The sequence below is a fragment of the Pseudomonas sp. GNP013 genome, assembly GCF_054343995.1.
In genome coordinates this window covers 4,745,609-4,860,951 of sequence record NZ_JBTGUT010000001.1, presented here as the reverse complement: position 1 = coordinate 4,860,951, position 115,343 = coordinate 4,745,609, and the positions used below count along the sequence as shown (strand labels likewise).

Below are 115,343 nucleotides of genomic sequence, written 5' to 3'. Positions count from 1 at the left end.
TCGATGTTCCAGTGCTTCAACGCGGCCAGCAGGCTGTAGTGGCCGGTGGACACGAACGGCACGGCGACTTTCTTGCCGATCAGGTCCTGCGGGCGGTTGATCCCCGCACCGTTGCGCGCTACCAGGGCTTCGGCACCGCCGATCTGGGTGGCGACGAGGAAGGTTTCCACCGGAACCTTGCGCGTGATCGCAGCGGTCAGTGGGCTGGAACCGAGGTAGCCGATCTGCACGTCGCCGGAAGCGAGGGCGGCGATGATATCGGCGCCATTGTCGAATTTGCGCCAGTCGATTTTGGCGTTGGTGGCTTTTTCATAAGCGCCGTCGGCCTGGGCGACTTTGGCCGGGTCGACGGTGGTCTGGTAAGCGATGGTCACATCCGCCGCCTGGGCAAACAGGCTGGCACCGGCCAGGGACAATGCGGCCAGGAGGCGCAGAGGGGTCAGCAGTTTCAAGGGGGAAGCTCCTCAATCAGGCGGCCGGAGGTCGGCGTGTGAGGAGACTAAATGATCTAATAATCCGAAAATAAATAACGTTTTCGAATTAGCTTATTAGAAGAGAAGCGAACGCCAATCTTCAGTCTGGTGCAGGCAAATGTGGGAGGGGCTTGCCCCCGATGGCGGTGGATCAGTCAGCTTATCTGTAGCTGACCCACAGCTATCGGGGGCAAGCCCCCTCCCACAGTGGACAGAGTAGGTCCTTAATTACTGATGGCGAGGATGCTCGCCTGGTACGACCCGACAAACACATCGAAGTCGCCCACTTCGGTTTGCTCCAGCTCCGCCTGTTGCGCCAGCGACTTGCGCGCCAGTTCTTCAAAGCGCGCCTGTTCGTCAGCTGCCAGCGGCTCCTTGCGGAAATACTCGGCATGCAACTGGCTCTGGTGCAGGGAGAACTGCGCAAAGCTCTCTTTGCGCTCGGCCATCGCTGCCAGTACCTGGGCCGACGGGGTCAGCGACGGGTCCTGGATTTTCGCCAACTGGGCATCCAGTGCCTGGCTGTGTTCGCTGATGCCGTGGCTCTCGTCGAGCAGGGCGGCCAGCGGCGCGATCTGTTCCAGCAGCTCGGTGGCCCATTGCTTCATGTCCACCGCCGCGCCATCGCGCTGCAGCTCCAGGCCCGGACGACGACCCTCCTTGACCACGCTGAGGAAGTTGGAGGTGGCGTTGCCGCATTCGTTGTTGGCGAACAGCGGGCTGTCGTTGAGTGCGCAATACAGCAGGAACGCGTCGAGAAAGCGCGATTCCGGCAGGTCGATGCCCATTGGCAGGAACGGGTTGATGTCCAGGCAGCGTACTTCGATGTACTGGATGCCACGGGCCACCAGCGCCTGGATCGGCCGCTCGCCGGTGTAGGTCACGCGCTTGGGGCGGATGTTGGAGTAGTACTCGTTTTCGATCTGCAGGATGTTGGTGTTGAGCTGCACCCACTCACCGTCCTTGTGCGTGCCGACTTCGACGTACGGCGCGTAGGGCGTTGCCACCGCTTCGCGCAGGCTGTCGGTGTAGCTGCTCAAGTCGTTGTAGCACGGCGTGAGGCCGGCCTGGGCGTTGCTCTGGTAACCCAGGTCGCTCATGCGCAGGCTGGTGGCATAGGGCAGGTACAGCGTGTCGGCGTCCAGCACTTCGAGCTGGTGCGAGCGCCCGCGTAGAAACCCGGCGTCCAGGGCCGGCGAGGCACCGAACAGGTACATCAGCAGCCAGCTGTAACGGCGGAAGTTGCGGATCAGCGCGATGTAGGCCGTGGACTGATAGTCACGCTCGGTGCCGACAAAGCCCTCGGTGTCCTTGAGCAGCGGCCACAGCTGTTCCGGCAGGGAAAAGTTGTAGTGGATACCGGCGATGCACTGCATGGTCTTGCCGTAACGCAGGGCCAGGCCCTTGCGGTACACGTACTTGAGCTGTCCGATGTTGGAGGTGCCGTAATAGGCAATCGGAATGTCTTCCTCGGCCGGCAACGGGCACGGCATCGATGGGCTCCACAGGTATTCACTGCCGAGCTTGGTGTAGGCAAAGCGGTGGATCCTGTCCAGGCTGCTCAAGGTATCGGCCGGGTTGGGCAGCGCCGGGGTGATGAACTCCAGCAGCGATTCCGAGTAGTCGGTGGTGATCAATTCGTTGGTCAGTGCAGCGCCCAGAGCTTCGGGGTGCGGCGTTTGCGCCAGGCGACCCTCACCGGTGACGCGCAGGCATTCCCGCTCGATGCCGTGCAAGCATTGCTCCAGCAGGGAGAGGTGTTCGCGCTTGCCGAGCAGGGCCAGGCGGCGGTTGAGAAGTTCGCTCAAGTTGGATTCCTTCACGCGTCAGTCGCCCCAATATGGGGGTGGGCAGGACGGTCTACAAGGGTGAAGTGGAAACTGGCGTTATCGCCTGGTTTTGAGTCGAGAAGACTCGCATTGAAAAAGCCTCCTTCACTCCATGAATTGGGCTACAGCGCATCAAGAAAATTCCGACGCTGTGATTGCAGCGCCGAAATTAACTCAAATCGAGGGTGGGGAGCTATAGGGCAGCGAAGGTGCCCTGCGCTTTTACGACATGTTTTGCATGCAGTTACCTACAAGACGTTGATTTGACCCTCACCGCTTTTTCAACTGCTTGGCGTTGGCGAACAGCGACGCCATGGCGTTGTTGGCTGGCGCTGCCGTCGCGGTTTCCTTGCGCGGTTGGCTGTTTTCCGAGCGGTTCTGCGACTGACGCGGTGCCGAACCCGGGCGTGCGCCACGGGCACCGTCGACTTTCTCGCCGGGGGTATCGCTCATGCGCATCGACAGGCCCACGCGTTTGCGCGGGATATCGACTTCCATGACCTTGACCTTGACCACGTCACCGGCCTTGACCGCTTCGCGCGGGTCCTTGATGAATTTCTCCGACAGCGCGGAGATATGCACCAGGCCGTCCTGATGTACACCAATGTCCACGAACGCGCCGAAGTTGGTCACGTTGGTCACCACGCCTTCGAGGATCATGCCCGGTTGCAGGTCCTTGAGGTCCTCGACGCCGTCCTGGAACTCGGCGGTCTTGAACTCGGGACGCGGGTCTCGGCCGGGTTTTTCCAGCTCTTGCAGGATGTCGGTGATGGTCGGCACGCCGAAGGTTTCGTCGGTGTATTTCTTCGGGTCCAGGCGCTTGAGGAACGCGGCGTCGCCAATCAGCGAGCGAATATCGCGATCGGTTTCGGCGGCGATGCGTTGCACCAGTGGGTAGGCTTCCGGGTGGACGGCGGACGAATCCAGCGGGTTGTCGCCATTCATCACGCGCAGAAAACCGGCGGCCTGTTCGAAGGTTTTTTCACCCAGGCGTGCGACTTTTTTCAGCGCGGCGCGGGTCTTGAACGCGCCGTTTTCGTCGCGGTGAGTCACGATATTTTGTGCCAGGGTGGTGTTCAGGCCGGAGATACGCGCCAACAGCGCGACCGAGGCAGTGTTCACATCCACGCCGACCTTGTTCACGCAGTCTTCCACCACCGCATCCAGGCCACGCGCCAGTTTCAGCTGCGACACGTCGTGCTGGTACTGGCCGACACCGATGGATTTGGGGTCGATCTTCACCAGTTCGGCCAGCGGATCCTGCAGGCGACGGGCGATGGACACTGCGCCTCGGATCGACACGTCGAGGTCCGGGAATTCCCTGGACGCCAGTTCCGACGCCGAGTACACCGAAGCGCCGGCCTCGGAGACCATGACCTTGGTCATCTTCATCGCTGGGTATTTTTTGATCAGTTCGGCGGCCAGCTTGTCGGTCTCACGGCTGGCGGTACCGTTGCCGATGGCGATCAGGTCCACCGAGTGCTTGGCGCACAGGGCGGCCAGGATTGCGAGGGTCTGGTCCCACTTGTTATGCGGAACGTGGGGGTACACGGTGGCGTGGTCCAGCAGCTTGCCGGTGGCGTCGACGACCGCGACCTTGCAACCGGTGCGCAGGCCGGGGTCCAGGCCCAGGGTGGCGCGCGGGCCGGCGGGGGCGGCCAGCAGCAGGTCGTGCAGGTTGTGGGCGAACACGTTGATCGCTTCGGTTTCGGCGCCGTCACGCAGTTCGCCCAGCAGGTCGGTTTCCAGGTGGGTGTAGAGCTTGACCTTCCAGGTCCAGCGCACGACTTCACCTAGCCACTTGTCCGCAGGACGGTTCTGATTCTGGATGCCGAATTGTTGCCCGATCATGCCTTCGCACGGGTGCATGGTGCCCGGCAGTTCGTCGCCGACTTTGAGCGCCGAGCTCAGAATGCCTTCGTTGCGCCCGCGGAAAATCGCCAGCGCACGGTGGGACGGCATGCTCTTGAGCGGTTCGTCGTGCTCGAAGTAATCGCGGAACTTGGCGCCTTCTTCCTCTTTGCCGGCGATGACGCGCGCGCTGAGCACGGCTTCCTGCTTGAGGTAATTGCGCAGTTTTTCCAGCAGGTTGGCGTTTTCGGCGAAGCGCTCCATGAGGATGTATTTGGCGCCTTCGAGGGCGGCCTTGACGTCGGCGACGCCCTTGTCGGCATCGATGAAGCGTGCGGCTTCGGTTTCCGGGCTTAGCGACGGGTCGTTGAACAGACCATCGGCCAGCTCGCCAAGGCCGGCTTCCAGGGCGATCTGGCCCTTGGTGCGGCGCTTTTGCTTGTAGGGCAGGTAGAGGTCTTCGAGGCGGGTCTTGGTGTCGGCGAGCTTGATGTCGCGTTCGAGTTGCGGGGTGAGCTTGCCCTGTTCCTCGATGCTGGCGAGGATGCTGATGCGCCGTTCGTCGAGTTCTCGCAGGTAGCGCAGGCGTTCTTCCAGGTGCCGAAGCTGGATATCGTCGAGGCTGCCGGTCACTTCCTTACGGTAGCGGGCGATGAAAGGCACCGTGGAGCCTTCATCCAGTAGAGCGACGGCCGCTTCGACCTGTTGGGGGCGTACGCCGAGTTCTTCGGCGATGCGGCTGTTGATGCTGTCCATAAAACCACCTGAAATTCTGAAAAGCAGCTCGCGGGCCCGCAGAACAAGGCCCGGAAAGACTGGTTGAGCGGCCCGACCGGCACCGCTGCCTGGGTCAAGAGGCAGCCAATTGACCCTCGAAATCGAAAAAGTCGCGTCAAGCGGGTAAAAAAAGCCGGCAGTAAACGGAAACGATCTGACGTTGCCCTGCAAGACGGCGCCGCATTATAACCAGCGTTCTGTCCTTGAGGGGTACTGCGCCAGTGGTTGTAGGACGCAGGTCTGCTGGTGGTCGAGGAAAAATCTGCTAACAATGCACACGGTGCGTATAACGGCAGCTAGGCCATAATGCGCGCCGAGATAAGAGGAGCATCCAATGAGCAGCACTGCACAAACTGCTGAAGGCGAAAAAATTCTCATCGTTGACGACGATCCGGGGCTGAGCAGCCTGCTGGAGCGCTTCTTCAACTCCAAGGGCTACCGTGCCCGCGCGGTGCCGAACACCGAGCAGATGGACCGTCTGCTGGGGCGCGAAGTATTCAACCTGGTCGTACTTGACCTGATGCTGCCCGGCGAAGACGGCCTCACCGCCTGCAAACGCCTGCGTGGCGCGAACAACCAGATTCCGATCATCATGCTCACCGCCAAGGGCGATGAGCTGAGTCGCATCAAGGGCCTTGAACTGGGCGCTGATGATTACCTGGCCAAGCCGTTCAACCCTGACGAACTGATGGCCCGGGTCAAGGCCGTATTGCGTCGCCAGGCAGCCCCGGTACCGGGCGCGCCAGGCAGCGAAGACGAAAGCGTTACCTTTGGCGACTACGAGCTGTCGCTGGCGACCCGTGAACTCAAGCGTGGCGACGAAGTACACATGCTCACCACCGGCGAGTTCGCGGTACTCAAGGCCCTGGTGATGAACGCACGCCAGCCGCTGACCCGCGACAAGCTGATGAACCTGGCCCGTGGTCGGGAATGGGACGCGCTGGAGCGCTCCATCGACGTGCAGATATCCCGTCTGCGCCGGATGATCGAGCCGGACCCGTCCAAGCCTCGCTATATCCAGACAGTCTGGGGTGTGGGTTACGTGTTTGTGCCGGATGGCACAGCGACCAAGTGACCGATGACTTGCAGGTACGGGTATCCCGGCGTTTGACCCCTTGAGGGTCGACGGGATGCTCGGCGTCTGCAATTCTGCGAGCGCTGCTTTTTCCTGCCAGGTGTCCAGCTGTCTTTTATGAAAACCCCATTGTGGTTCCCACAAAGTTTCTTCTCGCGCACCCTTTGGCTGGTGTTGATCGTCGTTCTGTTTTCCAAGGCACTCACACTGGTTTATCTGCTGATGAACGAGGACGTGCTGGTGGACCGGCAATACAGCCACGGCGTCGCGCTGACGCTGCGTGCCTATTGGGCGGCCGACCCCGAAAACCGCGAGAAGATCGCCAAGGCCGCCACGCTGGTGCGTGTTGCCGGTGCAGGCGTGCCGGAGGGTGAGCAGCATTGGCCCTACAGCGAAATCTATCAGCGCCAGATGCAGGCCGAGCTCGGTGAAGACACCGAGGTGCGCTTGCGCATGCATGTGTCGCCTGCCTTGTGGGTGCGTGCGCCGAGTCTGGGTGAAGACTGGCTGAAAGTGCCGCTGTATCCGCACCCGTTGCGCGGCCAGAAGATCTGGAACGTGCTTGGCTGGTTTCTGGCGATCGGTTTGCTCTCCACCGCCTCCGCGTGGATTTTTGTGCGTCAGCTCAACCAGCCGCTTAAGCGCCTGGTATTCGCCGCCCGCCAACTCGGCCAGGGACGCAGTGTGCGGCTACCGGTGAGTGACACACCCAGCGAAATGACCGAGGTGTACGGTGCGTTCAACCAGATGGCGGAAGACGTCGAACAGGCCGGGCGCGAGCGGGAACTGATGCTGGCGGGGGTGTCCCATGACCTGCGAACGCCGCTGACGCGCTTGCGGCTGTCGCTGGAATTGATGGGCAATCACAGCGACCTGACGGACGACATGGTTCGCGACATCGAGGACATGGATGCGATTCTGGATCAGTTTCTGGCGTTTATCCGCGACGGCCGTGATGAACTGGTTGAAGAAGTCGACCTGACGGACCTGGTACGTGAAGTCGTGGCGCCCTACAACCAGAACGGCGAACAGGTGCGCACGCGCCTGGAGCCGATCCAGCCGTTTGCTTTGCGCAGGGTTTCGATGAAGCGCCTGCTGAACAATCTGATCGGCAACGCCTTGCACCATGCCGGTTCCGATGTGGAGGTGGCGGCCTATGTGTCCGGGGACAGTACGGCACCCTATGTGGTGCTGAGCGTGATGGACCGTGGCGCCGGTATCGATCCCGCCGAACTGGAAGGCATTTTCAACCCCTTCACCCGTGGTGACCGTGCCCGTGGCGGCAAAGGCACGGGGCTGGGACTGGCGATTGTGCGGCGGATTGCGTCGATGCATGGCGGCAATGTTGAACTGCGCAACCGTGAGGACGGTGGGTTGGAGGCGCGGGTGCGCTTGCCGCTTGGTTTGATGCTGCCCCGAGATGCGGTCTAACCAACAACACTCATTGAAACGTGGGAGGGGGCTTGCTCCCGATAGCGATGTCTCAGTCAAAAATGTTTGACTGACACTCTGCTGTCGGGAGCAAGCCCCCTCCCACATTTGGTTTTATGGTGTGTCAGAGGAGGAAGGGTTTCAGCCCTTGCCCTTGGTCCTGGTCATGTTCGGGCCACCATTCTTTTCCAGGTGCTGAATGATGATCCCCGCCACGTCCTTGCCTGTGGTGGTCTCGATCCCCTCCAGCCCTGGCGATGAGTTCACCTCCATCACCAGCGGGCCATGGTTGGAGCGCAGGATATCCACACCCGCCACGGCCAGCCCCATCACCTTGGCTGCGCGTAATGCGGTCATGCGTTCTTCCGGGGTGATCTTGATCAGGCTGGCGCTGCCGCCACGGTGCAGATTGGAGCGGAATTCGCCCGGTTTGGCCTGGCGCTTCATTGCGGCAATCACCTTGTCACCCACCACGAAGCAGCGAATATCCGCGCCGCCGGCCTCCTTGATGTATTCCTGCACCATGATGTTCTGCTTGAGGCCCATGAACGCCTCGATCACCGACTCGGCGGCAGTCGCCGTTTCACACAGCACCACGCCGATGCCCTGGGTCCCCTCCAGCACCTTGATCACCAGCGGTGCACCGTTGACCATTTCGATCAGGTCCGGGATGTCGTCGGGTGAGTGGGCAAAACCGGTGACCGGCAGGCCGATGCCACGGCGCGACAGCAGTTGCAGCGAGCGTAACTTGTCCCGCGAGCGGGCAATGGCCACGGACTCATTGAGGGGGAACACCCCCATCATTTCAAACTGGCGCAGCACCGCGCAGCCGTAAAAGGTCACCGATGCGCCGATGCGCGGGATCACTGCATCAAACCCTTCCAGCGGCTTGCCCCGGTAGTGGATCTGCGGCTTGTGGCTGGCAATGTTCATATAGGCACGCAACGTGTCGATCACCACCATTTCGTGGCCACGTTCGGTGCCGGCCTCAACCAGGCGGCGGGTGGAATACAGACGCGGGTTTCGCGACAGCACAGCAATCTTCATGCAGCACCTGGGGCAGAAATAGTAGAGACCGGGAACACCGGCTTGTCTTGAACGTACTTGACGCCGGGACTGACCACCAATTGGCCGTCAATCAGCGCCTTGGAGCCTAGCAACAGGCGGTAACGCATGGCTTTGCGGCAAGCCAGGGTGAACTCCACGCGCCACACCCGATCACCCAACGCCAGCGTGGTGCTGATCACATAGCGCACCTGCGCGTGACCGTTGGAGCTCTTGATGGTCTTCATGGTCACCAGCGGCGCCTCGCAGCGGCGATGACGCAGTTGCACGACGGTGCCCAGGTGTGCGGTAAAGCGTACCCACTGCGCACCATCGCGCTCAAACGGCTCGATATCGGTGGCGTGCAGGCTCGAGGTACTGGCCCCGGTGTCGATCTTCGCGCGCAGGCCCGCCACCCCCAGATCGGGAAGGGCCACCCATTCACGCAGACCCACAACGGTCAAATGGTCAAATGTCTTCAATATAGATAACCGGTCAATTCGCCCAGGCTTGAGGAGCAACCTTGGCCAGGGCGTTGAATGCGGGCCTGGCAAACCAGTAGCCCTGCATCAGAAATATTCCACAGTCGGACAGGAAATCGCGCTCGCCGGCACTTTCGATGCCCTCGGCGATGACAGTAACCCCCAACTGCTCACAGATTGTGACAATCCCCCGGACGATCACCTGACGGACACGGTCCTTGTCGATATCGCGGATCAGCGCCATGTCGAGTTTGATCAGGTCAGGTTGGAAATCGGCCAGCAGATTCAGCCCCGAATAGCCCGCGCCGAAATCGTCGATGGCGGTCTTGAAGCCGAATTCGCGGTATTCACGCAGAATATTGGTCAAATGGCGATAGTTATCGACGTACTCGCTTTCCAGCGTCTCGAAAATCAGCCGGTTCAGCGGAAAATTGTGTGCCCGCGCCGCTTCCAGGGTACTGCGGATACACAGCTCCGGCCGATACACCGCGTTGGGCATGAAGTTGATTGAGAGATGGCTCTGCATGTCCAGCGCCGCCGCGCGGGCGATGGCCTGGGTGCGGCAGCGCTGGTCGAAGCGGTAGCGGTTGCCGTCATTGACCTGGTTCAGCACCGAGAGCGCGCCTTCACCGTCAGGGCCTCGCACCAGCGCCTCGTGGGCAAAAATGGAATGATCGCGCAGGTCTACGATAGGCTGGTAGGCGAAGGCAAAGTCGAATTTCAGCGGCTCGCTTTGCTGGCAACCCACGCAACGCTGATTGGGCGAGGTGAGTGAAGTGGGGAAGTCGGTCACAGCGTATCCTCGCGAAAACAGGGTGCTACCCGGCGTATCTTAGGTGAGCCTTGGGGTTTATGCGTCGAAGGGTTTCGACGGTAAGGTTGCGACATTTTTCAGAGCGAGGAATTCAAGTGGCTCAGAAGCAGGAAGAGGAAGAAAAGGTCCGTTTGGACAAGTGGCTGTGGGCGGCGCGGTTCTATAAAACCCGTGCCCTGGCCAAGGCTGCCATCGAGAGCGGCAAGGTGCACCATCGCGGCGAACGCTGCAAGCCGGGCAAGGAACCGCGTGTCGGTGACGAGTTTCAGATTCGTACAGGGTTTGATGAAAAAACCATCGTGGTGCAGGCGCTTTCCATCGTGCGCCGTGGCGCTCCCGAGGCGCAGGCACTGTACGCCGAGACCGAGGCGAGCATCGCCAAACGTGAAAACGCTGCGGCCATGCGCAAGGCCGGGGCGTCAGGCCTGACCACGGATGGCAAGCCGAGCAAGAAGCAGCGTCGCGATCTGTTCAAGTTTCGCGGCAGCGGCAATGACGACTGATCGCGCTGATCTCGCGGTTCAAATGTGGGAGGGGGCTTGCTCCCGACTGCGGTGTATCAGTCACCTTTGCATGCCCTGACACTCCCTCATCGGGAGCAAGCCCATCCCACATTACAGGCTCGGCGTTACGCAGTTTGTCGTATGACACTCAATCGCCCAATCACCGGCAGCTTACCCAGCAACCCGAAGACCGGCGCCGTCACGCGCAGCAACGCCCCCGACACCTTCGCCGCAAAAGGCGTGTAATACCCCCATCCCAATGCGAGCAATGCCAGCAAAACGCCACCGATATAATCGTCCTGCCCCCAATGTGCGCCCGCCACCAGGCGCGGCATCATGAACAGCAGCGCCAGGCCCCAGATCACCAGCACCTGGCCGATGTTACGGGCAAACACCGTCATGAACATGCCCCAGATCAGCAGCACCGAAGCATGATCCCCTGGGAAACTCTGGCTCGAACGGTCCTTCAGCTCCCAGGTTTTCTCAAGCCCGGGGAAGTAGTCGCTCATCTGCACGGCACCGCCGATCACCATCGACGGGCTGCTGTGTTGCCAGCCCATGTGCGCGGCGAGTTTGGAAAACAGCATGCGGATAAACAGCAGCAACAGCAGAATACCGAGAAAACCAAAGAAAGCCTGGCGTACCTGTACCGTCTTGAACACCCAGTCACCGCGAACCAGCAGCGCCAGCAAAATCACGCCAACCACCGCATCAAAAGGGCGCAGACTGGCCACGGCCCACATGTGCAGCCAGATTGCGCTGGTCGCCAGTGGGTCATTGAGCAGGTGAAACAGCCATTCGTCGAAAATCACACACAGCATCTGGCCCGTGGGCCACAGCCAAAAACACAGCAGTCCGATAGCGAGTAGATTGCAAAGAGCCCATCGCCGGAGGTTCCACTTGGCTTGGAACAAACCCGGATTGTTCATAAACTGTCCCTCTTCGCTCTAGTAAGTTCTCTGTTTCCAGGAGAAAACCGCACCAAGATGGTGCTAAAGCGTTTAATTTTATAAACGTTGTAATCATTTTGTCATCAATTCAGATACCCAGACCTATGACTGATCTACCGGATACCGACTTCACCCAACGCTTCATCTTCGACGAGAACGACGCCCGCGGCGAACTGGTCTCGCTGGAGCGCAGCTATGCCGAAGTCCTCGCCAAACACGCCTATCCGGAGCCGGTCGCGCAATTGCTCGGTGAGTTGATGGCGGCTGCGGCGCTGCTGGTGGGCACCATGAAGTTCGATGGTTTGCTGATTTTGCAGGCCCGCTCCGAAGGCCCGATTCCCTTGCTGATGATCGAGTGTTCCAGCGAACGCGACATCCGTGGCCTGGCCCGTTACGACGCCGACCTGATCGCCCCTGACGCCACGTTGAGCGACCTGATGCCCAACGGCGTGCTGGCGCTGACGGTCGATCCCACGGTCGGCCAGCGCTATCAAGGCATTGTCGACCTCGACGGCGACACCCTGTCGGACTGCTTCACCAACTATTTCGTGATGTCCCAGCAGGTCGGCACCAGGTTCTGGCTCAACGCCGACGGCAAGCGCGCCCGTGGCCTGCTGCTGCAACAACTGCCGGCGGACCGCATCAAGGACGACGATGACCGCGCCGAAAGCTGGCGCAACCTCACCGCCCTGGCCGGCACTCTCACGGCGGAAGAGCTGCTGGGCCTGGATAACCCGACCATCCTGCACCGCCTTTACCACGAAGAAGCCGTGCGCCTGTTCGACCCGCAAACCCTGCGCTTCCACTGCAGCTGCTCGCGCGAGCGTTCCGGCAACGCGCTGGTCAGCCTGGGACTGGAAGATGCACAGAATCTGGTAGTCGAACACGGCGGCCATATCGAGATCGATTGCCAGTTCTGCAACCAGCGCTACCTGTTCGATGCGGCCGATGTTGCTCAATTATTCGCCGGCGCAGGCATCGATACCCCTTCCGACACCCGCCACTAAAACGTTTAAGCACAGGTAAATCACCTGAGAAATGCCGAGATAGCGCTGTTCTGACGGGAGGGCCCTACTCTTTTTGGGCTTTTCTGGCATAATCCGGCCCACTTTTTTCGCGGTAGTAGTGCGCAACTTTCTACTACAAAACGTTTGGAGCACTCGGCCATAGGCCGACGGGGAACCTCATGACGCAAGCCAACAACGCCGTATACACCGATCTGAGTGTTGACGATCTGGTTAAAGAAGCCCTGCAGCGCGGTGAAGGCGTGCTTGCCGATACTGGCGCACTGGTCGTTGAAACCGGTCACCGTACCGGCCGTTCGCCGGTCGACCGTTTCATCGTTGAAGAGCCTTCCACTCAGGCTTCCATCGCCTGGGGCCCGATCAACCGCAAGTTCCCGGCCGACAAGTTCGATGCCCTGTGGGCTCGCGTCGAGGCATTCAACAACGCGCAAGAGCACTTCGTTTCCCACGTTCACGTAGGGGCCGCAGAAGACCACTACCTGGCCGTGAAAATGACCACCCAGACGGCCTGGCAGAACCTGTTCGGTCGCTGCCTGTTCATCAACCCGGCCCAGTACAACCCGGCCGGCCGTGAAGAGTGGCAAGTGCTCAACGTGGCCAACTTCGAGTGCGTGCCTGAGCGTGACGGCACCAACTCCGACGGTTGCGTGATCCTCAATTTCGCACAGAAAAAAGTGCTGATCGCCGGCATGCGCTACGCCGGTGAAATGAAGAAAGCCATGTTCTCGGTGCAGAACTTCCTGCTGCCGGCCTCCGACGTGCTGCCGATGCACTGCGCCGCCAACATTGGCGAAGCAGGCGACGTGACGCTGTTCTTCGGCCTGTCGGGCACCGGCAAGACCACCCTGTCCGCCGACGAAAGCCGTTACCTGATCGGTGACGACGAACACGGCTGGGGCGAGGGCGTGGTGTTCAACATCGAAGGCGGTTGCTATGCCAAGTGCATCGACCTCTCCGAGAAGAACGAGCCGGTGATCTGGAAAGCCATCAAGCACGGCGCCGTGCTGGAAAACGTCGTCATCGACGAGGCCGGGCACGCCGACTACACCAACGTCAGCCTGACCCAGAACAGCCGCGCGGCCTACCCACTGGAGCACGTAGCCAAGCGTTCCGAAAAGAACCTGGGCGGCGAGCCAAACGCGGTGATCTTCCTGACCTGCGACCTGACCGGCGTACTGCCGCCCGTGTCGATCCTCAGCGAAGAACAAGCGGCCTATCACTTCCTGTCCGGCTACACCGCTCTGGTGGGCTCGACCGAAATGGGCTCCGGCGGCGGCATCAAGTCGACCTTCTCCACCTGCTTCGGCGCGCCGTTCTTCCCGCGCCCGGCCGGCGAGTACGCGGAGCTGCTGATCAAGCGCATCCGCGGCTTCGGCTCCAAGGTCTACCTGGTCAACACCGGCTGGACCGGCGGCGGCTACGGCGTCGGCAAACGTTTCAACATCCCGACCACTCGCGGCGTGATCGCCGCCATCCAGAGCGGCGCGTTGATCGGTGCCGAGACCGAGCACCTGGACACCATCAACCTGGACGTGCCATTGGCGGTGCCGGGTGTCGAGACCGGTTTGTTGAACCCGCGTAATACCTGGGCCGACAAGGCTGCTTATGACGAAGCGGCGAAGGCGCTGGCCGGATTGTTTGTCGAGAACTTCAAGAAGTTTGAAGTGAGTGATGCGATCAAGGCGGCGGGTCCCAAGTTGTAAGACTCGATCGTTATGAAAAAGCCGCCCTCATTGGGCGGCTTTTTTGTGCGTGCTGTCCCGTCCTGAATAAGGTTTACACCTTCTGACCTTTCTTCAGGAGGACTCAATGGATACGGGAAAAAGGCGCAGCCAACGCGATTACACGCTAGCTTTTAAATTGTCGGTCGTAGACCAAGTCGAAAAAGGCGAGTTGAGTTATAAAGAGGCTCAACGGCGCTTTGGCATTCAGGGCCGGTCCACGGTACTGGTTTGGCTACGCAAGCATGGCCGACAGGACTGGAGCCAAGGCGCCTCAATCCGAGCGCCGCGGAGCAGGCCGATGACCGACCCCAACCTCCCGCTGACACCCGAGCAGCGGATTAAAGAGCTTGAAGAACAGTTGGCGCTGAGCAATCAAAAGGCCCAGTTCTTTGAAGCTGTCGTGAACGTCTTGAAAAATGATTACGGTGTGTCCATCGTAAAAAAGCGACCCGGCAAGTCCTCTCGCAAGGGCAAATCCAAGACCTGAGCATTACCAGGGCTTGCCTGTTCATGGGAATTTCGCGCCAAGCGTATTACAAACGTAACCGAGCCGTTGATGCGAGAGCTCACCAAGACCAGCAAGTAGTGGACTTTGTTCTGGAAAAGCGGCGTCGCCAGCCGAGGTTAGGCACGCGCAAGCTGCATTATCTGATGAGCACTGAGGCTCAAGTGCAGGTAATTGTTGGTCGAGACCGTCTTTTTTCCATCTTGCGCGAAGCGCGAGAGCTGGTTCCTCGAAAGCGTGCTTATCATAAAACTACGCATAGCCATCATCGGTTCCGCCGCCATCCCAACCTGCTCAAAGCAGGCCCGGAACAAGTTGTCGCTGGCAGGCCCGAGCAGGTTTGGGTTGCAGATATTACCTATCTGCCCACGCGGGAAAGTGTTGTTTACGTCAGCCTGATAACAGACGCGTACTCACGCAAGATCGTGGGTCATCATGTGCATGACAGCTTGCATACGGAGTCGGTGGTCAAAGCATTGCAGAAAGCTGTTAGCCAGCGAAAATCCAAGCAATCGCTGATCCATCACTCGGATCGCGGGGCCCAATACTGCTCCGACCTGTACCAGCAAATGCACGCCAAGCATGGGATCAAGTGCTCAATGACGGACGGCTACGATTGCTATCAGAACGCGATGGCAGAGCGGGTAAACGGGATTTTGAAAACTGAGTTTTTGCTGCACCGGCCCAAAGATTTGGCGGATGCCGTAAAAATGGTGGATGAGTCGGTGCTGATCTACAACGGGGAGCGGCCGCACTTATCCCTGAAATACAAAACGCCCGATGCGGTGCATCAGGCGTTTTGAGACTGAAACAGGTGTAAACCTATTTCAGGACTAGACATGCTCGCCAGGTCAATATGGATTCAGTGGCAGGAGGGAGCACGCCCCCTCCCACAGTTTGCATCTGTGATGCACTTAACTCAGGTTTTCCAGTGTCTGCGTGTCCCAGCTGTGGGTCTTGATGGCCAGGTAGAGCATGCCGATGGTCAGCGGGATCTTTTCACCACGGCCTTTGGCGCGGTGTTTGAGGAAGACGTCAAAAACCGGCGGCTGGAAGTAACGGTAGGCATCGTAGTCGCCCAGGTCGACGGCGAAATCCTGCTCCAGCGCCTCCATCAGTTGCCTGGCGTCGCCGCCGTCGCAGCCCAGGTCGAGATTGATCGCGGTTTGCAGGCGAAGGGTTTTATGTTGCGGCAATCCAATTTCTTCGTGCAGCAGTTGCAGGAGTTGCTGCATGTCGGAGTCTTCGGGGAAGTTGGGAGCCAGGTTCATGGTGTGGGTTCGCAGCAGTGGATGAGCATTACGTCGTTGGCGGTATCTATTTCGGGTGATCAGGGCAGAAATAACTAGGAAGAGAGTCAGACTGATCCAGAAGATATATTCAGTCATTGAAGTGACCGCCCTGGCGTTGTCGGATTGTTCTTGAAGGGCGAATCACGGCAAATTTGAAACCGCAACGGTCGCTGTGTTGAGTCCTTTCGATGTTCACGGGCTTTACCGAGAAAGTGGAGAGGACGTTAGTTTCGGTCAGTAAGAGGGATATTCAATAGAGGGGTAAGCAGGTGTTTTTTGCAATTTGGGAAGCGGATTGCGCGGTATTTCGTCTTTTCCTACAGTGATTATCGGCATCTTCAGCTTGGCGTCGATCTTTCGGCCGCAACTGCCCAACTATGGGAGCGATCAGGATCTTGCAGGTGTGCTTATGCAGCGCTTGAAAATCGTTTCCAGCCCCCTGTAATCACACGCCACCGCGTCGATGTTCGCAGGTATCCACGCTACGTCTTTTACCAGCCACCAGTTCACCGAGAACCCCGCATTTACGATGATTTGTTCAAACAGGATCCGTTGTGCCCGGCCATTGCCTTCGCGAAAAGGGTGGATGACGTTGAGGTCGCCATAAACTTCAGCGATTTGAGTCACCAGTTCAGCCTGGGGGGCGCCGACAAACCAGTTCGCCTCTTCCATATGCCGAATAATCTTCTCCGCTTCCGGAAGGATACGCTCGGGCGTGCAGAACAGCGTGTCGCCTTTCTGGATATTGACGCTGCGCAGTTCGCCGGCCCAGTCGTAAATATCGCCAAATAAAGTGCGGTGGATGTTTTGCAGGCGATCAAGGTCGTAGGGCGGCGGGAAGAGGGGAAGATTGCCTATGGCGATTTCGGACAGTTCCCGCTCGGCTTCATGCAAGCGTGCTTCATCGAGCAAATCGAGGCGGTTGCGCAGGACGCTGCTACCGGGATAGCAGTAAGGATCCTGGCCCACCCCGTATTTGTCGAGCATCAGCGCGGGGTATTGCGGTACTTGGCAAGGACGGTTTCGCGAGTGGGCAGCGGTTTGTCGACGTCCGCCGGCTGGGTGTCGAACCCCTCCAGGCGCAAGCTGGCCAAGTAATTGGAACGGCGGATCTTGTGGTAATGATCCTGTTTTTGCTCAAACGTCAGTTCGCTCATCGCAGCGTACTCCTAGGTAGCAAGGCTTGATTGTAGCGCAATGCGTCTGCGCGAAGGCAGTCTTTGGATAGGCAAGATATGGTAGTTGTTCCTACAAGCTTGCGCGAATAGTCCTGCTTTCCACCACGCTGTGTATCATCCTGTCTCTTTTTTACACGCGACCTTTCTCGATTCGCTGACCCGGGTGAGCTACGTTTCTAAGCCACCCTCAGCGGTCAATGGAGTGACAGCCTATGCACGACACCCTCCAGCAGGTCTTTGGTTATCCACAGTTTCGTTCGGGCCAGGAAGAAGTGGTCAGCGCCGTGCTGGCCGGGCGCTCGGCGGCTGCTATTTTCCCCACCGGCTCCGGTAAATCCCTGTGCTATCAGCTGTCGGCGGTTTTGCTCCCGCACCTGACGCTGGTGGTTTCACCGCTGCTGGCGTTGATGCAGGATCAGTTGGGCTTTCTGCAGCGCCACGGGATTTCAGCCGGCAGCATCGATTCGGCGCAAAGTCGCGAGGACGCCAATGAGGTGATGGCGCGTGCGCGCTCCGGTGAGCTGAAGATCCTGATGATTTCCGTGGAGCGCCTGAAGAACGAGCGCTTTCGTAACTTCCTGCAAAGCGTGCCGATTTCATTGTTGGTGGTGGACGAAGCCCACTGTATTTCCGAGTGGGGCCACAACTTTCGTCCGGACTACCTGAAGCTGCCGGACTACCAACGCCAGTTCAATATCCCGCAAGCCCTTCTGCTGACGGCTACGGCAACGCCCAAGGTGATTGCCGACATGCAGGCCAAGTTCGCCATTGCGCCCGGCGATGTGATCACCACCGGCTTCTATCGGCCCAACCTCAACCTGCTGGTGGAGCCGGTGAGCGGCGCGAACAAACGCCGGCGCCTGGTGCAGTGGATGAGCGAGCGGCCCAACCAGCCGAGCATCGTCTATGTCACCCTGCAAAAAACCGCCGAGCAGATCGCCGAGCACCTGAACCGCAACGGCATCCAGGCCGAGGCGTATCACGCCGGCTTGCCGCACGATAAACGCGAGGGCATCCAGCAGCGATTCATGGGCGGGCGCTCCAATTGCATCGTCGCGACCATCGCGTTCGGCATGGGTATCGACAAGAGTGATATCCGCAACGTGGTGCACTTCGACCTGCCCAAGTCCATCGAGAATTACAGCCAGGAAATCGGCCGCGCAGGACGTGACGGGCAGCCATCGGACTGCCTGGTGTTGGCCAACCGTGACAGCCTCAACGTACTGGAAAATTTCGTGTACGGTGACACGCCGGAGCAGGAGGGCATCCGCCGTGTGCTGGACGAGTTGCACGCGTCACGCAGCGAGGGGCAGTGGGAGTTTTTGCTGCGCTCGCTGTCGGACCACAGCAATATCCGCGAGTTGCCGCTCAAGACCTTGCTGGTACAACTCGAACTCAAGGGCGTGATCGCGCCGCGCTATGCGTTTTATGCCGAGTACCGTTTCAAATACCTGATTGAGCCCGAGGCCTTGCTGGCGCGTTTTTCCGGCGAGCGACAGCAGTTTGTCGCGGCAATCATCCAGGTGTGCAAGCGCGCCAAAACCTGGGCGACGGTGGATTTCGATGCGCTTTATCAACAGCATGGCGCTGAGCGCAATCGGGTGGTGAAGGCCCTGGATTACTTCCAGGAGCAGGGGCTGATCGAGCTGGAGAGCAAGCAGATGACCGAGGTCTACAGTTTGCTGAATACGGATTTCGACCCGCAGGTATTGAGCGCCGAGTTATACACAGGCTTCAAGCAACACGAGGTGACGGAAGTGGCGCGTATTCACGCCATGCTTGATCTGTTCGCCACCGAACACTGCCTGGGGCAACGTCTGGCACAGTATTTCGGCGATGACCAGGCGCCGCAGCGTTGTGGACATTGCTCGGTGTGCCACGGCCATATCGCGCACCTTCCACCGCCGCCTGGCCTGGCGCCGCTTGTGGATAAAAACTTCATGGGCCTGAGCGGTGATTTTATCCACAGGCATCATGAACACACCGGCGATTTGCCGGGCGCCGAACGGCTTACGCGTTTTCTCGGCGGCATCAGCGTGCCGTTGTTTACCCGGTTGAAGGCGCGCAGCATTCCCGGGTTTGCCGCGCTGGAGGAGTATCCCTACGCAGAGGTTCGCGAGTGGGCCGATGCCCATTTGCAGGACCTGTAAACACACACCTTGAAGAGATTTGCCAATGCCTGACTCAGTGCCGCAACGCGCCGACTACGCTCATTTCCAGCCGATCATCACACGCTGGCACGACAATGATGTGTATGGCCATGTGAACAACGTCACCTACTACAGCTTTTTCGATACGGCGGTGAATACCTACCTGATCGAGCAAGGCGGGTTGGACATTCATGACGGCGAGGTGGTGGGCTTTGTGGTGAGTTCGGCGTGTGATTATTTTGCGTCGATTGCCTTTCCCGAGCGCATCGACGTCGGCCTGCGCGTGGGCAAGTTGGGCAACAGTTCGGTGCAGTATGAGGTGGCGGTGTTCAAGGCCGGCGAGGAAGAGGCCTGTGCGGCGGGGCGGTTTGTGCATGTATTCGTGGATCGGGCTTCGAACCGACCTGTGACGATCGCGCAGAAGTTGCGCGATGCGCTGCAGCGATTGGTTATTTAGCCGCAACACCACCGATCCAGATGTGGGAGGGAGCAAGCCCCTCCCACCCTGGATGTGCTGTGGTCTTCAGACCTCAGCGGTGACGATGGTGATGCTTGCGATGCCCATAGGCATGGCCACGGCCGCGATGGTCATCACGGTCATAACGGCGATTGTCGCGCCCACGGTAGCGGCGATCATCGTCATCACTCTTGTTGCCCATGTAGTTGCCCAGCGCGCCGCCAGCACCGCCGCCGGCGGCTGCGCCAACCAGGCTGCCGGTGTTGCCGCCAACGCTGCGACCTACCACGTTGCCACCGGCCGCGCCCAACGCACCGCCGATGGCGGCTTCGCCACGGCTGCGTTTGTCGGCGCCCACCGCGCTGCCGCCCGCGCCACCCAGGGCTGCGCCGATGGCCGAACCTGTGTTGCCGCCGATCTGCTGGCCTACAACCGAACCCAGAACCCCACCCAATGCGCCGCCCACACCGGCTTCGGTGGTGCCACCTGCCATGGCTGCGCCGCTGGCGAGGCTAAAGGACAGCAAAAGAATCGAGGAGAACTTCATAGGGAGACCTCAAGAGGATGACGCCGCGATCCTGAGGTCGTGGGAGAGTGCTGACAATCGAAATCCGACCAGTGGCTATAGTTGTATACAATTCGCTAACTTGCTGTTTTGTATAGGGAACTTAAGTCGTTTTAGCCAGTCTCTATTGACTTCGGAACGGCCGCTTTTATACAAAAGCGGCCTTTTTTGTGCCTATGATTTATGCGGTGCGGGCCATGATCAAGCCGTTGTCACTCGCCGCTTCCAGGCGGATCGCCACGAACTTCGAGGTTGGCGTATGGCTGCCATCCCCGGTGCTTTCCAGCGGCACCAGCGGGTTCACTTCCGGGTAGTACGCGGCGGCCTGGCCGGCCGGAATATCAAAGGCCAGCAGGGTGAAGCCCTTTACGCGGCGCTCACGGCCGTCTTCCCACAGCGACACGATGTCGGCCTTCTGCCCCGGCTTGAAGCCCAGGCGGATGATGTCCGCTTCGTTGACGAACAGCACGTCACGTTGGCCTTTCACTCCACGATAACGGTCGTCCAGGCCATAAATGGTGGTGTTGTACTGATCGTGGGAGCGCATCGATTGCATGATCAGGTCTGGCACCCGGCCCGTGGCGTGGGTGCGTTCGTGGATCAGGTCCTTGGGCAGGATGTTCGCACGGAAGTTGGCGCGGCCCAGCGGGGTGTTCCAGCGACGCGCGCCGGCCGAGTTGCCGAGGTAGAAACCGCCGGGGTGCTTGATGCGTTCGTTGAAGTCCTTGAAGCCTGGGATGGTGTCGGCGATCAGGTCGCGAATGCGCCCGTAGTCGGCCACCAGCCAGTTCCAGTCCACCGGCTTGCTGCCCAGAGTGGCGGCGGCGATGCCGGCGATAATCGCTGGCTCCGATTTCATCAGCTTCGACAGCGGTTGCAGCTGGCCATTGGAGCCGTGAACCATGCTGAACGAATCCTCTACCGTTACCGCCTGCGGGCCGTCGGCCTGGATGTCGATGTCGGTACGGCCCAGGCACGGCAAAATCAGGGCGTCCTTACCATGCATCAGGTGGCTGCGGTTGAGCTTGGTGCTGATCTGCACGGTCAGGTCGCAATTGCGCAGCGCTTCGAAGGTGCGCGAACTGTCCGGCGTGGCCTGGGCGAAGTTACCGCCCAGGGCGATGAAGACTTTGGAGCGGCCTTCGAGCATGGCGTGAATCGCTTCCACCACGTTGTGGCCGTTGGTGCGTGGCACCTGGAACTGGAAGCGCCGCTCCAGGGAATCCAGAAACGCCACCGGTGGGCGCTCGTTGATGCCCATGGTGCGGTCGCCCTGCACGTTGCTGTGGCCACGCACCGGGCACAAGCCAGCGCCGGGGCGGCCAATGTTGCCGCGTAGCAGCATCAGGTTGGCGATTTCCTGGATGGTCGGCACCGAATGGCGATGCTGGGTGATGCCCATCGCCCAGCACATGATCACGTTCTTGCCCTTGGCGTACATGCGCGCGGCCTGCTCGATCTCGACCAGGGGGAGGCCGGACTGTTCGACGATTTCATCCCACGAGGTGTCGTCGATTCTGGCCAGGTAATCGAGCACGTTGGCGGTGTGTTCGTTGAGGAAGTCGTGGTCGAACACCGCTTCCTTGCCTTCGGCCTGGGCCTGGCGTTCCCACAGCAGCAGGAACTTGGCCATGCCGCGCAGGATGGCCATGTCGCCGCCCAGCGCCGGACGGAAGTAGGCGGTGTTGGTAGGTTTGTCACCGTTGGTAAGCATTTCCAGCGGATGCTGCGGGTGCTGGAAGCGTTCCAGACCGCGCTCTTTGAGCGGGTTGATGCACACCACCTGGGCGCCGCGTTTAACCGCTTCACGCAGCGGTTCGAGCATGCGCGGGTGGTTGGTGCCGGGGTTCTGGCCCCACACGAAGATCGCATCGGCATGTTCGAAGTCATCAAAGGTCACGGTGCCTTTGCCGACGCCCACGCTTTGCGCCAGGGCTACGCCACTGGCCTCGTGGCACATGTTCGAGCAATCCGGAAAGTTGTTGGTACCGTAGGCGCGCACGAACAGCTGATACAGGTACGCCGCTTCGTTGCTGGCGCGGCCCGAGGTGTAGAACTCGGCCATGTCCGGGCTGGGCAAAGCATTGAGATGCTTGCCAATCAGGTCGAATGCCGCTTCCCAGCTCACCGGCTGATAGCGGTCGGTTTCGGCGTTATAACGCATCGGCTCAGTCAGGCGGCCCTGGTACTCGAGCCAGTAGTCGCTCTGTTCCAGCAGCGCGGTGACGCTGTGCTTGGCAAAGAATGCCGCATCGACCCGGCGCTTGGTGGCTTCCCAGTTGACCGCCTTGGCGCCGTTTTCGCAGAACTTGACCATGCCGCTTTCCGGCGAGTCACCCCAGGCGCAGCCCGGGCAGTCGAATCCGCCGTTCTGGTTGGTCTTGAGCATCATGCGCAGGTTTTTCAGCGCATTGTCGCTGGTCAACCACGCCTGGGCCACGCTGATCAGTGCGCCCCAGCCGCCGGCCGGGCCTTTGTAGGGCTTGTAGCGCGGGGTCGGGGTTTGGTCGGCTTGATGATGATTGCTCACGGCTGGTTCTCCATCGCGGGGCTGTAGACCCGCGGCGCACTTTTCTGCGGCAGGTGGATGAGATTGAGGTTGTGCCGGCGCGCCCATTGCAGGGCCAGGCCGGTGGGCGACGACAGGCTGACCAGAGTCTGGATGCCCGCGCGCAGGACTTTCTGAATCAATTCGAGGCTGCAACGGCTGGTGACAATCGCCAGGCCGCCGTCGGTGGGGATCTTTTGGCGAATCAATGCACCGATCAACTTGTCGAGGGCGTTATGCCGGCCGATGTCTTCGCGGCCCAGCAGCAACTCGCCCTGGCCGTTCATGAACACCGCTGCGTGCACGGCGCCGCTGTGCTGGCCCAACGGCTGAAATGCGCTGATGCGTTGACGCAGACCGTTCAGCCAGTCAGCAGGCGGCAACGGCGCGCCGGGCAGTACGTTGAGGTCCGGCAAGGCTTGTTCCACCGCTTCGACGCCGCACAACCCACAGCCGCTGGTGCCTGCCAGTTGGCGGCGCTGCTGCTTGAGGTTCCAGAACGCACGGCTGGAAATCTGCACCTGAGCGTACTGCGCCGAACCGGAACCACTGAGTTTGAGGTCATAAATGTCGCTGACGTCGGCAATGATGCCGCTGCCCAGGCTGAAGCCGACGATAAAGTCTTCCAGGTCCGTTGGCGTCACCAGCATGACGGCCTGGCTGATGTCGTTGTAGGCAATCGCCAACGCCACTTCTTCGGCTAGCGCGGTGCTGGCGACTTCAGTGTGTTCAAGATTGCAGAACTGGTAGCTCTGGCTGGCCGCGGGCGCAGGTGTGTCGAGAGCGGGCGCCGCGCAGACCGGGTGCTTGGCGTTCATGGGGCAGTACCATCGGCGGATTGGTCAGTGCTTAGACTAGGCGCGACAAAGCGTCGCGTCTAATCGCCAGTACTGATCTGCCGATAGATGACGTCGATCAAGAGGCCGTCGGCGATTTCTGAAGCAGTGCGAAGCAGGCCTCCGCCAGGGCCGAGCGCGGTGCGCTGCGGCGCATGATCAACCCCAGGCGCGCGAGGGTGTGGGCATCTTCGATGGGTTGCAGGCGCAGATGCTCGGTGAGCGCATCCAGGCCGCCCTCCAGTGGCATCACTGCACAACACAGCCCGCCGTGCACCGCTTGAAGCAACTGATGAACGGCGTCGGTCTGTAACAACGGCTGTGGGTTGAGGCCACGGCTGTGGAAGTTGTGGTCGATGGACTGGCGAAAGTGCATGCCGCTGGTGAGCATGCCCAGGGGCAGCTCAATCAGCGACTCCCAGCTCAACGGCGTATCGCCGAAGCTGAAGAAGCGTTGATCGTAGAGCAGACCCATGCGCGTTTCGCCAAGGACCAGGGAGTCGAAGCGTTCGTTGTCCAGGCGCTCCAGGTACGAAACGCCAAGGTCCAGCCGGTTGCTCGACAGTTGTTCCAGAATCTGTTCGGAGCTGAGGGCCGACAATTCAAAGCGAAGGCTGGGGTGCTCCTTGTGCAGTTGCTGCATCAGCGCCAATGGGTCAAAGCTCGACAGCGGTACCACGCCCAGGCGCAGCGTACCCACCAGATTGCCGCGACAGGCGGCCGCCTCGGCCTGTAAGCCGTCATACGCCGCCAGCACGGTACGGGCCCAGGCCAGCACGCGTTCGCCGGGGGCGGTGAAGCCTTCGAAACGTTGGCCGCGATTGACCAGCGGCAGGTCCAGCTCTTCTTCCAGGCTGCGTAGGCGCATCGACAGCGTCGGCTGGGTGATGTGGCAACGCGCCGCCGCCTGGCCGAAGTGACGGGTTTCGTCGAGGGCGATGAGGAATTTCAACTGTTTGATGTCCATCTTCGCTCCGGGGCTTATTCCAATGGCAGGGGATTCTAGCGCGTTTGGGTCTGTGCTCGGGCCGGAACCCATCCAGGTGTGGACGGGTCTAGTCTTGAGCAATCTGGAACACAACTACCAAGGAGAGCGCACCATGAGTCTTTTGAGTTTTGTCAAGGAAGCAGGCGAGAAGCTGATCGACCTGCTCACACCGGGTAATGCCAATGCCAGCGATGATTTGAAAAAACACATCGAGCAGGTCGGGTTGGGCAATCCGGACGTGCACGCCACTGTCGAGGGTGACAAGGTCACGCTGACGGGAACCGTTGCCAGTCAGGAAGAGAAGGAGAAAGTCCTTCTGGCTGCCGGCAATATTGCAGGCGTTGCGAGCGTCGATGATCAGATCACCGTATCCGGCCCGGCTGTGGCTGCCGCCCGTTTCGTGGTGGTGAAAAAAGGCGACACCCTCAGCGCGATTTCCCTGGCGGTGTACGGTAACGCCAACCAGTACAACAAAATCTTCGAGGCCAACAAGCCGCTGTTGTCGCATCCGGACAAAATCTATCCGGGCCAGACACTGCGTATTCCCGAGTAATACGCAAATCAAAAATGTGGGAGGGGGCTTGTTCCCGATAGCACAGTGTCAGTCACCGAGGTGATTCTGATGCACCGCTATCGGGAGCAAGCCCCCTCCCGCTGTGGTCAGAGCCCGGCAATGAGATCGCGGTAGTCGTCGACCGCGGTAAATTCAGCGGTGTCCTTGGGTCCCTTCCTGCTGTCCGGCTCTTTCACCGCCAGCAAATGCCCCACGCCGAAATCCCGCGCACTGCGCAGAATCGGCAAGGTGTCATCGATAAACAGACTGCGTGCGGGGTCGAAGCCGATATCGGCCTGCAGGGCATCCCAGAACTGTGGGTTTTCCTTGGCGAAACCATAGTCGTGGGAACTGATCAATCGCTCGAAATACGGCGCCAGTTCAATGCGTTCCAGCTTCAGCGACAACGAGTCACGATGGGCGTTGGTGATCATGATCACCCGCTTGCCGGCCTGTTTGATCGCCGCCATAAACGTGTCGGCATCCGGTCGCAGGGCGATCAGGTCGGCGGTTTCCAGCTTGAGTTCGCGCACCGGTAGTTTCAGTTCGGTGCTCCAGAAGTCCAGGCAATACCATTGCAATTGTCCGGCGTTACGCTCGAACAGCGGCTGCAGCTCCATCTCGGCCATGGCCCGACTCACCCCGTGCAGGTCAGCGTAGCGTTGGGGCAGGTGCTCCATCCAGAAGTGATTGTCGTAATGCAGGTCGAGCAGGGTGCCGTCCATGTCCAGCAGGACGGTGTCGATGGCGTGCCAGGGCAAAGCGGGCATGGGGCGGTCTCATGTAAGTAAAGATATCCGACACAGACAATCGGAAAAGCCACGGTATAGTAACCCGATCACGCCAAGGAGCCTCTCATGCGCCAGAAACCCACCGTCCTCGCCCGCGAAATCGTCGCCAGTAGCCGTTTGTTCCGCGTGGAGGAAGTGCAACTGCGCTTTTCCAATGGCGTTGAACGGACCTACGAGCGTCTGGTTGGACGCGGCGCCGGTTATGGCGCGGTGATGATCGTGGCGATGATCGATGCGGACCACGCGCTGCTGATCGAGGAATACTGTGGCGGGATCGACGAGTATGAGCTTTCCTTGCCAAAGGGGTTGATCGAGCCTGGCGAGGACGTACTGGCGGCGGCAAACCGCGAGCTCAAGGAGGAAGCGGGCTTCGGCGCGCGGCAGTTGGAGCACATTACCGAGCTGTCGTTGTCGCCTGGCTACATGAGCCAGAAAATTCAGGTGGTACTGGCCACCGAGCTGTACGAAGAACGCCTGGAAGGCGATGAACCCGAGCCGATGCGTGTAGACAGGGTCAACCTGCGCGAGCTGTCGCAACTGGCGCAAAACGAGCAGTTCAGCGAAGGCCGTGCATTGGCTGCGCTGTACCTGGTACGAGACCTGTTGACCCAGCGAGGAGCGTTCAGCGCATGAGCGAACTGTTTTTAGGCCACCCGTTGATCGCCCCCGTGATTGAGTTGGCACGCCAGGCCGGTGAAGTGATCCTGCCGTATTGGCGCGCCGATGTGGCGGTCACCGCCAAGGCAGATGATTCGCCGGTGACGGCGGCGGACCTGGCCGCTCACCACCTTATCCTCGCCGGCCTGACTGCACTGGACCCGAGTATTCCCGTGTTGTCCGAAGAGGACGCCGATATCGACCAGAGCGTGCGCGCCGGTTGGCAACGCTGGTGGCTGGTGGACCCGCTGGATGGCACCAAGGAGTTCATCAGCGGCAGTGAAGAATTTACCGTCAACGTGGCGTTGATCGAACAGGGCCGCGTGGTGTTTGGCGTGGTGTCGATGCCCACCAGCGGTCGTTGCTACTTCGGTGGTGCAGGCCTGGGCGCGTGGCGTTCGGATGTAAACGAAGCGCCCCGGCAGATCCAGGTACGCAAGACCCCGGCTGCAGGCGAAGCGTTTACCGTCGTCGCCAGCCGCCGCCACAGCAGTCCCGAGCAGGAGCGCTTGCTGGACGGCTTGAGCCAGGGCCTGGGTGAGTTGAAGCTGGCGAATATCGGCAGCTCACTGAAGTTCTGCCTGTTGGCTGAAGGCAGCGCCGATTGTTACCCACGCCTGGCGCCCACGTCGCAGTGGGATACGGCGGCGGCCCAGGGTGTACTGGAAGGCGCGGGCGGTGAGGTGTTGGAGTTGAACGGCGAGCGGTTCAGTTATCCGGCGCGGGAATCGTTGCTCAACCCTTTCTTTCTGGCGTTACCGGCGAAGGCGGCGTGGCGCGATCGCCTGTTGAGCCTGGCCAGGTCTTAAGACCTGCGCAAATTAAAAATGTGGGAGGGGGCAAGCCTCCTCCCACATTTGCTTTGTGTAATAGCGACTAGCGGTGCAGGACGTATTGGCCGGTAAAAGTCACTGCGCGGTCTTCGCTGCCCTCATTCACAATCCATGTGTCCAGCGTCAACCGCGCCCGGCCATGGCGTTTGTAGGTCGCCACGAAACGCTTCCACACCTTCTCCTCCGGCGCCGCGCAAATCACCGTGGCATCCTGCGTTACCGGCAATGGATAACTGATCTGTCCTTCCTGAATCACGATGTGCCCGTCTTCAATGCCGTGTTCGCGCAGTCTCAGGTGCAACCAACCCCAGCCTGCCAGGACGGCGCCGCAGTAGAGGCTGCCGCCAAACATGGTGCTCTTGTGGTTGATATTGGCTGGCAAGGGAAGATGCAGTTGCAGCTGGTGGTGTTGCCAGTCGAGCACCTTGAGCCCCATTTCCCGAGTGAGGGGGATGTCGTGATGAAGGATGGATTCCAGGTAACGGCTGTCGCGGCTCATGGCAGTCTCTTGGCAGGTGGACGGGGTCATTCGTCGTCAGTGCTGTGGCTGGCGCTGTCGGCGAAGTTCAGGCCGTGCTTGCGCAGTTTGTCGTGCAAGGTCTTGCGCGGTACGCCCAGCGCTTCGGCAAGGCTGCGCAGGGAACTGTGAGGGCGGGTGAGTTCGGCGGCGATCAGGCTTTTTTCGAACTGCTCGACCTGTTCGCTCAAGCCGCCCGATGTGGACGTCAGCACGCTGGCGCCAGGATTGCCCGGCGTGCTGTCCAGCGCCAGTTCCAGGCCCAGGGCGAAGCGCTCGGCGGCGTTCTGCAGTTCGCGCACGTTGCCTGGCCAGCTATGGCGCAACAGCAACGCGCGTTGGCCCGGTTGCAGTTCGTGCAGCGGCAGGCCATGGCGGCTGCTGGCCTCGTCGGCAAAGTGCTGGAACAGCATCAACGCATCCTCACCGCGCTCGCGCAGCGGCGGAATGCGCAGCGGCGCGACGTTGAGGCGGTAATACAAGTCGGCCCGAAAGCGCCCCTGGTCGGCGGCCTGGCGCAGGTCTTCCTTGGTGGCCGCGATGATGCGGATGTCCAGCGGGATCAACTGGTTGCCGCCCAGGCGCTCGACCACGCGCTCCTGCAACAGGCGCAGCAGCTTGACCTGCACATCCAGGCTCATGCTTTCGATTTCATCCAGAAACAGCGTGCCGCCGTTGGCGAACTCGAACTTGCCGATCCGACGTTTCTGCGCGCCAGTGAACGCGCCCGGTTCGTGGCCGAACAGTTCGCTTTCGACCACCGATTCGGCCAGTGCCCCGGCGTTGATCGCCACGAACGGCCCGCTGCGCCGGCTCGACAGATCATGCAGCGCACGCGCCACAACCTCCTTGCCGGCGCCGGTTTCGCCGAGGATCAACACGTCGGCACGGGTCGCGGCCAGGGCACCGATCTGTTCGCGCAGGCGCAGCATCTGCGGCGAATGGCCGACCAGGCGCGTGCTCAACTGCTGACGGTCACTGAGGGCCAGGCGCAGGCTGCGGTTGTCCAGCACCAGCCGGCGCAGGGCCAGGGCGCGGCGCACACTGTCGAGCAGGGCGTCGCTGGCGAAGGGTTTTTCGAGGAAGTCATAGGCGCCCGCGCGCATGGCCTGCACGGCCAGCGGCACGTCGCCGTGGCCGGTGATCAGCAGCACCGGCAGGTCCGGGTCCTGGCCGTGCAATTCGGCGAGCAGCTCCAGGCCATCCATGCCGGGCATGCGGATATCGCTGACCACCACGCCTGGCCAATCGCGGGACAGGCGCGCGGTGAGGCCATTGGCTTCGCCCAGGGGCAGGACGTTCAACCCGGCCAGGTCCAGGGTCTGGCACAGGGCCTGACGCAAGTGTGGATCGTCGTCGATCAACACCACCTGGATCTGGTTATCGATACTCATACACTGCGGTCCTCGGACGGTTGCAGACTCACGCCCGGCGAGCCGGCGCGCAATTTCAGGGTTAACAGCGCGCCGCCTTCCCTGTGGTTGGCGAACAGCAGTTCGCCGCCAAAGGCACGCATCAAGGTTTCGCAGATCGCCAGGCCCAGGCCGAGCCCTTGAGTACGCGTCTTGGTGGTATAGAACGGCTCACTGGCGCGGCCCAGGGCTTCCATGCAAAAGCCCGGACCGTTGTCGCGGATGTACAGGTTGACGCCTTGCGCAGTGGTTTCGGCACTCAGCCACAGTTTGCGCGGCGGGCCTTTTTCGGTGAGGGCGTCGAGGGCATTGGCCAGCAGGTTGCCCAGCACCTGGCGCAAGCGGGTTTCGCCGGCCTGCACCCACAAGGTGGCTTCCGGCAAGTCGCGGATCAGCTCCACCTCCATCGACCGACGCCGCTTGGCCAGCAACGCCAACGCGTCGTCGAGCGCCGGCTGCAGCGCCACGCTCTCCGGCGCGTGACGGTCGCGACGAGCGAACGCGCGCAAGTGGGCAATGATCGAGGCCATGCGCCCGGTCAGTTCGCTGATCAGCTTGAGGTTGCCACGGGCATCGCTGGTGCGTTCATGATCAAGCAGGATTTCGGCGTTTTCCGCGTAGCTGCGAATCGCCGCCAACGGCTGGTTGAGTTCATGGCTGATACTCGCCGACATGGTGCCCAGTGCCGAGAGCTTGCCGGCCTGCACCAGGTCATCCTGGGCGCGCACCAGTTCCTGCTGGGCGTGTTCGCGTTCCAGCACCTCCTGTTTGAGGCGCCGGTTGAGGCCTTCAAGGTCGCTGGTACGCTCGACCACGCGCATTTCCAGCTCGCGGCGCGCCTTCGCTTCGAAGGCGATGCGCTCCAGATAATGGCGACGGCGCTGCATCAGCAGCCCAAGCAGCAGCATCAGCACCAGCAGCGTGGCACCGCCGACTGCCACCACGGTGCGTACCGGGCGGTTGATCAAGGATTGTGGCGCGAGGATTTCCACGTTCCAGCCGGTCTCGGCGATGGCCGTGGACTGACGCAGCCAGGCCGTATTGCTGAGGCTCAGCGGCTGCGGGTCGCGAGTGGGGTAGGGCTGAATGGCACTGATGGCCTGGCGCTCTTCGGCGCTCAGGGGCCGCGTGGCGCGAAAGCGCCATTGCGGGCGCGACGTGAGGATCACCACGCCATTGTGGTCGGTCACCAGCAGTTGTTCCGGGGTATTGCCCCACAGGCTTTCGGTGTGGTCCAGGTCGACCTTGACCACCAGCACGCCAATGATTTTGTCGTGGTCGCGCACGGCGGCAGCGAAGAAGTAGCCGCGCTTGGCCGAGGTGGTGCCCAGGCCGAAGAAGCGTCCCAGGTGCCCGGCCATGGCCTCACTGAAATACGGGCGGAACGAGAAGTTGCGTCCGACGAAACTGTCCTGTTTGTCCCAGTTGGACGCGGCGAGCGTCTTGCCGGACGTGTCCATCAGGTACATCACTTCTGCCCCGGCCTGGGCGGCGACGTCCTTGAGCAGCAGGTTGGCGCCGACCAGGTTGGTGCTGACCTGCGGCGCCTCCAACGCGGTACGCAAGGCTGGCAAGTCGCCGAGGATCTGCGGCAGCACCTCGTAGCGATGCAGCGTACCGAGCAGGTTGGCGACGTAGAGGTCGAGGGTCTGACGGTTCTGCCCGGCCAGTTCGTTGCGGTAATAACGCTCGGCGAGGTGCTCCAGCGGCCACAACAGCGGTGCCAGGCACAACGCAAGCAGCGCCAGGCTGCGCCAGCGGGGTCTTCGCGGAAGGGGTGGAGTCATGGGGACCGTGCGCCTGTGGGTACAGGCGCATTATGCCTAGTGCTGACCGGCAAGACACTCGCGCAATGCATCCTGCCACTGCGGTTGGCTGACCTGCCACTGTTGCTGCAGACGGCTGCAATCCAGGCGCGAGTTCAACGGGCGCCTGGCGGGCGTCGGGTAGGCGCTGGAGGGAATCCCTTCCAGTTCGGCGCAGGGTTTGCCGGCGGCCCGCAACTGCTCGCCAATGGCCTGGGCAAAGCCGAACCACGATGTTTCGCCCTGTGCCGTCAGGTGATACACGCCCCAATCGCCCGCCTGGCCGGCCTGCCAGCGCTCGACTAGCATGCGGGTGCTGCTGGCGATGGTCCCGGCCCAGGTCGGCGCGCCGATCTGGTCGGCGACGATGCGCATGTGCGGTTTCTCTTGCAGCAGCCGCTGCATGGTCAGCAGGAAGTTTTTACCGGTGGTGGAATAAACCCAGCTGGTACGCAGCACCAGGTACTCACCGCCCACGGCCGCGATTGCCTGCTCTCCAGCCAATTTGCTCTGGCCGTAGACACCCAGCGGGTTGGTCGCGTCCGCCTCGGTGTAGGGCGCAGGCTTGCTGCCGTCGAACACGTAGTCAGTGGAGTAGTGAATCAGCGGGATGCCCAGCGCCTTGGCTTCCTCGGCAAGCACACCGGGCGCGATGGCATTGATGGCAAAGGCCGCATCCGGCTCGCTTTCAGCCTGATCGACGGCCGTGTGTGCGGCTGCGTTGATAATCAGGTTGGGGCGGTGGGCGCGTACTTGCTGGCGGATCTGGTCAGCGTTGGCCAGGTCCAACTGATCGCGGCCTAACACGATGAGTTCGCCCAGGCCCCCCAACTGCTGTTGCAGCGCCTGGGTAACCTGGCCATGCTGGCCGGTGATCAGAATTTTGAGAGCGCCGCTCATGGGAACACGTCAGCGTCTTTCAGACTTTTGCCGTTCTGGTCTTTGGCGGACAAGGTCGGTGCACCGCTCATTTGCCAGTCGATGCCCAGCTCGGCGTCGTCCCAGCGAATGCAGCGTTCTGCCGACGGAGTGTAGTAGTCCGTAGTTTTGTACAGAAACTCCGCGTAGTCGCTGAGAACCACAAAGCCATGGGCGAACCCTGGTGGAATCCACAGTTGTCGGCTGTTGTCGGCTGATAACCGCACACTGGCCCACTTGCCGAAATTGGGCGAGCTGCGACGGATATCCACTGCCACATCCAGCACTTCGCCCGCCGTCACGCGCACCAGTTTCCCCTGGGCATGTTCGATCTGATAGTGCAGACCGCGCAACACGCCTTTTTGCGAGCGCGAGTGGTTGTCCTGCACAAATTGCTGTTCCAGTCCTGCGACTTGAGCGAAGTCGCGCGCATTGAAACTTTCGTAAAAGAAACCGCGCTCATCGCCAAAAACCTTGGGCTCGATGATCAATACACCCGGCAGCTCAGTAGCGGTCACATTCATTCATTGTCCCCGGCGAGTTTGTACAAGTATTGACCATAGCCGGTTTTGCCAAAATATTTTGCGCGCTCAAGCAAATAGTCACGATTGATCCAGCCATTTTCGTAGGCGATTTCTTCGAGGCACGCCACTTTTAGGCCCTGACGGTGCTCGATGGTCTGCACGTACGTCGAGGCTTCAAGCAGGCTGTCGTGGGTGCCGGTGTCCAGCCAGGCAAAGCCACGGCCAAAGCGCTCAACATGCAGATCGCCACGCTTGAGGTAAGCGTTGTTGACGTCGGTGATTTCCAGCTCTCCACGTGGAGAAAGCTCGACAGCCTTGGCGATCTCGATCACGTCGTTGTCATAGAAATACAGGCCAGTCACCGCGTAAGACGACTTGGGTTTGGCCGGTTTCTCTTCGATGGACAGGGCGCGGCCTTCCTTGTCGAAGTCGATCACGCCGAAACGCTCCGGGTCCTTGACCCAATAGCCGAACACGGTAGCGCCGGACGGACGCTCGGCAGCCGCACGCAGTTGCTCACCGAAATGCTGGCCGTGGAAGATGTTGTCGCCCAGGATCAGGCAAACCGGGTCTTTGCCGATGAATTCTTCACCGATGATGAACGCCTGAGCCAAACCGTCCGGTTTGGGCTGTTCGGCGTAGGTGAAGCGCACGCCAAACTGGCTGCCATCGCCCAGCAGGTTGCGGTATTGCGGCAAATCGACCGGCGTTGAGATGATCAGAATGTCCTTGATCCCCGCCAGCATCAGCACCGAGATCGGGTAGTAGATCATCGGCTTGTCATACACCGGCAGCAGTTGCTTGGACACGCCAAGCGTGATCGGGTGCAAACGGGTGCCGGAGCCGCCGGCCAATACGATTCCCTTCATCATGCGATCAAATCCTTCACGTCGGTGTTGCCCAATCGTTCACCCTGATAACTGCCGTCCTGGACCCTGCGGCACCATTGCAGATTATCGAGGTACCACTGCACGGTTTTGCGCAGCCCTGTTTCAAAGGTTTCTTCCGGGGTCCAGCCCAGTTCACGTTCGATCTTGCCGGCGTCGATGGCGTAGCGCTGGTCGTGGCCGGGGCGATCCTTGACGAAGGTGATCAGGTCGGTGAATTGCTCTACGCCGGCCGGGCGCTGTGGCGCCAGTTCTTCGAGCAGGCCGCAGATGCCGCGAACCACGTCGATGTTCTTTTGCTCGTTGTGTCCGCCGATGTTGTAGGTCTCGCCTACCACGCCTTCGGTCACCACTTTGAGCAGCGCGCGTGCGTGATCTTCGACGAACAGCCAGTCGCGAACCTGCAACCCGTCGCCATACACCGGCAATGGCTTGCCTGCGAGGGCGTTGAGAATCACCAGCGGGATCAGTTTTTCGGGGAAGTGGAACGGCCCGTAGTTGTTCGAGCAGTTGGTCAGCAGCACCGGCAGGCCGTAGGTGCGCTGCCAGGCGCGAACCAGGTGGTCGGACGCGGCCTTGCTGGCCGAATAGGGCGAGCTTGGGGCGTAGGGCGTGGTTTCGGTGAACAGGTCGTCCACGCCGTGCAGGTCGCCATACACTTCATCGGTGGAAATGTGATGGAAACGGAACGCGCTCCTGGCAGGCTCCGCCAGCTTCTGCCAGTAGGCGCGGGTGGCTTCCAGCAGACTATAGGTGCCGACGATGTTGGTCTGGATGAAATCCGACGGGCCGTCAATCGAGCGGTCGACATGGGACTCGGCCGCCAGGTGCATGATGGCCTGCGGCTCGAAACGCGCCAGCACCGCGCTGACGGCGTCCTGATCGACGATATCGGCCTGCACGAACTCATAGCGGCTGTTGGAGGCGATGCTGGTCAGCGACTCCAGGTTGCCGGCGTAGGTGAGTTTGTCCAGGTTGAGCACTTCGTGCTCGGTGTGTTGAATCAGGTGACGAATCAGGGCGGAGCCAATAAAACCGGCGCCGCCGGTAACGAGAATGCGCATGTCGGGGGCCTTTTCCTTAGACGGACATTAAGCGGATGAAGCATAGCTTGAGTGGTGGCGTCAGGTGGCGCAAGCGCGACGTGCGCACAGGGGTTGCCTTACCCCCCTCAACAATGGCGATATACATGCCTGAAAATGCCGGGGTCGTCACAGTACTGCTTGCCACGTTGATCCCGATTGTTATCGGTTATTTTCCGTCATATTTTTCGTCTACCCTCTTTGATTTCTGTTAAAGCCGATTTTTATCCGTTATAAAGTCGGCCTTCACCCCATTCGGAGCCATGATTGCCATGACCACCCTGCACAGCACACCTCGCGCCGATGGCTTCCATATGCCCGCCGAATGGGCGCCACAGACCCAGACCTGGATGATCTGGCCCGAACGCCCGGACAACTGGCGCCTGGGTGGCAAGCCGGTGCAGGCGGCTCACGTGGCCGTGGCCAAGGCTATCGCACGGTTTGAGCCGGTGACGGTGGCCGTGTCTGCCGGCCAGTACGAGAACGCCCGCGCCCGCCTGGATGTGCCGAATATTCGTGTGGTGGAAATGTCCAGCGACGACGCCTGGGTTCGCGACACCGGCCCTACATTTGTCATTAATGACAGTGGCGAAGTGCGCGGCGTGAACTGGGATTTCAATGCCTGGGGCGGGTTTGACGGCGGTCTGTATGCGCCGTGGAACCGCGACGCGCAGGTGGGCGGCAAGATTCTCGAGATCGAGCGCATGTCCCGTTACCGCACCGAAGGCTTCGTGCTGGAAGGCGGCTCCATTCACGTCGACGGCGAAGGCACGCTGATTACCACCGAAGAATGCCTGCTGAACCGCAATCGCAATCCGCACCTCGACCGCGCGGCGATCGAGGCGGTGCTCAGCGATCACCTGGCTGTGGACAAGATCATCTGGCTGCCGGACGGCCTGTTCAACGACGAAACCGACGGCCATGTGGATAACTTTTGCTGCTACGTAGGCCCAGGTGAAGTGTTGCTGGCCTGGACCGACGACCCGCAAGACCCCAACTACGCACGCTGCCATGCCGCCATGGATGTGCTGCAAAGCAGCACTGACGCCAAGGGCCGCGCGTTTATCGTGCACAAAATGCCGATTCCGGGGCCGCTGTATGCCACCGAGGACGAGTGCGCCGGTGTGGATCCGGTGGATGGCAGCCAGGAACGCAACCCGAGCGTGCGGTTGGCCGGCTCCTACGTGAACTTCCTGATCGTCAACGGCGGCATCATCGCCCCCAGCTTCGACGACCCGCTGGACAGCCAGGCCAGGGACATTCTTCAGGGCCTGTTCCCGCAGCACGAAGTGGTGATGGTACCGGGGCGTGAACTGTTACTGGGCGGCGGTAATATCCACTGTCTGACCCAACAGCAACCGGCTCCGCACAAAAACTGAGTGCAGTTGTAACAGCGTTGCGAGTAGTGGCTTGAAGCCATGTTTTCGCAGCGTTTCAGCAAGCCCGCGACCTGGCAGGGTCGCGGGCTTTTTTGTGTCTGGATGCCTGTGCGCCGGGGACATTGGCATAGCTCTTGTATCGCGGTTGTAACGGTGGCTCAAGGTGGATGACGGTGCTGTTCTGTCATAAACCTTGAGTAAGTTAGCCGCTCACGCAGTAGGGAGAGCGTAGAAATGAATGCCGAGAGCAATTCGATTAAGACGTTTACGCATCACCCGGCGCGGGTGAATAGCGATGCAATTCATGCGCTGGCACAGTGGTTGAAGGCAAACGACTCGCGCCAGCCCGACCTGCGCAGCCTGATGAATGACCGCTACCCGGCGGGGCTATTCAGCGAGGACGAGATGAAGGCGCTGTGCGAGCTGGCACGTAACTGAAGAAAACACCAGGATCAAAAAAATGTGGGAGGGGGCTTGCTCCCGATTGCGGTGGCTCAGTTGGCTTGTTTGTAACTGACGCCCCGCTATCGGGAGCAAGCCCCCTCTCAGATTTGAAGGGTGGTGGCTCAAAGTCCGCGGCTTAGAATCTTTTCGTCTGAACTCAGAACATTCACGAAATTGACACAAAGTTCAACGCGCGACTAGGATTGCGCCCAACGCCTGTGGCTAACCGCCATGACTCATCCAATAAAAAAAGGCCCGCGGCAGTTCAGTCGTCCGCGGGCCTTCTTTTTTTTGGAACAAAGTCGACACCAGAAAAAGCGATACGGGGCCTGGTGTCACAGCGCGTACTCAAACGGTAATAAGGAATATAAAAAATGTTGAAGCAACGGATGAGTCTGATCGCTCTGGGGATTTTGAGCGCATCGGCAGCCATGGCAAACGACCAGGAGCAATCCAAGGGTTTTGTCGAAGACAGCCACCTGAACATCGCCGCACGTAACGCCTACATCAGCCGTGACTATAAAAACGGCAAGCAGGACAAAGCCGAATGGGGCCAGGGCTTTATCGGCAAGCTGGAATCGGGTTTCACCCAAGGCACCGTGGGTGTGGGTGTGGACGTGATCGGCCAGTACGCCATTCGTCTGGATGGCGGTAAAGGTCGCGCCGGCGCCGGCGGTATCGACTTCTTCAAACAGGGTAACGGCACCACCGATAACCCGGGCTCCGCACCCCACGACCTGGCCAAGGGCGGCGCGGCGGTGAAGTTCCGTGTGTCCAACACCGTGCTCAAGTACGGGGACCAGTTCCCGGCCGTGCCGGTATTGCAGTACGACAATTCGCGCCTGTTGTCGGAAACCTACACCGGTACTTCCATCGTTTCCAAAGAGATCGCGGGCCTGCAACTGGACGCCGGTCACTTCACCAAGGAAGCGCGCAAGAGTGCCGAAGGCACCGACAGCGGCCGCCTCAAGAACATCGACTATATCGGTGGCAGCTACAAATTCACCGAAAGCCTGTCGGCCGCGCTGTATGCGTCCCACATGCAGGACGTGCTGAAGAAGCAATACGTCAACGTCAACTACGTGCTGGCCCTGCCAGAGAAGCAGTCGCTGACCTTTGACTTCAACGGCTACAAAACCAAGCTGGACCGCAGCTTCGCCCTGGAAAACCAGAAAGACGCTGACGCCCGCGACAACAAGATCTGGAGCCTGGGCGCGACCTGGGCCGTTGGCGCGCACAGCTTCACCGTCGCTCACCAGCGCAGCACCGGCGACACAGGCTACCTGTACGGCGGTTATCGCAACGCAGGCGGCATCGGCGATGGCGGCAACACCATCCTGCTCGCCAACTCCTACTGGTCCGACTTCAACGGCAAGGACGAGCGCTCGTGGCAAGTCGGCTACGGTATCGACTTCACCACCTTTGGTGTACCTGGCCTGACCTACAACGTTGCCTACGTGCGCGGTACCAACATCGACGACGGCACTGGCCGTGGCGATGGCACCGAGCGCGAGATCTGGAACCAGTTCAAGTACGTGGTCCAGAGCGGCCCGGCCAAAGACCTCAGCCTGCGTGCGCGTGCGTCCTGGTTGCGGGTGTCGAACAACGCCGATCAGTACAACGTGGGCGGTAATGAAATCCGGTTGTTTGCTGATTACCCGATCAATGTTTTCTGATTGATTGGGCGTAGTGCTTGATTCAAGGCGATAAAAACCCCCGACTGGTTCGGGGTTTTTTATGGCTGTTGTCTGCACGCTGGGGCGGTTTGCTGATTACCCGGTGTGAAAGCGTAATTTCTGGCTCGTGCCCCGACGTGGGGTTATGCGGACATCTTCGAAACATGCTTAAGCGCGAAGAAGATGACTATCGCTGGGCTCACTATGGTCATGACCGTCCATATTCCCATCGCAATCATCACTGTCTGATTGAGTAGAAAAAAACCTGTGTAGGTATAGACGGCCCACTTTTTCATTTTCCATAGGCCAATAAAACACGCAAGTCCAACGACAGAGCAGAAGCCCAGGTAGGGTGCAAACCATGGGCCGATCTGTTGGGTAACGTTCGAAAAAATAAGAGCGATTGAGATAAGTACGCTCAGCATTCCCAGTACGCAGATAATCGTAATGGATATTGGACGCTTTGCGTTTTCGGGGGGTTGGTTCATGGTTTGGTTTGCCTGAGTTAATGGTGTGCCGATTGTGTTAAGGGGGCGCGGTGTTTAATGAGTATTCTGTTGAGTCTAAGAGGCGTGAGTTTAGTTCAACGTGGCGTCTTTGTGCTGATGTTGGAGTCTCGGTGATCATTTAATTTATTAGGCGTAATCGTTCTGAAATGACCGGGTTTAAAAAATGGATGCTAAAAAGTGATGCCATTATCCTTGCCCAACTCGCGAGCCACACCCATGGGTCGACCCCGGTACCAGGAAACGCGGCGGCATTCTCTACCAATGCCGGTAAGGTCGCCTCAGTGGTTGTAAGGCTCAAACCTATTACAATGTGAGGTCTCGTCTTGCCGATTGGGAGTCTTTGGCAACACCCTGCTATTGCTGGGTTTGCCTTCACTCCCCTGAGTCGCCCCCATAAAATTTTTTGGCTAAAAGTATTAATAATGAAAAAGCAAGTACGAAACCACCTATCCAGAATGGAGACAGAAACAAAAGCCTTAAACGCGGTGGGAAATTTTTAACTTCAATAATATTAACCAGCCCTCTACGTTCACACAGGGAAGGAATCCATAGCATTATGGTTATACAATTGAATCTGAAAAACTTACCAACCCATCCTAAATTCGAATACATAGATTTATTTGTAATTACCCATGCGCAGTTTTCTAAAAGACCTTCTGCTGCGTCAAGTTTTTTATAACATGCATATACAATTAAAATTACACCAATAAGGGCCATTAGTAAAATTATGCCGGAGCAGATTCCTATCACTAGCTCGAAGGTACTCACTCGAACCCCTTATATAGTATATTTCCAACACCCTCGCCGATACCTTCACCAGCAGCACCGCCAGCTACCCCTCCTAATGCGCCACCAACTAAACCACATGCAAAAGCGCCAGGGCCAGTTGCAAGCCCTAAAACAACGAGGCAGGCACTACCAGCCAGCGCCGCACCAAATGCTCCTCCGATAGTACCAACTAAGATACTTCCTCCAGCCTTACTGGTTTCTACATACTTGGCTTTTGTACATTCTAATTCCCGTCCACTGGAACACGCCTTATGAATAGATAGCCCTGCAGCACCAATATCTAAACCTACGCCTAGGTATGTTCCTTTTTTTATGAGTTCAGAGGCTTTTGCAACACCGCTGATCGTGTTTGCGTATCCACGAATCACCCCCTTATCCAGAAAGCTTTTGGTTGAAATGCCTAGCGTTTTCTTGATGGGGCCTTGATTGCGCAAGCCAGATCCATAAGCTGCAAAAGTTTTAAGTTGCCCATCGAGCTTTTCAAATAAAACCTTTCTTTTTCCATAAAATACATCTCGGCTTGACGGTGTGCCACTTGCTAAATGGGTTTTATGAATTGAATCGATTTCCTCAAGCGTTCCCTTAATGCCGGCAAGATGCTTACTCCAAGCATCCCCGACAGTACCAATGCCGAGCGATGCATATCCCAGTGTATGTGTTAACAACTGATGGTTTTCAACTAAAAAACCATCGCTTTGGGCCCCATTTTCCATTAGGGCTATATGGGTATTAGAAGCAATTTTCATATAAAAGGCTTCGTCAGCTGTACATGATGGCGTCGAGTTATCCCCAACAATAATTATTTCACCTGGCAGCACGACTCTGTTAATGATATGGGCATTCAATACATCAAATTTTGCCCTGGAGTTCTTGCCCAGTTGTAGTTTGGACTTGAGGTACGAGTAGGTTTGCATCTGTGGGTTTATAAAAGTGGGTACCTGTGACATGGGTTATGCCCTCAGGAGTATTGCTTGTTGTTAATTCGATCCCACCCACCCGTCACATTACCGCCGCCGCTGCCGTCACCCCGCTTTTGCTGGGTGTACGTGGTTTTTATCCGCCCGTAATTGAGGCTGATGGTTTCAGTGGGGACGCCATCTGCCGCTGAGTGTGAATAGTCGGAAATGATGACTTCTTCCAGGGTGATCTCAAAATATTTGAGCTTTTCACCCCCTGCGCGATGCAGTGTCAAAACTACTTCTTTTAGGTGTTGACCTGCACAGCTGGCCTCTATGAGCTTGCAGCTGGCTTTGTCCAGTGCTTTGGTGAACGAAAAATCGCTGACTGTTGTTCGCCCGGATGAGGCTCCGCCTGAGGAGCTGGCTGTAGCGGATGTACTTTGGTGAGTGCCGAAGTGGTAACCCGTGATTTCTATCCAATCCTTGTGTTGGTCATCTAGGGCTTCGCCTGGGATACCTTCGATTTTGATGTACGCGTCAAATGCCATGATCATTCGTCCTTGCTCAATGGTTATTTTGCAAAATAAATCATTTTATCTTCTGGTGCTACCCATGGCCCTCAGCAGAGGACACATGCACCTTTTTGCAAATCTAATCTCAAAAGAAAAAACAGCTGAAGAAGCACTTATCCCCCTCCCGCCGACGGGGTTTTCGTCCTTTTTTTGTGCAAACCTGGATGTAGTGCAAACGAACCGGCAGCCCAGGCGGGCCGGGGCGCTCTGCGGGCGATCGGTAGTTTCACAGATTGCAAAGTTTTGAAGAGAAATGCAGTGCGGTTGCACAGCGGTGCAGCAGACGACTACGAAAGGATCAGGGCTGGAGGCCCCGGTTTCATTGGGTCGAAAATTTTAAAACATTCGAACCAGGCGGTTTTCAGAATCGCAATCGGTCGAAAGTGCACGTCATTGCAGGTACAGGCGTGTCTCAGGATATGCAGGGAGTTGCCCGCCGGCTGGGCCTGGCAGGCTTATTACATGTGGGAGAGGGGTTTCAAACTTTTACAGCGGCGTCGCGTACATGAGGAAGGGCGCCGAGGCGTTCCAGGCGGGCGAATTCCGCTTCTACCAACGGGACCAGCAACTGGTTCAATGAGCCATAAAGTGTGCCGGCCTGATTTTGAGTCAATCGTTTTACAGTGCCGGTCACACCGCTGGCGCAGCACACGCAATCGGGATCAATCCCGAGGATGTCCAGCGCACCATCTATATAGCCTCGCAGGTAGTCAGCACGGTTGAACAGAATCAGGCTGGCCGGTCCTTCCTGGTAGTCCCAATGGACTTCCCACAGGGCGCCTTTCTTGACGACTTCAATTTTTGGAATGGGAGCGACGGAGCTGTGCTTTGTCATGGTGTTCTCCGGATTAAAGTCACGAGGCGAGAGCAATCTGGCGGGGCGTGTCTGAACGGCTGCTGAAAACTTTTTCCAGGTACACCCCCTCCTGACACGTAAGTGGCGTCAGCGGGTGGATAAACGCCTGAAAAGCCCCGGATTCATTGGGGGGCGTCACTTACAGTCACATCTTCAAAAAGTGTAAGTCAGGAAAGAGTCTTAAAAAACCTTTTAAAACAGTAGGTTGCTGAACCTCTCACTTACAGTGACGAACTGTTCGGCGCCGACACTGATCTGACAGTCTACTTACGCTTTAGAAATGGTTCTAAGCTGTTGAAATATAAGGGGTAGAGATAGATAAAAAATCTCACTTACGCTTCTTACGCACTTTTGATGGGTGCACCGGAAAAAATATTCCCGTGTATAGGATACGTGAGACCCATGCGTTGCTTATCCCCGTGACGCCCAGAATTAGAGGGTGTCACTGCCTTCCACCCTCCGACCAGGATGGTCACCGGGTGTAACGGGGGCCTATCTCGGGTCATCAGGTTTTCAGATTTCCAAGGCTCCGCGCTCCGCCTCAGAAAGTAACTCGCGCTTCCGCAGCTCCAACGAAACCATTAGCAGCGCATTCATCCCTCCGCATAGGAAGGAAAGGCTCTCGTTGAGCGTGGCTGTCCCAGATAAGGACATCAGTGCTTTGCGACACTTATCTTGCTTAACTTGGTCTGGCTCCAATTCATGAGCCATCAGATTTCTTAGCTTATTGAGCTGGTCTGTCATGTCCCAGAGACTATTGCTCGCTGCCCCTTTAATAACCATGAGCGATCGAGCTATGCCGACTACTTGCTGAAAGGTGAGCCGTATTCCTCGCAGATGCTCTGGGTTCTGAACTGAGCGGTAGTTGAAGTCACGGATGACGCCCTCTATCAGGAGGTGAGCTTTCAGTACGGCGGACTGTTCATCCAGCTTATGCGAGAAATGCTTATCGAAAAGGTCCCCATGCGTTTGCATCAGGCGCGCTATTTCAGGGGGTTCGGTGGGAGTCGTTGACATAGAAGCAGCCCTCAAGTTGGAGCTAAGCGCCCACGGAGGTCGCCTAGATAAGCGGCTTGTTACGTGTCTTGTTACGTTTCGCACAAAAAAAAGGCCTGCATCGCTGCAAGCCTTTGATTTTAAATGGTGCGGCACCAGGAGTCGAACAGATGCGTAACCACCTGTATTATTTGGATATTTGCTTTTGGTTACTAGATCGTATCTCTAAATATACCCTTTTGGGTATCGGTCGCTTAAATATGTTTGTGTCCTATGGGTTACACAAAAGATACAGCTCAATCATTTGTGCTTAAATATTTTTATTGCTTTTGATTCAGATTGCAAAATGAGCGATCCAAATTTATAGCGATGGTCTGGAGCAGGTCTGAAAGCCCCTAGCCAGGGCTTTCAGATGATTTTTCTAGTAAAGAAAAATTCTGATGTACATGCTCCTGAACTTTTAACTGTTCAGTGTTGTTTAGTTGATGGAATCTTTGCCTTTAGCCATTAATAGTAATCCCAGCAGCGATGATTGCTTTTCCTTATGAAGGCCGATGGATTCGTTTAGCAATATAGTCGTATCATCCCGAGTTAGTTTCAGTGTACCTGTTGCCAGCGCTGCGGCGAATTCCAAGGATGCGTCGCCATACTGTTTGTCCCATCGCGAGAATACTTTGAGTAGCATCTCCTTCATCAGTTTGCTCAACTCGGGGCTGGCTGAGTAGTCTAGTTCTGATGGTAGACAGGATCGGAGGAAGCATGCCTGAAGAATATTGTCGTTAAATCGCTGAAAGCACTCTGGAGAAAGTACGGCTGATTCATAACCAGTCGGTCTCAACATTAGTCCGTGCTCGTTATGTTCTCGTGCGCATTGCAGGACAGCAGCAATAGTTAAATACACTGCGCTTTGTGAAACTTCAGCATACCTTTCAGAGATCTCACTGTCGGCTTCGAAGAAGAGGAAGCCATGAGACAATGATAGATCCTTACCATCTTTCGTGGGCAAGAGGCTGTGCCTATATTTTTCAATAAGCTCCGCTGCAAGTTCTAGAGCACCGTTACGTACCTCTTGCGGTACGTCAGCCTCGAATCCTTCGATGACCATTTCGGCTTTCGTTCCAACATTTGTTAGCCGAGTCCAAGCATTTTCCTTGCTATCACTGCCTATGGGTAGGCACAGCCAGTTAGAAAAACCATATTCTCTTGGTGAAGGGTTTTTCGTTAAAAAACTTTTAAGTTGCCCCCAAGCTTTGCGGCTTTCAGGGATACCTATCGGAGCGAGGAAACGTCTTGGAGTTTTCGCATCTATATAAGCTCTAAGGTCGCGACTAATTTCGCGTAGTATTCCCCCGTCCCGGGCGACCACTGTAACAACCAAAACACCGGTGATGCTTTCAAACTTTTGGATGTCTAGCCCTGAGCAGGGTTCAATTCTTATCGGTTTATCCACTAACCGTTTTTGAAGCCTCTCATGAACCATCTTTGCCAGCTTAACAGAGCCAGGGTCATCAGAGTGTATGATCAGGTTAGTGGCCATTGATACCGACCAATCGATTTCAGCGTCTAGCCAATCGCAGAATTCTTTATCAGCTAGCATTTGCTCGGGGTCTAAAAATAGCAGCTTATTAGAGCCCTTGTCATCATAGAAGCCGAGGATGCGCCCTAGGCCAAAGTGACTATGAACTTGAGGCAAGTTTTCTGGGCAGTGTTTCAATGCAATCACAACCGACTTAGGCGGTTTGGATTTTGCGGAAAAGTTTTCTCCGATGATTTCGATTAGGGTATTTCCGTCATCTTCCTTTACTTCAATTTTTATTCCTATTTTGTCTAGTGGTAATAAAATGCTGCCGAGGCGACCTGCCTCAGTTCTGTCAATCAAAGTAGAGATGCATTCCTCGCGAAACCTTCGCGTGGTCATTTTTTTTGCCATTCCGCCAGAAGTTGAGGCTGACACTACACAGAAGTAATCCTCCATCGGTGGGTTCATTTTTTCGAGTTGAGCGTAAGAGTGAAAGTTAACTATTTCTGCCTTGCTACCTACGCGCATTAGGGCATTTTTTACAAACGTGTGGATGCCCATAGTGTCAATATAGACTTTTGATGCCTTCTTTAGTTTCTCCGAATACTCTAGGGCAAGTGCATAACCGACTAAGCATAGCTCCGCTTCATCACTAGCCAATTCGCGTGCTTGGATGAAGATACTGTTCAAGGTTCCAGATGGGTGCTTGAATGAGTGGCCTGAGGGTGCTGTGCTGATGACGTTATTTTTTAGAACTAATGCTTTTAAGCCATCTCGGAGCAGTTTCTTTGCCGAGAATTTATATTCTAATTTGCCTCCGTCAAGAGTGTGGCTAATAAAGTCATTGTCGCGCCATTCAAGAAATACATACTGATCTATACGTACGCATTCATTCTTTACACCTCTTTTCAGTAAATCCAGCAATCTATGCTGATGGGGCTCCCAAGCTTCCTTGAATACTGATAGCTGTGAACTACTCCCAACTATGTACACGCAATCTGGTAGATGTCGCGAGTATTTTAATGCTTTTTCTATGTCAGAATAAACTTGAGTTGGCGAAAGCTCGCAGTCGTTATAGCAAACGACCAAAGCTTCTTCGCTACCACCGCCAGAGCCGCTGGATATTGAATTCCATTGAAAATAACGCTCCATTCACACGGCCCTCAACGGTATTAAAATTGCTACAACAGAACCTACAACTGGCGCTAGCGGTTCGCTGCTCCAATCTTTGAAGTCTAATAAATTGCGCGAGGTGTCATTTTTCTTGAATTGGTTATAAATTGACATTCGGCCTGTTCTGATTCTTATTAGGCCTCCGATCTTTTGGAGTTCCCTGAGTACCATTTGAAGTCCCTGGCCGGCGGCGTCTTCAAATTTTGTAGTGGTACGGGCACTCAAACACTGGGTAAGATATTCTCTTTCTTCTTCCAGGTTCATCTGCTTGATACTCTTCCCACTTATTCGAGAAGCAAAGCCCGGCCCAGAATCGAAGAAACTTATTTGGAATGCGCGGAGGCTTGTCTTATTATTTTCCGTGGTAGATAGTTCCCGATCCCAATATTCTCTTAGCTCTTGATTTCCTTCAAAGTCAGAAGAAAAAATATCTTCGTCAAGACGGGTCCAACCTAGCATCAGACCCTCTACATGAGCATGATACTTATTTCCTAGATGGTCTGATGTGGCGTGATCCTGAGTGTTTCCTACAAGCTCGCTACAAAATAATCCTAAACTTTCTATTAAGGTTTCCGGCATTCCCTGCGAACTCTGCTTATTGACAAAGTCGATAAGCTCTCTAATTGACTTTGTCATATCAGGCGGAGTTTTTACCACTCCGTCAGCACTGAACAGTGGCCGCAAATATTGAATTTTAGAACCAGCGACGCAAATTAAATCTATAATTCTGCCGCGAATGACTTTTTCGTATTCTGCAGCGTCAGCTGCTTGCATCCTCTCAACTGCGGCCTTAAGTACGTCTCTTCTACTGAAAGTTTTATCGCCAATGCGAATTCCTTTTGAAAGGCGCACGGCGGCTACACCTGGAGAATAATTGGCAATGTTGTCTATTAAAGACTCAGGATTAACGCTTTTGCTAAAGTCTAAGAAATCTCCATTTAATTCTTGGCGAGCCAGCGTGATTATAAGTTGAAGACGAGAGGCGTCATGCAAAGCGCCACGTCGAGCGCTGAGAAAGTCCGCAGGAATGACAAACTTCTCATCTTTATTCGAAAGAATCTCCCAATATGCCGCTTCAATATCTTGAAGTGTCTGGCACTTGTCCATGCTAACAATGCTCAATTAAGGCTCCTTTATGGCCAAGGATCTTAGTCTTCTTTATGCTTCAAAAGAAGGGCTTCAATTTTTGGCTCGGGCTTCCAGTAGTTTGGACCTTTTAAGAATTTACCGTTTTCATCGTAAATTGGCTTGCCATCGGCGCCTAATTTGCTTTCATTGCTGTCCATTATGATTTTAAGTACATCTTCAAGTGGTAGTCCATACTTCAAGGCTTCAGATCTGCAGTATACGATTATGTCACCAAGTAGGTCAGCTATGGCGACTTTAGTATCAATATCTGGTTGCCCGTTTTTTATTCCTTCAATGATTTCGTCAATTTCGCTTACCTCGTCAATTAAGGTTGTTTTAAATTTTTTAAGTTTGTCGGCGGGGTCCGGCAGGAGAGTCGGAGTGGTATTGATTGGGAGTTTATACATCTCATTCATTTCCTGAATGCGCTTATCGAATGGCTTGCTCACAGAGACTCCTTAGTTATGGGGCGTAATTGAATTTTGTCTGAGTTTAATTGGTGGTTTCGGGGGCTCAGGTTTGCCAGTTCCGCATAACAACATGCTTTTGGAGTATGGCCAAGATCTTATTGAGAGGTTTCTTCTACTTCCAATGCTAGACCTGTTGCACTGCATCGAAGATGAGTGCGGTTCTGATATACTTTCAGTATTGTAGGCGTTAGAACACACTACTTGGTTAAGCGTAGGGGGTTCTGAGTTTAGATTTGTACTTGCGCAAGGCTGAGTGAGGCCATTGGAAGCGCTCAGCATTGGCTTTCCGGGTTGTACACCCTCAGAACACGTGATCAGTAATACCTTCTCCACGATTAGATCCCTGTATTTAGAGGGGTACACGCTTTCACCAGCATACCTCATGCCACAGTAGAATGTACTCGCTCCTCAGTGAATCACACCTCGTCAGTATGAGAGACGTATCCTCTCGATATCACCCTTTAGCCCTTCCCTCAGTAGTACCTTATGAGTTTCCCCACGTCATCCCGCCAAGGATGTTGAGTGTTATCAGGGATCAAGGCCCCTGCGACCTATGGGGAATGTCCTCTTCGCGGGACTGGCGGCTCCTTACGTCCGGGAGCAAGGGCATCTCATGATCTGGCCTCCTGAACACCGTTACCGGTGGGCGGGTGGAGGCAGCACTGGCTGACGAGACCAGCGCTTGAAGATCCTGAGCCTGGTGCAAGCAGCAATGCGATGACCGGGGCATGCCTGACTGTCAGTCAGGTGCAGTCCATTCCCTGGTCTGCGGCACCATCATCTACAGCGCTGTTGCTGGTGACATCGGCGTTTGTCACGCCGATTGTCACGAGGGGGCATGCCGCAAAGCCATGTGCGACCAGGGCTGCAGCAGTGTCAGAAGTGCCCGTCTCTTTCCAGAAGAAAGAGACGGGCGCAGGTTGGCGCAAGGAAAATGGCCAAGCGGATAGGTTGCTGCAGGCAGCTACGAAGGGGTGTGAGTTGCCGCAGTGGGCACACTGGTAGAAGTAGGCATCCATCACATCGCTGTGACCGTGCGAGCCGCCGGACGCTAATCGCACTTTGGGAGAACCACCACGGTGTGGCGTAGCCTTAAAGGCTACCTGGGTTGCTGTCAACGACAGCGCTTTGCCCGATCTTTTCTACGCCTGTGGATAATTTGGGTCAAGGCTCGAATTTTCGGGGATTCTGCGGCTGTGGATGAAATTATCCACCGGTGGAAATCAGTGGTTTTCCACAGACAATTTGCGTGGGCTTTAGATTTTTTAAATGAGGTCCATCCAAGCAGGGCGGCTTTGCAGCCCCGCTTGGATGGACCCGCGTGGAAGGGCGGACTGCGGCGATCTCATTGGCTTACCCGCGTTTGGATGCGCCACGGCTATTTTGTAGGGCGGTGATGTTGTTGCCGACTGGGTGAGCGAATTCGTGAGGCGTTACATGGCCGCTGCGATTGGCATCAATGTAGTTGCTCCACCACGCCATGATCAGCCGGCGCTGCTCCAGAAATTCAGCTTTGTGGATATACGCGGCGCGCACGCGGTTGCGTTCCTTGTGGCTCATTTGTCTTTCGATGGCTGCGTCGGATCCATAATCCGGACTCCAGCAGAGCACTACAGGCCATGGTCCTGAAGCCGTGGCCGCACACGTCCTTGCTGGTGTCATAGCCGACGTTGCGGAGCATGGTGTTCACCGTGTTCTCGGACATGGGCTTCCAGTACTTGTGGTCGCCCGGTAGCACCAACTCTGAAAAGCGACTGAGGCTGCGCAGGCGCTCCAGTATTTCGATGACCTGCGGCGATAGCGGAACCATTTGAATATCGCCGTTCATCTTGGTCCCGCGTGTGGAGTTGCGTACCCCTTCAATCGGTGCGCGGGTATCGGGGATTTCCCACATGGCGCGTTGGAGGTCGAACTCACTCCATCGAGCGAAGCGCAACTCGCTGGAGCGGACGAACACATGGAGAGTCAGCAGCACGGCAAGGCGCGTCAGCTCGCGGCCGTTGTAGTTGTCGATACGGTGTAGCAGTTCGGGTAGGCGGTTGAGGGAGAGGGCCGGGCGATGGACTGTGCGCAGCGCGTGAATCGAGCCTGCCAGATCCAGTGCAGGATTCATGGTGATCTGCCGAGCCCTTTTGGCCCCGCGCATGATGGTGGATAAGTAGTTCTGTACCCGTAACGCCACATCCATGGTGCCGCGTTCCTTGATGCGTTGGGTGATCTCTAACAGATCATGGGTATCGAGTTCAGCGATGGGGCGTTGGCCGATCAGCGGGAAGACGTGAGTACGCAGTCGGCTCGTCACGGTTTTTGCGTGTCCTTCGGTCCAGCGACGGGACATATCGGCGTGCCACTCCAGGGCAACGGTTTCGAAAAGCAGTGCCGCCCGCTGGGCTACGATCTTGGCCTTCTTCTTTTCTTCCATTGGGTCGAGGTTGTCGAGCAGCAACGCCTTGGCTTCGTCTCGCTTACGTCGTGCGACGGAAAGGGTAACGATGGGGTAATTGCCGATGATGAGCGTACCTTCCTTGCCGCTGGGCTTGGTGTACTTCAAGCGCCAGGTCTTCACGCCATTGGGTTTGACGAAAAGGTACATGCCGCCGCCGTCGAACAGTTTGTAGGCGCGTTCGCGGGTTTTGGCCGTGCGCATTGCAGGTCGCTGAGGGGGATCGCTAGACGTGGCATAGGGGTACGCGCTCCTGACCGGGAAATCGCAGTACCCCTAACATACCCTCGGGGAAGGGGGATTTTGTTGGATCCCGACAGAGGGTCCTGGAACGAAAAAACCCGCCAAAGGGCGGGTTTTCGGGGCTTCCAGAGCATTCAGTGGAATGCAATGGATCCTAATGTGGTGCCGGCACCAGGAGTCGAACCCGGGACCTACTGATTACAAGTCAGTTGCTCTACCAACTGAGCTATACCGGCGTGTTAGGGCGACGATTATAGCGATTGGCGAGATCCTGTAAACCCCTGAAAACTGACTATTTTTGCGAAATCCTCAGTTTTCTCCAATTCCCTACGCACACCGCGTAAATCCAAAGCCATCAACGCTCGTGCAATGCCTCGGCCCGTGACTTGATGATCGGCTTGAGCAGGTAGCTCAGCACGCTTTTCTTGCCGGTAATGATGTCCACCGACGCCACCATGCCCGGGATGATCAGCAGCGGTTTCTCATCGGTGCCCAGGTGGCTGCGTTCGGTGCGCAGTTTGATGACGTAGAAGGTGTTTTTCTTCTCTTCATCCTGCACGGTGTCGGCGCCGATCTGTTCGAGTTTGCCTTTGAGGCCGCCGTAGATGGTGTAGTCGTAGGCGGTGAACTTGATCATGGCTTCCTGGCCCGGGTGCAGGAAGGCAATATCCTGCGGACGGATGCGTGCTTCCACCAGCAGGGTGTCGTCCAGAGGCACCACTTCGGCGATGTCGCTGCCGGGCTGGATCACGCCGCCCACGGTGTTCACCAGCATCTGCTTGACGATGCCGCGCACCGGCGAGGTGACCATGGTGCGGCTCACGCGGTCTTCCAGGCCTTTGGAGGTGGCCTGGGCCTTGCTCAGGTTGGTGCGTGCTTCGTTGAGCTGGGCCAGGGCTTCGCTGCGGAATTTGCCGCGGGTTTCGTTGATCTTTTGCTGCACTTCGTTGATGGCCGCCTGGGCACGCGGGATGGCCAGGGTGGTGCCGTCGAGCATGCCACGCGTTTCAACTTCCGAACGTTTTAAGCGCAGCACTTCCACTGGCGAAATAGCACCCTGCTGCACCAGCGGTTCGGACATGCCGATCTCCTGGCGCAGCAGGCTCAGGCTGTTGCGGTACTGCTCCTGCTTGGAGCTGAATTCACGCAGCTCCTGCTGACGCTGCAGCAATTGCTGTTGCAGCCCGCCAATCTCGTCGGCCAGTTGCTGGCGCCGGCTCAGGTACAGCGACTCTTCGTTCGAGGCCTGGTTGGGCACGGCCTTGCGGGCATCTTCGGTGATGTTCAGTGGGCGGTTTTCCACTTCCGCGCTCAGGCGCTCCACGCGCAGTTCCATGGCCACGCGGTCGGCTTCGGTTTCGCCGACGTTGGAGGCAAAGCGCGTGTCGTCCAGGCGCACCAGCGGCGCGCCGGGTTCGACGATCTGGCCTTCGTGCACGTAGATCTGCGCGACGATGCCGCCTTCAAGGTTCTGGATTTTCTGGATGCGCGATGACGGGATGGCCTTGCCTTCGCCCTTGGTCACTTCATCGATGATCGCGAAGTGCGCCCACAGCACGAGGAATACGAAGAAGCCGATCACGCCCCAGATGGTCAGGCGCACGATGCGCGGTGCGTCGTCGACCAGGGCTTTTTCCACTTCGGGCAAGGGCTGGTCGTCGAGGGAGTCGGTGCCTCTGAAATAACCGACGATGACGTCTTTGAGGCGACGTGGTCCGGATTTAAGCGACACTGATCTGCCCCTTTTTCAGCGCTTCCATAACGGCCGCTTTCGGGCCGTCCGCGAGGATCTGCCCGCGGTCGATCACCAGCAGGCGGTCGACCAGGCTCAGCAGCGAAGCACGGTGGGTGACGAGAATCACCGTCTTGTTTTCGATCACCGACTGCAGGCGCTGCTTGAGGCGCTCTTCGCCGGTGTTGTCCATGGCGCTGGTCGGCTCGTCCAGCAACAAAATCGGCGGGTTGAGCAGCAGCGCACGGGCCAGGGCAACGTTCTGGCGCTGGCCGCCGGACAGGTTTTGCCCGCGCTCGCCCACTTGCAGCTCGTAGCCTTGCGGATGCAGCCGGGCAAACTCATGCACGCCGGCCAGCTCGGCTGCCTGCAAGACCATTTCATCGTCGACATAGCGCGCACCCGACACCAGGTTGTCGCGCAGCGTGCCGGCCAGCAATTGAATGTCCTGGGCCACGTAGCCGATGTTGTGGCGCAGTTCGCTGACGTCGATCTGGCGGATGTCCACGCCGTCCACCAGCAAGGAGCCGGCGTCCGGCTGATACAGGCCGACCAGCAGTTTGGCCAGCGAGCTTTTGCCCGAGCCGCTGCGGCCGATGATGCCGATCTTCTCGCCGGGGCGGATATTCAGGTTGATACCGCGCAGCGCCAGGGTCTGCTGGTTCGGGTAGGTAAAGTCGACTTCACGGAACGCCATCGCGCCTTGCAGCGCTTTACGGCTGAGCGGGCGCTCGTCGTAATTGCGCTCCTGCGGCAGCTCCATCATCTCGTCCACCGACACCATCGTCACCTTGGCCTGCTGGTAACGGGTCAACAGCCCGGACAGTTGGGCCAGCGGCCCCAGCGCGCGGCCGCTGAGCATGTAGCACGCCACCAGGCCGCCCATGCTGAGGTTGCCGTCGATGATCTGGTACACACCGAAAATGATCATCGCCACGCCCGCCACTTGCTGGATCAGCAAGGTGATGTTCATGGCCAGGCCCGACAGCACTTTCACTCGCAGTTCGAGCCGGCTGAGGGTGCCGATGGTCTGTTCCCACTGGTACTGGCGCTCGCTCTCGGCGTTGTTGACCTTCACCGCATCGAGCCCGGCGAGGGTTTCGATCAGGCTCGACTGGCGCTCGGCGCCCAGCGCCATGGTGCGTTGCAGGGTCGCCGTCAGCGGCTTCTGCAACATATGGCCGATACCCAGCGCCAACGGGAAGGCGATGATCGGGATCCACACCAGGTGGCCGCCGAGCAGGGCGATCACCAGCAGGATGATCAGGGTAAACGGCAGGTCGATCAGGCTGGTGAGGGTCAGGGACGTGAGGAAGTCGCGCATCCCCTGAAACTCATGGATATTTTGCGCGTAACTGCCCACCCGTGCCGGACGCACTTTCATCGCCATGCCCACGATGCGCTCGAACAGCGTCGCGGAAATGATCAGGTCGGTTTTCTTGCCCGCCAGGTCCAGGCACAAACTGCGCAGGCTCTTGAGCAGCAGGTCGAACAGGTAGGCGCCACAGATACCGATGGCCAGTACCCACAGGGTGGCGGTGGCCTGGTTCGGCACCACGCGGTCGTACACGTTCATCACGAACAGCGGCGCGGCCAGGGCGATCAGGTTGATCACCAGGCTCGCGGCGATGGCGTCGGCGTACAGCCAGCGTGAGCGTTTTAGAGTGTCACGAAACCACGAGCGCGCACGCGGGATCAGCGTGCCGTTGGTGACATCGAACTTGTGCTGCGGCTGAGCGAAGAACACCCGGCCGCTGTAGTCCTGGCTCAACAGCTCACGGCTGACATGAACCTCACCGCCGTCGCTTTCGCTCAGCAGCAGGCGCGCCGTGTCCCCGTCCCAGCCCAGCAGCACCGCACTGCGCCCCTCCTTGAGCAGCAGCATGGCCGGCAGGGCAATCGTCGGAATCTGTTCCAGCTTGCGTTGCAGCAACCGCCCCTGCAAACCTGCGCGGGCGGCTGCGCGTGGCAGCAGCTCGGCGCTCAGGCGTTGCGCGGCCAGGGGCAGGCCGGTGGTCAGCATGGCCCGGCTGGCGGGTTTGTAATGGAGGGAACAGAGGGTCAGCAGACCATCCAGTAGAGGATCGTCGTGCTGACTGCGCGGGTCATGGTTGAGCTGCGCCACATCGATATCAGAATTCAAGCTGACTCTCTCTTAATGCGTTGAGTGCTCCAACTCCGTAAAAAATCAGTTCATCCCTGGCAGGTTCACTTTCGTTTTGACTTCGTTTTGCACGACCGAGGCCAGCGGGGCGACGATGCCCTGGCTTCTCAGCAGTTGGCCCATGTCGGCCTTGATGCGGTATTGCGTGTACAACTGCAGGTTCTTGATCTGCGCCAGACGCTGCGACGCGGTGAACAGTTCGTTCTCGCTGTCGAGCAGGTCGAGCAGTGTACGCTCACCGAGGCTGAACTGCTGCTGGTAAGAGGTGCGCACGCGGGTGCTGCGGTCCACGTACTCCTGGGCGATCGGCACCTGCGCCGTGGCATTGTTGTAGGCGTTCCACGCCAGGCTCAATTCCTGGTTCAATTCGCGCAGGGCGTTGTTGCGGATATCCAGCGCCTGGGACGCCTGGGAGGCCTTGGACTGCAGGTCGGCCTTGTTGCTGCCGCCGGAGTACAGGTTGAACTGCATGCGCAGCATGGCGGAGTAGCCATTGTCATGGCCTTCTTCGCCGCCGACATTGTTGTTGGCCGAGCGCTGCAGTTCGGCATCAAAGCGCGGGTAGAAGGTCGACTTGGCGGCTTCGTACTGCTTTTCGGCGGCGGCGATGTCCGATTCGGCCGAGCGCAATACCGGGCTGCTCTCCACCATCTGGCGGCGCGCTTCTTCAAGGTTGGCCGGCATCAGGGCGACAAAGCCCTGCGGTCGTTCCAGTTGATCGGGCTCCTGGCCGACGGCGCTGATGTAGTTGGCCTTGGCGTCTTCCAGGTTGGTCTGCTCGGTGAGCAGGTTGTTACGCGCTTGAGCCAGTCGGGCTTCGGCCTGGTCCATGTCCGCCATTCTTCCGACGCCACGGCTGGTGCGCAGTTTGATCTGGTCAAAAATGCGTTCGTGGCTTTTCAGGTTGTCTTCTGCCAGTTGCACCATCTCGCGACGGGTCAGCACATCCAGATAAACCTGGGCGACCGTCAGGGCAGTGCGCTCGGTGGTGTTGAGCAACGCATAGCCACGGGAATTGGCAGTGGCTTGCTGGCGGCTGACTTCATTTTGCGTGCCGAAGCCCTGGAACAGGTTCTGTTGCAGGCGAATGCTCGACTCACCCCGGTTCAGGGTTTTCCAGTCATGGCTGTTGCTGGCGGCGCGGGTGTTGATGTTGTCGGAGCTTTCACGGCCATAACCGCCCAGCAAGTCCACTTTAGGCAGGTAGCCGCCCTGGGCCGCTCGCACTTGATAGTCGGCAGCGATGCGCGCGTTCACGCCAGCCTGGATCTCCGGGTGCACGTCCACTGCCTTTTGCATGGCCTCAGGGAGGGTTTGTGCCTGCACGAAACTGGCGGCGAGAGCGAACGGCACGGCGATGAAAAAGTGCAAACGCATTCTGATGTTTCCCCGGAGATCTGGTTGCCTGCAAAGCTGCAACAAAATTGGAATATTGCATGGGAGTGGCAACTCGAAATGCCCGTTTTTATTGGGCGCCGGAGGGCGCAAACAGAAAGTCGCGAGGCCGCTTAAATATCAATGTGACATTACGGGGCGGATTGTTTAGGATGGCGCCCAATAGGTCAATACCTTGACGGAAAAGTAATTCTTCCGGAAAAACATCAAAATATTGACGCCAAAATTTTTACGCAGAAATTCAAGTACTCCAGCTATTGAATCGGCACCAGCGGTAGGGCCGGTCTCCTTGATGGATGCCCCCTGAACGGTATTTCGGAGATTTTTTATGAGCAGCGTTGCGGTCGTCAAAAGCATTGTCGGTCAAGTGTTTGCGGTATCCCCGGAAGGGATTCGTCGCCTGCTTGTAGAAGGTGATCGCCTGTTCGCCGGGGAGCAGGTCGATACCGGCCCCGCTGGCGCCGTGTCGCTGGAGCTTACCGATGGCCGCGTGATCGACCTGGGCCGCGACAGCCAGTGGAGCGCCGACGCGCCTGACTCGTCCACTGACCTGAGCGCCGCCACTGCCCAGGCCGCACCGTCCGTTGCCGAGCTGCAGCAAGCCATCGCCGCCGGCGCCGACCCGACCCAGGACCTCGAAGCCACCGCCGCCGGCCCGAGCGCGGCCGGTGCAGACGGCGCTGTCGGGGGCGGGCACAGCTTCGTGGTGCTGGACGCGACCGCAGGTGTGGTCGACCCTACCATCGGCTATCCGACCAACGGCCTGAACGCTGCGGATGCCGGCGCTGCGCCGCTTACCGCCGGCAACACTAACAACGGCGCCACTGCGCAAAACGTCACCGTCACCCTGACCGCCACGCCGACCATCACCGAAGCCGGCGGCGTGGTGGTTTACACCGCATTCGCCACCCAGGCGCCGACCAGCGACCTCACCGTTACCTTGTCCAACGGCTTGGCCGTAGTGATCGCGGCCGGCCAGACCTCCGGCGCGCTGAACGTCACCTTCGCCGGCAATGACACGCCGTACCTGGATGCCTCGTCGATCTCCGCCACCATCGCCGGCACTTCCGGCGGCGGCAACGTGGTCGTCACCACGGATCCGACGCCTGCGGTGACGCAAGTCAACGACACCATCGACACCACCACCGTGACCCTCACCTCCGCCGCCTCGGTGGATGAGGGCGGCAAGATCGTCTACACCGCCACGGTGACCAACGCCGCGCAGACCGACGTCACCGTCACCCTGTCCAACAACACCACCATCACCATTGAAGCCGGCAAAACCACCGGCACCGTCAGCGTCGACACCCCGGCGAACCTGGCCGATGGCAAGGACCTGACCGTCAGCGCGAGCATCACGGCCGCCAGCGGTGGCAACTACGAGAACCTCGCGATCAACCCGCAAGCGGCGACCACCACAGTGATCGCTGTGGATAACCCGAGCGTGCTGGTGGCCGACACCGCCACCCTCGCCGAAGACGGCGTTGCGACCGGTAATGTGCTGAGCAACGACAGCGATATCGACAATGTGCTGTCGGTTGCCACCTTCAACGTGGGCGGCACCACCTTCAATGCCGGCCAGACCGCGACCATTGCCGGCGTGGGCAGCATCACCATCGGCGCCGATGGCGCGTACACCTTCACCCCGGTCAAGGACTTCAACGGTGATGTGCCGCAGATCGGCTACACCACCAACACCGGTTCGACCAGCACGCTGAATGTGAACGTGGTGGCGGTCGACGACGCGAGCGTGTTGAAAGCGGACACCAGCACGGTGCAGGAAGATAACGTTGCCACTGGCAATGTGCTTTCGAATGATGTCGACGTCGACAACGTATTGAGCGTCGCGACTTTCAGCGTCAACGGCACCACTTACAACGCCGGCCAGACCGCGACTATTGTTGGCGTCGGCTCGATTACTATCGGCGCTGACGGCGCGTACGCCTTCACGCCGGTCAAAGACTTCAACGGTGATGTGCCGCAAATCGGTTACACCACCAACACGGGTTCGAGCAGCACGCTGGACGTGAAAATCGACGCTGTAGATGACGCGAGCGTCCTCAAGGCAGACACCGGTAGTGCGCTGGAAGATAACGTTGCCACCGGCAACGTGCTCTCAAATGACGTCGATGTGGATAACGTCTTAAGCGTTGCGACCTTCAACGTCGGCGGCACCACATATACCGCAGGTCAAACCGCGACCATCGCGGGCGTTGGTTCAATCACCATCGGCGCCGACGGCGCCTACGCCTTCACCCCGGTCAAAGACTTCAACGGCGATGTGCCGCAAATCGGCTACACCACCAACACCGGATCCAGCAGCACGCTGGATGTGAAGATCGACGCGGTTGATGACGCGAGCGTTCTCAAATCAGATATCGGTAGCGCCCTGGAAGACAATGTCGCCACTGGCAATGTCCTTTCGAATGACGTTGACGTAGATAGCGTACTGACCGTTGCGACCTTCAACGTCGGTGGTACCACTTATACCGCAGGCCAAACCGCTGTTATCGCAGGCGTGGGTAGCATCACTATCGGTACTGATGGCGCGTATGCCTTCACGCCAGTCAAAGACTTCAACGGCGACGTACCGCAAATCGGCTACACGACCAACACAGGTTCGAGCAGCACGCTGGACGTGAAAATCGACGCGGTTGATGACGCGAGCGTGTTGAAAGCCGATACCGGCAGCGCGCTGGAAGACAACGTTGCCACCGGCAACGTCCTTTCGAATGACGTCGATGTAGACAACACACTGACTGTTGCCACGTTCAACGTCGGTGGCACCAGTTACGCCGCCGGCCAGACCGCAATCATCGCAGGCGTTGGCTCGATCACCATCGCTGCAGACGGTGCCTACGCCTTCACCCCGGTCAAAGACTTCAACGGCGACGTACCGCAAATCGGCTACACCACCAACACCGGCTCCAGCAGCACGCTGGACGTGAAGATCGACGCGGTTGATGACGCAAGCGTCCTCAAAGCGGACACCGGCAGCGCCTTGGAAGACAGCGTTGCCACCGGCAACGTGTTGAGCAACGACGTCGATGTCGACAACGTACTGACTGTTGCCACGTTCAACGTCGGTGGCACCAGTTACGCCGCCGGCCAGACCGCAATCATCGCAGGCGTGGGCGCTATCACCATCGCTGCAGACGGTGCCTACGCCTTCACCCCGGTCAAAGACTTCAACGGCGACGTACCGCAAATCGGCTACACCACCAACACGGGCTCCAGCAGCACCCTGGACGTGAAGATCGACGCGGTTGATGACGCGAGCGTCCTCAAAGCGGACACCGGCAGCGCCCTGGAAGACAACGTTGCCACCGGCAACGTCCTTTCGAATGACATCGATGTCGACAACGTACTGACTGTTGCCACGTTCAACGTCGGTGGCACCAGTTACGCCGCCGGCCAGACCGCAATCATCGCAGGCGTTGGCTCGATCACCATCGCTGCAGACGGTGCCTACGCCTTCACCCCCGTCAAAGACTTCAACGGCGACGTACCGCAAATCGGCTACACCACCAACACCGGCTCCAGCAGCACGCTGGACGTGAAGATCGACGCGGTTGATGACGCAAGCGTCCTCAAAGCGGACACCGGTAGCGCATTGGAAGACAACGTCGCCACCGGCAACGTGCTGAGCAACGATGTCGACGTCGACAACGTGTTGAGCGTTGCGACCTTCAGCGTCAACGGCACAAGCTATAACGCAGGCCAGATCGCGACCATTGCTGGCGTTGGCTCAATCACCATCGGTGCAGGCGGCGCCTACGTCTTCACGCCGGTCAAAGACTTCAACGGTGACGTGCCGCAAATTGGCTACACCACTAACACGGGGTCGAGCAGTACGCTGGACGTGAAGATCGACGCCGTAGATGACGCAAGCGTCCTCAAAGCGGACGCAGGTAGCGCGTTGGAGGACAACGTTGCCACTGGTAACGTGTTGAGCAACGACGTTGATGTGGACAACGTGTTGAGCGTTGCGACTTTCAACGTAGGTGGCACCAGTTACAACGCCGGCCAAACGGCCGTGATTGCGGGTGTGGGCAGCATCACTATTGGTGCTGATGGCGCCTATGCCTTTACGCCGGTTAAAGACTTCAACGGCGACGTGCCGCAAATCGGTTACACCACCAACACCGGTTCCAGCAGCACGCTTGATGTGAAGATCGATGCTGTTGATGACGCGAGCGTTCTCAAGGCAGACACCGGTAGTGCCCTGGAAGACAACGTTGCCACCGGTAACGTGCTTAGCAACGATGTCGATGTGGATAACGTCTTAAGCGTTGCGACCTTCAACGTCGGCGGCACCACATATACCGCAGGTCAAACCGCGACCATCGCGGGCGTTGGTTCAATCACCATCGGCGCCGACGGCGCCTACGCCTTCACCCCGGTCAAAGACTTCAACGGCGACGTACCGCAAATCGGCTACACCACCAACACCGGCTCCAGCAGCACGCTGGACGTGAAGATCGACGCGGTTGATGACGCAAGCGTCCTCAAAGCGGACACCGGCAGCGCTCTGGAAGATAATGTTGCCACTGGTAACGTCCTCTCGAATGACATCGATGTCGACAACGTACTGACTGTTGCCACGTTCAACGTCGGTGGCACTAGTTACGCCGCCGGCCAGACGGCAATCATCGCAGGCGTTGGCTCGATCACCATCGCTGCAGACGGTGCCTACGCCTTCACACCGGTCAAAGACTTCAACGGCGACGTGCCGCAAATCGGTTACACCACCAACACCGGTTCCAGCAGCACGCTGGATGTGAAGATCGACGCTGTAGATGACGCGAGCGTCCTCAAAGCGGACACCGGCAGCGCCCTGGAAGATAACGTTGCCACCGGCAACGTCCTTTCGAATGACGTCGACGTAGACAACACACTGACTGTTGCGACCTTCAATGTGGGCGGCACCACCTATACCGCTGGCCAGACCGCAACCATCGCAGGTGTTGGAGCTATCACCATCGGTGCTGACGGCGCGTACAGCTTCACCCCGGTCAAAGACTTCAACGGTGACGTGCCTCAAATCGGCTACACAACCAACACCGGTTCGAGCAGCACGCTGGACGTGAAGATCGACGCAGTTGATGACGCGAGTGTGTTGAAAGCCGACACCGGCAGCGCGCTTGAAGACAACGTTGCCACTGGCAATGTGCTGAGCAACGACGTTGACGTCGACAACGTGTTGAGCGTCGCGACCTTCAACGTAGGTGGCACCAGTTACGCCGCCGGCCAGACGGCGGTGATTGCAGGCGTCGGCAGCATTACTATCGCTGCCGACGGCGCCTATGCCTTTACGCCAGTCAAAGATTTCAACGGCGATGTGCCGCAAATCGGCTATACCACCAACACCGGATCCAGCAGCACGCTGGATGTGAAGATCGACGCGGTTGATGACGCGAGCGTGTTGAAAGCCGATACCGGCAGCGCCCTGGAAGACAACGTTGCCACCGGCAACGTGCTTAGCAACGACGTTGACGTCGACAACGTGTTGAGCGTTGCGACCTTCAACGTAGGCGGCACCACGTATACCGCAGGTCAAACCGCGACCATCGCAGGCGTTGGCTCGATCACCATCGCTGCAGACGGTGCCTACGCCTTCACCCCGGTCAAAGACTTCAACGGCGACGTACCGCAAATCGGCTACACCACCAACACGGGCTCCAGCAGCACCCTGGACGTGAAGATCGACGCGGTTGATGACGCGAGCGTCCTCAAAGCGGACACCGGCAGCGCCCTGGAAGACAACGTTGCCACCGGCAACGTCCTTTCGAATGACATCGATGTCGACAACGTACTGACTGTTGCCACGTTCAACGTCGGTGGCACTAGTTACGCCGCCGGCCAGACGGCCGTGATCGCGGGCGTGGGCAGCATCACCATCGGCGCTGACGGCGCGTACGCCTTCACCCCCGTTAAAGACTTCAACGGCGACGTGCCACAAATTGGTTACACCACTAACACGGGTTCGAGCAGCACGCTGGACGTGAAGATCGACGCTGTTGATGACGCGAGTGTGTTGAAAGCCGACACCGGCAGCGCGCTTGAAGACAACGTTGCCACTGGCAATGTGTTGAGCAACGACGTGGATGTAGACAACACCCTGACTGTTGCCACGTTCAACGTGGGTGGAACCAGTTACACCGCCGGCCAGACGGCCGTTATTGCAGGCGTTGGCTCAATCACCATTGGCACCGACGGCGCCTACGCCTTCACCCCAGTCAAAGACTTCAACGGCGACGTTCCACAAATTGGCTACACCACCAACACCGGTTCGAGCAGCACGCTGGATGTGAAGATCGACGCTGTAGATGACGCGAGCGTTCTCAAAGCGGACACCGGCAGCGCCTTGGAAGACAACGTTGCCACCGGTAACGTGCTGAGCAACGACGTTGACGTCGATAACGTGTTGAGCGTTGCGACCTTCAACGTTAATGGCACCACTTACAACGCCGGCCAGACCGCGACTATCGCAGGTGTTGGCTCAATCACGATTGGTACTGATGGCGCCTACGCGTTCACGCCTGTTAAAGACTTCAATGGTGACGTGCCACAAATCGGTTACACCACCAACACCGGTTCGAGCAGCACGCTGGACGTGAAGATCGATGCGGTTGATGACGCGAGCGTCCTCAAAGCGGACACCAGCAGCGCCCTGGAAGATAACGTTGCTACTGGTAATGTGTTGAGCAACGACGTCGATGTGGACAACACACTGACTGTTGCTACGTTCAATGTCGGTGGAACCACTTACAACGCCGGCCAGACCGCTGTTATCGCGGGTGTTGGCTCAATCACCATCGGTGCCGACGGCGCCTACGCCTTCACCCCGGTCAAAGACTTCAACGGTGACGTGCCTCAAATCGGCTACACAACCAACACCGGTTCCAGCAGCACCCTGGATGTGAAGATCGACGCGGTTGATGACGCCAGCGTCCTCAAAGCGGACACAGGTAGTGCTCTGGAGGATAACGTTGCCACTGGTAACGTCCTTTCGAATGACGTCGACGTCGACAACGTGCTGACTGTCGCCACGTTCAACGTCGGTGGCACTAGTTACGCCGCCGGCCAGACGGCCGTGATCGCGGGCGTGGGCAGCATCACCATCGGCGCTGACGGCGCGTACGCCTTCACCCCCGTTAAAGACTTCAACGGCGACGTGCCACAAATTGGTTACACCACTAACACGGGTTCGAGCAGCACGCTGGACGTGAAGATCGACGCAGTTGATGACGCAAGCGTCCTCAAAGCTGATATCGGTAGTGCGTTGGAAGATAACGTTGCCACTGGCAACGTGCTGAGCAACGACGTCGATGTGGACAATGTGTTGAGCGTTGCGACCTTCAACGTCGGCGGCACCACATATACCGCAGGTCAAACCGCGACCATCGCGGGCGTTGGTTCAATCACCATCGGTACCGACGGCAACTACGCCTTTACGCCGGTCAAAGATTTCAACGGTGACGTGCCGCAAATCGGTTACACCACCAACACCGGTTCCAGCAGCACGCTGGATGTGAAGATCGACGCTGTAGATGACGCGAGCGTCCTCAAAGCAGACACCGGCAGCGCCCTGGAAGATAGCGTTGCCACCGGCAACGTGCTTTCGAATGACGTCGACGTAGACAACACACTGACTGTTGCCACCTTCAATGTGGGCGGCACCACCTATACCGCTGGCCAGACCGCGACTATCGCAGGTGTTGGCTCTATCACCATCGCTGCGGACGGTGCCTACGCCTTTACGCCGGTCAAAGATTTCAACGGTGACGTGCCGCAAATCGGTTACACCACCAACACCGGTTCCAGCAGCACGCTGGATGTGAAGATCGACGCTGTAGATGACGCGAGCGTCCTCAAAGCAGACACCGGTAGTGCGCTGGAAGACAACGTTGCCACCGGCAACGTGCTAAGCAACGATGTCGACGTAGACAACACACTGACCGTCGCCACCTTCAATGTGGGTGGTACTACATATACCGCAGGTCAAACCGCTGTTATCGCGGGCGTCGGCTCAATCATCATCGGTACTGACGGCGCCTACGCCTTCACCCCCGTCAAAGACTTCAACGGCGACGTACCGCAAATCGGCTACACGACCAACACAGGTTCGAGCAGCACGCTGGACGTGAAAATCGACGCGGTTGATGACGCGAGCGTGTTGAAAGCCGATACCGGCAGCGCCCTGGAAGACAACGTTGCTACCGGCAACGTGTTGAGCAACGACGTCGATGTCGACAACGTGTTGAGCGTTGCGACCTTCAACGTTAATGGCACCACTTACAACGCAGGCCAGACCGCGACTATCGCAGGTGTTGGCTCTATCACCATCGCTGCGGACGGTGCCTACGCCTTTACGCCGGTCAAAGATTTCAACGGTGACGTGCCGCAAATCGGTTACACCACCAACACCGGTTCCAGCAGCACGCTGGATGTGAAGATCGACGCTGTAGATGACGCGAGCGTCCTCAAGGCCGACACCGGTAGCGCGTTGGAGGACAACGTTGCCACTGGTAACGTGTTGAGCAACGACGTTGATGTGGACAACGTGTTGAGCGTTGCGACTTTCAACGTAGGTGGCACCAGTTACAACGCCGGCCAAACGGCCGTGATTGCGGGTGTGGGCAGCATCACTATTGGTGCTGATGGCGCCTATGCCTTTACGCCAGTCAAAGACTTCAACGGCGACGTGCCGCAAATTGGCTACACGACCAACACCGGTTCGAGCAGCACGCTGGACGTAAAAATCGACGCAGTTGATGACGCGAGCGTCCTCAAGGCTGACACCGGCAGCGCCTTGGAAGATCACGTTGCCACTGGCAACGTGCTGAGCAACGACGTCGATGTGGACAACGTGTTGAGCGTCGCGACTTTCAGCGTCAACGGCACCAGTTACAACGCCGGCCAGACCGCTGTGATCGCAGGTGTGGGTAGCATCACCATCGGTACTGACGGCGCCTACGCCTTCACACCGGTCAAAGACTTCAACGGCGACGTACCGCAAATCGGCTACACCACCAACACCGGCTCCAGCAGCACGCTGGACGTAAAAATCGACGCAGTTGATGACGCGAGCGTCCTCAAAGCGGACACCGGCAGCGCCTTGGAAGATCACGTTGCCACTGGCAACGTGCTGAGCAACGACGTCGATGTGGACAACGTGTTGAGCGTCGCGACTTTCAGCGTCAACGGCACCAGTTACACCGCCGGCCAGACCGCGACTATCGCAGGTGTTGGCTCAATCACGATTGGTACTGATGGCGCCTACGCGTTCACGCCTGTTAAAGACTTCAACGGTGACGTGCCACAAATCGGTTACACCACCAACACCGGTTCGAGCAGCACGCTGGACGTGAAGATCGATGCGGTTGATGACGCGAGCGTCCTCAAGGCCGATACCGGCAGTGCGCTGGAAGACAACGTTGCCACCGGCAATGTCCTTTCGAATGACGTTGACGTAGACAACGTACTGACTGTTGCCACGTTCAACGTGGGTGGAACCAGTTACACCGCCGGCCAGACGGCCGTTATTGCGGGCGTTGGCTCAATCACCATTGGCACCGACGGCGCCTACGCCTTCACACCGGTCAAAGACTTCAACGGCGACGTGCCGCAAATTGGCTACACGACCAACACCGGTTCGAGCAGCACGCTGGACGTAAAAATCGACGCAGTTGATGACGCAAGCGTCCTCAAAGCGGACACCGGCAGCGCCTTGGAAGATCACGTTGCCACTGGCAACGTGCTGAGCAACGACGTCGATGTGGACAACGTGTTGAACGTTGCGACTTTCAGCGTCAACGGCACCAGTTACAACGCCGGCCAGACCGCTGTTATCGCGGGTGTTGGCTCAATCACCATCGGTGCCGACGGCGCCTATGCTTTCACGCCAGTCAAAGACTTCAACGGTGACGTGCCGCAAATCGGCTACACCACCAACACCGGTTCGAGCAGCACGCTGGACGTGAAGATCGACGCGGTTGATGACGCCAGCGTCCTCAAAGCCGACACCGGCAGTGCCCTGGAAGATCACGTTGCCACTGGCAACGTGCTGAGCAACGACGTGGATGTGGACAACGTGTTGAACGTTGCGACTTTCAGCGTCAACGGCACCAGTTACAACGCCGGCCAGACCGCTGTTATCGCGGGTGTTGGCTCAATCACCATCGGTGCCGACGGCGCCTATGCCTTCACCCCGGTCAAAGACTTCAACGGCGACGTGCCGCAAATCGGTTACACCACCAACACCGGCTCCAGCAGCACGCTGGACGTGAAGATCGACGCGGTTGATGACGCGAGCGTCCTCAAGGCCGATACCGGCAGCGCCCTGGAAGATAACGTTGCCACCGGCAATGTCCTTTCGAATGACGTTGACGTCGACAACGTACTGACTGTCGCCACGTTCAACGTCGGTGGCACCAGTTACGCCGCCGGCCAGACGGCCGTTATTGCGGGCGTTGGCTCAATCACCATCGGCGCAGACGGTGCCTACGCCTTCACACCGGTCAAAGACTTCAACGGTGATGTACCGCAAATCGGCTACACCACCAACACCGGCTCCAGCAGCACGCTGAACGTGAATATCGTGGCGGTCAACGACGCACCCATTGCCACCAATGGCAACATTGCCAGCAACGAAGACACCTCGGTCGAACTGACCTGGTCGACCTTCGGCGTCAAGGATGTGGATTCGGCCAGCCCAGGGGTGGTGTTCACCAGCCTGCCTGCCGGTGCCATCGAGTACAAAGTCAACGGCGTGTGGACGCAACTGACCACCGCTGACCTGAAAACCGATACCTCGGCCGGCAAGGCGTTCAGCCAGGCCGACTTCGACAACCACAATGTGCGCTATACCCCGGCGGCCAACGAGTCGGGCGACAACAGCTTTGGCGGCAGCGGTGTGGGCAACAAGCAAAGCGATTACACCGAGCTGAAGTTCCAGGCCACCGACGGCAGCGCTTACAGCGACACTAAAACCATCACCGTGGATATCCACCCGGTGACGGACGTGCCGGTTGTGAGCCTTGGCCAATACAGCGCGGTGCCGACCGGTTTGACCCTGCAGACCTGGACCGGCGGCACGCTGGCCAAGGACCTGGGCACCAGCGGTAACGGCGTTGCGCAGTCCAGCGACCTGATCCGGGTGATCAACGCCAAGACCGCTGACAGCGCAGCCTTCACCGGTGTGGTCAGCAACGTCAGCAACACTAACGTGGTGGATGGCACGGCGACCAAAGTGTCCGGCCTGATTTACCTGGAAGCCGGCAAGAGCTACAGCTTCACCGGCACTGCCGATGACAGCCTGGCGGTAACGGTGGGCGGTCAGGTCGTGTCGACCGAGACCTGGAGCAAGGGCAGCGCGATTACTGCGACGCCTTTCACGCCGACCGAGTCGGGTTACTACACGCTCGACGTCTATCACTACAACCAGAACGGCCCGGGCAATTACGACATCAATGTGTCGATCAACAACGGCCCGTCCATGGCGCTGGGCAGCAGCGGCGTGCAGACCTACACCAGCGTGGACGCCTTGAAAGCCTCCGGCGCAGTGCTGGGCGACAGCCATGTGGTCAATGGTGAAGGCTATTACACCGGCTATGTCTACAACCATGGCCTGGAAGACGGCAGCATCAAGGTCAGCCCGATCACTACCACGTTTGTCGATAACGATGGCTCGGAATCCCACAAGGTAGAAGTCAGCGGCCTGCCGGCAGGCACCGTGATCACCGACGGCACCAACGGCCACAGTTTCACCTCGACCGGCGCGAACACGCTTTACGACGTCAGCACCTGGAACCTGAAAACCCTGACGGTCACCCCGTTCAAGGACTCGACGGCCAGTTTCGACCTGACCGTGAAAGCCACGGCCACCGAGCTGAGTACAGGCGTTGCAGAAGTCACCACCGGCAAAGTGAGCATTGTGGTCACTGCGGTCAACGACGCGCCGGTTGCCATTGCAACCACTGCGACCGGTGCCGAAGACCCAACCAGCGGCATCGCGGTCAAGCTGAGCGCGACCGACGTAGACGGTCTAGCCAACGTGAAATCGTTCTCCGTTGGCACGCCAAGCAACGGCACCTTCTACACCGACGCGGCCATGACCACCAAGGTGACCGGCCCGATCACTGCCAGCAATGGCGAGGCGACCGTTTACTTCAAGCCGGCTACCGACTTCAACGGCACGGTGAACTTCACCTACACCGCCACCGACAGCGGCAACGCTGACGGCAGCAATGTGCTGACCTCGCCAGCCGTCAACGGCACCATCACCGTGACTCCGGTCAACGATGCGCCGGTCGCCATTGCAACCACCGCGACCGGTGCCGAAGACAGCGGCATCGCGGTCAAGCTGAGCGCTACCGACGTAGACGGCCTGGCGAACGTGAAATCGTTCTCCGTTGGCACGCCGAGCAATGGCACCTTCTACACCGATGCCGCGATGACCACCAAAGTGACCGGCCCGATCACCGCCAGCAATGGCGAGGCGACCGTTTACTTCAAGCCGGCTACCGACTTCAACGGCACGGTGAACTTCACGTATACCGCGACCGACAGCGGCAACGCTGACGGCAGCAACGTGCTGACCTCGCCAGCCGTCAACGGCACCATCACCGTGACCCCGGTCAACGATGCGCCGGTCGCCATTGCAACCACTGCGACCGGTGCCGAAGACAGCGGCATCGCCGTCAAGTTGAGTGCTACCGACGTAGACGGCCTGGCGAACGTGAAATCCTTCAGCGTGGGCACACCGAGCAACGGCACGTTCTACACCGATGCAGCGATGACCACGAAGGTGACCGGCCCGATCACCGCCAGCAATGGCGAGGCCACCGTCTACTTCAAGCCGGCTACCGACTTCAACGGCACGGTGAACTTCACCTACACCGCCACCGACAGCGGCAACGCTGACGGCAGCAATGTGCTGACCTCACCAGCGGTCAACGGCACCATCGCCGTGACCCCGGTCAACGACGCACCGGTCGCCATTGCAACCACCGCGACCGGTGCCGAAGACCCAACCAGTGGCATCGCGGTCAAGCTGAGCGCGACCGACGTAGACGGCCTGGCGAACGTGAAGTCCTTCAGCGTGGGCACGCCAAGCAACGGCACCTTCTACACCGATGCCGCGATGACCACCAAAGTGACCGGCCCGATCACCGCCAGCAATGGCGAGGCGACTGTCTACTTCAAACCGGCCACCGACTTCAACGGCACGGTGAACTTCACGTATACCGCGACCGACAGCGGCAACGCTGACGGCAGTAACGTGCTGACCTCGCCAGCCGTCAACGGCACCATCACCGTGACTCCGGTCAACGATGCGCCGGTCGCCATTGCAACCACCGCAACCGGTGCCGAAGACAGTGGCATCGCGGTCAAGTTGAGTGCTACCGACGTAGACGGCCTGGCGAACGTGAAATCCTTCAGCGTGGGCACACCGAGCAACGGCACGTTCTACACCGATGCAGCGATGACCACGAAGGTGACCGGCCCGATCACCGCCAGCAATGGCGAGGCCACCGTTTACTTCAAGCCGGCTACCGACTTCAACGGCACGGTGAACTTCACCTACACCGCCACCGACAGCGGCAACGCTGACGGCAGCAATGTGCTGACCTCGCCAGCCGTCAACGGCACCATCACCGTGACTCCGGTCAACGATGCGCCGGTCGCCATTGCTACAACCGCAACCGGTGCCGAAGACAACGGCATCGCGGTCAAGCTGAGCGCTACCGACGTAGACGGCCTGGCGAACGTGAAATCGTTCTCCGTTGGCACGCCAAGCAACGGCACCTTCTACACCGACGCGGCCATGACCACCAAGGTGACCGGCCCGATCACTGCCAGCAATGGCGAGGCGACCGTTTACTTCAAGCCGGCCACCGACTTCAACGGCACGGTGAACTTCACCTACACCGCCACCGACAGCGGCAACGCTGACGGCAGCAACGTGCTGACCTCACCGGCTGTCAACGGCACCATCACCGTGACTCCGGTCAACGATGCGCCGGTCGCCATTGCTACAACCGCAACCGGTGCCGAAGACCCAACCAGTGGCATCGCGGTCAAGCTGAGCGCGACCGACGTAGACGGCCTGGCGAACGTGAAATCCTTTAGCGTGGGCACGCCAAGCAACGGCACCTTCTACACCGATGCCGCGATGACCACCAAAGTGACCGGCCCGATCACCGCCAGCAATGGCGAGGCGACTGTCTACTTCAAACCGGCCACCGACTTCAACGGCACGGTGAACTTCACCTACACCGCCACCGACAGCGGCAACGCTGACGGCAGCAACGTGCTGACCTCACCGGCTGTCAACGGCACCATCACCATTACGCCGGTCAACGACGCGCCCACGGCTACCAACGGCAACATCGCCAGCAACGAAGACACCTCGGTCGAACTGACCTGGGCCACCTTTGGCGTCAACGATGTGGACTCCGCCAACCCGAAAGTGGTGTTCACCAGCCTGCCTGCCGGCGCCATCGAGTACAAAGTCAACGGCGTGTGGACGCAACTGACCACCGCTGACCTGAAAACCGATACCTCGGCCGGCAAGGCGTTCAGCCAGGCTGACTTCGACAGCCACAACGTGCGCTACACCCCGGCGGCCAACGAGTCGGGCGATAACAGCTTCGGCGGCACCGGTGTGGGCAACAAGCAAAGCGACTACACCCAGCTGAAGTTCCAGGCCTACGACGGCAGCGCCTACAGCGACACCAAAATCATCACCGTGGATATTCACCCGGTGACGGACGTGCCGGTGGTAGGTGTCAGCCAATACGGCGCGGTGCCAACCGGTTTGACCCTGCAGACCTGGACCGGCGGCACGCTGGCCAAGGACCTGGGCAACAGCGGCAACGGCGTTGCGCTGTCCAGCGACCTGATCCGCGTGATCGACGCCAAGACCGCTGCCAGCGCGATCTCCACAGGTGTGGTCAGCAGCGTCAGCAACAGTAATGTGGCGGAGGGGACGGCAACCAAAGTCTCCGGCCTGATCTACCTGGAAGCCGGCAAGAGCTACAGCTTCACCGGCACTGCCGATGACAGCCTGGCAATCACCGTGGGCGGCAAGCTGGTGGCCAGCGAGACCTGGAGTAAACAGGGCGGCACGATTACCGGCACGGCGTACACGCCGACCGAGTCGGGTTACTACACCCTCGACATCTACCACTACAACCAGGCCGCCGCAGGCAACTACGACATCAATGTGTCGATCAACAACGGCCCGTCGATGTCGCTGGGTAACAGCGGCGTGCAGACCTACACCGGCGTGGACGCCTTGAAGGCCGCAGGTGCGGTGCTGGGCGACAGCCATGTGGTCAATGGCGAAGGCTACTACACCGGCTACGTCTACAACCGTGGGCTGGAAGACACCACTATCAAGGTCGCGCCGATCACCACCACGTTCGTCGACAACGACGGCTCGGAATCCCACAAGGTGGAAATCAGCGGCTTGCCGGCCGGCACCGTGATCACCGACGGCACCAGCGGTCACAGCTTCACCTCGACTGGCGCTACCGCGTTCTACGATGTGAGCACCTGGAACCTGAAAACCCTGACGGTCACCCCGTTCAAGGACTCGACGGCCAGCTTCGACCTGACCGTGAAAGCCACGGCCACCGAACTGAGTACCGGCGTTGCGCAAGTCACCACCGGCAAAGTGAGCATCGTGGTCACTGCGGTCAACGACGCCCCGACCCTGGACCTGAGCACGGCCGACGGCGCGGTCGCCACCGGCTTCGCCGCCACCTACAACGAACGCAGCACCAGCGGCGTGGCGATTACCGGCAGCGTGGCCATCGGCGACGTCGACAGCAGCCAGATGCAGAGCGCGAGCATCACCCTCAAAAACGCCAGTGCCGGGGATCAACTGACCTCCAGCCTGGTGACGGTGGGCGGCACCTACAAAGGCATTACCCTGACCAGCGTCGGCACTGACGTCAGCGGCAAGATCATGCTGAGCCTGTCGGGCGCGGCGGATGCGGCGACCTACAAGGCGCTGCTGGAATCGTTCCAATATTCCAGCACCAGCAAGTACCCGGCTACCGGCGACCGCACCATCGAGGTCTCGGTGATGGACAACGAAGGCGGCAACAGCCTGAGTTCCAGCATCGCCACCAGCACCATCACGGTAACGCCGCAGGCCTACCTGGTGACTGAAGGCACTGGCGTGGCCGATGTCATCAACTTGAGCAGCTCGTCGGTCAACAACGTGGTGGTCGGCGACAAGGCCGGCGTGGTCACCCAGGGCAGCAACTACAACATTGCCTTCCTGGTCGACACCTCGGGCAGCATCGGCACCAGTGCGATGGACTCGATCAAGAGCCAGCTGAGCAGCGTGTTCAATACATTGATTGCCAATGCCGGCAATAAAGACTCGGGCGTGGTGAAAGTGCTGCTGGTCGATTTCGACACGCGTATCGAATCTCAGGTCTCGGTCAATCTGGCCGACAAGGACGCTGCCAAGGCGGCCTTGCAGGCGGTCTTGACCCAGATGACTTCCAACTCCAGCGACATGACCAACTATCAGGATGCGTTCGACGCGGCCACCAACTGGTTCAAGAGCAGCGACGCCACCAGTAACAAGGGCGCGACCAACCTCACGTACTTCATTACCGACGGTTCGCCGAACGTATTTACCGAGGTGCACGGCAACCCTTACCTGGGCACGACCAGCACGTTCTGGGGCTCGAACGTTTACTTCGACAGCGTGGTCAACAGCTCCAACTACGTGTTGGGCCAGGGCAGCGCGGTCTACACCACCATCAACGGCTGGTCGCGGATGATTGTCGACGGCGATGGCAAGGTTTACTCCTACAACGGCTGGGGCCAGGCGATCTATGAAGGCACCGTGGTCGCCAACGCCAAGGGCGGCTTTGACGTGGCGGCGGTCTATCAGGACTCCGACACCGCCCTGGCCAGCGCCAAGGCGGCCTACGCCAACCTGGTCAACGCGGTGGACAGCAAGGTCACGGTCGAGGCCATCGGCCTGGGGTCGAGCATCGATACCACGGTGCTCAAGCAGTTCGACACCGACAAGGTGGTTGCCACCATCGACACGGCGAAGCTGGCCGATGCCATCACCGGCCACACCGCCGATGCGGGCGCCGACAACCTCACCGGCGGTTCGGCCAACGACATTCTGTTCGGCGACCTGATCACCTACAAAGGCCAGGAAGGCAGCGCTGCGCTCAAGTCCTTCGCCGCCGAGAAACTGGCCACCACCGTCGACCACATCGACGACCGCACCTTGCACCAGTACATCACCGAACACGTGCAGGACATCGGCGCACTGGCCAACGCGTCGAACATCTACGGCACCAAGGATGGCAACGACACGCTGATCGGCAACGCCGGCAACGACATTCTGTTCGGCCAGGGCGGCAACGACAGCCTCTCCGGCGGCGCCGGCAACGACATTCTGGTGGGCGGCAAGGGCGATGATGTGCTCAGCGGCGGTGCGGGTGCCGATACCTTCGTGTGGCTCAAAGGCGACACCAACACCAGCGGCGGCTTCGATCGCATCACCGACTTCAAGCACGGCGAAGGCGACAAGCTGGACCTGTCCGACTTGCTGCAAGGCAATAACGACAACAACCTGTCCAACTACCTGAAGCTGACCACCGATGCGTCGGGCACCTCGACGCTGAGCGTCAGCAGCGCGGGCACGTTCACTGCCTCGGGCGGCGGCACGGCCGATGTCACGATCAAGGTCGACGGCGCCAGCTGGGGCAGTGGCAGCGCCGCGATCAATAACCTGATCGCCGGTGGCGACCTGACCGTCAAGCATCACGACTGATCACCCAGGCGGCACCCATCCATAAGGATTGGCGCCGCCGGGCATCAGCTTCGGGAAAATCTGTGTAATCTCTGTGGGCGCCGTGCGCGATGCCTGCAGGGATTTTTTATTGGGAGAACGCTGATGTTCTACGTGCAACGCGATCAATACAACGCGCTGGTTCGCGTCGAGGCACAGGCTTTTAGCGAGGCCACCGAGACACTGCCGGCCGACCACCATGAGATCCAGGCATGGTTTGCCGGTGATGCGGTGGACAACAGCCTCAAGCAGCTCAAGCAAAGTGACCTTGAGATGATTCGAGTGCTGGATGACTTGATTCAGGTGCTGATCACCAAGAACGTGATGAGCATCACCGACCTGCCGCCGGCGGCGCAGGTCAAGTTCCTTGAGCGCACCCAGGCGCGGGCCGCGCTGGGCGGCTTGAGTGAGCTGATCAACGACGATGAAACCGGCTTGATCTGACCCCGGCCACCTCCTTTACGGGGTGACCGTCAAGGAGGTTCCAGGTGTCAGCGCTTCACTTCCAGGGCGCGGGTTCACCGACCAGTCGGCCTTGCACCCCTTCGATGCCCATCTCCCGGATCACCCGCAACTCACCTTCGGTTTCCACGCGCTCGGCAATCAACGGCAGGTCGATGCTGTGGGCGGCGCGCTGAATGGCTTCGATGAAAAAGCGCTTGTGGCTTTCGTGGTCAATGGCGCGGATGTAGCTGCCGTCGATTTTCAGGTAGGCCAGCCCCAGGTTCGCCAGGTTGCCGATCATGCTGAAGCGCCCGCCGAAACGCTGCAGGCCGAGGCTGAAGCCCAGGTTGCGCATGCGCCGGGTCAGGCGCTCCAGTTCGGTCTGTTCGGGCACTTGCTCCTCGCCGATCTCCAGCGTCAGCTGTGCGCCCAGCGTTGGGTGCTGGGACAGGCGTTCGAATACCCGCTCCAGGGCTTGAGGGTCCTGCAGGGTCGCGGCCGACAGGTTCAAGGCCGCCGAGACGGGGTGCTGGCTCAGGTGTTTGATCACCAGGTCCAGCATCAGGTGGTCGAGCCGCGCGGTCCAGCCGAAGCGTTCCAGCCAGGGCAGGAAGTGGCCAGCCGCGATGGTCTGGTTCTGGTTGTCGAGCAGGCGCGACAGCACCTTGTAATGCAGCACCTGCCGGGTGTCGCCGCTGCTGACCACCGGCTGGAAAAACAACTGGAAGCGGCCTTGCTTCAGCGCGTCATCGAGCAAGGTGTGCCAGCTGTGCGGGTCATCGCTGACGGTGCCAGTGACCTGATGTTCCAGGCACACCCAGCTCTGGCCGCCGCTGGCTTCGGCCTGGGTCAGCGCCTGGTCGGCCAGCATCAGCAGGTCGGCGGAGGCGTCGCCCGGGTTGTACGGCGCCAGGCCGATGAAGGCCACGGTCGGCATGTCGGTGGCGCCGGTTTCGTGCAGGCTTTGCAGGGTCGCCTCCAGCGCCTGGGCCAACTGCAGGGCTTCGTCGCGCACCAGCCCCGGGGCCAGCACTGCGAATTCGCCGCCACGGCTGCGGGTGATGAGGTTGTGGGTTTCCGGGTACTTGGCGCAGGTGCGCACCAGTTGCTGGCTGACCGCCTGCAGCAACTGGTCGGTACGTTGCCCGCCCAGGCGCTGGTTGAGGCCGCTCAGGTCGTTGACGCGCAGCATCAGCAGGTAGCCGGAGCTGGATTCCTCCAGGTTGCTGACCCGCGATTGCAGCTGCATCTCGAAATAGCGACGGTTGGCAAGGCCGGTGAGGCTGTCCTGGTAGGACTCCACGCGCAGCTTCTCGCTGCGCTCGGTCTGCTCATGGAACAGGGCCTTGAGCTTCTCCACCATCTGGTTCATCGCCTGCACGACGCGGCGCAGCTCCGGGGTGCGCGGCAGGTCGGGCAGGCTCAGGAATTCACGACGGGCAATCGCATGGGACTGCTCGACCATGTAGTCCAGCGGCTTCAACTGCCGGCGCAGCAGCAGGGCGCCGAGCACCGCGCTCACCGCCCCGCACACCAGCAACCAACCGAGGCTGCCCAGGGCGCTCTGCCAGAGTTTGGCCAGGGCAAACATCGGGTGGCTGACCACCTCGACCCGTGCTGCCTGCTGCCAGCCGCGGCTGACGATGGCATCACCGCCGGCCGGTTCCAGGCCGATCATCTTCACGAACCACGCCGGTACGTTGCTGGCATCCGGCTCGGCGGCGCGCTCCACCAGTACCTGGTTATTGCTCAGGTCCACCACGCGGATGCTGGCGTAGTAGCCGCTGTCGAAGATCGAGCTGACCATCAGCTCGGTCATCGCCGGGTCATCGATGTTCGGGGTCAGCGACAGGGCCAGCGCGGTGGCCGCGTCCTGAGCGTGGGAGCGCAGCTGGTTGACGTACTGGGTACGCGAGCTCTCCAGGCTGACCATGAAGCTACCGCTGAACGCGACTATCAGGAACACGCAGATAGCGATCAGCAATTGTTTGAACAGTGACATCGTAGCTCCTGTTAATTGTCCGAACTGGCCGGAAACCCTTCAGCGGTCATTTTTTTCAACACATCCTGCCAGCGTGACAGGCGTTTGGTGTCACCGACTTTCTTGTTGCCCGCCGCGCCGGTCAGCCACAGGCCTTCGCCGTTGAAGGCATACACGGGGAGCAAATCCTGGCGTTGGCTGGCAGGCAGAATCGCGTCCATCAGGCTGTCGAGCACCAGGGGCATGGCCTCTGGGCTCGCATAATACGTCAGCACCATGTGCGCACGGTTCTGACGCAGCGCCTTGACGTAGGTAATGCGCAATTTCTCGGCCGGCACGCCGAGGTGGCGCAGGCTGAAGTACTTGGCGATGGCGTAGTCTTCACAGTCGCCCGCGCCTTTCCACAGCGACTGAATGGGGGTGGCCCAGTAATCGACCTCGTGCCACAGGTCGATGTCTTCCTCGTAGTGCAACTGCCGATTGAAGAAGAGGTTGACCACCTTGAGCTGCTCGGCCTCGCTTACCTGTTTCTGGGTGGACAGCAACTGTTGCCACGCATCGATGCGCTGGCGCCCGGCGCCAAGTGGACCGTACAGCGTTTCGGCGCGTCGGCTGATCTGGCTGAAATCCCAATCGGCCAGCAAATCGCCCAGCAGCCCGCCCGCCAACAGCAGCGTGACGGCGAAACCGTAGAGGACCCGAGGGAGTTTGAAGCGTAACGCCACTGCGATTACCCAGGCATGCAGCATGGAAGGTGCGGCAATGGTGAGGCGATACCCTGCAAAAGACAATGGCACAGTGGAATCACTTTTGATGAATTGCAGAAAGTGTTCGTCATTTAATTGGCTATTTTCCACTCGTCCGAAAGAATGCTGGCAATTTGATCAAAATAATGACACTTGCGCTTCGCTGTCGGAGAATGAGCCATCAAAATGCCTACAAGAAGACCTGCGGTGAAGCCAGTATCTTGCCGACCTTTCACGTCTTTACACGGCGCTGTTAAGGAGTTCCGGCCATGAGCCGCACCGATTATCTATTTGCCCTGTTCGGCAAGAGCGTTTCCCGCGACCCTGAGGGAAGAAACGCTCGGCTGCACTTCTTCGGCACCGTGCCGTTTGACGATGGCACGCGGGTGAACCAGAGAGACGGCTCGCATTACCGTAGTCATCCTCAGGAGCGATTCCAGCCGGGCGAGCAGCAGGTTGCCCGCCCAACGGTGGTGGCGGTGGTGTCGATCAACGGCGGCGTGGGGCGCAGCACCCTGGTCACGGCGTTGAGCAGCGGCCTGCAACGACTCGGCGAGTCGGTGATGGCCCTGGATCTGGACCCGCAGAACGCGCTGCGCCACCACTTCGGCGTAGAGGCCGAGCAACCTGGCCTGGGCCGTGCCAGCCTGCTTAATGCACCGTGGACGAGCGTCGTGCAATCCGGGTTTGCCGGGTGCCAGGTCATCCCGTTTGGCGACACCGACAGCCATCAGAAGGAAAGCCTGCAGCGCTGGCTTACGCGTGAGCCCAAGTGGCTGGCGCAGCGCTTGTCGGCACTGGCGCTGGATGAGCGCGGCCTGGTGATCATCGATACCCCGGCAGGCAATAACGTCTATTTGCAGCAGGCATTGAGCGTGGCCGATATCGTGCTGGTGGTCACGCAGCCCAATGCCGCCTGCCTCGGCACACTGGATCAAGTGGATGCATTGCTGGCGCCGTGCCTTGAGCGTGCGCCGCGTTGCCACATTGTGATCAATCAAATGGATGATAAGTCGGCGTTCAGCCTGGAGATGTTCGAGGCTTTCAAGCAACGTCTGGGTGACAGATCCGTTCATGTGATCCACCACGATTCATCCATCAGCGAAGCCTTGGCGTTCGCCTCCGACCCGCTGGATAACATACGCGTGAGCCTGGCTGGCGACGATATCAACGGCCTGTGCCGGCTGTTGATTGCCCGTAAAAAACGTCCATAAGTCGCGGTTTATACGCGTAACGCCAGATGCTTATGCACAATCGTTCGGTGCCACCTGTCACAAAACAGCCATGGTGCGGCGTTGTTCGCGTTACGTTGCAACTGCCTGTTTTGCGTGCGTTTTATTATGTGAACAAAAAATGACCAGCACCGCTTGCGTGCTGTAGCGTAGGTGGCTACAGCCTCTGTAAAGATTTCATCAACAGAGTTATCCACAGGGCGTGCGGGTAAATGCTGCCCCTTAATCGCGCTCGGCCAGTAGCATCAGGTTACGCGGCGTCAGCGAGGGTTCGCAGAAGGTGCCCAGTTCAACGGCGTAGCCTTGTTCCTGCAAAAACAGCGCGCGATCCAGCACCAGCCATACTTCCAATGGCCGGCGAAACAGCCCACGCAGCAACTCGAGGTTTCTGACTTCGGCCAGACGACGCCAGCCGTACGCCTCCAGCGTTTCCCACGGTTGCTCTCCTGTGGATAAACCCTTGAGGCGTGCCAGCTCCTTGCAGTAGTCGGCGTAGGGTTTGTCCAGCCAACTGGCAGGCAACGAGGGAGTGGCGAGGTAGTCGTCGACGCCGCGCAGTTGCCGTTGCAGAGGGTCGAAGCCCAGGCGCCAGGCCATGGAGCGGTCGAGCCGCTGGCGCACGCGCTTGCCGGCGGTCACGGTCTCGGTGAGGGGCAAGCTGAGATCATCCACCGAAAGGTGCAGTGCCGAGGCTCGAGCTGCGCCCGAGAGTGGCTGATAGCGATCGGCATTGATGCGGTTATAGCAGCAGGGCGACAGCGCCAATTGCCTGCAGCCAGCGGCGCTGGCCACTTGCAGCAGACGCACATGCAGGTCACCGCAGGCGTGCAGGGCGACGGGCGTGTGCTCGGGGCCGATTGCCACGTCTGCCATCACGTCCTGCAGACGATGGGCGGCGGGCAGCCGATGGTGATCGCTCAGGGCTTGCCCGGCCGCGATCAGGTTCGGGTCGTATTCGAGGCACGTCAGCGTTTGCCCGGTGTGCAGCAGGCGGCGGCCAAGGTGACCTTTGCCCGCGCACCAGTCCAGCCAATGCCTGGGCGTGTCGGCAAAGTGCAGGGCTGCGCCGAAGGCTTCGATCTGTTGCCATTTGCGGCCCGGTACGTCGACGTTCAGACGAGGTCGGGCAGGTGCCAGGGTGTGGGCTGGTAATTTATCCACAGCGCTCAGTTGCAATGCTTGTCGCGCGAGCTGTGGAAACGGCGCCGGTGCGGGTAAATCGTGGGGTTGGTTGTGGCTGTCTTGCGCCTCGCCCAGGGTGCGTTGGCGCAGCCAGGCGGCGAGTTGCGGGTGCTCGGTTTCCCAAGGCAAATGGCGATGAACAAAGGGCCGTGGTCGCCACAGCCCCTGGTGCTCGATCAGGAACGCATCCAGCGCGTGGAAGCGCGCCTCAACGTCCCTGGCAGGCATCGACGCGTAGCCAGCGTTCCAGCAGTTTGAAGCCGCGTACCAGGATGTAGGCCATCAGCAGGTAGAACAGCCCGGCAGCGAAGAAGATCTCCACCGGCAAATAGGTGCGCGCGATGATGGTACGGGCCATGCCGGTCAGTTCCAGCAGGGTCACCGTGCTGGCCAGGGCGCTGGCCTTGAGCATCAGGATCACCTCGTTGCTGTACGCCGGCAGGCCGATGCGCGAGGCGCGCGGCAGGATGATATAGAACAGCGTCTTTGGCCTGGACATGCCCAGGGCGCGCGCCGCTTCGATCTCGCCGGGCGGGATCGCCTGGATCGCGCCGCGCAGGATCTCGGCGATATAAGCAGCGGTGTGCAGGGTCATGGTGGCGGTGGCGCACCAGAACGGATCGCGCAGGTACGGCCACATGAAGCTGTGGCGCACTGAGTCGAACTGCGCCAGGCCGTAGTACACCAGAAACAACTGCACCAGCAGCGGCGTGCCACGGAAGAAAAAGATGTAGCCGTAGGGCAGGGCACGCACGTACCACAGGCGCGATGAGCGGGCGATCCCGAGCGGGATCGCCAGCAGCAGGCCGGCGATGACCGCAATGGCCACCAGCTCCAGGGTGAGGGTGGCGCCCTGTGCCAGTTTGGGCAGCCACTTGATGATCACCGCCCAGTTCAGGCCCAGGTCGAAATGCGCCAGCCAGCTGTAGTCGCCGCTCATTGGGTGCTCCTTGCAAAGCCGCGGGCGGCGCGTTTTTCCAGGAAGTACATGCCGCTCATGGCCAGCACCGTGAGGCCCAGGTACATGAGTGCCGCGACCATGAAGAAGGTGAACGGTTGCTTGGTGACGGTCACGCCGATCTGCGCGTGGCGCATGATTTCTTCAAGGCCGATCACCGACACCAGCGCAGTGTCCTTCATCAGGATCATGAACAGGTTGCCCAGGCCCGGCAGGGCGATGCGCCACATCTGCGGCATGATCAATCGGGTAAAAATCCGCAACCGGGACAGCCCCAACGCCACACCGGCTTCGCGGTGGCCCTTGGGAATAGCGAGTATCGCGCCACGGAACACTTCCGTGGCGTAGGCGCCAAAGCACAGGCCCAGGGCGATGACGCCAGCGGCGAACGCGCTGAGTGACAGATCGGGGATACCGAAGGTCTCGCCCAGGCTACGCATCAGGTTGACCGTGCCGAAATAAATCAGCAGCACCCACAGCAGTTCGGGAATCCCGCGAACGAGGGTCGAGTAGGCTCCGCCCAGCCATTGCAACGGCTTGTAGGGGGACGTCTTGCCCAGGGCGCCGGCAAGGCCCAGCACCAGCCCCAGACACAGGGCGGTGAGCGCCAGTTTGACGGTCATCAGCGCACCAGCGGCAAGCGCGGGGCCGAATCCGTAGAGATCGAAATTCATGGTGTTTTCATATCGTGGCAGGCAATGCAAAAGCCGGCGCGCTCACGTGAGCGCGCCGGGCAGGCCGTTCAGGTCATTCGATGCTGAACGGGAAGTACTTGTCGTTGATTTTCTTGTAGGTGCCGTCGGCCTTGATCTCTGCCAGGGCTTTGTTCAGGCGCTCGCGCAGCGGGTCGCCCTTGCGTACGGCGATACCGATCTTGTCGCTTTCCACCACCGGGTCGCCCTTGAACTCATAGGCCGAACCGTCTTTGCTCTTGAGCCATTCGTATTGCACGTACTTGTCGGCAAGAATGCCGTCCAGACGACCGGACGTCAGGTCGAGATAGGCGTTTTCCTGGGTGTCGTACAGCTTGGCTTCGGTGTCCGGCAGTTTGTCTTCAAGGTAGGTACCGGCCAGCGTTGCGCGCTGTGCACCGATGATCTTGCCCTTGAGGTAGTCGGCATCGGGCTTGAAGTCGGTAGTGGCTTTCGGCGCGATGAACTGCAGCTTGTTGGAGTAGTACGGGTCGGTGAAGTCGACGGCCTGCTTGCGCTCATCGGTGATCGACAGCGAAGACACCAGGAAGTCGAACTTCTTGGCGTTCAGGGCCGGGATGATGCCGTCCCAGTCGGACACGTAAACTTCGCACTTCTCGACTTTCATCTTGGCGCACAGGGCGTCGCCGATGTCCTTGTCAAAGCCCACCACGTTGCCGCTGGCGTCTTTATTGTTGAACGGCGGGTAGGCCGCTTCGATCCCCATTTTCAAGGTTTCCGCCATGGCCGTGGCGCTGAACGCCATCGAGACGGCCGCGGCCAGAAGGAATTTTTTATAGTTCTGCATGCAGGTTGCTCCGTTAGCGGTTGCTGGACATGAATTGTTTGCAGCGCGCCGAAAGCGGGTTTTCAAACACCTGCTGTGGCGATCCTTGCTCTTCGACCAGGCCCTGGTGCAGAAACACCACTTCGCTGGACACCTGACGGGCAAACCCCATTTCATGGGTGACCAGCAGCATGGTACGGCCTTCTTCGGCCAGTGCGCGGATCACATTAAGTACTTCCTGGACCATTTCCGGGTCAAGCGCGGAAGTGGGCTCGTCAAACAGAATGACTTTGGGCTGCATCGCCAGGGTGCGCGCGATGGCCGCGCGTTGTTGCTGGCCACCGGACAATTGCGCAGGGTAGGCGTGGCGCTTGTCGGCGATGCCGACCTTGGCCAGCAGGGCTTCGGCCACTTCGATCGCTTCGGCCTTGCTCTGGCCGCGCACGCGGCGTGGCGCCTCGATGATGTTGTCGAGGATGCTCATGTGCGGCCACAGATTAAAGTTCTGAAACACAAAACCGATTTCGCTGCGCAGGCGGTTGATCTGCTTGCCGTCGGCAGCTTGCAGCTCGCCGTTTTTTGCGGCCTTGAGCTTGAGCTCTTCGCCGGCCACCAGGATCTGGCCCTGGTGCGGGTTTTCCAGCAGGTTGATGCAGCGCAGGAGTGTGGATTTGCCGGAACCGGAAGAACCCAGGATCGAGATCACGTCGCCGTCGCGGGCGGTCAGCGAGATACCCTTGAGCACCTCCAGCTCGCCATAGCGTTTATGCAGGTTGCGGATTTCAAGCGCGGGCGTGGCCTCGGCCATGGGGGGTCCTCATTGTGTTCGTTGCATGCGGCGCTGCGGGGCCACCTTCTGGCGAGGCGCCAAGCTAGCATAGCGTCTGGATGACAGCCAACAGCGCTGCGGGCGGTTAAACGGTGGTCTGCGGCAGGGTGTCGCATCGGCACAGCGGCGTGTCGCGCCATCAACAACCGAACAACCGTTTGCCCCGGAATATGCGCAGGCTTTGCGTAAAAAGGGCGCGATGGTGCCAGCTTTGGCCAAGTGTTGGAAGGGTAAAACCGGCAAACGGTGCATACTCAGCCCTTTAATAGGGCGTCACGCACTTTTTGTGTGTGTTTTTGGTGCGCTCAAACGTCTTGAATATGGGGTGCACGGTAACGCTATAGCGAAATGCCATTGTTCTCAATGACTTGCGATTTATGCGGAAGCGTCCTACAGGCCGCGCCGGCTGTGGATTCGTAACATTTTGGCGCAAATCTTGCGTAAAAAATAAAGAACGCCCCTGTTGGTTTCTTTTCACGAGAAAGCATCCAGGCCGGGCGGACCGTTTTCGCAATTCCTCGCAAAGGTGTGTCAATGAGTAGTACGCAAAGCTCCAATGACCTCGAACAGGGGCTCAAACCGCGTCACGTCACCATGCTGTCAATTGCCGGCGTCATCGGTGCCGGGTTGTTCGTCGGCTCCGGCCACGCGATTGCTGCCGCTGGCCCTGCCGTACTGCTGGCGTATGCCGCGGCGGGCACGCTGGTGGTATTGGTGATGCGCATGCTCGCCGAAATGGCCGTAGCGTCGCCGGACACCGGTTCGTTCTCCACTTACGCCGACCGTGCGATCGGGCACTGGGCCGGCTTTACCATCGGCTGGTTGTACTGGTGGTTCTGGGTGCTGGTGATTCCACTGGAGGCCAACGCGGCGGCGACCATCCTGCATGCGTGGTTCCCCGACGTGGCCATCTGGGCCTTTACCCTGATCATCACCTTGCTGCTGACGGCGACCAACCTGTTCAGCGTGAAGAACTACGGCGAGTTCGAGTTCTGGTTTGCGTTGATCAAGGTTGTGGCGATCGTGGCCTTCGTCATCCTCGGCCTGGCGGCGATTTTCGGCGTGTTGCCCACCAGCCAGGTCAGCGGCGTGTCGCACCTGTTCGATACCCAAGGTTTCATGCCCAACGGCATGGGCGCGGTGCTGGCGGCCATCCTCACCACCATGTTCTCGTTCATGGGCACCGAGATCGTCACCATTGCGGCGGCTGAATCGAAGAATCCCGGCCAGCAAATCACCAAGGCCACCAACTCGGTGATCTGGCGGATCGGTTTGTTCTACCTGTTGTCGATTTTCATCGTGGTGTCGCTGGTGCCGTGGAACGATCCGACCCTGGCGGCGGTAGGTTCCTACCAGACCGTGCTGGAGCGCATGGGCATCCCGAATGCCAAGCTGATCGTCGACCTGGTGGTGCTGGTGGCGGTGACCAGTTGCCTGAATTCGGCGCTGTACACCGCGTCGCGCATGCTGTTCTCCCTGGGCCGTCGCGGTGATGCCCCGGCTGTGGCCAAGCGCACCAACAAGAGCGGCACGCCTTATTGGGCGGTGTTGCTGTCGACGGGGGCTGCGTTCCTGGCGGTATTCGCCAACTACGTGGCACCGGCGGCGGTGTTTGAATTCCTGCTGGCCAGCTCCGGCGCTATCGCGTTGCTGGTGTATCTGGTGATCGCGGTGTCGCAACTGCGCATGCGTCAGAAGCGTGTGGCGGCGGGTGAGAAGCTCGAATTCAAGATGTGGCTGTTCCCTGGCCTCACTTATGCGGTGATGGTGTTTATCGTGGGTACCTTGACCATCATGCTGTTCCAGGAAGCGCACCGGGTCGAGATCATCGCGACTGGCGTGTTGAGCTTGCTGGTGGTGGCTGCGGGGCTCGTTGTTGCGAGCCGGCGCAAGGCTCAGCGGGCGAGTGCTGCCGTGCTTAACTGATGGTTGAGTGGATGTAGTTCAGGTGTGGGAGGGGGCTTGCTCCCGATAGCGGTGTGTCAGCATCAGGTGTGCTGACTGACAGGCTGCTATCGGGAGCGAGCCCCCTCCCACATTTGTTTTGCGTCAGTCCTGGGAATTCACCAGTGACTGTGACGCCGCCACGTAATCGGCCTGGAACTCTGCAGATTCAATCCACGCCAGCGCCGCCGCTTCATCGTCACTGTCCGTGGTCCATTGCCGATACTCGATCAGCGCGGCCAGGATAAAGTCGGTGGCTTCTTCTTCGCCTTCCTGCTCCAGCACCAGCGCCAGCAACGGGTGCGCCAGGAACGCTGCACACATTGCTTGTTGGCTGACTTCGCTGGCAACGCGCATCTCCAGGAACAATTCGGTCAAATCCACCGACTCAAGGTCGATACGGTCGTCGTCACCGGCAAACGCATCCGGCTTGGCCGCCACGGCGCGCTGGGTGCGGTTTTGCTTGGCTTTGGCCTTGGCCCGATGGGCACGTTTCTGCTGCTTGTTCGGCGAGGCCATGGGTCGGCTTCCTTGGGTTTGGGGGGGTATTGAAGCGCAGGTTGGGGTAAATCCCAAGGGGTTGTGTGGAAGGGGCGATTCGCGGTGCTGCTATTGCTCCTTGTTTGTGCTGCTAATACGCTCGCGTCTTTGGATCGGCCTAGAGCGTCTTCATGACCCGCGAAACCCTCGAACACAAGCAGATCCCCCTCTACTTCGTCGCGGTCCTTCTTGCTGCCACGCTGGGCCTGTTCGCGCCTTCGCTGGGGCATGGCCTCGCCGCTCTGGTCACGCCCGCTATCGCCGTGCTGATGTATGCGATGTTCCTGCAGATCCCGTTTCTGGAGCTGCGTCAGGGGGTGGGCAGCAAGCGCTTTATGGCGGCGCTGCTGCTGGCCAATTTCATTCTTGTGCCGTTGCTGGTCTGGGCACTGACCCGAGGCCTTGTGGAGCGCCCGGCACTGCTGGTGGGGGCGTTGCTGGTGTTGCTGACGCCGTGCATCGATTATGTGGTGGTGTTCACCCATATCGGCAAGGGCGATTCGCGGTTGATGCTGGCGGCGACGCCGGTGTTGCTGCTGTTGCAGTTGGCGCTGTTGCCGGTGTACATGGGGTTGATGTTGGGCACGCAGTCTGAGGTGGTGGTTGAGGTCGGGCCATTTGTCGCGGCGTTTGTGTGGTTGATTGTGGTGCCGATGCTGCTGGCGGTACTGACGACGTCCCTGGCGCGACGATCTGCTGTCATCAGTGCGTGGAACAGCGCCTGGGCCTGGTTGCCGGTGCCGGCGATGGCGCTGGTGCTGTTTGTGGTGATCGGTTCGCAGATCACCTCGGTGGTGCGCGATCTCAACCTGCTGCTGCCGGTGATTCCGGTCTATCTGGGTTTCGTGTTGCTGGCGCCATTGCTGGGGATGCTGGCCGCGCGATTGTTCGCGTTGCCGGCGGGGGCGGCGCGTGCGGTGACCTTCAGTGCCGCCACGCGTAACTCGCTGGTGGTGCTGCCGTTGGCACTGGCGCTGCCGGAAGACGTGCGCGGGTTGGCGGCAACGGCGGTGATCCTGCAGACCCTGGTCGAGTTGGTTGCCCAGTTGTTCTACGTGCGCCTGATTCGCGCAGTGGTGTGGCGCAAAAATCGGTAAACGCATGAAGTTTCAGGTCTGTTCAGGCGCTATTCAGGGGTGCGTTGTGCACCATGAGCGGCGCCTTACACCTGACAGGTCAACCGATGGATCACCGCAACCGTTTTCGCCTGGAATCCCTGGGCCTGTTTCTGATCGCCCTGTTGTTGTTCACCTTGGGTATCTGGGACCAGCAGCCCCAAGGCTTTGACGGTCGCTGGGCGCTGTTCCTGCAGGAAATGTTTCGCCATGGCGCGAGTCTTTTCCCTACTACCTACGGCCAGCCCTACGCGGACTACCCCGGCACTGCGACGTTCTTCAGTTTTGTGTTTGCCCGAGTCTTCGGTGCGCCCAATCACTTGGCGAATATCTTGCCCACCGCGCTGGCATCCGCCGGGGTGATTGCCGTGATCTACCGGCTGTTGGCCCCTCGCAGCCGGCAATGGGCGCTGCTCACTGTGCTGTTGACCTTGCTCACCACACAACTGCTGGAAAAGTCCCGCTCGGTCTGCCTTGATCAGATGGTCGCGCTGCTCTGCGTGGGCAGCTTCTATCTGCTGCACAGTGGTGAGCGCCTGGGTTCGCGCTGGCGGCAACTGGCGGTGTTTCCGTTGTTCACCCTGGCGTTTGCGATTCGCGGCCCGTTGGGGCTGATCGAGGTCTGCGGCGTGGCATGCGTTTACTGTGCGCTCGGCCGTCCCGGCGAACGGGTCAGGCAGGTGCTGATTCACGGTGTGGTCGGCCTGGTGCTGTTGGCGGCCTGCTGGTGGCTGCTGATGAAGCTGGCGCGGATCAGCGGAGGCGATGCGTTTGCCGACGAGGTATTCAAGATGCAGGTGGGTGGGCGCCTCGATGAAAACGGTGAGCCGTTCTATTTCTACTTCCAGTTGAGTTTGTACCGTTACTTTCCCGTGGTGCCGCTGGCCCTGGCGACCCTGTTTGCGCTGCGCCATCGCTGGGCGCTACGACGGACCGAGGAAGACGTGCAAATGGTGGTGCGTCTCGGTGCGTGCGGCTTGATGATTCTGCTCGGCCTGTCGGTGCCGCATTTCAAGCGCGCCTATTACATCCTGCCGATGGTGCCGATGTTTGCCGCTGTCGCCGCCTATGGGCTACTGCAGTCGCAGGGCTGGCTCGCTGGCGTGCGCCGATGCTACGAAGGCCTTGTCGCGGCGCTGCCAACGCTGTGCGCGATCGCCGTGCTGGTGTGTCGGCACGCGTGGCAGAAGCATGGCTACTGGCCGGATGTATCGTTGCCGCTATTGTTCAGCGTATTGGTGTTGCTGCAGGTGGCGGTGCTGTTCGCCTGGCATCGGGCGGCGCGCCTGGTGTGGCTCAGTCTGATCGCACTGGCGGCGCAATGGCTGCTGCTGGTGGCGGTGGTAGAGCCGTCCAAGGACCTGCAATTCGACACCCGCACGTTTGTCGGTCAGGTCGAATCGCTACGCGCCGTCACCCCTGGACCGTTGGTGTTCGTCGATCTTGGCCAGGACACCTGGGGCGTGCGCTACATGATGAACCTGGATCACGACGAGCGACCGTTGTTCGTAGGGCGCCATGAACTGGAGAAATTGAACGCGCTGCCAAGGCCGTCCTGGGTGATTGTGGAACGCACGCAAACGGTCTTGCTGAAGGGCTCGCCGGTGGAGCATCTGGCTCCGGCGTTCAACGGGCGATTGAATGACAATCCGTTGATGGTGTTTTTGTTGAAGTGAGTGCGACCTTGTCTGGATAAGTCTTCATGCGTAAGGCCTGTCCAACTGCTCAGGGATGAATCCTTCCTCGCGTAGTGACTTGATAACGCCTCTGATCAGGTAGTTGTTGGAGAACCCGATGGTGTAATGCCGTGCACCTGGGTTAACGGGAAGAAGCATGCCCTGATCGACCAGTTTTTTTATCTGGTAGGTTCTTTGTGCGGCGGACAGGCTTGGCAGTACATCGGCAATGTCGCTTGATTTGACGACCTTCAGTTGAACCGCCGTGGTCAGAATTTTTTCCTCAATTGGCGTGATCCATTCTCGCTCTTTTGCCATGGCTATGGTGGGCGCCAGGACGTGCCTGGTCAGATAGCCATAATCAGTCAGTCTGCTTACTTTCTCCAGTTCGTCTTTGATCCCCGCGAGAACGTAGATGCACCATGCTTCGAGTCCCTCCTTGGTGCCTGTATCGGCACTGGAGAGCATTGAATAGTACTTTTCCCGATCAATGCAGAACACAGCCGTAGGGTTCAGGACTCGACCGCCCGCGCTGACGTTGAAGCCGTACTTCATTAACAGTGCGTAGGTGAGAAGACGTACGACACGGCCATTGCCGTTGCCGAAGGGATGAATCCAGCCGAATCGGTGGTGGGCCAGGGCGACCTTCATCAGGTCATATTTGGGCGCATCCGGCTTATTCACGAAGGCAATCAGTTCTTGCATATACCCCTGTACCAGCACGGCATCGGGAGGCAAGTGGTCTGATTGGGCTATACGTACTCCAGCTTCACGGTATGCGCCTGGCGTGCGATCACCTTCGCGCGTCAGTCCTTGAACCGTGATCGAATGAAGTTCCCGGATTGCAAACTCGGAGAGGTCTACGCCAGGCTTCACGATGCTTTCAACGTAGTCCATGGCTTTTTCGATATTTGCGATCTCTCGCAATTGATCTGAGTCTTCTGCTTTTCCATCGACTTTACTTTCGATGTAGTCCGCGAGGGTCGTATGGTTGCCCTCAATACGAGCGGAACCGAGGCTCTCCAGCGTGTGAAACAGGTCCTTAAGCTGGAAAAAAACGGCAGGTGGCGTATCGCCCCCCAGTTCCAGGCGGCGCAGATGTTCCAGTTCACTCAGAACGTCAACCAGACCTGAGTCGAATGAAGGGTTCAGAAGCTCAAGATCGTGGTGAAAAAACTCTGCCATGTCGAAAAATATCTCTAATCGATTTTTTATTATCTCAAAAAATGAGCGCTCTGATGCCCGTAAAACGCGGGTTCAGGGCCTGAATAGGGACTACGTTATCTCAAAAACACAATTCAGATAAGTGAAAAGCTTGAGGGGCGCAAGTGGGTTTGGCCAGATGATCCTTCGTCAGCGGGCCTGTGCCTGAGGGGCGGTATAGGGCCTGCTCAAATCGCAGGCAACAAAAAACCCGCACAAGGCGGGTTTTTTGTGTGTTTCGGATGATAGTTGCACCACCTGAAACTGATTAGTGGTGCCCAGAGACGGAATCGAACCGCCGACACGGGGATTTTCAATCCCCTGCTCTACCGACTGAGCTATCTGGGCAACGGGGCGCATTAAACGGGTTTTTCAGGGGGTCGTCAAGCAAGTTTTAGAAAAATATTTAATTATTACCGTCGCTTACGTGCTGACCCCGATTTTTGCTCAATTATTGAGCAGGTGGTACGTAGCCCTCGGCCTGGGCGTATTCCTCGCCGGAAAAGAACTTGTCCATTTCGCCCGCCAGGTATTTGCGGTCTTCGGCGTTCATCATGTTCAGGCGTTTTTCGTTGATCAGCAGGGTCTGGTGTTTAAGCCAGTCGCCCCAGGCTTTGGCGGAGACATTGTCGTGAATGTCCTGGCCCTTGGCGCCCGGGTACGGAGGGCGGTCCAGAGCTGGCAATTCTTCTTTGTACTTGCGGCACATTACGGTGCGGGTCATGACGACACTCCTGCATTCAATACGTCGGCCGCGCGCTTCAGCAGTTTCTTGACCGGGGCGGCAAGGCCCAGGCGCGGCGGGGTGGCGAGGTTATACCAGAGCCAGTCGGCCTCGGCCACGTGATGGGCCGATTCCTCGACCTGTACCAGCCAGGGTTCGATGGCCAGCTGGAAGTGGCTGAAGGTGTGGATCAGCCCCGGCAATTCCTGATGCTTGCCCAGTTCGAGCGCGTGTTGCTCGGCCAGGTGTTCGAGGTCGCCAAGGTCATCCAGCTCCGGCAGGCTCCACAACCCGCCCCACAGTCCGGTGGAGGGGCGGCGATAAAGCAGAATGGCGCCTTCGGTGTTGGCCAGCATTGGCATCAGTGTGCGTTTCTGCGGGATGGTCTTGCGCGGCTTGGGGATCGGGTAGCGCGTCTCCAGGCCGAGCATGTGGGCCTCGCAGCCTTTTTCCAGCGGGCACAGCAGGCAACTGGGTTTGCTGCGGGTGCAAAGGGTCGCGCCCATGTCCATCATTGCCTGGGTATAGGCGTTGACGCGTTCATGGGGCGTGAAGCGCTCTGCGGTGGCCCATAGCTGCTTGGCCACCTTGGGCTCGCCCGGGTAGCCCTCCTGCGCGGTAAAGCGCGCCAGCACGCGTTTGACGTTGCCATCGAGGATCGGCGCACGCAGGCCCATGCTCAGGCTGGCGATGGCGCCCGCGGTGGACAGGCCGATGCCGGGCAGTTCGGTGAGTTTTTCGACATCCCTGGGAAACTCGCCACCGTACTCGGCCACCACGATCTTCGCGGTCTTTTGCAGGTTGCGCGCCCGGGTGTAGTAGCCCAGGCCGGTCCACAGGTGCAGCACTTCGTCTTCCGGCGCGGCGGCCAGGGCTTCGACCGTCGGCAGCGAGGCCATGAACCGGTCGAAGTAATTGAGCACGGTGCTCACCTGGGTCTGTTGCAGCATGATCTCCGAGACCCACACCCGGTAAGGCGTGATGCCCTGTTGCCAGGGCAGGTCGTGGCGACCATGGCGGTCGTACCAGTCGAGTACGGCCTCTGAAAACTGCTCGTTTCTCATCGTTTGAACAGGCCTTTCAAAGCATCTTTGAGCTGCGGGTTGACCTTGTCGAGCTTCTCTTCCAGTTTCTCGTTGAGGCGATTGCCGGCGGCCTTGATGGCGACCTGGCCGAGGCCGTCCTTGTCCAGGCGGCAGGCCTTGGCACCCAGCTCCAGCGGGCCGCGGCAGCGCAGCGGCACTTCGATGTTCTGGAAGTTGGCACCGACCTGGCACGCCGGGTCCGGCACTTCGCGCTGATCGCCTTCGACAATGATGCCGACGCGGTAGTCCATGCCCAGTACGCGCAGGTCGACGTCACCGTTGCCGTTGACGGTCAGGCCCGGGATGCGCACTTTCAGGTCGGGGTTGCTGGCTACGCCATTGCGGAACGTGAGGTTGCCGCGCAGTTCCTCGAACGGCGTGTCCTTGCCCGGTGGCGTGCTGCTCAGGGTCTTGCGGTTGAGCAGGGCGATGCCGGTGCACACTTGTTGCTCAATATTGGCGTTGAGCAGCACGCCGTTGTTGATCACGAAGCTGGCGGTGCCGTTGAGACTGTCGATCAGCGCTTTCTGGCTGTTGCCGCGGCCGCTGAGGTTGCTGTCGAGGGTGACCTGGCCTTTCACCGGCGGGGTTTGCCCCTGGGCTTGCAGGATGCGTTCGACCGGCACTTGCCTGATATGGCTTTGCAACGCGAGCAGCGGAATATCCTGGCGCACGTCGAGCGTGCCGTTGGCCTGGAAGGTGCCGTTGTAGAGGCCGCCGCTGAGGGCGTCGAGCTTGAGCTGGCCGTCGATGCCGGAGGCTTTCAGCACGGCGTTCTGGATTGGCAGTTTGCTCAAGGTCAACTGACTAAAGGCAAGGTCGGCATTCACGTCGAGGGTACGCAGGCGGGTGAGCGGCAGCAGCTTGTCGGTGCTCCAGGCGCTTTTGGTCGGCGCGTCGGGCAGCGGCGTGGTGCCACCGGCAGCCATGGCCCCGGCTTCGCTGTTTTGCACTTCGGCCTGGCGGGCGGCGGTGGCGCCCTTGGCGGACTCGGACTTGGCCGGCAAATAGTTGTCGGCGTTGAAGGTGTCGCCCTTGAGCTGCATGCGCAGCGACTGTTTGGCGAAATCTTCCACGGCGATGCGGCCGGTGAAGGTGCTGCCGTCGAGCTTCAGGTTCAGGTCTTCGAGCGCCACGCTGGTGGGCGTGCCCTTCAGACGGCTGACCAGCTCGACCTTGCTCAGGCTGCCGTCGGCCATCGGCGGCAGCGGGTGGCCGACGCTGTCGAGGAATTTGGCGAGGTCGAATTGGGCGATGGACAGGGCGCCGCTGAGTTGCGGGGTCTTGTCCAGGTCGTTGACCTTCAGTTCGCCCAGCGCGCGCAGTTGGTTGGCCGACAGTTTCAGGTTGGTCCATTCGGCGATGTTCGCCGCCTGGTCCACCAGCAACTGGCCCTGGGTGGAGAAGGTCACGGTCTTGCCCTGCAGCGGCTCGCCGGTGGCTTCCCCGGAGATCTTCATGTCTTCGAACTGGTAGCGCTTGAGGGCGCGCTGGATGCGCAGGTTGCCGTTGAGCTCGGTCTTGACGCGCATCACCGGCTGGTTGCTGCCGAAGAACGCGGTGAGCTTCACCGGAATGCTTGCGCCTTCATGCACGGCGCCGGCGCTCAGCTGGATACTCTCGGCGCTGAACTGCTTGCCGGTCTGCTCATCGTTGTATTCGACGCGCGCGTTGTTGACGGTCAGGCTGTCGATGTCCAGGCGAATCGGCTTGGCCGGTTTCTCCGGTTCGGCCTCGGCCGCTTGTTCCGCCGGAGCAGGGGTGCCGGTGGTGGTCGCCACCGTCACGTTCTTGCCGATATCTTCCCAGTTGCCATGGCCCTGCTTGTCGCGGTTCAGGCGCAGGTTCAGGCCTTCGACCCGCACATCGCTCATCTGCACTTCGCGGCGCAGCAGGGGCAGCACGCGCACCGACAGGCCGAGCATCTGCAGATCGGCGAATGGCTGGGTCGGGGTGGTCAGGGTTGCCACGCTGGCGTCATGCAGTTCAAGACCGAGCCAGGGGAACAGGCTCCAGCCGATATCGCCATTGAGCGTCAGCTCGATGTGGGCCTTGTCGCGGGCAATCTGGCGAATCTCTTCCTTGTAGTCGTTGGGATCGAAGAGGTGGGTCAGGGCAAAGCCGAGAGCCACAATGATCAGCAACAGCCCGAGGAGTACCAGACCCAGGATTTTGCCGAACGCTTTCATGGGCGAGTCCTTGTATGTCGATTTCAAAATTTAGCCGCAGAGTATAACGCCCGGCGGCCTGAGTCAGTTCAGCGATCGTTACATTGTATCCAGATCGAGAAGAACAGGAATTTGGCGTCAGAAAAAACGAATTTCCTGAAAAAGTGATATCAGTTTGGTTTTTCTTGTCTCTACAGGTGCTAATCTCTGCGCGTTCGTCCGCCTTCTGCGACCTATCGTCGCGCCAAAATGGAGCTTTACTCGACCACCACGGCCACGCTTTGCGTGCAATGCCGAGGGGGAGAGCGCCTGACGGACACACACTAACAACTGGGGGAAACACCAATGAGCACAAAGCCTGCGTTCCTGTCCAAGGAGCGCATTATCGCCAAACCGGGGTTCAACCGCTGGCTGGTTCCACCGGCCGCCCTGGCCATCCACCTGTGCATCGGCATGGCCTACGGCTTCTCGGTGTTCTGGCTGCCGCTGTCCAAAGCGCTGGGTATTACTGCGCCGGTCGCGTGTGCACCGGACATGAGCTTTATCACGCAGGTCTTTTCGTCCCAGTGTGACTGGCCCATCTCCATGCTGGGCTGGATCTACACCCTGTTTTTCATTTTCCTGGGCTGCTCGGCAGCGATCTGGGGCGGCTGGCTGGAACACGCCGGGCCGCGCAAGGCTGGCGTTGTATCGGCCCTGTGCTGGTGCGGCGGCCTGTTGATTTCGGCGTTGGGTATCTATACCCACCAGATCTGGCTGATGTGGATCGGTTCCGGCGTGATTGGCGGTATCGGTCTGGGCCTGGGCTATATCTCGCCCGTTTCGACCCTGATCAAGTGGTTCCCGGACAAGCGCGGCATGGCCACCGGCATGGCGATCATGGGCTTCGGCGGCGGCGCGATGGTCGGTGCACCTCTGGCCGCAGCGCTGATGGGTCACTTCGCTTCGCCAACCAGCGTGGGCGTGTGGCAGAGCTTCCTGGTGATGGCTGCGATCTACTTCGTGTTCATGATCGGCGGCGCACTGTCCTACCGCGTACCGCCGACCGGCTGGAAGCCTGAGGGCTGGACGGCACCGGCGAAAAAAGCCAGCAATGCGATGATCACCCACCGTCACGTGCACGTGAACGTGGCCTGGAAAACCCCGCAATTCCGTCTGGTGTGGCTGGTGCTGTGCCTGAACGTTTCCGCCGGTATCGGCATCCTGGGCATGGCTTCGCCGCTGCTGCAGGAAGTGTTCGGCGGCAAGTTGCTGGGCGTGAATGTGCCGTTTGGCCAGTTGGATGCCGGGCAACTGGCGTCGATTGCTGCGATTGCGGCGGGCTTTACCGGTCTGTTGAGCCTGTTCAACATCGGCGGCCGGTTCTTCTGGGCGTCGTTCTCTGACTACCTGGGCCGCAAAAACACCTACTTCGTGTTCTTCGCCCTGGGCTTTGCCCTGTACGCGCTGATCCCGAACCTGGGGCACCTGGGCAACGTGGCGCTGTTCGTGGCGGCGTTCTGCGTGATCCTGTCGATGTACGGCGGCGGCTTCGCCACCGTGCCGGCTTACCTGGCTGACCTGTTCGGTACGCAAATGGTCGGTGCGATCCACGGTCGCCTGCTGACCGCCTGGGCTGCGGCCGGCGTGCTGGGCCCGGTGCTGGTGAACTACCTGCGTGAATATCAATTGAGCATTGGCGTTGAACGCGCTGCGGCCTATGACATCACCTTGTACATCCTCGCCGGTCTGTTGGTGCTGGGCTTCATCTGCAACCTGCTGGTGCGCCCGGTGGCCGACAAGTACTTCATGAGCGACGCCGAACTGGCTGCCGAACAGGCGCTGGGCCATGACAAGGGCGCTGATGCGTCCACCGTGCTGGAGTGGAAAGCCTCCCCTGGCAGCAAGCCGCTGGCGATTGCCGCCTGGCTGGTGGTGGGTATTCCGTTGGCGTGGGGTGTGTGGGTAACCCTGCAGAAGACGGCGGTACTGTTCCACTGATAACGCCGCAATAACTTGTGGGAGGGGGCTTGCTCCCGATGGCGATGGGTCAGTTGCCTATTTGCAGGCTGATCCGCCGCTATCGGGAGCAAGCCCCCTGCCACATTGGGGGTGCCGAGTTCGCATCAGCGGGTTCCAGTTGTATGCACATGTCTATCCCCGACACTCCATCAGTCTTATCCCCTCCGATGTTTCTGTTTGCCGCCCGCACCCCTATAATGGCCACCTTTTTCGCCCAATGATTTGCGGAGCTGGTGATGGTCGAACGTATGGCGTCCGTCGAGCGCGACACTCTGGAAACCCAGATCAAAGCCTCGATCAACCTGGATGGCACCGGAAAGGCCCGATTTGATATCGGTGTCCCCTTCCTTGAGCACATGCTGGACCAGATCGCCCGTCACGGGCTGATCGACCTGGATATCGTCAGCAAGGGCGACCTGCACATCGACGACCACCACACGGTGGAAGACGTGGGCATCACCCTCGGCCAGGCCTTTGCCAAGGCCATCGGCGACAAAAAAGGCATCCGTCGCTACGGCCATGCCTATGTGCCGCTGGATGAAGCGCTGTCGCGCGTGGTCATCGACTTCTCCGGTCGCCCGGGCCTGCAGATGCACGTGCCCTACACCCGCGCCACCGTAGGCGGCTTCGACGTCGACCTGTTCCAGGAATTCTTCCAGGGGTTCGTCAACCACGCACTCGTCAGCCTGCACATCGACAACCTGCGCGGCACCAACACCCACCACCAGATCGAAACCGTGTTCAAGGCCTTCGGCCGCGCGCTGCGCATGGCGGTGGAGCTGGACGACCGCATGGCCGGGCAGATGCCGTCGACCAAGGGCGTCCTGTAATGCAGACGGTCGCGGTTATCGACTACGGCATGGGCAACCTGCATTCGGTGGCCAAGGCCCTCGAACACGTGGGTGCCGGCAAGGTGCTGATCACCAGCGATGCCGATGTGATTCGCGAAGCCGACCGCGTGGTGTTCCCCGGTGTGGGCGCGATTCGCGACTGCATGGCCGAGATTCGTCGCCTGGGCTTTGACAGCCTGGTGCGTGAAGTCAGCCAGGATCGTCCTTTCCTCGGTATCTGCGTGGGCATGCAAGCCCTGCTGGATCGCAGTGAAGAGAACAATGGCGTCGACTGCATCGGCCTGTTCCCCGGCGATGTGAAGTTCTTCGGCAAAGACCTGCACGAAGACGGCGCCCACTTGAAAGTCCCGCACATGGGCTGGAACGAAGTGCGCCAGACGCTGGATCACCCGTTGTGGCATGAGGTGCCGGACATGGCGCGCTTTTACTTCGTGCACAGCTACTACATCGCCGCCGGTAAAGCCGGCCAGGTGGCAGGCGGCGGGCATTACGGCGTCGACTTCGCCGCCGCGCTGGCCGAAGGCTCGCGTTTTGCCGTGCAGTTCCACCCGGAAAAAAGCCATACCCATGGCCTGCAATTGCTGCAGAACTTCGCCGCGTGGGATGGCCGCTGGTAATGGCCAGGAAGGCCAAAGCACCGATCTTGACCCTCACGCCCGAGCAGGAGCGTGAGGCCACCGACAAGATCAAGCGCTTCATGCAGGACCGTTTCGAGCTCACGCTGGGCTCGTTCGAAGTGGCCGAGATTCTTGAGCTGTTCACCCTTGAGGTGGCGCCGCACTATTACAACAGGGCGATTTTCGACACGCAGACGCTCCTTAAAGAAAGGTTCGAAAGCCTCGAAAGCGACTTGTGGTCGCTTGAGAAACCCTGATTTCCCAAGCATTGCTGAATATCGAATAAGGTTTGCCAGATGCTGATTATCCCCGCTATCGATCTCAAGGACGGCGCTTGCGTACGTCTGCGCCAGGGCCGCATGGAAGACTCCACCGTGTTCTCCGATGACCCGGTGAGCATGGCCGCCAAGTGGGTGGAAGGGGGCTGCCGTCGCCTGCATCTGGTGGACCTGAACGGCGCCTTCGAAGGCCAGCCGGTCAATGGTGAGGTGGTCACCGCCATCGCCAAACGCTACCCCAACCTGCCGATCCAGATCGGTGGCGGTATCCGTTCCCTGGAAACCATCGAGCACTACGTCAAGGCGGGCGTGAGCTACGTGATCATCGGCACCAAGGCCGTGAAAGACCCTGCCTTCGTCGCCGAGGCCTGCCGCGCGTTCCCCGGTAAGGTGATCGTGGGCCTGGATGCCAAGGACGGTTTCGTCGCCACCGACGGCTGGGCTGAAATCAGCACCGTGCAGGTGATCGATCTGGCCAAGCAGTTCGAAGCCGACGGCGTCTCCGCCATCGTTTATACCGACATCGCCAAGGACGGCATGATGCAGGGCTGCAACGTGCCGTTTACAGCTGCGCTGGCCGCCGCGACGAAGATTCCGGTGATTGCTTCCGGCGGCATCCATAACCTGGGCGATATCAAGTCGCTGCTGGACGCCCGTGCGCCCGGCATCATCGGCGCCATCACCGGCCGTGCGATTTATGAGGGCACCCTGGATGTGTCCGAAGCTCAGGCCCTGTGTGATGGCTATGAGGCCAGCTTCAAGTTGTAAGCTGCAAGCTGCAAGTAAAAGCAGACCCGCTTCTACTTGCAGCTTGCAGCTCAAAGCTTGCAACTCTTATCGGAGATAAGCCCATGGCGCTGGCCAAACGCATCATCCCTTGCCTGGACGTCGACAACGGTCGCGTGGTCAAGGGTGTCAAGTTCGAGAACATCCGGGATGCCGGCGACCCGGTGGAAATCGCCCGTCGCTACGATGAGCAGGGTGCCGACGAGATTACCTTTCTCGACATCACCGCCAGCGTCGACGGCCGCGACACCACGCTGCATACCGTCGAGCGCATGGCCAGCCAGGTGTTCATCCCGCTGACCGTGGGCGGTGGCGTACGCACCGTGCAGGATATTCGCAACCTGCTCAACGCCGGTGCCGACAAGGTCTCGATCAACACCGCCGCAGTGTTCAATCCGGAGTTCGTCGGCGAGGCTGCGCAGCACTTCGGCTCGCAGTGCATCGTAGTCGCTATCGACGCCAAGAAAGTCTCGGGCCCCGGCGAAACCCCGCGCTGGGAGATCTTCACCCACGGCGGGCGCAAGCCGACCGGCCTGGACGCGGTGGAGTGGGCGATGAAGATGGAAGGCCTGGGTGCGGGCGAAATCCTGCTGACCAGCATGGACCAGGACGGCATGAAAAACGGCTTCGACCTGGGCGTGACCCGCGCCATCAGCGACGCGCTCGGCATCCCGGTGATCGCCTCCGGCGGCGTCGGCAACCTGCAGCACCTGGCCGATGGCGTGATCGAAGGCCACGCCAGCGCAGTGCTGGCGGCGAGCATTTTCCACTTCGGCGAATACACCGTTCCCGAGGCCAAGGCCTACATGGCCGCGCGCGGTATCGTGGTGCGCTAAACGCTGCTGGACAGCATGGCAGGCGCGCGGCACTCTCTGCGCTTGCCATGGATTCCGGTAGCCTACATGTTCAAACAACTCCTGCTTGCCACGTCCCTGCTGTTGGCTGGTGCGGCCCACGCCGACGAACCCTCTGACGCCGCGCTGGTGTTGCTGACGGAAAATTTTCCGCCCTACAACATGGCAAAAAACGGCAAGAACTTCGCCAGGGACGAGAACATCGAAGGCATCGCCGCAGATATCGTGCGCGAGACCTTCAAGCGTGCCGGCATTGCCTACAACCTTACCCTGCGGTTCCCCTGGGAGCGCATCTATAAACTCACCCTGGAAAAACCCGGCTACGGCGTTTTCGTGATGGCGCGCCTGCCCGAGCGTGAAGCGCTGTTCAAATGGGTCGGCCCCATCGGCCCGGATGATTGGGTGCTGCTGGCCAAGGCCGACAGCAGGATTGAGCTCAGCAGCCTCGAGCAGGCGCGCCGCTATAAAATCGGTGCCTACAAGGGCGATGCCATTGCCCAGACCCTGGACAGGCAAGGCCTAAAGCCGCTGGTTGTGCTGCGCGATCAGGACAATGCGCAACGACTCATGGACGGCCAGATCGACCTCTGGGCCACCGGCGATCCCGCCGGGCGTTATCTGGCGCGTCAGGTGGGCGTGACGGGGCTCAAGACCGTGTTGCGCTTCAATAGCGCTCAACTCTACCTCGCGTTGAACAAGAACGTGTCGGATGAACTGGTGGCGAAGCTTCAGGCCACGCTGGATCAATTGCGTAAAGACGGCGTGGTCGACGAGATCATGGCGCGCTACCTTTAACCTGCAGTCACCAGCTCCCACGACTGCAGCACGGCAATCAGCGGGACAAACACGGTCAAAAATGTGGGAGGCTCCGCCAAGTCTTCGACTTAGCGCTGTCGCGCAGCAAACTGGGGCCTCTGTGGCGAGCGGGCTTGCCCCGCGTTGGGGTGCGAAGCGCCCCCAATCAAGCAAAACGCGGTGTACCTGATACGGCTCAGCGCCTGGTTTTGGGGCTGCTGCGCAGCCCAACGCAGGACAAGCCTGCTCGCCACAGGGAATCTGCGCTTGACTGAACGGCATTGGGGCAAGCCCGCTCGCCACAGGAATGTGGCTGACTGAAACTTCAGGTTTTAAAATCAATACGTTATTTTGTGTTTGATAAGAGCTGGCTTGCCTGCGAAGGCGTCGGCCCGGTAAACATGGATGCTGACTGACGCACCGCTTTCGCAGGCCAGGCACACCGCCGCTCACATAGGGGTCTGCTCTTAACTGAATAGCATTAGGGCAATCCTGCTCCCACAGTGGTATGTCGCCATCTTGTCTAACGGTACTGGCCGTTCTTGCCATGGCCGCCCATGGCCTGATTGCTGCGCAGGCTGATCATCGATTTGATATCGATCCATTCGACGCCTTGTGCCTTGAGCCGGGGCAGTTCACGCTCCAGCACCGCCAGGGTTTGTGGATAAGGGTGGCCGATCATCACCACCGATCCCTGCTTGTGCGCCAGCTTGATCGCGGTTTGCAGTTGGGTGGTGATGGCCGCTTCGGTGCGTTCGTCATCCAGAAACACATCCCGCGAGACACTGGCCAGGCCAATCTTTTGCGCCTCGGCGGCGGCAACGGTCTGCGCGCTGGTGCGGCTGTCGACAAAGAACTTGTGACGACGCTGCAGCTCGCCCATCAGCCAGGCCATCGCCTGCGGCTGGGCGGTCATGCGGCTGCCCATGTGATTGTTGATGCCGGCGGTGAAAGGCACGGCTTCGAAGGCGGCGTCCAGGCGCTTGCCGAGTTCTTCGATGGGCAATTCAGGGTGCCAGGCGAACGGGCCGGTGGCCGGGTCCATGGGCATGTGCAGGATCACGATCTTGCCGGCCTTGTGGGCTTCGCGGGCGAATTCGGCGGCGTGGGGCGTGTCGGGCATGATCGCGGTGGTGACCGGCCCAGGCAGGGCCAGCACACGCCGATCCCGTGGCAGGTTTTGCCCCAGGTCGTCGATGATCAGGGTCAGGTAGGCCTTTTGAGATTCGCCGGCAGGCGTCGCGTGGGCGACACCTGCCAGGCTGCACAGCACGGCGATAATCAGGGCAAGGCGCATATCAACGGTTGCGCGTGATGCTCAGGCCCTTGAGCAGGCTCAACGCCTGGGCCAACTGGTAGTCGTCGTCCTGTGGCATCGGCTTGGCTTTGGCGCCGCTGCCGGTAGGCTGGTCGGCGCCGCCGTTGCCATTGCCCAGGTGACCTTGCAGGTCGGCCTCCTTGTAATACTCGCTGTCGATCTCGTTGGTGATCTTGGCCTTGCGCACCTCAATGTCCGGCACGATGCCCTGGGCCTGGATCGAGCGCCCGTTCGGCGTGTAGTACAGCGCAGTGGTGATTTTCAGGGCGCGCTCGTTGTTCAGCGGCAACACGGTTTGCACCGAGCCCTTGCCGAAGCTGGTGGTGCCCATCAGCACGCCGCGCTTCTGGTCCTGCAGGGCACCGGCGACGATTTCCGAGGCCGAGGCGCTGCCGCCGTTGATCAGCACGGCCAGTGGCACGTTTTCGCTGAGGTCGTTACCGGTGGCCGAGAAACGCAGCTCGGAATTGGCGATGCGGCCCTTGGTGTAGACGATCAGGCCCTTGGTGATGAAGTGGTCGACCACTTCCACCGCCGATTGCAGCACGCCGCCCGGGTTGTTACGCAGGTCGAGCACGATGCCGTTGAGTTTCTTGCCGTTGTCCTTGCGCAGCTTGGCCAGGGCCTTGGCCACTTCGTCGCCGGTCTTGACCTGGAACTGAGTGATCCGGATGTAGCCGTAACCCGACTCCAGCAATTGGCTCTTCACGCTCTTGACCGTGATGGTCGCGCGGGCCAGGGTCACGTCAAACGGGTTGCCGCCGTCGCGCACCAGGGTCAGGGTGATTTTCTGGCCAAGCTTGCCGCGCATCTTGTCGACGGCTTCGGTCATGGTCTGGCCGCGGGTGGGCTGGCCGTTGATCTTGACGATCAAGTCGCCGGCCTGGATGCCGGCCTTGGACGCCGGGGTGTCGTCGATTGGCGAGACCACTTTGATCTGGCCGTCTTCAGCGCCCACCTCAATGCCCAGGCCACCGAACTCACCGCTGGTGCTTTCCTGCAGCTCGGCGAAATCTTCCGGACCAAGGTACGCAGAGTGCGGGTCGAGGTTGCTGAGCATGCCCTTGATGGCATTTTCCAGCAGGGTCTTGTCGTCTACCGGTTCGACATAGGCTGCCTTGATGCGGTCCATGACCTCGGCAAAGGTGCGCAGCTCGTCCAGCGGCAACGGCGCCTTGGTGGTCGCGGCAGAGGTCGCGGCTGTGGCGGCGGGTGCGGCCGCAGCGGCCTGATCGGCGAAAGCCAGCGGCGCGCCGGTCACCAGGGCGATCGTCAGGGCCAGCGAAGTGAGGCGGGACAAATGCAGCATGTCGAACGAACTCCTAATGTAGGTACGGCCCTATCCTTGGGAACGGCACCATTGTGCAGGGTCGCTCGGGCGGCCCTGCTGACGAATAGCGAAGTACAGCGCCGGGGTGTCCTGGCCACCACTGTTACCCACAGTGGAGATGGATTCACCGGCTTTTACAACATCACCTGCCGACTTGAGTAATGTCTGATTGTGGCCGTAAAGGCTCAAATAGCCATTGCCGTGGTCAAGAATCACCAGCAGGCCAGCGCCGCGCAGCCAATCGGCGAACACCACGCGCCCACCGTGAACGGCGTGGACCTGGCTGCCGGCAGCGGCGCTGATCATCACGCCATCCCACTTGGCGCGGGTGTCATCGCCACGGGTTTCACCAAAGCGTGCCAGTAATCGACCATCAACCGGCCATGGAAGTTTGCCGCGTGCTGAAGCAAAAGGGCCGCCGAACGACTCGCCGGTGCTGGAAACCAGCGGGCCGGGCGCTGCACGCGCCGGTTTACGCGGCGCTGGCGCGTCGGTGGTGGCCGCCTGTTCGGCCTCACGCTGGCGCTTTTTTTCGGCTTCCTGCTGGGCGATCAGCGCTTTTTGCCGCGCCTCTTCAGCCTCGCGAGCCTGGCGGGCCAGGGTTTCCTCGATGGTTTTGAGCACCTTGGCCAGGTCGGCCTGGTCCTGCACGCGGGCCTGCAACTTGGCGTCGCGGGCCTTGACGTCGTCGTTGAGTTTGGCAAGGGCCAGCTGGCGTTCCTTGCGTACCTTGTCGAGCTGGTCACGCTGGGTATCGAGGACGGTTTTCTGGTCGAGCAGCTGCGATTGCTGGTCGGCGATTTCCTGTTCGACATTGGCCAATTGGCGCAGGGTTTCGTTGAACCCTTTCAATTGCTCCAGCCGCGCTTTGCTCAGGTAATCGTAATAGGTCAGGGTGCGTGCGAATTTCTCGGGGTTCTGCTGATTGAGCAGCAGCTTGAGGTATTCCTGGCGGCCGCTCTGGTAAGCGGCGCGGGCCTGGATCGCAATCAGGCGTTGCTGTTCAACGCGTGCGCTCTGGAGTTTTTTTTTCTCAGCGTCGAGTCGCTCCAGTTCCGACTCGCTCTTCTTTAGTTCTTTTTGCAGCTCCTGGACTTGCTTCTCCAGCTTGCCCATCTCGGTTTCCGTACCGCGCAGGTCTTTCTGCACCCCGGATTTTTCTTCCTGGAGTTTGCCGAGCAGTTTTTTCAGCTCGGTAATGTCCTGACGCGTAGCGTCCAACTGTTGTTGGGTTTGTGCGCGCTCATCGGCAAACGCCGGTTGGAGCAGGCAGACAAGAGCAAGGGTAATCAAGGCGCGAAGCATAGAGGCGGGCGACACCAGGGAAATGGACGGCCTAGTATGCCCGCCAAGCGCGGCAAAAAAAACGCCCAATTCGGGCTGGAAGGCAAGATAGGTTCCGAGTGGCGCCGGTATGGCAATAGGACATCTTCTAAACACTGGAGATCCAATGTGGGAGGGGGCTTGCTCCCGATGGCGGTGTGTCAGCTAAATATAGGCTGGCTGAGCCACTGCTATCGGGGGCAAGCCCCCTCCCACATTGTTTCGCGGCGCTTTTTAGATCAAACCAGGATCGAAGTCCCGGTCATCTCCACCGGCTTCTCCAGCCCCATCAGCATCAGCATGGTCGGCGCCACATCTGCCAGTACGCCGCCGTAACGCACCTTGAAATCGCGCTTGCCCACATAGATGAACGGCACCGGCTCGGTGGTGTGGGCGGTGTGGGCTTGACCGGTAGATTCGTCGGACATCTGCTCGCAATTGCCGTGGTCGGCGGTGATCAGGGCTTCGCCGCCGACCTTTTCCAGCGCATCCACAATGCGACCCACGCACAGGTCCAGGCATTCCACGGCCTTGGTCGCCGCTTGCAGGTTGCCGCTGTGGCCGACCATGTCGCCGTTGGCGTAGTTGACCACGATCACGTCATAACGCTGGTGCTCGATGGCATCGACGATTTTGTCGGTCACCTCAGGCGCGCTCATTTCCGGCTGCAGGTCGTAGGTGGCCACTTTTGGCGATGGGATCAGGATGCGTTCTTCGCCCGGGAATGGTTCTTCACGCCCACCGGAGAAAAAGAAAGTTACGTGGGCGTACTTCTCGGTCTCGGCGATGCGCAGCTGGGTCTTGCCATTTTTGGCCAGGTAATCGCCCAGCACGTTGTCCAGGCTGCTCGCGGCAAAGGCGGCGGGGGCCGGGATGCTGGCGGCGTATTGGGTCAGGCCCACGTACTGGACTTTGGGCTGGCGCGCGCGCTCGAACTCCTTGAAGCCATCTTCGACGAACACGCGGCTCAGCTCGCGGGCGCGGTCGGCGCGGAAGTTCATGAATACCACGGCGTCGCCGTCTTCGACCTTCACCGGCTCGCCGATGGTGGTGGCCTTGACGAACTCGTCGCTCTCGCCACGCGCATAGGCAGCTTCAAGACCTTGCTGGGCGGTGGCGGCATTGAATTCGGCCTGGCCGTCGACGATCAGGTTGTAGGCCTGGGCGACGCGGTCCCAGCGGTTGTCGCGGTCCATGGCGAAGTAGCGCCCGACCAGGCTGGCAATGCGGCCCTTGCCCAGGGCGGCGAAGGTGGCGTCCAGCAGTTCGATGGACGATTGCGCGCTTTTTGGCGGAGTGTCGCGGCCATCGAGGAAGGCGTGCAGGTAGATCTTCTCGGCGCCGCGCTTGAAGGCAAGCTCGGCCATGGCGACCAAGTGGTCCTGATGGCTGTGTACGCCGCCGTCGGACAGCAGGCCCATGAAGTGCACGGCCTTGCCGGCGGCCACTGCTTTATCGACCGCTGCGCAGATGGTCGGGTTCTCGAAGAACTCGCCGTCGCGGATCGCTTTGGTGACGCGCGTGAAGTCCTGGTATACCACTCGTCCGGCGCCGAGGTTCATGTGGCCCACTTCCGAGTTGCCCATCTGGCCGTCCGGCAGGCCCACGTCCATGCCCGATCCGGAGATCAGGCCGTTGGGCACAGTGGCGGTCAGGCGGTCCAGCACCGGCTTGCGCGCCGCGTATACCGCGTTGTCGTGGTGGCTTTCACTGTGTCCGAAGCCATCGAGAATTATCAGGACCAAAGGTTTAGGCGTGGTAGTCATAGATCCTCTCGCGGCGGTAATAAAGGAAGGCGTTTGAAAAGTGAGTGGCAGTTTAAAGCGAAGTTCAGACTGAGTCACCGCTTTACAGGGGTTGGCCCCCCCTGACGGCTGTGTATACTTACCGCCATTTTAACGCCCTGGAACCTCCTTGATGGTTGATCACCTGATTGCATTTGCCACTGCCCACTATCTGCTCGTGGGTGCTTTCGTCATCCTGCTGGCGCTGCTGATCGCTCACGAGATGAGCCGTGGTGGCCGCAGCCTGAGCACGTCGGAGCTGACCTCGCTGGTCAACAAGGACGAGGCCGTCGTGGTGGACATTCGCCCGGCCAAGGATTTCGCCGCCGGCCACATCGTCGGTGCCCTGAACATTCCTCAGGACAAGCTGATCGCGCGCCTGCCCGAGCTGGAAAAGCACAAGGCCAAGACCATCATTCTGGTCGATGCCCAAGGCCAGCACGCCGGCACCCACGCTCGCGAAATGCTCAAGCTTGGTTTCACCGCCGCCAAGCTGTCTGGCGGTATCGGCAGCTGGAAGGCCGATAACCTGCCGCTGGTGAAGTGATATGAGCCAGGTTGTCGTGTATTCCAGCGATTGGTGCCCTTACTGCATGCGGGCCAAGGCCTTGCTGGAGAAGAAGGGCGTTGCCTTCGAAGAGATCAAGGTCGACGGCAAACCCCAGGTGCGCGCCGAAATGGCCCAGAAGGCGGGGCGCACGTCCGTGCCGCAGATATGGATCGGCGCCAAGCACATCGGTGGTTGCGACGACCTGTTTGCCCTTGAGCGCGGCGGCAAGCTCGATGCGCTGCTCGCCTGACTCCCAACCCCTAACAGCCCCAAGATCAAGGACCTGCGATGACTGACCAACAGAACACCGAAGCAGCAGAAGCCCAAGGCCCACAATTTTCGCTGCAGCGCATCTACGTGCGTGACCTGTCGTTCGAAGCGCCGAAAAGCCCGGCCATCTTCCGTCAGGAATGGACCCCAAGCGTTGCGCTGGACCTGAACACCCGTCAAAAGGCGCTGGAAGGTGACTTCCATGAAGTCGTGCTGACCCTGTCGGTTACCGTCAAGAACGGTGAAGAAGTGGCCTTCATCGCTGAAGTGCAACAGGCCGGTATCTTCCTGATCCAGGGCCTGGACGAAGCGTCCATGAGCCACACCCTGGGCGCGTTCTGCCCGAACATCCTGTTCCCGTATGCCCGTGAGACCCTGGACAGCCTGGTTACCCGTGGCTCGTTCCCGGCGCTGATGCTGGCTCCGGTGAACTTCGATGCGCTGTACGCGCAAGAGCTGCAGCGCATGCAACAGGAAGGCACGTCGACCGTTCAATAAGTCGATGCTGTAAAAATGTGGGAGGGGGCTTGCCTCCGATTGCAGTGGGTCAGCTACAGATAAGCTGGCTGATCCACAGCTATCGGGGGCAAGCCCCCTCCCACATTTGTTATGTGTGTTATTTGAAACCGAGTTGGCGCCAGCCTTCGTACACGGCGACGGCTACGGTGTTGGACAGGTTCAGGCTGCGGCAGCCCTCGCGCATCGGCAGGCGCAGGCGATGACCCTCGGGCAGCGCGTCGAGCACCTCGGCCGGCAGGCCACGGCTTTCCGGGCCGAACAGGAACGCGTCGCCGTCGGCAAAGCTGGCATCATGGAAGGGCCGCGAACCCTTGGTGGTGAACGCGAACAGCCGGGGGTGGCCCAGGCTTTCCAGGCAACTGGCAAGGTCGGCATGGCGCTTGAGCGTGGCGTACTCGTGGTAGTCCAGCCCGGCGCGGCGCAGGCGCTTGTCGTCCATGTCGAAGCCCAGAGGCTCGATCAAATGCAGGTGGCAGCCACTGTTGGCGCACAGCCTGATAACGTTGCCGGTATTCGGCGGAATTTCTGGTTGAAAAAGGATGACGTGAAACATGCACGGCTCCGAAGGCAAAGATGCGCTGCATTCTACCCCTGAAGACGATCCGAGGCCGAAGCTATTGCCGCGTGTGATGGGCTCTTTGGCCATTGTCGGCCTGATGGTGGGGTTGATGATTGGTCGCCTGACCATTCCGGATCCGGTGGAGTTGCTGCGGGTGGAGACTGTCGCTGACGGCGTCGTGGTGTGGTTCAACCGCGAACCCAAGCTGCATGGCGAACACATCGACGGCACCGTGGCACTGCTGTTCGGCGCGCGGGGCAAGTCTGCCGGAGGACAGTTGCAGGTCAATGAAAGTCTGGTGAACTGGCGCGTGCGCAAGACCGATGGTGGCCTGCTGCTGAACCTGGTGTCGGCTCGGCCGTTGCGCGGGGAGTGGAAGGGCGAGTCGTTCGACGACCGCTGGCGGTTGGAGGTCCATCTCCAGGAGCAATAAAAGAGGGAGTTCCCGGCCTGCCTGTACCAGGGCTCCCAAAACAGGGTGAAGCCATAGGCTTCGGTGTTAAAGAGGGGATTCTCGGCCTGCCTGTACCAAGGTCCCCGAAACTGGGTTGTACAAGGGTTATTGCAGGGCGCGTGCCAGAGTTTGCATGGTTTGCTAAAAACGTTCGCCATAAAGCGCAAAGCCCCGGAATACGGGGCTTTGGTGTTTTCAGCTTTAAACTTTTTTTCAATGGGTCTGGTTTTTGGGCGCGGTGTTCATGCCCGATGCCGGTTCATGGTGCATTGAAGCGGTGCACGTTCCGAATGTGTATGCAGATCCAAGTGTGGGAGGGGGCTTGCTCCCGATTGCGGTGTGTCAGCTAAAGATAAGCTGACAGAAACACTGCCATCGGGAGCAAGCCCCCTCCCACACTTGAACGGTGATGGATGCTGAAAAGTATCAGGCGTCATCGCCCTCGTCGTCGTCTCCACCGTCCACCTTCATGCCCAGTTCCTTGATCTTGCGCGTCAGGGTATTGCGTCCCCAACCCAGTAACACCGCCGCGTCGCGACGACGCCCAGCCGTATGCTTGAGCGCGGTTTCGATCATGATCCGCTCGAACGCCGGCACCGCACTGTCCAACAGGTTCGACTGGCCGCGTGCCAGCGCCTGGTCGGCCCATTGGCGCAGGGCCTGTTCCCAGTTGGTCACCGGGGCCGAATCCTGCGGCAGGCTCAGCAATTCCGGCGGCAGGTCGCTGATATGCACTTCGCGCCCGGACGCCATCACCGTGATCCAGCGGCAGGTGTTTTCCAGCTGGCGCACGTTGCCCGGCCACGGCAGGTTCTTGAGGTATTCCTCGGTCTCGGTTTTCAGCAACTTCGGCTCAACCGCCAGCTCAAGGGCAGCGCGGCTGAGGAAGTGGCGCGCGAGGGTGGGGATGTCTTCGCGACGGTCCGACATGCGCGGAATATGGATGCGGATCACATTGAGGCGGTGGAACAAGTCCTCACGGAATTTGCCCGCATGCACCAGGGTTTCCAGGTTCTGGTGGGTCGCAGCGATGATGCGCACATCCACCTTGACCGGCGTGTGTCCGCCAACCCGGTAGAACTCGCCGTCCGCCAGTACGCGCAGCAGGCGGGTCTGGGTATCGGCCGGCATGTCGCCGATCTCATCGAGGAACAGCGTACCGCCGTCAGCCTGTTCGAAGCGTCCGCGACGCAAGTTGGCCGCGCCGGTGAACGCGCCTTTCTCGTGGCCGAACAGTTCGGATTCCATCAGGTCCTTGGGAATGGCGGCCATGTTCAATGCAATGAACGGCGACGCTGCCCGTGGGCTGTGACGGTGCAGGGCGTGGGCCACCAGTTCCTTGCCGGTGCCCGACTCGCCGTTGATCAGCACGGTGATGTTGGAATGGCTCAAGCGGCCGATGGCGCGAAACACTTCCTGCATCGCTGGCGCTTCGCCGATGATTTCCGGGGTGCGGGTCAGGGCCGGTGGCGCTTCCTGATTCTGCTGTTCCTGGGCGTGCTGGTTGGCGCGTTTGACCAGCGCCACCGCCTCGTCCACGTCGAACGGCTTGGGCAGGTATTCAAAAGCCCCGCCCTGATAGGAGGCGACAGCGCTGTCCAGGTCCGAATGCGCGGTCATGATGATCACCGGCAGGCGCGGGTGCTGCTCACGAATCCGCGCCAGCAGGTCCAGGCCACTGGCGCCGGGCATGCGGATGTCGGAGATGATCACGTCGGGCTGCTGACGCGCCAGGCGGCTCATGACGCCGTCGGCGCTGTCGAAGCTCTGGGTGGTCATGCCTTCCTGTTGCAGGGCTTTCTCCAGGACCCAGCGGATAGAACGGTCGTCATCGACGATCCAGACAGTTTCACTACGGCTCATGTCGATGGGGCTCCTTGTTCCAGTGGCAGAAAGATCGAGAACGTGGTGTGGCCGGGATGGCTCTCACATTCGATCAGGCCCTGATGCTGGCTGATGATGTTCTGGGTAATGGCCAGGCCCAGTCCGGTACCGTCCGGACGGCCGCTGACCATGGGAAAGAAAATGGTGTCCTGCAGGTCCGCAGGAATGCCCGGGCCGTTGTCGATGATCTCGACCTTGGTGACCAGGCGATGGCGTATGTGGCCAATGGTGAACTGGCGCAACGCGCGGGTGCGCAGGCTGATGCGGCCCAGGCGCAACTCGTTCTGGCTGCTGATGGCCTGCATGGCATTGCGCACGATATTGAGTACCGCCTGGATCATCTGTTCGCGGTCGATCAATACGTCGGGAATGCTCGGGTCGTAGTCGCGCACCAGCGTAATGCAGCCCTGGCTTTCGGCCTCGACCAGTTGGCAGACGCGTTCGAGCACTTCGTGCACGTTGGTCATCGCCAGGGACGGCAGCTTGTTGGAACCGAGCATGCGGTCCACCAGATTGCGCAGGCGGTCGGCCTCTTCAATGATGACGTTGGTGTAGTCCTTGAGATGCTCCTCGGGCAGCTCGCGCGCGAGCAACTGCGCCGCGCCGCGAATACCGCCGAGGGGGTTCTTGATCTCATGGGCCAGGCCGCGCACCAGCATCTTGCTGGTTTCCTGCTTGGACAGCTGGGCTTCTTCCTTGGTGATGCGCAGCAAGCGATCACGCGGGTGCACTTCCAGCAGCAGCAGCGTGGCGCCGTTGCTCAGGATGGGGGTTACGGCGTAGTCGACGGTCAGCGTCTGGCCGGTGAGGGCGGTGAGCATCGCTTCGCGCTTGGTAAACGGGTGTGCCTGCTCGACCGCCTGGCGCAACGAGCTCAGGGCTTCGGCGGACTCGGTGAACAATTCGCTGATGAACTGCCCATGGCTGCGCTGGCCGCTGATGGCCAGGAGCATCTCCGCCGCGGGGTTCATGTACTCAAGGCGCAAGTCGGCATTGAGCAGGATGGTCGCGGTGGTCAGGTTGTCGAGTAACAAACGGTGCAGTGCATCGCTGATGGTCATCAGGACCTCTTTTGGAGCAGGGCGCAGGCTTGAGGCACACGCTGATACAAGGAAAATGCAAAAACCAAACCAAGGCTCCGAAAAGAAGCGCGCAGGCCCTGAAATAGGGGGTTCAGGCGCGAAACTGTGGCGTTCTGCCAGCTTGAACGGGAAGTTTCGAACCAAAATGGGGTCGGCGAATGGGTAGGGTGCAAACTGTCGCACTAATATAGTGCGATTTTGTGAAGGTTGTTCAGGAAGGTGTCAGAGAGGGTCCTGAATGCATACAGTCCAATGTGGGAGGGGCAAGCCCCCTCCCACATTTTTAATCGGGTTACAGGCCTAGCCTTTGTAGATGCACAACTCGGCCGTGGCGCGGATCATCGCCAACTGGCGCAGCGGGTCGTTGAGCGGTTCATGCACGGCTTCGGCCAGCCATTGCGGGCACTGCGGATCCGTGCGCTGAGGGGTGAAATCAGCCAGTTGCTTGAGCAGGGTCTTTTGCAGCTCATCCAATTGCGGGCGGATTTGCTTGACCAGGTCAGGGCGCGGATCGTCGGGCGCCTTGCCCTGGAACTGCCAGTCGGACAAGTGGGTGTACTGCACCAGTTTGTTCGCTTCGATCTGTGCCGAGAAGAACTGCTCGGCGGCGGCAGGGTCGAGTTTGTAGCTCGGTGCCTGGGCGACAACGCTGGCGATCACTTCCTGCTCGCGCTTCCTGTCTTCCACAGGCTTGTGGCTGTCCCACTTGCTCAGGGCTACCTGGTCGGCGATCTCCAGACGCTCGGCGATGCTGTTGAGCAGCGGCTCAAGGGTGGGCGGCGCGGCACTGGCGGTGGCGCTGGCAAACATCAAGGCAAACAAAAAACGTACTTTCAAAGGTGATCTCCTTGTGGGAGGGGGGCCTGCTCCCGATGGCGGTGGGTCAGGTTATACAGGTATTGCCTGACACTCTGCCATCGGGGTATGCCCCGTCCCGCATTCTTCATGCTCAGGCAAAAAAAAGACCTCCGGAGGAGGTCTTTTTTCATCACGCCGCCTTAGGCGGCGCTACCGGATCAGCAGCTGTAGTACAGCTCGTATTCCAGTGGGTGTACGAAGGTGCGCACCTTGATTTCTTCAGCGCTCTTGAGCTCGATGTAGGCATCGATGAAGTCGTCGCTGAACACGCCGCCTTTGGTCAGGAACGAACGGCCCTTGTCCAGCTCTTCCAGGGCCTCTTTCAGGCTGCCGCACACTTGCGGGATTTCCTTGGCCTCTTCAGGCGGCAGGTCGTACAGGTTTTTGTCGGCGGCGTCGCCAGGGTGGATCTTGTTCTGGATGCCGTCCAGGCCAGCCATGACCAGCGCAGCGAAGGCCAGGTACGGGTTGGCTGCCGGATCCGGGAAACGTGCTTCGATACGGCGAGCGCGCGGGCTGGACACGTAAGGAATACGGATCGAGGCCGAACGGTTACGGGCCGAGTAGGCCAGCATGACCGGCGCTTCGAAACCTGGGACCAGACGCTTGTAGGAGTTGGTCGACGGGTTGGTGAAGCCGTTCAGGGCCTTGCCGTGCTTGATGATGCCGCCGATGAAGTACAGGGCGGTGTCGGACAGGCCGGCATAGCCTTCGCCGGCGAAGGTGTTCTTGCCATCTTTGGCGATGGACAGGTGAACGTGCATGCCCGAACCGTTATCGCCGTACAGAGGCTTTGGCATGAAGGTCGCGGTACGGCCGTAGGCAACGGCGGTGTTGTGTACGCAGTATTTCAGGGTCTGAACTTCGTCAGCCTTGGCTACCAGGGTGTTGAACTTCACACCGATTTCGTTCTGGCCGGCAGTGGCCACTTCGTGGTGATGCACTTCGATGACCAGGCCCATGTCTTCCATGGCGTTGCACATGGAGGTACGGATTTCGTGGTCGTGGTCGAACGGTGGCACCGGGAAGTAGCCGCCTTTGATGCCTGGACGGTGGCCATGGTTGCCGCCTTCCACGTCCTGGTCGGACATCCAGGAGCCCTGCTCGGAGTAGATTTTGAACATGGAACCGGAGATGTCGGACTTGAACTTCACTTGGTCGAAGATGAAGAACTCTGGCTCCGGGCCCACGAATACGGTGTCACCGATACCGGTCGACTTCAGGTATTCCTCGGCACGCTTGGCGATCGCACGTGGGTCGCGGTCGTAGCCTTGCATGGTCGAAGGCTCGATCACGTCGCATACCAGGATCAGGGTAGGCTCTTCGGTGAACGGGTCGAGGACGGCAGTGCTGTCGTCCGGCATCAGGATCATGTCGGAAGCTTCGATGCCTTTCCAGCCAGCAATGGAGGAACCGTCGAACATTTTGCCTTCTTCGAAGAAAGCATCATCCAGCGCGTCGCGAGCCGGCATGGTCACGTGGTGCTGAGTGCCTTTTGTGTCCGTGAAGCGCAGATCAATCCATTTAACGTCATGATCTTTGATGAGTTGAACCGACTTCGACATGGTGTCCTCCGGGTGGCTTCGGGCTGGGGTAGTGGAATTAGCCCTTAGAATGTGGGTGATGCCGGCGCGGATAGTCCGCCATGGCAACCTGCCTCACAAGAGAGCAAATTGCATGCCAGTGCGCCAACATGGGTTTTGTGCTCCAAATGCGACCCTATAAAGGTGCATAACGACAAATGGCAAAAAGGTGCGCACTGCAATGTAGCGTTGCCAAGTGAAAATGCACGCATTTAGTGCGTTGCAAGTGCGGTGCATATTAACTGGTTAAACCTTGAGCGATTTCCGCTATAATCCGCGCCCCCCTTTTTCAGCAGGCCCGGCACGCGCTGTTTCCATGAAATTAATCGTAAAAGTCTTCCCTGAAATCACCATCAAGAGCCGACCGGTACGGATGCGCTTCATCCGTCAGTTGGCCAAGAACATCCGTGCCGTGCTCCGCGATCTGGACCCGGCTGTGGTGGTCAACGGTGTGTGGGACAACCTCGAGCTGGAAACCCGCCTGACCGACGCCAAAGCCCTGAAGGACATGACCGAGCGCCTGAGCTGCATGCCGGGCATCGCGCATTTTCTGCAGGTGGACGAGTACCCGCTGGGCGACTTCGATGACATCACCGAGAAGTGCAAACTGCACTTTGGCGATGAGCTGGAAGGCAGGATTTTTTCGGTACGCTGCAAGCGCGCCGGCAAACATCCGTTCAGCTCCATGGATGTGGAGAAATACGTCGGCAGCAAGCTGCGTCGCGAGTGCGGCGCGGCCGGAATCTCCCTCAAAGCGCCGCAAATTGAAGTGCGCATGGAGATTCGCGACCAACGGTTGTTTGTGATCCACAGCCAGCACAACAGCATCGGCGGCTACCCGCTGGGCGCCCTGGAACAGACCCTGGTGCTCATGTCCGGTGGTTTCGACTCCACGGTGGCGGCCTACCAGATCATGCGCCGCGGCCTGATGAGCCACTTCTGCTTCTTTAACCTGGGCGGGCGTGCACACGAATTGGGCGTGATGGAAGTCGCGCACTTTATCTGGAAGAAGTACGGCAGCTCCCAGCGCGTGCTGTTTGTGAGCGTGCCGTTTGAGGAAGTGCTGGGCGAAATTCTCGCTAAAGTCGATAACAGTCATATGGGCGTGGTTTTGAAGCGTATGATGTTGCGCGCTGCGTCCCGCATTGCCGATCAGTTGCAGATCGACGCGCTGGTGACCGGCGAAGCGATCTCCCAGGTGGCCAGCCAGACGCTGCCCAACCTGTCGCTGATCGACTGCGTGACCGAGAAGCTGGTGTTGCGCCCGCTGATCGCCAGCCACAAGCAGGACATCATCGACCTGGCCGAAGAAATCGGCACCGCCGATTTCGCCAAGCATATGCCGGAATACTGCGGGGTCATCTCGGTGAACCCCAAGACCCACGCCAAGCGCAACCGCGTGGAGTATGAAGAACAACAGTTTGATATGGCGGTTCTGGAGCGTGCGCTCGAGAACGCCAAACTGGTCCCGATCGATCGCGTGATCGACGAGTTGGGCCAGGATGTGCAGATCGAAGAAGTCAGCGAAGCCCTGGCCGGTCAGATCGTCGTCGATATCCGTCACCCGGATGCCGCCGAGGATGAGCCGCTGGAAATCGCCGGCATCGACGTACAAACGCTGCCGTTCTATGCATTGAACGCGCGTTTCAAGGAACTGGATAACAGCCGTCAGTACCTGCTGTATTGCGACAAAGGCGTGATGAGTCGCCTGCATGCCCACCATTTGCTCAGTGAGGGGCATGCCAATGTGCGCGTTTATCGACCGAGCTAAGAGCCCGGGGCTGTTTGCCTGTGGCCTGCGTCACCGGCCCCCCGACTCTGCCGTCAAGCTGTAACGGCAAGGCCTGACTCTACTGTTAATCGCTGCCACGACCTGTCAGCACACCGAATCCTCTGATCGAGATACACAAGTGATCGAAAATCTACGTAACATCGCCATCATTGCTCACGTTGACCACGGTAAAACCACCCTGGTAGACAAACTCCTGCGCCAATCCGGCACCCTGGAGCGCAACGAGCTCAACGACGAGCGCGTGATGGACTCCAACGACCAGGAAAAAGAGCGCGGTATTACCATCCTGGCGAAAAACACCGCCATCAACTGGAACGGCTACCACATCAACATCGTGGACACCCCGGGCCACGCCGACTTCGGCGGCGAAGTAGAACGCGTAATGTCGATGGTCGACTCCGTGCTGCTGCTGGTTGACGCTCAAGACGGCCCTATGCCGCAAACCCGTTTCGTGACCAAGAAGGCGTTCGAAGCCGGCCTGCGTCCGATCGTGTGCATCAACAAGGTTGACCGTCCAGGCGCGCGTCCGGACTGGGTTCTGGACCAGATCTTCGACCTGTTCGACAACCTGGGCGCCACCGAAGAACAGCTCGATTTCCAGGTGATCTACGCCTCGGCCCTGAACGGTATTGCTGGTCTTGACCACACCGACATGGCTGAAGACATGACCCCGCTGTACCAGTCGATCGTCGACAACGTACCGCCGCCGAAAGTTGACCGTGAAGGCCCGTTCCAGATGCAAATCTCGGCACTGGACTACAACAGCTTCCTGGGTGTTATCGGCGTTGGCCGTATTGCCCGTGGCAGCGTCAAGCCGAACACCCCGGTTGTGGCTATCGGCGCCGACGGCAAGAAGCGTAACGGTCGTATCCTGAAGCTGATGGGCCACCACGGTCTGCACCGCATCGACGTTGAAGAAGCATTTGCCGGCGACATCGTGTGCGTCAGCGGCATGGACTCGCTGTTCATCTCCGACACCCTGTGCCAGCCGGACACTGTCGAGGCGATGAAGCCTCTGACCGTTGACGAGCCAACCGTTTCGATGACCTTCCAGGTGAACGACTCGCCGTTCTGCGGCAAGGAAGGCAAGTTCGTGACCTCCCGTAACATCAAGGAGCGTCTGGACAAAGAGCTGCTGTACAACGTTGCACTGCGCGTTGAAGAAGGCGACTCGGCTGACAAGTTCAAAGTCTCCGGCCGTGGTGAGCTGCACCTCTCCGTACTGATCGAAACCATGCGTCGCGAAGGCTTCGAAATGGGTGTTGGTCGTCCGGAAGTGATCATCCGTCAGGTTGACGGCGTGAAGCAGGAACCGTTCGAAAACGTCACCATCGACACCCCTGAAGAATCCCAGGGCAAGGTCATGGAAGAGATGGGCCTGCGTAAGGGCGACCTGACCAACATGGTGCCGGATGGCAAGGGCCGTGTACGTCTGGAATACAACATCCCTGCTCGTGGTCTGATCGGTTTCCGTAACCAGTTCCTGACCCTGACCAACGGCGCTGGCATCCTGACCTCGATCTTCGATCGCTACGACACCATGAAGTCCGGCGACATGTCCGGTCGTCAGAACGGTGTTCTGGTATCGGTAGAAACCGGCAAGGCGCTGACCTACTCCCTGGAAACCCTCCAGGCGCGTGGCAAGCTGTTCGTTGAACACGGTCAAGAGATCTACAACGGTCAGATCGTTGGTCTGAACAGCCGTGACAACGACATGGGCGTCAACCCAACCAAAGGCAAGAAGCTCGACAACATGCGTGCTTCGGGCAAAGACGAAACCATCGCTCTGGTCCCACCTGTTCGCTTCACCCTGGAACAGGCACTGGAATTCATCCAGGACGACG

General features: G+C 59.5%; 88 protein-coding genes, 2 tRNA genes and 1 pseudogene (2 of these 91 running past the window's edge). 33 read left to right on the top strand and 58 right to left on the bottom strand.

The window, feature by feature from the left end; all coding sequences use genetic code 11:
- The 3 genes from tauA to ACXX81_RS21350 form a co-directional block, all read right to left on the bottom strand.
- Positions 1–452, bottom strand: the start of a protein-coding gene (tauA, locus tag ACXX81_RS21360; RefSeq protein ID WP_458572346.1) for a taurine ABC transporter substrate-binding protein. 526 nt of this gene lie to the left of the window's left edge; the window shows 452 of its 978 coding nt (coding positions 1–452); its start codon is at positions 450–452; its stop codon lies beyond the left edge, outside the window.
- Positions 453–697: 245 nt separating this feature from the next.
- The gene (gene gshA / locus ACXX81_RS21355) at positions 698–2,281 is read right to left on the bottom strand and encodes a glutamate--cysteine ligase (RefSeq protein ID WP_231422669.1); all 1,584 of its coding nucleotides are present in this window, start codon (positions 2,279–2,281) and stop codon (positions 698–700) included.
- 291 nt (positions 2,282–2,572) lie between these two features.
- The gene (locus ACXX81_RS21350; protein WP_209987276.1) at positions 2,573–4,909 is read right to left on the bottom strand and encodes a Tex family protein; all 2,337 of its coding nucleotides are present in this window, start codon (positions 4,907–4,909) and stop codon (positions 2,573–2,575) included.
- 355 nt (positions 4,910–5,264) lie between these two features.
- Between ACXX81_RS21350 and ompR the strand changes: the two genes are divergently transcribed.
- Both ompR and ACXX81_RS21340 read left to right on the top strand, forming a co-directional pair.
- Positions 5,265–6,005, top strand: coding sequence for an osmolarity response regulator transcription factor OmpR (gene ompR / locus ACXX81_RS21345; protein ID WP_003213175.1), 741 nt, complete (start codon positions 5,265–5,267; stop codon positions 6,003–6,005).
- A 117-nt stretch (positions 6,006–6,122) separates the two neighbouring features.
- The gene (locus ACXX81_RS21340) at positions 6,123–7,436 is read left to right on the top strand and encodes an ATP-binding protein (RefSeq protein ID WP_057009854.1); all 1,314 of its coding nucleotides are present in this window, start codon (positions 6,123–6,125) and stop codon (positions 7,434–7,436) included.
- A gap of 141 nt (positions 7,437–7,577) precedes the next feature.
- Here ACXX81_RS21340 and rimK read toward each other — a convergent pair whose 3' ends face one another.
- The 3 genes from rimK to rimA are packed head-to-tail and all read right to left on the bottom strand — an operon-like array spanning position 7,578 to position 9,755.
- Complete coding sequence (gene rimK, locus ACXX81_RS21335; protein ID WP_003171022.1) at positions 7,578–8,483, bottom strand: 30S ribosomal protein S6--L-glutamate ligase; 906 nt, start codon at positions 8,481–8,483, stop codon at positions 7,578–7,580.
- Positions 8,480–8,962 carry a retropepsin-like aspartic endopeptidase RimB gene (gene rimB, locus ACXX81_RS21330; protein ID WP_057009853.1) on the bottom strand — a complete coding sequence of 161 codons (483 nt, stop codon included), beginning with the start codon at positions 8,960–8,962 and terminating at the stop codon, positions 8,480–8,482. The genes rimK and rimB overlap by 4 nt, the downstream gene beginning before the upstream one ends.
- Positions 8,963–8,975: 13 nt before the next feature.
- Positions 8,976–9,755 (bottom strand): S6 modification regulatory phosphodiesterase RimA, encoded by a 780-nt coding sequence (gene rimA / locus ACXX81_RS21325; protein ID WP_458572345.1) that lies wholly within the window; start codon positions 9,753–9,755, stop codon positions 8,976–8,978.
- 116 nt (positions 9,756–9,871) lie between these two features.
- Here rimA and ACXX81_RS21320 point away from each other — a divergent pair, with 116 nt between their 5' ends.
- A complete protein-coding gene (locus ACXX81_RS21320) occupies positions 9,872–10,279 on the top strand; it encodes an RNA-binding S4 domain-containing protein (protein WP_003236026.1) in 408 nt (135 codons plus the stop codon).
- A 125-nt stretch (positions 10,280–10,404) separates the two neighbouring features.
- Here ACXX81_RS21320 and ACXX81_RS21315 read toward each other — a convergent pair whose 3' ends face one another.
- Positions 10,405–11,208: a phosphatase PAP2 family protein gene (locus tag ACXX81_RS21315; protein ID WP_458572344.1), complete on the bottom strand. Its 804-nt coding sequence runs from the start codon at positions 11,206–11,208 to the stop codon at positions 10,405–10,407.
- Between the two features lie 125 nt (positions 11,209–11,333).
- Between ACXX81_RS21315 and hslO the strand changes: the two genes are divergently transcribed.
- The 3 genes from hslO to ACXX81_RS21300 all read left to right on the top strand — a co-directional run bounded on the left by hslO (position 11,334) and on the right by ACXX81_RS21300 (position 15,286).
- On the top strand, positions 11,334–12,236 hold the full coding sequence (gene hslO / locus ACXX81_RS21310; RefSeq protein WP_209987286.1) for an Hsp33 family molecular chaperone HslO: 903 nt from the start codon (positions 11,334–11,336) through the stop codon (positions 12,234–12,236).
- Positions 12,237–12,415: 179 nt separating this feature from the next.
- Positions 12,416–13,957, top strand: a complete 1,542-nt coding sequence (locus ACXX81_RS21305) for a phosphoenolpyruvate carboxykinase (RefSeq protein ID WP_209987288.1) — start codon at positions 12,416–12,418, stop codon at positions 13,955–13,957.
- Positions 13,958–14,063: 106 nt separating this feature from the next.
- A protein-coding gene (locus tag ACXX81_RS21300) for an IS3 family transposase (protein WP_458572343.1) occupies positions 14,064–15,286 on the top strand; the annotation gives its coding sequence in 2 pieces (ribosomal slippage) (positions 14,064–14,415 and positions 14,415–15,286; 1,224 coding nt in all).
- Between the two features lie 111 nt (positions 15,287–15,397).
- Here the strand turns inward: ACXX81_RS21300 and ACXX81_RS21295 are convergent.
- From ACXX81_RS21295 to ACXX81_RS21285, 3 genes are all read right to left on the bottom strand, one after another.
- The gene (locus ACXX81_RS21295) at positions 15,398–15,754 is read right to left on the bottom strand and encodes a DUF1493 family protein (protein ID WP_209990613.1); all 357 of its coding nucleotides are present in this window, start codon (positions 15,752–15,754) and stop codon (positions 15,398–15,400) included.
- 408 nt (positions 15,755–16,162) lie between these two features.
- The gene (locus ACXX81_RS21290) at positions 16,163–16,762 is read right to left on the bottom strand and encodes a putative adenosine monophosphate-protein transferase Fic (RefSeq protein ID WP_458572342.1); all 600 of its coding nucleotides are present in this window, start codon (positions 16,760–16,762) and stop codon (positions 16,163–16,165) included.
- A complete protein-coding gene (locus tag ACXX81_RS21285) occupies positions 16,762–16,932 on the bottom strand; it encodes a YhfG family protein (RefSeq protein ID WP_083221252.1) in 171 nt (56 codons plus the stop codon). Before ACXX81_RS21285 ends, ACXX81_RS21290 begins: the two co-directional genes overlap by 1 nt.
- Positions 16,933–17,165: 233 nt before the next feature.
- On the opposite strand from ACXX81_RS21285, the gene ACXX81_RS21280 reads away from it, so the two are divergent.
- Together ACXX81_RS21280 and ACXX81_RS21275 are read left to right on the top strand one after the other, a co-directional pair.
- Positions 17,166–19,103, top strand: a complete 1,938-nt coding sequence (locus ACXX81_RS21280) for a RecQ family ATP-dependent DNA helicase (protein WP_458572341.1) — start codon at positions 17,166–17,168, stop codon at positions 19,101–19,103.
- A gap of 25 nt (positions 19,104–19,128) precedes the next feature.
- Entirely contained in the window at positions 19,129–19,560 is a 432-nt protein-coding gene (locus ACXX81_RS21275) for an acyl-CoA thioesterase (RefSeq protein ID WP_458572340.1), read from the top strand.
- Positions 19,561–19,633: 73 nt separating this feature from the next.
- Here the strand turns inward: ACXX81_RS21275 and ACXX81_RS21270 are convergent, their stop codons facing one another.
- The 4 genes from ACXX81_RS21270 to ACXX81_RS21255 all read right to left on the bottom strand — a co-directional run bounded on the left by ACXX81_RS21270 (position 19,634) and on the right by ACXX81_RS21255 (position 24,476).
- Positions 19,634–20,107, bottom strand: coding sequence for a glycine zipper domain-containing protein (locus ACXX81_RS21270; RefSeq protein WP_209987301.1), 474 nt, complete (start codon positions 20,105–20,107; stop codon positions 19,634–19,636).
- Positions 20,108–20,306: 199 nt separating this feature from the next.
- On the bottom strand, positions 20,307–22,655 hold the full coding sequence (locus tag ACXX81_RS21265) for an FdhF/YdeP family oxidoreductase (RefSeq protein ID WP_231422675.1): 2,349 nt from the start codon (positions 22,653–22,655) through the stop codon (positions 20,307–20,309).
- Positions 22,652–23,491 carry a formate dehydrogenase accessory sulfurtransferase FdhD gene (gene fdhD, locus ACXX81_RS21260; RefSeq protein ID WP_209987306.1) on the bottom strand — a complete coding sequence of 280 codons (840 nt, stop codon included), beginning with the start codon at positions 23,489–23,491 and terminating at the stop codon, positions 22,652–22,654. The genes ACXX81_RS21265 and fdhD overlap by 4 nt, the downstream gene beginning before the upstream one ends.
- A 97-nt stretch (positions 23,492–23,588) precedes the next feature.
- The gene (locus ACXX81_RS21255; protein WP_209987309.1) at positions 23,589–24,476 is read right to left on the bottom strand and encodes a LysR family transcriptional regulator; all 888 of its coding nucleotides are present in this window, start codon (positions 24,474–24,476) and stop codon (positions 23,589–23,591) included.
- A gap of 133 nt (positions 24,477–24,609) precedes the next feature.
- Between ACXX81_RS21255 and lysM the strand changes: the two genes are divergently transcribed.
- Positions 24,610–25,050 (top strand): peptidoglycan-binding protein LysM, encoded by a 441-nt coding sequence (gene lysM / locus ACXX81_RS21250; protein ID WP_458572339.1) that lies wholly within the window; start codon positions 24,610–24,612, stop codon positions 25,048–25,050.
- A 107-nt stretch (positions 25,051–25,157) separates the two neighbouring features.
- Here the strand turns inward: lysM and yrfG are convergent, their stop codons facing one another.
- On the bottom strand, positions 25,158–25,820 hold the full coding sequence (gene yrfG / locus ACXX81_RS21245) for a GMP/IMP nucleotidase (protein WP_458572338.1): 663 nt from the start codon (positions 25,818–25,820) through the stop codon (positions 25,158–25,160).
- Between the two features lie 87 nt (positions 25,821–25,907).
- Between yrfG and nudE the strand changes: the two genes are divergently transcribed.
- The gene (gene nudE / locus ACXX81_RS21240) at positions 25,908–26,474 is read left to right on the top strand and encodes an ADP compounds hydrolase NudE (RefSeq protein WP_209987319.1); all 567 of its coding nucleotides are present in this window, start codon (positions 25,908–25,910) and stop codon (positions 26,472–26,474) included.
- Entirely contained in the window at positions 26,471–27,307 is an 837-nt protein-coding gene (gene cysQ, locus ACXX81_RS21235; protein WP_209987323.1) for a 3'(2'),5'-bisphosphate nucleotidase CysQ, read from the top strand. The genes nudE and cysQ overlap by 4 nt, the downstream gene beginning before the upstream one ends.
- Before the next feature lie 67 nt (positions 27,308–27,374).
- Here cysQ and ACXX81_RS21230 read toward each other — a convergent pair whose 3' ends face one another.
- From ACXX81_RS21230 to rfbB, 7 genes are read right to left on the bottom strand one after another with little or no spacing between them, the layout of a single operon-like run.
- A complete protein-coding gene (locus ACXX81_RS21230; protein WP_458572337.1) occupies positions 27,375–27,830 on the bottom strand; it encodes a thioesterase domain-containing protein in 456 nt (151 codons plus the stop codon).
- A gap of 26 nt (positions 27,831–27,856) precedes the next feature.
- Complete coding sequence (locus tag ACXX81_RS21225; RefSeq protein WP_209987328.1) at positions 27,857–29,242, bottom strand: sigma-54-dependent transcriptional regulator; 1,386 nt, start codon at positions 29,240–29,242, stop codon at positions 27,857–27,859.
- A complete protein-coding gene (locus ACXX81_RS21220; RefSeq protein WP_231422679.1) occupies positions 29,239–31,047 on the bottom strand; it encodes a sensor histidine kinase in 1,809 nt (602 codons plus the stop codon). Before ACXX81_RS21220 ends, ACXX81_RS21225 begins: the two co-directional genes overlap by 4 nt.
- Before the next feature lie 36 nt (positions 31,048–31,083).
- Positions 31,084–31,965: a dTDP-4-dehydrorhamnose reductase gene (gene rfbD / locus ACXX81_RS21215; protein WP_322212357.1), complete on the bottom strand. Its 882-nt coding sequence runs from the start codon at positions 31,963–31,965 to the stop codon at positions 31,084–31,086.
- Positions 31,962–32,507, bottom strand: coding sequence for a dTDP-4-dehydrorhamnose 3,5-epimerase (rfbC, locus tag ACXX81_RS21210; protein WP_231422681.1), 546 nt, complete (start codon positions 32,505–32,507; stop codon positions 31,962–31,964). The genes rfbD and rfbC overlap by 4 nt, the downstream gene beginning before the upstream one ends.
- A complete protein-coding gene (gene rfbA / locus ACXX81_RS21205) occupies positions 32,504–33,379 on the bottom strand; it encodes a glucose-1-phosphate thymidylyltransferase RfbA (RefSeq protein ID WP_209987340.1) in 876 nt (291 codons plus the stop codon). The genes rfbC and rfbA overlap by 4 nt, the downstream gene beginning before the upstream one ends.
- Entirely contained in the window at positions 33,376–34,458 is a 1,083-nt protein-coding gene (gene rfbB, locus ACXX81_RS21200; protein ID WP_209987342.1) for a dTDP-glucose 4,6-dehydratase, read from the bottom strand. The genes rfbA and rfbB overlap by 4 nt, the downstream gene beginning before the upstream one ends.
- 290 nt (positions 34,459–34,748) lie before the next feature.
- Between rfbB and aguA the strand changes: the two genes are divergently transcribed.
- The 3 genes from aguA to ACXX81_RS21185 all read left to right on the top strand — a co-directional run bounded on the left by aguA (position 34,749) and on the right by ACXX81_RS21185 (position 37,975).
- A complete protein-coding gene (aguA, locus tag ACXX81_RS21195; RefSeq protein WP_322212358.1) occupies positions 34,749–35,855 on the top strand; it encodes an agmatine deiminase in 1,107 nt (368 codons plus the stop codon).
- A 234-nt stretch (positions 35,856–36,089) separates the two neighbouring features.
- The gene (locus ACXX81_RS21190) at positions 36,090–36,293 is read left to right on the top strand and encodes a hypothetical protein (RefSeq protein WP_209987349.1); all 204 of its coding nucleotides are present in this window, start codon (positions 36,090–36,092) and stop codon (positions 36,291–36,293) included.
- Between the two features lie 380 nt (positions 36,294–36,673).
- Positions 36,674–37,975, top strand: coding sequence for an OprD family porin (locus tag ACXX81_RS21185; protein ID WP_209987352.1), 1,302 nt, complete (start codon positions 36,674–36,676; stop codon positions 37,973–37,975).
- Positions 37,976–38,118: 143 nt separating this feature from the next.
- Here the strand turns inward: ACXX81_RS21185 and ACXX81_RS21180 are convergent, their stop codons facing one another.
- The 14 genes and pseudogenes from ACXX81_RS21180 to ACXX81_RS21115 form a co-directional block, all read right to left on the bottom strand.
- Positions 38,119–38,463 carry a hypothetical protein gene (locus ACXX81_RS21180; RefSeq protein WP_209987355.1) on the bottom strand — a complete coding sequence of 115 codons (345 nt, stop codon included), beginning with the start codon at positions 38,461–38,463 and terminating at the stop codon, positions 38,119–38,121.
- 393 nt (positions 38,464–38,856) lie between these two features.
- Positions 38,857–39,252, bottom strand: coding sequence for a hypothetical protein (locus ACXX81_RS21175; protein WP_458572336.1), 396 nt, complete (start codon positions 39,250–39,252; stop codon positions 38,857–38,859).
- Complete coding sequence (locus ACXX81_RS21170) at positions 39,249–40,220, bottom strand: hypothetical protein (protein WP_458572335.1); 972 nt, start codon at positions 40,218–40,220, stop codon at positions 39,249–39,251. Before ACXX81_RS21170 ends, ACXX81_RS21175 begins: the two co-directional genes overlap by 4 nt.
- A gap of 11 nt (positions 40,221–40,231) precedes the next feature.
- The gene (locus tag ACXX81_RS21165; protein ID WP_458572334.1) at positions 40,232–40,720 is read right to left on the bottom strand and encodes an Hcp family type VI secretion system effector; all 489 of its coding nucleotides are present in this window, start codon (positions 40,718–40,720) and stop codon (positions 40,232–40,234) included.
- Between the two features lie 502 nt (positions 40,721–41,222).
- Positions 41,223–41,579: a hypothetical protein gene (locus ACXX81_RS21160; protein ID WP_458572333.1), complete on the bottom strand. Its 357-nt coding sequence runs from the start codon at positions 41,577–41,579 to the stop codon at positions 41,223–41,225.
- A gap of 534 nt (positions 41,580–42,113) precedes the next feature.
- Positions 42,114–42,617 carry a hypothetical protein gene (locus ACXX81_RS21155; RefSeq protein WP_458572332.1) on the bottom strand — a complete coding sequence of 168 codons (504 nt, stop codon included), beginning with the start codon at positions 42,615–42,617 and terminating at the stop codon, positions 42,114–42,116.
- Between the two features lie 457 nt (positions 42,618–43,074).
- Positions 43,075–45,267, bottom strand: a complete 2,193-nt coding sequence (locus ACXX81_RS21150; protein WP_458572331.1) for a hypothetical protein — start codon at positions 45,265–45,267, stop codon at positions 43,075–43,077.
- Positions 45,268–46,410, bottom strand: a complete 1,143-nt coding sequence (locus ACXX81_RS21145) for a hypothetical protein (protein WP_458572330.1) — start codon at positions 46,408–46,410, stop codon at positions 45,268–45,270.
- A gap of 26 nt (positions 46,411–46,436) precedes the next feature.
- Entirely contained in the window at positions 46,437–46,865 is a 429-nt protein-coding gene (locus ACXX81_RS21140; RefSeq protein WP_458572329.1) for a pyrophosphatase, read from the bottom strand.
- Between the two features lie 1,374 nt (positions 46,866–48,239).
- Positions 48,240–49,568 (bottom strand): annotated as a pseudogene (locus ACXX81_RS21135) (tyrosine-type recombinase/integrase).
- A gap of 164 nt (positions 49,569–49,732) precedes the next feature.
- Positions 49,733–49,808, bottom strand: a tRNA-Thr gene (locus ACXX81_RS21130).
- A gap of 119 nt (positions 49,809–49,927) precedes the next feature.
- Positions 49,928–51,304: an HlyD family type I secretion periplasmic adaptor subunit gene (locus ACXX81_RS21125; RefSeq protein WP_231422687.1), complete on the bottom strand. Its 1,377-nt coding sequence runs from the start codon at positions 51,302–51,304 to the stop codon at positions 49,928–49,930.
- Positions 51,294–53,447, bottom strand: coding sequence for a type I secretion system permease/ATPase (locus tag ACXX81_RS21120; protein WP_209987390.1), 2,154 nt, complete (start codon positions 53,445–53,447; stop codon positions 51,294–51,296). Before ACXX81_RS21120 ends, ACXX81_RS21125 begins: the two co-directional genes overlap by 11 nt.
- 45 nt (positions 53,448–53,492) lie before the next feature.
- A complete protein-coding gene (locus ACXX81_RS21115; protein ID WP_209987392.1) occupies positions 53,493–54,845 on the bottom strand; it encodes a TolC family outer membrane protein in 1,353 nt (450 codons plus the stop codon).
- Between the two features lie 346 nt (positions 54,846–55,191).
- Here ACXX81_RS21115 and ACXX81_RS21110 point away from each other — a divergent pair, with 346 nt between their 5' ends.
- Entirely contained in the window at positions 55,192–72,687 is a 17,496-nt protein-coding gene (locus ACXX81_RS21110; RefSeq protein ID WP_458572328.1) for an Ig-like domain-containing protein, read from the top strand.
- 123 nt (positions 72,688–72,810) lie between these two features.
- Positions 72,811–73,149, top strand: coding sequence for a tryptophan synthase subunit beta (locus tag ACXX81_RS21105; protein ID WP_209987399.1), 339 nt, complete (start codon positions 72,811–72,813; stop codon positions 73,147–73,149).
- Between the two features lie 55 nt (positions 73,150–73,204).
- Here ACXX81_RS21105 and lapD read toward each other — a convergent pair whose 3' ends face one another.
- Entirely contained in the window at positions 73,205–75,151 is a 1,947-nt protein-coding gene (gene lapD, locus ACXX81_RS21100) for a cyclic di-GMP receptor LapD (RefSeq protein ID WP_458572327.1), read from the bottom strand.
- A gap of 11 nt (positions 75,152–75,162) precedes the next feature.
- The gene (gene lapG, locus ACXX81_RS21095; RefSeq protein WP_373460635.1) at positions 75,163–75,855 is read right to left on the bottom strand and encodes a cysteine protease LapG; all 693 of its coding nucleotides are present in this window, start codon (positions 75,853–75,855) and stop codon (positions 75,163–75,165) included.
- A gap of 290 nt (positions 75,856–76,145) precedes the next feature.
- Here lapG and bcsQ point away from each other — a divergent pair, with 290 nt between their 5' ends.
- Complete coding sequence (gene bcsQ / locus ACXX81_RS21090) at positions 76,146–77,090, top strand: cellulose biosynthesis protein BcsQ (protein WP_209987405.1); 945 nt, start codon at positions 76,146–76,148, stop codon at positions 77,088–77,090.
- 240 nt (positions 77,091–77,330) lie between these two features.
- Here the strand turns inward: bcsQ and ACXX81_RS21085 are convergent, their stop codons facing one another.
- The 5 genes from ACXX81_RS21085 to ACXX81_RS21065 form a co-directional block, all read right to left on the bottom strand.
- A complete protein-coding gene (locus ACXX81_RS21085) occupies positions 77,331–78,518 on the bottom strand; it encodes a methyltransferase (protein ID WP_458572326.1) in 1,188 nt (395 codons plus the stop codon).
- Positions 78,499–79,188, bottom strand: coding sequence for an ABC transporter permease (locus ACXX81_RS21080; protein WP_057008627.1), 690 nt, complete (start codon positions 79,186–79,188; stop codon positions 78,499–78,501). Before ACXX81_RS21080 ends, ACXX81_RS21085 begins: the two co-directional genes overlap by 20 nt.
- Before the next feature lie 38 nt (positions 79,189–79,226).
- Positions 79,227–79,922 carry an ABC transporter permease gene (locus tag ACXX81_RS21075; protein ID WP_458572325.1) on the bottom strand — a complete coding sequence of 232 codons (696 nt, stop codon included), beginning with the start codon at positions 79,920–79,922 and terminating at the stop codon, positions 79,227–79,229.
- 73 nt (positions 79,923–79,995) lie between these two features.
- Positions 79,996–80,748 carry an ABC transporter substrate-binding protein gene (locus ACXX81_RS21070; protein WP_057008583.1) on the bottom strand — a complete coding sequence of 251 codons (753 nt, stop codon included), beginning with the start codon at positions 80,746–80,748 and terminating at the stop codon, positions 79,996–79,998.
- A gap of 13 nt (positions 80,749–80,761) precedes the next feature.
- Positions 80,762–81,535: an ABC transporter ATP-binding protein gene (locus ACXX81_RS21065; protein WP_209987413.1), complete on the bottom strand. Its 774-nt coding sequence runs from the start codon at positions 81,533–81,535 to the stop codon at positions 80,762–80,764.
- Between the two features lie 555 nt (positions 81,536–82,090).
- On the opposite strand from ACXX81_RS21065, the gene gabP reads away from it, so the two are divergent.
- Positions 82,091–83,482, top strand: coding sequence for a GABA permease (gabP, locus tag ACXX81_RS21060; protein WP_209987417.1), 1,392 nt, complete (start codon positions 82,091–82,093; stop codon positions 83,480–83,482).
- A gap of 123 nt (positions 83,483–83,605) precedes the next feature.
- On the opposite strand, the gene ACXX81_RS21055 is transcribed toward gabP, so the two are convergent.
- On the bottom strand, positions 83,606–84,019 hold the full coding sequence (locus ACXX81_RS21055; protein ID WP_209987420.1) for a hypothetical protein: 414 nt from the start codon (positions 84,017–84,019) through the stop codon (positions 83,606–83,608).
- Between the two features lie 152 nt (positions 84,020–84,171).
- Here ACXX81_RS21055 and ACXX81_RS21050 point away from each other — a divergent pair, with 152 nt between their 5' ends.
- Together ACXX81_RS21050 and ACXX81_RS21045 are read left to right on the top strand one after the other, a co-directional pair.
- Complete coding sequence (locus tag ACXX81_RS21050) at positions 84,172–85,137, top strand: arsenic resistance protein (protein WP_231422692.1); 966 nt, start codon at positions 84,172–84,174, stop codon at positions 85,135–85,137.
- 86 nt (positions 85,138–85,223) lie between these two features.
- Positions 85,224–86,831 (top strand): ArnT family glycosyltransferase, encoded by a 1,608-nt coding sequence (locus ACXX81_RS21045; RefSeq protein WP_458572324.1) that lies wholly within the window; start codon positions 85,224–85,226, stop codon positions 86,829–86,831.
- Positions 86,832–86,855: 24 nt separating this feature from the next.
- On the opposite strand, the gene ACXX81_RS21040 is transcribed toward ACXX81_RS21045, so the two are convergent.
- The 5 genes from ACXX81_RS21040 to ACXX81_RS21020 all read right to left on the bottom strand — a co-directional run bounded on the left by ACXX81_RS21040 (position 86,856) and on the right by ACXX81_RS21020 (position 92,032).
- Positions 86,856–88,016, bottom strand: a complete 1,161-nt coding sequence (locus ACXX81_RS21040) for a Fic family protein (protein ID WP_458572323.1) — start codon at positions 88,014–88,016, stop codon at positions 86,856–86,858.
- A gap of 290 nt (positions 88,017–88,306) precedes the next feature.
- Positions 88,307–88,382 (bottom strand) — tRNA-Phe (locus ACXX81_RS21035).
- Between the two features lie 103 nt (positions 88,383–88,485).
- Entirely contained in the window at positions 88,486–88,758 is a 273-nt protein-coding gene (locus ACXX81_RS21030) for an oxidative damage protection protein (protein ID WP_231422694.1), read from the bottom strand.
- Positions 88,755–89,822, bottom strand: coding sequence for an A/G-specific adenine glycosylase (gene mutY, locus ACXX81_RS21025; RefSeq protein ID WP_231422695.1), 1,068 nt, complete (start codon positions 89,820–89,822; stop codon positions 88,755–88,757). The genes ACXX81_RS21030 and mutY overlap by 4 nt, the downstream gene beginning before the upstream one ends.
- On the bottom strand, positions 89,819–92,032 hold the full coding sequence (locus tag ACXX81_RS21020; protein ID WP_458572322.1) for an AsmA family protein: 2,214 nt from the start codon (positions 92,030–92,032) through the stop codon (positions 89,819–89,821). The genes mutY and ACXX81_RS21020 overlap by 4 nt, the downstream gene beginning before the upstream one ends.
- Before the next feature lie 324 nt (positions 92,033–92,356).
- On the opposite strand from ACXX81_RS21020, the gene ACXX81_RS21015 reads away from it, so the two are divergent.
- The 7 genes from ACXX81_RS21015 to ACXX81_RS20985 all read left to right on the top strand — a co-directional run bounded on the left by ACXX81_RS21015 (position 92,357) and on the right by ACXX81_RS20985 (position 98,193).
- Entirely contained in the window at positions 92,357–93,991 is a 1,635-nt protein-coding gene (locus ACXX81_RS21015; RefSeq protein ID WP_209987433.1) for an OFA family MFS transporter, read from the top strand.
- Positions 93,992–94,248: 257 nt separating this feature from the next.
- The gene (gene hisB / locus ACXX81_RS21010; protein ID WP_003237513.1) at positions 94,249–94,842 is read left to right on the top strand and encodes an imidazoleglycerol-phosphate dehydratase HisB; all 594 of its coding nucleotides are present in this window, start codon (positions 94,249–94,251) and stop codon (positions 94,840–94,842) included.
- Positions 94,842–95,480, top strand: coding sequence for an imidazole glycerol phosphate synthase subunit HisH (hisH, locus tag ACXX81_RS21005; protein WP_057008572.1), 639 nt, complete (start codon positions 94,842–94,844; stop codon positions 95,478–95,480). Before hisB ends, hisH begins: the two co-directional genes overlap by 1 nt.
- Positions 95,480–95,737 (top strand): DUF2164 domain-containing protein, encoded by a 258-nt coding sequence (locus tag ACXX81_RS21000; protein ID WP_231422697.1) that lies wholly within the window; start codon positions 95,480–95,482, stop codon positions 95,735–95,737. Before hisH ends, ACXX81_RS21000 begins: the two co-directional genes overlap by 1 nt.
- A 39-nt stretch (positions 95,738–95,776) precedes the next feature.
- The gene (gene hisA, locus ACXX81_RS20995; protein WP_231422698.1) at positions 95,777–96,526 is read left to right on the top strand and encodes a 1-(5-phosphoribosyl)-5-[(5-phosphoribosylamino)methylideneamino]imidazole-4-carboxamide isomerase; all 750 of its coding nucleotides are present in this window, start codon (positions 95,777–95,779) and stop codon (positions 96,524–96,526) included.
- 83 nt (positions 96,527–96,609) lie between these two features.
- Positions 96,610–97,380 (top strand): imidazole glycerol phosphate synthase subunit HisF, encoded by a 771-nt coding sequence (gene hisF, locus ACXX81_RS20990; protein ID WP_003171107.1) that lies wholly within the window; start codon positions 96,610–96,612, stop codon positions 97,378–97,380.
- Positions 97,381–97,446: 66 nt separating this feature from the next.
- Positions 97,447–98,193: a substrate-binding periplasmic protein gene (locus ACXX81_RS20985; RefSeq protein ID WP_231422699.1), complete on the top strand. Its 747-nt coding sequence runs from the start codon at positions 97,447–97,449 to the stop codon at positions 98,191–98,193.
- A 523-nt stretch (positions 98,194–98,716) separates the two neighbouring features.
- On the opposite strand, the gene ACXX81_RS20980 is transcribed toward ACXX81_RS20985, so the two are convergent.
- The 4 genes from ACXX81_RS20980 to gpmI form a co-directional block, all read right to left on the bottom strand.
- A complete protein-coding gene (locus tag ACXX81_RS20980) occupies positions 98,717–99,490 on the bottom strand; it encodes a divergent polysaccharide deacetylase family protein (RefSeq protein WP_209987442.1) in 774 nt (257 codons plus the stop codon).
- 1 nt (position 99,491) lies between these two features.
- Positions 99,492–100,820 carry a S41 family peptidase gene (locus ACXX81_RS20975; protein WP_231422701.1) on the bottom strand — a complete coding sequence of 443 codons (1,329 nt, stop codon included), beginning with the start codon at positions 100,818–100,820 and terminating at the stop codon, positions 99,492–99,494.
- Positions 100,821–100,850: 30 nt separating this feature from the next.
- Positions 100,851–102,146, bottom strand: coding sequence for a murein hydrolase activator EnvC family protein (locus ACXX81_RS20970; RefSeq protein WP_209987446.1), 1,296 nt, complete (start codon positions 102,144–102,146; stop codon positions 100,851–100,853).
- 257 nt (positions 102,147–102,403) lie between these two features.
- On the bottom strand, positions 102,404–103,930 hold the full coding sequence (gene gpmI / locus ACXX81_RS20965) for a 2,3-bisphosphoglycerate-independent phosphoglycerate mutase (protein ID WP_458572321.1): 1,527 nt from the start codon (positions 103,928–103,930) through the stop codon (positions 102,404–102,406).
- A gap of 151 nt (positions 103,931–104,081) precedes the next feature.
- On the opposite strand from gpmI, the gene ACXX81_RS20960 reads away from it, so the two are divergent.
- From ACXX81_RS20960 to secB, 3 genes are read left to right on the top strand one after another with little or no spacing between them, the layout of a single operon-like run.
- The gene (locus ACXX81_RS20960; protein ID WP_003237494.1) at positions 104,082–104,495 is read left to right on the top strand and encodes a rhodanese-like domain-containing protein; all 414 of its coding nucleotides are present in this window, start codon (positions 104,082–104,084) and stop codon (positions 104,493–104,495) included.
- A 1-nt stretch (position 104,496) separates the two neighbouring features.
- A complete protein-coding gene (grxC, locus tag ACXX81_RS20955) occupies positions 104,497–104,748 on the top strand; it encodes a glutaredoxin 3 (protein ID WP_209987449.1) in 252 nt (83 codons plus the stop codon).
- A 38-nt stretch (positions 104,749–104,786) separates the two neighbouring features.
- Positions 104,787–105,266: a protein-export chaperone SecB gene (secB, locus tag ACXX81_RS20950; RefSeq protein WP_057008561.1), complete on the top strand. Its 480-nt coding sequence runs from the start codon at positions 104,787–104,789 to the stop codon at positions 105,264–105,266.
- Between the two features lie 118 nt (positions 105,267–105,384).
- Here the strand turns inward: secB and ACXX81_RS20945 are convergent, their stop codons facing one another.
- Entirely contained in the window at positions 105,385–105,840 is a 456-nt protein-coding gene (locus ACXX81_RS20945; protein WP_209987451.1) for a tRNA (cytidine(34)-2'-O)-methyltransferase, read from the bottom strand.
- Here ACXX81_RS20945 and ACXX81_RS20940 point away from each other — a divergent pair.
- The gene (locus ACXX81_RS20940) at positions 105,839–106,279 is read left to right on the top strand and encodes a hypothetical protein (protein WP_458572320.1); all 441 of its coding nucleotides are present in this window, start codon (positions 105,839–105,841) and stop codon (positions 106,277–106,279) included. The two genes, ACXX81_RS20945 and ACXX81_RS20940, sit on opposite strands and share 2 nt — an antisense overlap.
- 447 nt (positions 106,280–106,726) lie before the next feature.
- On the opposite strand, the gene ntrC is transcribed toward ACXX81_RS20940, so the two are convergent.
- The 4 genes from ntrC to glnA all read right to left on the bottom strand — a co-directional run bounded on the left by ntrC (position 106,727) and on the right by glnA (position 111,689).
- Complete coding sequence (gene ntrC / locus ACXX81_RS20935) at positions 106,727–108,163, bottom strand: nitrogen regulation protein NR(I) (RefSeq protein ID WP_057008558.1); 1,437 nt, start codon at positions 108,161–108,163, stop codon at positions 106,727–106,729.
- Entirely contained in the window at positions 108,160–109,245 is a 1,086-nt protein-coding gene (gene glnL / locus ACXX81_RS20930; RefSeq protein ID WP_003237475.1) for a nitrogen regulation protein NR(II), read from the bottom strand. The genes ntrC and glnL overlap by 4 nt, the downstream gene beginning before the upstream one ends.
- 321 nt (positions 109,246–109,566) lie before the next feature.
- Positions 109,567–110,103 carry a chorismate mutase gene (locus ACXX81_RS20925; RefSeq protein WP_458572319.1) on the bottom strand — a complete coding sequence of 179 codons (537 nt, stop codon included), beginning with the start codon at positions 110,101–110,103 and terminating at the stop codon, positions 109,567–109,569.
- Between the two features lie 179 nt (positions 110,104–110,282).
- Positions 110,283–111,689, bottom strand: a complete 1,407-nt coding sequence (gene glnA / locus ACXX81_RS20920; RefSeq protein ID WP_057008556.1) for a type I glutamate--ammonia ligase — start codon at positions 111,687–111,689, stop codon at positions 110,283–110,285.
- 334 nt (positions 111,690–112,023) lie between these two features.
- Between glnA and thiI the strand changes: the two genes are divergently transcribed.
- Positions 112,024–113,478: a tRNA uracil 4-sulfurtransferase ThiI gene (thiI, locus tag ACXX81_RS20915; RefSeq protein ID WP_209987462.1), complete on the top strand. Its 1,455-nt coding sequence runs from the start codon at positions 112,024–112,026 to the stop codon at positions 113,476–113,478.
- Between the two features lie 139 nt (positions 113,479–113,617).
- A protein-coding gene (gene typA, locus ACXX81_RS20910; RefSeq protein WP_057008554.1) for a translational GTPase TypA crosses the window boundary here: on the top strand, positions 113,618–115,343 show its 5' portion. It continues 95 nt past the right edge of the window; 1,726 of the gene's 1,821 nt are visible here — the first part of the coding sequence; it begins with the start codon at positions 113,618–113,620; the stop codon falls past the right edge of the window.

Excerpts from the sequence above, each read along its gene's own strand:
- ACXX81_RS21350 (WP_209987276.1), bottom strand. The coding sequence starts at position 4,909 with ATGGACAGCATCAACAGCCGCATCGCCGAAGAACTCGGCGTACGCCCC.
- ompR (WP_003213175.1), top strand. The coding sequence starts at position 5,265 with ATGAGCAGCACTGCACAAACTGCTGAAGGCGAAAAAATTCTCATCGTT.
- ACXX81_RS21340 (WP_057009854.1), top strand. The coding sequence starts at position 6,123 with ATGAAAACCCCATTGTGGTTCCCACAAAGTTTCTTCTCGCGCACCCTT.
- rimK (WP_003171022.1), bottom strand. The coding sequence starts at position 8,483 with ATGAAGATTGCTGTGCTGTCGCGAAACCCGCGTCTGTATTCCACCCGC.
- ACXX81_RS21315 (WP_458572344.1), bottom strand. The coding sequence starts at position 11,208 with ATGAACAATCCGGGTTTGTTCCAAGCCAAGTGGAACCTCCGGCGATGG.
- hslO (WP_209987286.1), top strand. The coding sequence starts at position 11,334 with ATGACTGATCTACCGGATACCGACTTCACCCAACGCTTCATCTTCGAC.
- ACXX81_RS21305 (WP_209987288.1), top strand. The coding sequence starts at position 12,416 with ATGACGCAAGCCAACAACGCCGTATACACCGATCTGAGTGTTGACGAT.
- ACXX81_RS21295 (WP_209990613.1), bottom strand. The coding sequence starts at position 15,754 with ATGAACCTGGCTCCCAACTTCCCCGAAGACTCCGACATGCAGCAACTC.
- ACXX81_RS21290 (WP_458572342.1), bottom strand. The coding sequence starts at position 16,762 with ATGCTCGACAAATACGGGGTGGGCCAGGATCCTTACTGCTATCCCGGT.
- ACXX81_RS21285 (WP_083221252.1), bottom strand. The coding sequence starts at position 16,932 with ATGAGCGAACTGACGTTTGAGCAAAAACAGGATCATTACCACAAGATC.
- ACXX81_RS21280 (WP_458572341.1), top strand. The coding sequence starts at position 17,166 with ATGCACGACACCCTCCAGCAGGTCTTTGGTTATCCACAGTTTCGTTCG.
- ACXX81_RS21275 (WP_458572340.1), top strand. The coding sequence starts at position 19,129 with ATGCCTGACTCAGTGCCGCAACGCGCCGACTACGCTCATTTCCAGCCG.
- ACXX81_RS21270 (WP_209987301.1), bottom strand. The coding sequence starts at position 20,107 with ATGAAGTTCTCCTCGATTCTTTTGCTGTCCTTTAGCCTCGCCAGCGGC.
- fdhD (WP_209987306.1), bottom strand. The coding sequence starts at position 23,491 with ATGAACGCCAAGCACCCGGTCTGCGCGGCGCCCGCTCTCGACACACCT.
- ACXX81_RS21255 (WP_209987309.1), bottom strand. The coding sequence starts at position 24,476 with ATGGACATCAAACAGTTGAAATTCCTCATCGCCCTCGACGAAACCCGT.
- lysM (WP_458572339.1), top strand. The coding sequence starts at position 24,610 with ATGAGTCTTTTGAGTTTTGTCAAGGAAGCAGGCGAGAAGCTGATCGAC.
- yrfG (WP_458572338.1), bottom strand. The coding sequence starts at position 25,820 with ATGCCCGCTTTGCCCTGGCACGCCATCGACACCGTCCTGCTGGACATG.
- nudE (WP_209987319.1), top strand. The coding sequence starts at position 25,908 with ATGCGCCAGAAACCCACCGTCCTCGCCCGCGAAATCGTCGCCAGTAGC.
- cysQ (WP_209987323.1), top strand. The coding sequence starts at position 26,471 with ATGAGCGAACTGTTTTTAGGCCACCCGTTGATCGCCCCCGTGATTGAG.
- ACXX81_RS21230 (WP_458572337.1), bottom strand. The coding sequence starts at position 27,830 with ATGAGCCGCGACAGCCGTTACCTGGAATCCATCCTTCATCACGACATC.
- ACXX81_RS21225 (WP_209987328.1), bottom strand. The coding sequence starts at position 29,242 with ATGAGTATCGATAACCAGATCCAGGTGGTGTTGATCGACGACGATCCA.
- ACXX81_RS21220 (WP_231422679.1), bottom strand. The coding sequence starts at position 31,047 with ATGACTCCACCCCTTCCGCGAAGACCCCGCTGGCGCAGCCTGGCGCTG.
- rfbD (WP_322212357.1), bottom strand. The coding sequence starts at position 31,965 with ATGAGCGGCGCTCTCAAAATTCTGATCACCGGCCAGCATGGCCAGGTT.
- rfbC (WP_231422681.1), bottom strand. The coding sequence starts at position 32,507 with ATGAATGTGACCGCTACTGAGCTGCCGGGTGTATTGATCATCGAGCCC.
- rfbA (WP_209987340.1), bottom strand. The coding sequence starts at position 33,379 with ATGATGAAGGGAATCGTATTGGCCGGCGGCTCCGGCACCCGTTTGCAC.
- rfbB (WP_209987342.1), bottom strand. The coding sequence starts at position 34,458 with ATGCGCATTCTCGTTACCGGCGGCGCCGGTTTTATTGGCTCCGCCCTG.
- aguA (WP_322212358.1), top strand. The coding sequence starts at position 34,749 with ATGACCACCCTGCACAGCACACCTCGCGCCGATGGCTTCCATATGCCC.
- ACXX81_RS21190 (WP_209987349.1), top strand. The coding sequence starts at position 36,090 with ATGAATGCCGAGAGCAATTCGATTAAGACGTTTACGCATCACCCGGCG.
- ACXX81_RS21185 (WP_209987352.1), top strand. The coding sequence starts at position 36,674 with ATGTTGAAGCAACGGATGAGTCTGATCGCTCTGGGGATTTTGAGCGCA.
- ACXX81_RS21180 (WP_209987355.1), bottom strand. The coding sequence starts at position 38,463 with ATGAACCAACCCCCCGAAAACGCAAAGCGTCCAATATCCATTACGATT.
- ACXX81_RS21170 (WP_458572335.1), bottom strand. The coding sequence starts at position 40,220 with ATGTCACAGGTACCCACTTTTATAAACCCACAGATGCAAACCTACTCG.
- ACXX81_RS21165 (WP_458572334.1), bottom strand. The coding sequence starts at position 40,720 with ATGGCATTTGACGCGTACATCAAAATCGAAGGTATCCCAGGCGAAGCC.
- ACXX81_RS21160 (WP_458572333.1), bottom strand. The coding sequence starts at position 41,579 with ATGACAAAGCACAGCTCCGTCGCTCCCATTCCAAAAATTGAAGTCGTC.
- ACXX81_RS21155 (WP_458572332.1), bottom strand. The coding sequence starts at position 42,617 with ATGTCAACGACTCCCACCGAACCCCCTGAAATAGCGCGCCTGATGCAA.
- ACXX81_RS21150 (WP_458572331.1), bottom strand. The coding sequence starts at position 45,267 with ATGGAGCGTTATTTTCAATGGAATTCAATATCCAGCGGCTCTGGCGGT.
- ACXX81_RS21115 (WP_209987392.1), bottom strand. The coding sequence starts at position 54,845 with ATGCGTTTGCACTTTTTCATCGCCGTGCCGTTCGCTCTCGCCGCCAGT.
- ACXX81_RS21110 (WP_458572328.1), top strand. The coding sequence starts at position 55,192 with ATGAGCAGCGTTGCGGTCGTCAAAAGCATTGTCGGTCAAGTGTTTGCG.
- ACXX81_RS21105 (WP_209987399.1), top strand. The coding sequence starts at position 72,811 with ATGTTCTACGTGCAACGCGATCAATACAACGCGCTGGTTCGCGTCGAG.
- lapD (WP_458572327.1), bottom strand. The coding sequence starts at position 75,151 with ATGTCACTGTTCAAACAATTGCTGATCGCTATCTGCGTGTTCCTGATA.
- bcsQ (WP_209987405.1), top strand. The coding sequence starts at position 76,146 with ATGAGCCGCACCGATTATCTATTTGCCCTGTTCGGCAAGAGCGTTTCC.
- ACXX81_RS21085 (WP_458572326.1), bottom strand. The coding sequence starts at position 78,518 with ATGCCTGCCAGGGACGTTGAGGCGCGCTTCCACGCGCTGGATGCGTTC.
- ACXX81_RS21075 (WP_458572325.1), bottom strand. The coding sequence starts at position 79,922 with ATGAATTTCGATCTCTACGGATTCGGCCCCGCGCTTGCCGCTGGTGCG.
- ACXX81_RS21070 (WP_057008583.1), bottom strand. The coding sequence starts at position 80,748 with ATGCAGAACTATAAAAAATTCCTTCTGGCCGCGGCCGTCTCGATGGCG.
- ACXX81_RS21065 (WP_209987413.1), bottom strand. The coding sequence starts at position 81,535 with ATGGCCGAGGCCACGCCCGCGCTTGAAATCCGCAACCTGCATAAACGC.
- gabP (WP_209987417.1), top strand. The coding sequence starts at position 82,091 with ATGAGTAGTACGCAAAGCTCCAATGACCTCGAACAGGGGCTCAAACCG.
- ACXX81_RS21055 (WP_209987420.1), bottom strand. The coding sequence starts at position 84,019 with ATGGCCTCGCCGAACAAGCAGCAGAAACGTGCCCATCGGGCCAAGGCC.
- ACXX81_RS21050 (WP_231422692.1), top strand. The coding sequence starts at position 84,172 with ATGACCCGCGAAACCCTCGAACACAAGCAGATCCCCCTCTACTTCGTC.
- ACXX81_RS21045 (WP_458572324.1), top strand. The coding sequence starts at position 85,224 with ATGGATCACCGCAACCGTTTTCGCCTGGAATCCCTGGGCCTGTTTCTG.
- ACXX81_RS21040 (WP_458572323.1), bottom strand. The coding sequence starts at position 88,016 with ATGGCAGAGTTTTTTCACCACGATCTTGAGCTTCTGAACCCTTCATTC.
- ACXX81_RS21030 (WP_231422694.1), bottom strand. The coding sequence starts at position 88,758 with ATGACCCGCACCGTAATGTGCCGCAAGTACAAAGAAGAATTGCCAGCT.
- mutY (WP_231422695.1), bottom strand. The coding sequence starts at position 89,822 with ATGAGAAACGAGCAGTTTTCAGAGGCCGTACTCGACTGGTACGACCGC.
- ACXX81_RS21020 (WP_458572322.1), bottom strand. The coding sequence starts at position 92,032 with ATGAAAGCGTTCGGCAAAATCCTGGGTCTGGTACTCCTCGGGCTGTTG.
- ACXX81_RS21015 (WP_209987433.1), top strand. The coding sequence starts at position 92,357 with ATGAGCACAAAGCCTGCGTTCCTGTCCAAGGAGCGCATTATCGCCAAA.
- hisB (WP_003237513.1), top strand. The coding sequence starts at position 94,249 with ATGGTCGAACGTATGGCGTCCGTCGAGCGCGACACTCTGGAAACCCAG.
- hisH (WP_057008572.1), top strand. The coding sequence starts at position 94,842 with ATGCAGACGGTCGCGGTTATCGACTACGGCATGGGCAACCTGCATTCG.
- ACXX81_RS21000 (WP_231422697.1), top strand. The coding sequence starts at position 95,480 with ATGGCCAGGAAGGCCAAAGCACCGATCTTGACCCTCACGCCCGAGCAG.
- hisA (WP_231422698.1), top strand. The coding sequence starts at position 95,777 with ATGCTGATTATCCCCGCTATCGATCTCAAGGACGGCGCTTGCGTACGT.
- hisF (WP_003171107.1), top strand. The coding sequence starts at position 96,610 with ATGGCGCTGGCCAAACGCATCATCCCTTGCCTGGACGTCGACAACGGT.
- ACXX81_RS20985 (WP_231422699.1), top strand. The coding sequence starts at position 97,447 with ATGTTCAAACAACTCCTGCTTGCCACGTCCCTGCTGTTGGCTGGTGCG.
- ACXX81_RS20980 (WP_209987442.1), bottom strand. The coding sequence starts at position 99,490 with ATGCGCCTTGCCCTGATTATCGCCGTGCTGTGCAGCCTGGCAGGTGTC.
- ACXX81_RS20975 (WP_231422701.1), bottom strand. The coding sequence starts at position 100,820 with ATGCTGCATTTGTCCCGCCTCACTTCGCTGGCCCTGACGATCGCCCTG.
- ACXX81_RS20970 (WP_209987446.1), bottom strand. The coding sequence starts at position 102,146 with ATGCTTCGCGCCTTGATTACCCTTGCTCTTGTCTGCCTGCTCCAACCG.
- gpmI (WP_458572321.1), bottom strand. The coding sequence starts at position 103,930 with ATGACTACCACGCCTAAACCTTTGGTCCTGATAATTCTCGATGGCTTC.
- ACXX81_RS20960 (WP_003237494.1), top strand. The coding sequence starts at position 104,082 with ATGGTTGATCACCTGATTGCATTTGCCACTGCCCACTATCTGCTCGTG.
- grxC (WP_209987449.1), top strand. The coding sequence starts at position 104,497 with ATGAGCCAGGTTGTCGTGTATTCCAGCGATTGGTGCCCTTACTGCATG.
- secB (WP_057008561.1), top strand. The coding sequence starts at position 104,787 with ATGACTGACCAACAGAACACCGAAGCAGCAGAAGCCCAAGGCCCACAA.
- ACXX81_RS20940 (WP_458572320.1), top strand. The coding sequence starts at position 105,839 with ATGCACGGCTCCGAAGGCAAAGATGCGCTGCATTCTACCCCTGAAGAC.
- ACXX81_RS20945 (WP_209987451.1), bottom strand. The coding sequence starts at position 105,840 with ATGTTTCACGTCATCCTTTTTCAACCAGAAATTCCGCCGAATACCGGC.
- ntrC (WP_057008558.1), bottom strand. The coding sequence starts at position 108,163 with ATGAGCCGTAGTGAAACTGTCTGGATCGTCGATGACGACCGTTCTATC.
- glnL (WP_003237475.1), bottom strand. The coding sequence starts at position 109,245 with ATGACCATCAGCGATGCACTGCACCGTTTGTTACTCGACAACCTGACC.
- glnA (WP_057008556.1), bottom strand. The coding sequence starts at position 111,689 with ATGTCGAAGTCGGTTCAACTCATCAAAGATCATGACGTTAAATGGATT.
- thiI (WP_209987462.1), top strand. The coding sequence starts at position 112,024 with ATGAAATTAATCGTAAAAGTCTTCCCTGAAATCACCATCAAGAGCCGA.